This window comes from Streptomyces sp. NPDC030814 (assembly GCF_055572155.1).
On sequence record NZ_JBVIDX010000001.1, the window covers coordinates 173,015 to 288,357 of the forward strand.

Sequence of the window (115,343 nt, forward strand, 5' to 3'; positions counted from 1 at the left end):
GGCATGAGCCGTACGGGTGGGGTGGTGATCGGCGGTGGCCAGCCCGGGCTCGCTGCCGGCCACCACCTGAGGCGCCTGGGCCTGGACTTCGTCATCCTGGACGCCCAGTCGACGCCGGGCGGCGCCTGGCAGCGCAGCTGGGAGTCCCTGCGCCTGTTCTCCCCGGCCGCCCACTCCTGCCTGCCCGGCCGCCCGTGTCGTCGGCCCAGCCGGGGCAGACATACCCGGACGCCGCCCACGTCGTCTCGTACCTGACCGACTACGAGCAGCGGTACGACCTGCCTGTCCATCGGCCCGTCCGCGCCGACGCCGTCCGTCGCGACGGCGAACTCCTGCCGTTCACGCCGACTCCGGTACGTGGCGGGCCCGTGCGGTCATCAGCGCCATCGGCACGTGGTCGCGGCCTTTCGTCCCCGCGGTCCCCGGGTGTACGGGGTTCACGGGGAGCCGGTCGCACACCGTGGCCCACCGCAGCCCTCGCGACTTCGCCGGACAGCGCGTGATCGTGGTCGGAGGTGGCCATTGCGGCGCTCAGATCGCCGCCGACCTCGCGTGCGACGCCGCGCTGACCGGGGTCACCCAGCGTGAGCCGCGCTACCTAGCCGACGACATCGACGGCCGTGCCCTCTTCGACCACGCCACCGCGCGCCGCCGCGCCCTCGACGAAGGCCGTGAGGACACCGGCGGCGTCGCCTCCCTCGGCGCCATCGTCGCGGTACCGCCGGTGCACGCCGCCCGTGACGCCGGTCTGCTCAAGGCCCAGCCGATGTCCGACCGCATCACTCCCACCGGGGTCGCCTGGGCCGACGGCATGACCGCGGAAGCGGACGCGATCATCTGGTGCGCCGGATTCCGCCCCGGTCCCGCCCACCTTGCCCCACTCGGCCCACGCGGCCGCATCCGCATGGCCGCGCCCAGGTCCTCGGCCGGCCGGCCCGGCACCTCCTCGGGTACGGCGACAGGACCGGCCCCGCGCCGCGGCCGTCATCGGCGTCGGCCGCCCCGCCCGCGAAGCCGCCCGAGCCGTCGCCGCACTGCTGAGCTGAGCCCCCGACGTGGAAGCCCGGACGTGAGCGGCGGAACGACGCGGCAGATGAGCGCCATGACGGCGCTCGCCGACCGCGCCATGACGCGTGCCATGACGTGCCATGGCCGTGCCACCGGACTGATCACGCCGAGACGAGCCGGGGCGCGTACGCCCGCCGCGTGAAGCGGTGGCCGGGGTTCGGCGCCGCGCGATTGTCGGCCTGTCTCATGAGACATCGATCACTTGAACTTGTCTACCAACTGGGTCGCATGACATGGTCAATCGACAATGTCATGCGCTTGAGGCATCGAGAGGATCGAGGTCCGTCATGAAGACCATGCTCGCCGGGCGGCTCCGCCTGGACACCCACACGTTCGCCGTCGAAGAGGTCCCCGTGCCCACTCCGGGTCCGGGGGAGGTGCTGGTGGAGGTGCGGGCCGCGGGGGTCTGCCTGTCCGACGTGCATCTGATCGACGGCAGCATCAGTCCCGCGTTCCCCGTCGACTCCGTCGCGGCTTCGCGCGCCGTCACCCTCGGGCATGAGGTCGCCGGCGTCATTCATGCCGTGGGCCCGGGGGTGGCCGAGGAATGGGTGCCGGGCACTCGGGTGGTGCTGCAGGCCGGGCAGGCGTGCGGCGGGTGCGGCGGCTGTCTGCGCCGCGCCTCGTGCCGACAGCCACTCACCCGCGGCGTGGACTATGACGGTGGTTGGGCCGAGTACGCGGTGGCGCGTGAGGACACCCTGCTCGCCATCCCGGACGACCTCCCCTTCGACCAGGCCGCCATCATCCCCGACGCCGTCTCCACCCCGTACGCCGCCATCGTCGAAACGGGCGCGGTGCGTCCGGCGCAGGCGGTCGGGATCTGGGGCGCGGGCGGCCTCGGTGCCCATGGCGTCCGGCTCGCCCGTATGGTCGGCGCGGCCCCGGTCATCGCCGTCGATCCCCTGCCCTCGGCTCGGGAGCGGGCCCTCGCCTTCGGCGCCGATCTCGCGCTCGACCCGACCGCGGACGGCTTCACCGAGGCGCTGGCGCAGGCCACCGCGGGGCGGGGCGTCGACGTGGCGTTCGACTTCGCCGGCGTACCCGCCGCCCGCGTCCAGGCGGTTGCCGCGCTGGGGGCCGGAGGCATCCTGGTGCTCGCGGGACTCACTCCGGAGTCGATCGTCGTGAGCGACAGCACCGGGTTCAGCTTCCGGGGCAACCAGATCCGCGGCCACTACGGGTCCGGCTTCGAGCACGTGGAACAGCTCATCGGTCTGACCTCCGCCGGACGGATCGATCTGGCTCCTTCCATCACCGCTCACATCCCGTTGGCCGAGGCCGCGGACGCCGTGACCCGGCTGGAGAAGAAGATCGGCGACCCGATCCGGTTCGTTCTCACCCCCTGAAGCCTGCTGACCTCGGCTCGGCTCGAGCCGTGAGCGCATGTGTCTGAAGATCGACGTGGCCCGACGAGGTCCGGGAAGCCCCTCCGGCGACGGTGAGTCGCGGGAGGGGCTTCGTGTTGCTCGTGGCGGGCCGGCGGAACGGGGTCGTGAACCCCCTGTGGCGTCCGGGACCACCGAATCACCTCACCCTGGCCGGTCGGGCATTCAGGGATCAGAGCATTCGAATCGCCCGACTGTGTCGAGCGCCACAATCAGACGACATTGTCGAGTGACAATGTCGCTTGTATGGTTCTACCCAGCGACAGCCTGTGCGGAACGAAAGGCAAGCTCATGACCCACGAGACCCTGCGCGGAACCGAACCGATTCCCCAGCGTCCCGCCCTGCCCCTGGTCGGCCACGCACTCGACATCCCCAGCGGGGCCGACGGCCTGCTCTACGTGATGAAGGAGGCCAAGGAGCTGGGACCGCTGTTCAAGCTCCGTGTCTTCGGCAACGAGATCAACTTCGCCTCGGGCCTCGACCTGGTCACCGAGCTGGCGGACGAGAGCCGGTTCCGCAAGAACGTCCACCCCGACCTGGTGATCCTCCGGGGCATCGGTGGCGACGGGCTCTTCACCGCCTACAACGACGAGCCCAACTGGCGCAAGGCGCACGACGTCCTGATGCCGGCGTTCTCGCTCGGTGCGATGCGCGGCTACCACGCGACGATGCTCCGGGTCGCCCGGGAGCTGATCGGGAAGTGGGACCAGGCAGCGGGTTCGGAGCCGGTGGACGTGGCCGACGACATGACCCGGCTGACGCTCGACACGATCGGCCTGTGCGGTTTCGGCTACGACTTCGAGTCGTTCGACCGCGACGAGCCGCACCCGTTCGTCACCGCCCTGTCGCGGGCGCTCGGCTTCGCCCAGGACAAGGGGGAGTCCATCCCCGGCGCGGAGTTGTTCAAGTGGAAGCAGGCGGAGCAGTTCCGCGAGGACGTGGCCCTGATGGAGGGTCTGGTCGACGAGGTGATCCGGCAGCGCCGGGCGTCCGGCGACCAGAGCACCGACGACCTGCTGGGGCGCATGCTGCACACCCGGGACGCGGTGACGGGCGAGCCCCTGGACGACGTCAACATCCGTTACCAGGCGATCACGTTCCTCATCGCGGGCCACGAGACCACCAGCGGGGCGCTGTCGTTCGCCCTCTACTACCTGACCAAGCACCCCGAGGTGCTGGCCCGCGCCCAGGCCGAGGTCGACGCCCTGTGGGGCGACACGGACACCCCCGAGCCCGACTACGGGGACATCGGGAAGCTGACGTACATCCGCCAGGTGCTCAACGAGAGCCTGCGGCTGTGGCCGACGGCGCCCGCCTTCGCGGTGGAGCCGATCGAGGACACGGTCATCGGCGGGAAGTACGCCGTGCGCAAGGGCGAGTCGATCCAGATCCTCATCCCCCAGCTGCACCGCGACCCCGCCTGGGGCGAGAACGTCGAGCTGTTCGACCCCGACCGGTTCCTGCCCGAGCGGGAGGAGCAGCGGCCGGTCCACCTGTTCAAGCCGTTCGGCAACGGCGAACGCGCCTGCATCGGACGCCAGTTCGCGCTGCACGAGGCGACGCTGGTGCTCGCCCTGGTGATTCACCGCTACCGCCTGATCGACCACACCGACTACCAGCTGAAGATCAAGCAGTCCCTCACGCTGAAGCCCGACCGGTTCACCCTGAAGCTGGCCCGGCGCACCAGCGGCGAGCGGCGCCTGGCCCCTGCTGCGGCCCTCGCCGCGGACAGCGCTCCCGCCGGCCAGGACCGCCCCGCCGTCCGGCGTGCCGCCGGGACCGCGCTGACGCTCCTGCACGGCTCCAACCTGGGCACCTGCGTGGGCATCGCCCGCGACCTTGCCGACGACGGCGGCGAGCGCGGCTTCACGCCGTCCGTCGCTCCCCTCAACGACGCCGTGGGCAAACTCTCCGCGGGTGACGGGCCGGTCGTGATCGTCGCCGCCTCCTACAACGGCAGGCCCACCGACGACGCCACGGAGTTCGTCACCTGGCTGGAAGGACTCGAGCCCGGCGCGCTCGACGGCCTGACGTACGCCGTCCTCGGCGTCGGCGACCGCAACTGGGCCGCCACCTACCAGCGCGTCCCCACCTTCATCGACGAGCGGCTCACCGCCGCGGGCGCCACACCCCTGCTGGAGCGCGGCGCCGCCGACGCCGCCGGCGACTTCGCCGGCACGGTGGACCGCTGGACCGGTGACCTGTGGACCGCCCTGCTGGAGCGGTACGGGGCCGCCGGGGAAGCGACCGCCGCCGAGTCCGAGGACGACCGGGAAACGGGACTGTACGTCCTGGAGGACGCGACCGACTCGGTCATCGGCGGACTCGCGGCACGGCACGGCGTCCAGCCGATGGAGGTGCTCGACGCCTACGAACTGGTCGACATGGACCACGGACTGGGCCGCTCCAAGCGCTTCGTCAAGCTGCGGCTGCCCGAGGGCGTCACCTACCGCACCGGCGACCACCTGGCCGTGCTCCCGAGCAACCCCGCCGACCTCGTCCAGCGGGTGGCCGACCGCTTCTCCCTCGACCTGGACCGCACCGTCCGGCTCCAGGCCCGCCGCCGCAGCCGGGGCGCCCTGCCGGTCGACCGCCCGCTGACCCTGCGCCGCCTGCTCACCGACTTCGTCGAACTCCAGGACACCGCGACCCAGGAGCAGGTCGCCGCGCTCGCCGAGCACACCGCCTGCCCGCCCGAGAAGCGCCCCCTGGCCGAGCTCGCCGCGGCGGACGCGGAGACGTTCCGCGAGCAGGTGACCGCCGCCGGACGCAGCCTCCTCGACCTGCTGGAGCGCTACCGGGCCTGCGAGCTGCCGTTCGAGGTCTTCCTGGAACTGCTGCCCGTGCTGCGCCCGCGCCACTACTCGATCTCCTCGTCCGCCGCAGCCTCTCCCGGCGAGGTCGACCTGATGGTGTCGCTGCTCGCCGCGCCCCACCGCTCAGGCGAGGGCACCTTCCGCGGCATCGGCTCGCACTACCTGCAGACCGTGAACGCGGGCGACACCGTCCAGGCCCGGGTGCTGCCCTGCAGCGAGGCCTTCCGGCTGCCCGAGGACGACTCAGTGCCGGTGATCCTGGTCAGCGCGGGCACCGGTCTGGCCCCCTTCCGCGGGGCCGTCCTGGACCGCCACCACACCAAGTCGGCAGGCACCCTGCTGTGCTACTTCGGCTGCGACCACCCCGACGTCGACTACCTGCACCGTACGGAGTTCGAGGCGGCCGAGGCCGCCGGAGCCGTCAGCATGCGGCCCACCTTCTCCTGCGCGCCCGAGGACGGGGCCCGCTTCGTCCAGGACCGCATCGCCAAGGAGAGCGAGGAGGTCTGGGCGGTGCTGGAGGCCGGCGGACGTGTCCACATCTGCGGCGACGGACGCAGGATGGCCCCGGCGGTGCGGGAGGCGTTCCGGGCGATCTACCGCACGCACACCGGCGCCGGGGAAGACGAGGCGAGCGCCTGGCTGAACGCCCTGATCGAGTCCGGCACCTACGTCGAGGACGTCTGGGCCGGCTGACCACCCACGGCGTGGTGGCCGGCGCCCGCCGCACACCACGCCGACCCACAGACCGACAGGGTCACGGACACCCCCCACATCCGTGGCCCTGTCTCCTTCGGAACGTGTCCCGCCCCCTCCTGAACCCGTGAGGATCTCATGCCCGTCGCACGCCCGGCGCCCCGCCGACGACCGTTGACCGCTCCCCACCACGCGCAGAGGAGCCGTCGGTGAACGTACGAACAGGGCCCGCACTCACCTTCGGCGTGGCGGTCGCCCTCATCGCCGGAGTGACCCTGGGCAACGGCGGGGCGAACGTGATGCCCGTCTTCGTCGACGACTTCGCGACGCGCTTCGCGCTGTCGGACTCGGCCGCGGGGCTCGTGGCCGCGACCCAGCTGATGGCGACCGCCGTCGTCACCCTGCTGCTGGCCAAGCGGGCGGCCCGGCCGGGGCGGGTGCGGATGGCCCGCCTGGGCCTGGCCGTCTCGGGCGTCGGCTTTCTGGCCGCGGCGGCCGTCACCGACCCGGTGAGCCTGGTCCTGGCCAACCTGGTCCTCGGCGCGGGGCTCGGCGCGGTCTACGCGGCGGCCACGGCCGCTCTCGCCGCCACCGACGACGCCGACAAGGCCTCCGCGGTCACCATCTGCGGCGTGGTGGGCGTGACAGCGCTGCTGATCATGGGGGTCCCCGCGGCCAACCACGACCTGGGGGAGGGCACCGGCTTCCTGCTGATGGCGCTGTGCTGTCTGGCCGCCTGGCCGCTGGTGCGCCGGCTCCCCGACGGCATCGCCGCTTCCCCAGCACCGGGCACCGGGTCCGCAGGTGCGCTCGGAGCGGCCTCGGCGCGGCCGTCGGTCGTGCTGCTCGTCGGCACCGGCCTCCTGTGGGCCGTCACCCAGGGCGCGTGGTCGTACGCCTCGGTCCTGGGGCGGCAGCACACCGGCATGTCGCACTCCGCCGTGTCGGCCGTCCTCGCCGTCTCCAGCGTCGTGGCGCTCGTCGGCGCCGCGGTGGGACCCGTCGCCGCGCGGCACTTCGGGCGTATGCGGTCGATGGCCGCCTTCGTCCTGGCGCAGGCTCTCGCCATGGCGGTCCTGATCTTCACCCCCGATCCCGTGGTCTTCACCATCGCTGCCGTCCTCTGGCAGGCCTGCCAACTGGCCGTCCTGGTGCAGATGCTCGCCGCCGCGGCGCTCATCGACCCGACCGGCCGCCTGGTCGCCTCCCTCAGTGGCGCGGGCGCGCTGGGCACCGGCGTCGGACCGCTGGCCGTCGGCGCCGTCCTCGACGGTGCCGGGGCCGGCGTACTGAGCATCGTCCTGGCGATCGGCACCTGCCTCGCCTCGCTGCCCCTGCTGAGGATGACGGTGGCCGGCGGGGAGGCCGCCGGACAACCGCGGCCCGGACGCGTGCCGACGGCCTGAGGACGTGGTGCGGACCACGTGCCGGCGGCCGCTGCCCCTGACCGATGTCAGGGGCAGCGGCCGCTCGGGCGTTGAGGACCCTTCGCCTGGCAGCGGGGCGCAGACGCTGCTCCGAGGCGGAGACGACACCGCGGAATCCGGAAGGCCCACGACCGGCCCGGTGCCACCCTGCCGTCAGGCCTTCGGCAGGGTCACGAACTCCATCCGGCCTCCCGCCAGAGCGACGACGGCGGAGACCAGCGCCTGCAGACAGGTGAGCTCGGCCTCCTCGTCGGGCAGGGAGAGATGCTGCGAGGAGAGGCCGTCGAAGCCGGCCAGGAAGAACCGGGCGAGGGTCTTCGCCGGCTGGGCGAGCCGGTGACCGGTGCGCTCGGCCGCCTCGGTCACCAGCTTCGTCGTCACGGCCGTCACCTCGCGGTAGTGGCCTTCGAGGGTCTCCTGCAACCGTGGTGTCCGGAGCGCGAACATGGACAGTTCGGTGAGGAGCAGATGGGCGGCCGGCTGTTCGCGCAGGGTCCGCCACAGGGCGGCGGCGAGTGCCGCGATCGTCTCCTCGAAGCCGGCGTCCGCGGGCGCCGCCCGTTCGACCTGCGCGATCAGATCATGGGTGAGCTGCTCCATGACGGCCCGGTACAGGTCTTCCTTGGTACCGAAGGTGTAGTGCACCGTCGCCTGGGCCACGCCCAGCTCGGCGGCGATGGCACGGGTGCTGCCGGCGGCCACCCCCTCCCTCGTCATCAGGTCGATGGCGGCCTTGATCAGCTGAGGACGGCGTTCTGCCGCGGAAACATGAGCCATGCAGCCATCATATCGACTTAGTCCATTGAATGAGTCAATCGATCAGGTGGTCCCCCTCACCCCGTGTTCGAGGGTGAGAGGGACCTCGGCCGTTCAAGCCGTTCAGGGCCGAGCCGAGCCGAGCCGGCCCGCGCCCAGCAGGTCGGGCAGCGGGTTGACGAGGTCGCCGGTCGGTGACTGGCGCTGGGCGGCGGGGGCGGCCGGCCAGATCGCGGGGCAGTGGGTGTTCTTGCGAGGGGTCTTCAGGGTGAGGAGGTACGTGTCGATGGTCTCGCGGGCGCACGGGCTCAGCCAGTAGTCGCCGTGGCCGACGCCGTCGTAGGTGAGGAAGACGGCCTCGCGGCCGATCTGGCGGGCCGCGTTGGAGCCCCAGGAGTGCGGTGTCGCCACGTCGTAGCGGCTGTTGGTCACGAGGATCGGCGGGGTGCCGTCGACGCGGAGCCGGTGCGGCGGGTTGGTCACCTCGGTCGGCCAGTCCTGGCAGCCGGTCAGGTCGGTCCACGCCAGGGAGCTCAGCCGGGTCACCGGGGCGAGACGGGCCAGCTTGCGTTCGTAGCGGGCGAGTGTGCGGTACGAGGACACGTCGAAGTCGTAGTCCTGGCACGTCACCGGGAGGTACGAGAACTCCGTGGGCTCACCGCGCTGCCCGAGGTTCCGTGCCGCGGCGGGGTGGCCGGCATCCAGGTCGGACAGGTGCTGGGCGAACTCGAACCAGGAGGCCGGATCATACATGTCGCCGAACGCCACCCCCTGGAGTTCCTGGGTGGTCACGGTGTGCGGCGGGTCGCCCGGCAGGACCAGTTCACCGGCGTCCGCGCGCTCGTAGAGCGAGTCGAACAGGGCGCGGGCGTCCCGGCCGTGGAGCGCGCAGGACGGCGTACGGCCGCACCAGTCGGCGAACTGGCCGTAGGACTCCTCCATCGCGACCGTCTCGGTCCTCTGGTAGTCCCATGTGCCCAGGCTGTGGTCCATGTTGGAATCGAGCGTCATCGCGCGGACGCGGTGCGGGTACCGCTCGGCGTACTGCTGGCCGATGCCGGTGCCGTAGGACACGCCGTAGTAGCTGATCCGCTTCTCGCCGAGGCCGGCGCGGATCGCGTCCATGTCGCGGATGACGCTCGCGGTGTCCATGTGGTCGACGAGGGGGCCGGTGAGGGCGCGGCAGCTCTTGCCGAGTGCACGGTTCGCCCGGCGGAGGGCGGTGAAGGAGGCGGCGCTGTCCGGGTAGAGCAGTCCGGCCTGCGCCGTCACCCGGTCGCTGTCGCACCTCATCGGGTTGCTCCGGGCGACGCCGCGGGGGTCGAAGCCCACGATGTCGAAGCGCTCCAGGAGCGCGGGGGAGAAGCTCTCGGGCGCGCTGAACGCGAAGTCCACACCGGAGCCCCCCGGGCCGCCGGGGTTGATGAGGAGCGAGCCGATCCTGTGCGCGGGGTTCGTCGCCGGATGGCGGGTGAGCGCCAGGTCGACGGTAACGCCGCGCGGCTTTTTCCAGTTCACCGGCACGGTGAGGGTGGCGCACTCGAAGGTGCCCTGCCCGGAGGGTGATGCGCAGGGTTCCCAGGCTATGCGTCCGGGCGACGGGGGCCCGGCCGAGGGGGCGGCGACGGCGGTCCCGGCGAGCAACTGGCCGAACAGCGCGGTGACCAGGGTGCCGACGGCCAGTCTCGCGCGCCGTCTCCGGCGCGTGGGCCGGGTCAGTGGGGGGTGGGATGACACGGATGTACCTCCAGGAAACAGGAGTTCACAGGCGCATCACAGAATGATCCCAACCCACTTGCCGGGCAAGGAAACTGATGAAACGTCAGGTCTCGATGGCCGGTTCTGCTTGACCCTCACGCCGCGTGAGGCCCTTGAGTGGGGTGCATGAGCGACTACTACGACGCGTTCGAGATGAGTCCCGTACCCGCTCCCGGCCCGGACGCGGTTCCGCCCGAGCCGTTCCTCGGCATCTACGGGATGCCCGCGTTCGTGACGGTCCCCACGACCGATCTGGCGGCTTCGGTGGACTTCTGGGTCCGCGGGCTCGGGTTCTTCGAACTGTTCAGCATCCCCGGCGGAGTCGTACATCTGCGCCGGTGGGCCTTCCAGGACGTGCTCCTCGTGCCGGCCGAGAGCGTTCCGGAGCGGGCGTCGGCGATGAGCGTCAGCTTCGCGTGCCTGCTCAGCCAGGTCGACTCCGTGGTCGAACAGTGCCGTGCCGTGCGTCCGGACTCGGTCGACGGCCCACGGGACACTCCCTGGAACACCCGCGACGTGGTGGTGACCACCCCGGAGAACGCGCGGATCGTCTTCACCGCGGCGAAGCCCTTCGATCCGGCCGGACCGGAGGCACGGAACCTCGCGGCCGTCGGGATCAGCCCTCCGGGTGCGGGCAACGGCGACAATGGGGACCATGCCTGATGCCACGGACGCCGATGGACTGACCGTCGGTCAGGTCTCGACACGGCTCGGCGTGACCGTCCGCGCGCTGCACCACTGGGACGAGGTCGGTCTGGCGCGACCGTCGCTGCGCACGGCCGCCGGCTACCGGCTCTACACCACCGGTGATCTGGAACGCCTCCATCGCATCGTCGTCTACCGCGAGCTCGGTCTCGGCCTGGACCGGATCCGTTCCGTCCTGGACGACTCGACCGCGGACGTGCCCGGCGCGTTGCGCGCGCAGCGCACCCAGGTCGCCGAACGGATCGACCGCCTCAACCGGCTCGACGCCCAACTGGCCCGGATGATCGACGCCCACGAGCGCGGCCTGCTGCTGACCGCCGAGCAGCAGGCCGCGGTCTTCGGCCCGGGATGGAACCCCGACTGGCCCGCCGAGGCCCGTCAGCGCTACGGGGAGACCCAGCAGTGGCAGCAGTACGCCGAACGCTCGGCCGCCCGCGGCCCGGAGGAATGGCAGGCCGTCGCCGAGGCCGTCGCCGGCTTCGACCGCGCCCTCGGGGAGGCGATGGACGCCGGCGTCACCCCCGGCGATCCGGAGGCGAATCTACTCGTCGAGCGGCACCGCGAGGTCTTCGCCGCGTACTTCCCCCTCACCAGGCGGATGCAGGTCTGTCTCGGCCGCATGTACGCGTCCGATCCGGGCTTCGCCGCCCACTACGACGGCATCCGCGCCGGCCTCGCCACCTGGTTCCGGCACATCGTCGACGCCAGTGCGCGCGCCCACGGCATCGACCCGGACACCGCGACCTGGGAGTAGAGCGTGTGCCGGCGCGCCCGCCCCCAGGGCTGAAGGCCGGTGAACCCGTTGTGTGCATCGGCGTGGCTGGGGTCGCCCCTGGCCGTACGGGACAGGGAAAGGTGAACGCACCGCGTGTCTACGGCTTCGGGGCGGGTTGTTCGCCCGAGCCCCGGATGATCAGTCGGGTGGGGACGGTGATGGTGTGGGCGCGGCCGCGGTCCCCGTCCAGACGGGTCAGGGCGGTGGTCGCCGCTGCCCGGCCGAGTTCCTCCGCGTCCTGTGCCACGACGGTCAGGGCAGGCTCCAGCGCCTCGGCGAGCGCCACATCGTCGAAGGCGACGACAGCGACCTCCTTGCGCTTGCTGCGGGCGAGTTCGGCCACTATGCCCAGCGCCATGATGTTGTTGCCCGCGAACAGGGCGGTCGGGGGATCGGTCAGCCCGAGGAGCTGGGCGGTGGCGGCCTCGGCGCCCCGCTGGTCGTGCGCGTTGGAGACGAGGGCACGGTCGTAGGGGATCCCGGCCGCCAGCAGCGCCGAGCGGTAGCCGGCCAGACGCTCACGGCGGGTGTACAGCTTCGGGGGCAGGTCGCCGACGAAGCCGATCCTGCGGTGCCCGTGGGCGATGAGGTGCGCGACGCCCTCCTGCGCCCCGGCACGGTTGGAACTGACGATGCTGTCCGTGACCAGGCCGACCCCGGGCCGGTCCAGGAAGACCACGGGCAGTCCCGCCGTGCGGTGGGACCTGAGGTGGGAGTGGTCGGCCCCGACGGAGGGGACGACGATCAGGATGCTGACCCGGCGGGCGAGGAACTTGTCGGTCAGGGCGCGTTCACGCTCGGGGTCGTCGGCGGACGACCCCATGAGCAGGGTCAGTCCCCGTTCGCTGACGGTGTCCTCGATGGCTCGGGCCACCGCCCCGAAGAAGGGGTTGCCCAGGTCGGGGATGACCAGCCCGATGGTGGTGTCCGGGCCGCCGACGCGGATGTTGCGGGCCATGAGGTTCGGCTGGAAGCCGAGCTTCGCCACTGCGGCCAGGACCTGTTCCCTGGTCCGCGCGGAGACGGGGCCGTCCTCGTTGAGGACCCGGGAGACCGTCTTGGCGCTTACCCCTACCTCTCGGGCGACATCGGCGAGGGTGGGGCGGCGGTTCGCTGCCATGGAGGAAACCGTCTCCTGAAGGGCTCTTCGTTCCGGCCGCGGCCTCCGGCCGGAACGTGAGAGCGGGGTTGAGCTGTCAAGTGGCCCGGACACCGGCGGCCTTCGCGGCCTTCGAGTCCGCAACGACAGTATCTCCGGCTTCGTCGACGGTGAGTGCGCCGGTCATGATGGCGACGACCTCGGCCATGGAGTAGTCGGAGGGCTTGATCACGGCGGCGCGCCGGCCGAGGCGGTGGACGTGGATGCGGTCGGCGATCTCGAAGACATGGGGCATGTTGTGGCTGATGAGGACCACCGGCATGCCCTTGTCGCGGACCCGGCGGATCAGGTCGAGGACCTGGCCCGACTCCTTGACGCCGAGGGCGGCGGTGGGTTCGTCCATGACGACCACCGAGCGGGCCCAGGCAACGGCCCGGGCGACCGCGACCGCCTGCCGCTGTCCGCCGGAGAGGGTCTCCACCGCCTGGGTGAGCGAGCGCAGACCGATCTTGAGGTCGGCCATGTGCTCGGCGGCCTCCTGGCGCATGCGCTTCTTGTCGAGCATGCGGAAGGCGGTGCCGAGGACACCGGGGCGGCGCAGCTCACGACCGAGGAACATGTTCGAGGCGATGTCCATCGACGCGGCCACCGCGAGGTCCTGATAGACCGTCTCGATGCCGTGGGCGCGGGCGCTCTGCGGACCGGAGAAGGTGATGGGCTCCCCGTTGAGGCGTATCTCGCCCGCGTCCGGGACCACGGCTCCGGTCAGGGCCTTGATGAGGCTGGTCTTGCCGGCTCCGTTGTCGCCGATGACGGCGAGGACCTCGCCGGGCAGCAGATCGAAGTCCGCGCCGTCGATGGCGGTGACGTGTCCGTACCGCTTGACGAGGCCGCGGGCCTGCAGCACGGGCGTGGGGGCGTCGGTCGCGGTCATCGTGCCTTCTTCCGGGAGATCTGGTCGACGGTCACCGCGAGGATCACCAGGACACCCGTGATCAGGGTCTGGTAGATCGAGGCGACACCCATCAGCTGGAGCCCGTTGCGGAACACACCGACGATGAGGACGCCGATGAAGGTGCCGAGGACCGAACCGCGGCCGCCGAAGAGGCTGGTGCCGCCGAGGACCACGGCGGTGATGCTGTCGAGGTTGTCGGTCTGTCCGGCCTGCGGGTCGCCGACGCCGGTGCGGGAGATGAGCAGCAGGGCGGCGATGCCGTACAGCAGACCGGCCACCGTGTAGACGCCGACGGTCAGGCGGGAGGTACGGATGCCGTTCAGGCGTGCGGCCTCGGCGCTGTTGCCCAGGGCGTAGACGTGCCGGCCCCAGCCGGTGCTGCTCAGCGCGTAGGCGAGGAGGAGGAACAGGGCGATGGTGACCAGGGAGCCGTAGGTGACGTCTGTATAGCCGAGGGGGAAGGTCTCCCCGAGGGCGGTCAGCGGGCCGGGCAGGTTGCTGACCGTCTGCTCCTCGGAGTAGATGTGCGTCAGCGCGAACGCCACATTGAGCATGCCGAGGGTGACGATGAACGGCGGCAGCGGGATCTTCTGCACCAACAGGCCGTTGAGCAGCCCGAAACCGCCGCAGACGCCTATGCCCACGGCGATGGCGACGAGCGGAGGCAGTGAGCCCTCGGCCGCCATCTTGGCGATCATGATGCTGCCGAACGCCATCACCGCCCCGCACGACAGGTCGATCCCGGCCGTGAGGATGATCAGGGTCTGCCCGATGGCGAGGGTGCCCACGACCATGACCTGCTGGATGATCAGCGAGAAGTTGCCGCCGGTGAGGAACTGGTCGGTCGAGAGCGAGAAGAAGGCGCAGGCCAGGAGGAGGGCGGCCAAGGGGCCGGTGGTCGGTGCCGTGAGCAGTCTGCGGACCGTGGTCGGCGCTTTGAGCTCCGAGTACGGCGATGTCGTCGCTGTCATGCGAAGTCCTTGTCGGAAGACAGATGTCCTGGTCGGAGGACGAGGCGTCCTGGTCGGAGGACGAGGGGAGAAGCTCCCGCCAACGGGGCGAGGGGGCGGCCGTCCCCGGTCGGGGAGGAGGGGCGGCCGCCCCGCTGTGGGCAGCGGCGGGGTCGTACGGTCCCGGGCGCGGCTCAGCCCCAGCAGTTCTCCAGGCCGTATGCGGTGTCCTTCGACGTGACCCCGTCCTGCGCCTTGTCGGTGATCAGGGTGACGCCCGTGTCGGTGTAGCCGGACGCCTTCTTGCCGTCCTTGGCGAACGTGACGACGGCCTTGACGCCCTCGGCGGCCATCTTCAGCGGGTACTGCTGCGACGTCGCGGCGATCTTGCCGTCCTTGACGGCCTGGGTGCCGGTGCAGCCGCCGTCGACGGAGACGATCAGGACGTCCTTCTCGCGGCCCTTGGCCTTCAGGGCGGTGTAGGCGCCGAGCGCGGCCGGCTCGTTGATGGTGTAGACGACGTTGATGTCGGGGGCCTTCTGCAGGCAGTTCTCCATCGCGGTCTGGCCCTTGGCCTGGTCGCCGCCGGTGTCCTGGGCGCAGACGACGTCCTTGTCCGAGGCGCCGAAGCCCTTCAGGAACCCGTCGTGCCGCTGGACGCCGACCGAGACGCCCGGCGCCAGGTCGAGCGTGGCTATCTTCGCCTTCTTGCCCTTCATCGCGGCCTTGGCGTACTCGCCGATCAGCTCACCGGCCTTGAGGTTGTCGGTGGCGAAGAGGGCGTCGACCGCGCTCTCCGGGTCGGTCGGGGTGTCCAGCGCGATGACCAGGACGCCCTTGGCGCGGGCCTTCTCGATCGCGGGCACGATCGCCTTGGAGTCGCTCGGGGTGATCAGGATGCCCTTCACGCCGGCGGCGACCATGTTCTCCAGCGCGGTGACCTGCCCGGCGTTGTCCCCGTCGAACTTGCCTGCGGCGGTGGACAGTTCGGCGCCGTTCTCCTTGGCGGCCTTCTCCGCGCCCTCCTTCATCTTCACGAAGAACGGGTTGGTGTCGGTCTTGGTGATCAGGCCGACCTTGACGGTGCCGGAGCCGGAGCCGGAGCCCGAGGACGAGTCCGAACCGGAGCCGGGCCCGCAGGCCGTCAGGGTGAGGGCCGCGACGCCCGTGACCGCGGCCGCTCTGAGGAGGGAGGAGGACAGACGAGTGGTGCGAGACATGAGCGACTCCTGTGGGATAGCGAGCGGCACGGGGGCTGGGATCGGAGCATGCCGCCCGGGGTGTCATCGTTGACTTATGTCATCGTTGACACTGCATGGCGAGGATGATGGACTCCGGATCCAGGCAACGTCAATGCCTTCCACTCGTCACAAATCGGCAACGCAGCCAGCCGTCGTCTCCTGGCGGCCGGTGAGCCCCTGTCGCCGCGCCGGCCCTTCGCCCGGTCCTTCCGAGCCTTCGTCGAGAGAGAGCAGCCCATGAGCCCGAGTCGGATCACTGTTCTGGGAGAGTGCGTCGCGGACGCCTTCACCGAGCCGGCCAACGCCTCCAACGAACTCGCTCTGCGGGTGCTGCCCGGCGGTGGACCTGCGAATACGGCGGTGGCCCTGGCCCGGCTCGGCACGCCGGCCCGCTTCCTCGCCCGGCTGTCGGGTGACGTGTTCGGCCGCCTGTTCCGCGCCCATCTGGAGGCGTCGGGCGTCGACCTGTCGGATGCCGTCGCCGCCGCGGAACCCAGCACGCTGGCGGTGGCGGAGCTGGACGCCGCCGGGCAGGCGGCGTTCTCGTTCCACGCCCAGAACACCGCCGACTGGCAGTGGACTTCGGACGAACTGGCCCGGGTGGACCTGTCCGGGACGGCCTGTGTGCACACCGGCTCCCTGGCGCTGGTCCGAGAGCCCGGCGGGGCGGTGGTGGAACAGTTCCTGGAGGCGGCCCGCGCGAGTGCCACCGTCAGCATCGATCCCAACGTCCGGCCGCTGCTGGTGCACCCCGACGTCTACCGCGCCCGGCTGGCGCGCTGGTGCGGCCTCGCCGACATTCTGCGTCTGAGCTCGGACGACCTGGACCTTCTCCTGCCGGGCACCTCGCCCGAGCAGGCGTGCGACACCTGGCACGCCGCGGGAGTACGGCTCGTCGTGATCACTCTCGGCGCCGACGGCGCCCTGGCCTCGCTCGACGGCGAACGGCTGCGGGTGCCCGCGGTCGCCACCAAGGTCGTCGACACGGTGGGTGCGGGGGACTCCTTCACGGCCGGTCTGCTCCACCACCTCGGCGCCCTCGGGCTCCTCGGCGGCCGGCTGGACGGGGTCGGTCCCGACGAGGTCGCCGAAGCGTGCCGGTTCGGTGCCCGGGTGGCGGCCCTGACCTGCTCGGTCGCCGGCCCCAATCCGCCGTGGCAGGAGCAGCTGGCGCAGCTCACGCCCGCCGGGGGTGCCTGAGCGGCGGGACGGATCGTGCGGCGGATTCCCCGCCGACCGTTGACGTGCCGACCTGATCTCGCCCATCATCGGCCCACTCGATGTCATCGATGACATACATCGGCGATGACGTCCGGTCAGGGTGGCCGCCCTGGCCGTGGAAGGTGCTGACCGCCCTGGCCGAGGAGGTTGCTGACCGCCCCGGCCGAGGGGGCTCTAGCCGCATTGGTCGAGGGGGTGCTGATTGCCCCTGCTCGGGTCCGGCGATGACGGGCTCGTGTCGTGTGCGGACCGCGAACCGGCGTGGGATTTCACCCGCCGGTTCCGGCCGGAGGCGCGGGCGCACAGGACACCCACCAACGAACTGACAAGGACGCGAGACCGTGAAGAAGACCCTGCTCGCCGAGTTCACCGCCCGTGAAGGGGCCCGGGAGGAAGTGGCCCGCCTGATCGGGGAGTACGCCCTGAAGGTCCGCGAGGAGGAAGGCAACCTCGCCTTCGACGTCTACACCAGGACGGCCGAGCCGCGCGCCTTCTGGATCTTCGAGGTCTACCGGGACGAGGACGCCTTCCAGGCCCATCTCAGCGCCCCCTACGGCGGTCCGTTCAACGCCGCGCTGGCGCCGCTGATCGAGGAGGACGCCTCCGTGCTGACGTTCCTCGATCCGCTGACCTGACCTGACCTGACCTGACCTGACCTGGCCCGTCCCGGACGGGGTGGGGGGCCCTCCGCCCGGGCACGGGACCTGCCGCTAGGCCCCCGCCGGCGTGTGACGGTCGGCCGGACAGGGGGGTTCCGGGCGGCCGGGTCAGCGCCGGGTGTAGATGAAGCCGATCTTGTCCATCGCGTCGCCCGCGCGGCCGTGGAAGCCGGCGATCTGCCAGCCGGCGGGCGCGGTGCGGGTCACACAGGTGGAGGTCGTGGTGCCACCGGCCAGGGTGCGGCCCAGGTTGGTGGTGAACCTGGCGTAGAAGATGCGGGTGCGGCCGTCCTTCTGGCCCTGACACAGGGTGGACGCGGTGAGGTACTCACCGCTGCCCAGGGTGAGGGAGGACGCGGTGCCTCCGGTGCCCCCGTGGGTGAGCGTGGTGCCGTTCGCGAGGGTCAGGCTCAGCTGGTCGACGCGGGAACCGGCCCGCAGGGCGACGGTGGTGGCGCGGCCCGCGGCCGGCACGCCGGCGATGTCGTTGAAGTAGTCGCCGTGCGGGCCGCCGAACTGCTCGCTGAGCTGGAAGGCGGCATTGCGCGACCAGGAGAAGTCCACCGTGAGCGGGTCGTGGTCGGAGAGCATCAGACCGCCGTCGGTGAGGAACTTGGCGTGCTCGTTGTTGTAGCGCGTGGCGTTCAGTGAGACGAGCTTGCTGCCCCGGTAGAGGATCTTGTCGACGACCTCGCAGGTGTTGGGCACGGTGGTCCCCGTCTGGTCGCAGACCAGGGCGTCGCTGCCCTTCGCCGGTGCCACGCCGCCGCGGATCAGCTGGACCCAGGCGTCGGTGAGGCCGTTGGCGGCGGCGAACTCCGCGATCGTGTCGCCGGAGCGCGTGTACCGGGTGTTGGTGTCGCCCATCACGACGACGGCGTTGCCCGCGGAGTGGGTGGCGATGAAGTCGGTGAGCTGGTTGAGGTTGGCCCGGCGGGCGGCGAGGTCGTCGTCGTTGGTGCCCGCGTTGGTGTGCACGTTGTAGAAGTCGACGTAGACACCTTCGGCGAGACGCTCACGCATGAAGGTGAAGCCCTTGGGGGTCAGGCAGTCGCCCGAGCCGTAGGTGCAGTTGCTCCAGCGCACCCGCTCGAAGTCGTCCTCGTCGTAGGGGAGTTTGGAGAGCGTGTTGAGACCGCTGCCGATGCCGGCACCGCCGCTGGTGGGGGTGCGGTAGGGGTGCGCGGTGTCGGCCGCGTAGAGGAGGGCGTGGTAGTTGAAGTCCTCCTGGGCGTGGACGACGTCGTACGACGCGATCCGTTGGCCGATCGTCGTGGTGCTGGACTCGCGGGGCGTCGGCGCGCTGGATATCGCCTCCGGGAGGCCGGCGACGTTGTAACTGAGGACATTGAAGGTGCCGGAGTCGGCGGCCGCGGCGGAGGGTGCGGCCGCGGTGAGTCCGCCGAGGACGGCGGCTGCCGTGGTCAGACAGGCGAGGAGTCGGCGCATGGGGAGTTTCTCCTGGGGGCTGGGCTGGGCTGGGCCGGGGCCGGGGCCGGGGCCGGGGCCGGGGCCGGGGACTTGGGACCGTGCTGTGTGCTGCCGAGGGGAAAGCGGTTGCGGGGTGATCGTGGCTGAAGTTACCCCCGGTTACCGGGGTTGTGTCGAGAGTTCGGCACGCATTCAAAGGGAGTTGTCGACCCGTACGCCCGGGTGCGGCGGCTCGCTCGGGACGTGTGATGCTGGCGGCATGAGTCAGCAGCACGAGGTCGTGGTGGTGCGTTGGCCGGGACGGAATAACGGTGACGAGGACGGGCCCGCCCGGTTGTTGGCGGACTACCACCTGCGGACCGAGGCGGAGAAGGGCCGAGCCGTCACCGGCGTGGACGGTCTGCCCGACCGCTACCGCGCGGAGATCACGGATCCGCGGAGCGCCTTCGCCGCCGACGTTGTGCTGTTGGCGTTGAGCGGGCAGGACGCGGTGGGCTGCGTCGTGGTGACCGCGCCCGTCGAGGGAGGGTCCGAGATCAAGCGGCTCTGGACGGATCCCGCCCACCGGGGCAGGGGTGTCGCGTCCGGCCTGGTCGGCGCCGCGCTGGCGCATGCCGCGCAGAGCGGGGTGACCACGCTGCGGCTGTCGGTGTGGCAGTGGCGCACCGGAGCCATCGCGCTCTACGAGCGGCTCGGCTTCACCGTCACCGAGTCGTGGGACGCGCGGGATCAGTTGGTGTGCATGCAGCGGGAGGTGTGAGGGGGCCAGGACCTCGGCGGCTGTCCTGGTGACCCTGCTGACCCCGATGCCCTGGTCCGCGGTTCGGTCGAGGTGTCGGCCGTTCGGGACCTCCCCTCATGGCCGTTCGGCCGAGGTGGTCTCCCGCGTCGGGAGGGGAGGACATGGTGCGTTCGGGATCGCGGCGTCGCTGTCGGCGCAGCGACATCGCCGCCGGGGGGAGGCGCCCCACGGCCGGCTCGGTGTCCAGGTCGGCCGCAGCGCACACCCGATGTGGCGCTGATCGACGTGCGGATGCCGGGGAGCGGGAGAACGTCTGGTTCACCGCTTCCCGGGCCCGCGCCTGCGAGGTCCACGACCGACCGGTCGACGTCAGGAGGAGCCTCGCCCGGCCACTCGCTCCGCGGCGGCCGGGACAAACCCATGATCTTCTTCACGCTGTGCTGAGGGCCCCGGGCGACGCCGCTTCACTCGGCCTCGGTGGACCCGGCCGGTGTCGCGGGCGGGCAGAACTCGGCCGAGACGACCTTCTTGCCGCCGCCGACCCAGTCGCCGTTGAAGTTGAGGGTGATCATGTGGCGTCCGTCCCGGGTGCCGAAGGACTGGGTGGAGGAGCCGTGGATGCCGCCCGAGTGGCCCCAGACCTTGATGCCGCACGTCGTCTCGTACTCGATGAGGCCGAGCCCGTAGCGCTGGCTCGGGAGGTTGCCCTCGGTCGGGACCGTGGTGGTCATCTGCCGCAGCTGGGCCGGGGGCAGCACCCGGCCGGTGAACAGGGCGGTGTAGAAGCGGTCGAGGTCGGACGCGCTGGTGATCATCTCGCCCGCCGCCCAGGCCCAGGACGGGTTGAGCTCGGTGACGTCGTGGGTCGTGCCGGGGTCCTCCGTGAAGGTGGAGTAGTGGCGGGTGGGTGCGGGCACATGCGGGTCGGTGCCGGGGAAGTACGTGGTGCGCATCCCCAGGGGCCGGGTTACGCGCCGCTCGACCTCGTCGGCGTAGGGCCTGCCGGTCAGCTTCTCGATGATCAGGCCGAGCAGGAGGTAGTTGGTGTTGGAGTACCTCCAGGAGGTGCCCGGCTCGAACTGGGGAGGGTTCCGCAGGGCGAGGGCGATGACCTGCTCAGGGGTCCAGTCGTCGTAGCGCGTCCGCAGGAACTCGATGCCGAGCACCTGCTTCACGAAGGTGGCGTCCTCGGTGAAGTTGAAGATGCCGCTGGTGTGGTTCATCAGCTGACGCACCGTGATCTTCGTGCCGTCGTGGCCGTTGCCCCGGACGAGCCCGGGCAGATAGTGGTCGACGGTGGCGTCGAGGTCGAGTCGTCCCTCCGCCTGGAGCTGCAGCAGGACGGTCGCCACGAGCGACTTGGTGACGCTTCCGGCGCGGAACGCGTCGCCGGCTCCGCGCGGTTGCCGTGTGGTCAGGTCGGCGACGCCCGAGGTCGCCTTCCATACGCCGTGCGTGTCGCGCACCTCCGCCACGACACCCGGCACGCCCGCGGCGACCGCGGCGTCCATGGCGGCCCGGGTGGCGGAGTGCTCGGACCGTACAGTCCCGGCGGCCTGCACGGACTGGGCGGTCCCGGCGGCGGCGTGCAGGGACTCGACCGTCCGGGTGGCGGCTGTCGGGCGGTCGACCGCGGCCGCGGGTGCGGCCGACAGGGCCGTCGCCGCCGCCGCGACCGCTGTCACGCCGGCCAGTGTCGTCCGTATCGGGCGTGTCGACATGGGCATCGGCCTCTCTCTCGGCTGGGGAACTCGCCGCAGGGTGCCAACGGCCCTCAACAGGCCACCAACACATCGCTAACGGCCGTGCCGGGAACGCTCTTTGAGCAGGAACCGTGGTGCACGAGGATGGGGGTGTTGTTCGATCGACGTCGGACGCCGGGCGCCCGCTGTTTCCGCGTCCGGCGCGGGGGAGTGCCGGTGAGGTTCGCAGTACTGGGAGCGGTGACGGCGGTCGACGACGACGGCGGCGCCGTCGTCCTCCGAGGGGCCAAGCCCCGGACGTTGCTGGCCGCCCTGCTGCTGGAGCCGAACCGCACCGTGCCGCTGGACTCGGTGATGGCGGTGCTGTGGGGCGAGGCGCCACCTCCGACGGCCACCGCCTCGCTGCACAACCATGTCGCCCGGCTGCGGCGCGCCTTGCGCGACAGCGACGGCACACGGCTGCGCACCATGAGTCACGGTCTGCATATCCGTGTCCGTGACGGCGAGTTGGACCGTCAGGTGTTCGAAGCGCTGGTGCGGCGCGTGCTGGAGGCCCGCAACCGGGGGGACTGGGAGGCGACGGAGCGGGACGCGGCCACCGCGGTCGGCCTGTGGCGGGGCGCGCCGTTCGCCGATGTGCCCGCGCTCGCCGGCCACGCCGTCGTCACGCGTCTCCAGGAGCAGCGGGTACAGGCGCTGGAGTGCCGCTTCGAGGCCCTGCTGCGCCTCGACCGCCTCGACGGGCTCGCCGCCGAACTGGGCGCCCTCGTCGAGGAGCATCCGTTCCGGGAGACGCTGCACCGCCAGTTCGTCCTCGTCCTCGGCCGCACGGGCCGTCAGGCCGAGGCGCTGGCCCACTTCCGCTCCCTGCGCCGCACGCTGGTCGAGGAACTCGGCGTCGAGCCGGGCCCTGCCCTCCAGGACGCCCACCGTGAGGTGCTCGGCGGCACCGCCGTCCGCCCGCACGCGCCGTCCAGGACCCCCGCGTCCATCGCCGCGTCCGGCCCCGCGTCGTCCCCCGCGTCCATCGCCGTGCCCTCCCGCGTATCGACCGCCGTCTTGATCGCCGTGCCCGCCACCGCGTCGGCCTCCGTATCCCCCACCGAGTCCACCGAGTCCACCGAGTCCACCGAGTCCACCGAGTTCACGGAGTTCACCGCCCCGTCCGGCACGCTTCCCCGACCGGAGCAACTGCCGCCGCCGCCCGTCGGGTTCGTCGGGCGGGCCGGGGCGATCGCCGAGATCAGGGGCGTGTTGGAGGCGGAGCGCGACCGGACCGCGCTCGCCGTGGTGAGCGGAATGCCGGGGGTCGGCAAGACGGGCCTCGCCCTGCACATCGCGGCACAACTGCGCCGTGCGTTCCCGGATGGCCGGCTCTACCTCGATCTGCACGGAGCCACCCCCGGCCGGGCCCCGCTCGACCCCGCCGACGCCCTCGCGGCGCTTCTGCACGGACTGGGCGTGGACGCCCGGCGCATCCCCGGCGATGTGGGGGCCGGCTCCGCGCTGCTGCGCTCCGCCCTCGCCCCCACCCGGACGCTGCTCGTCCTCGACGACGCCGCCTCGGTGAGCCAGGTACGACCCCTGCTGCCGGCCGGGGCGGGCTGCGCCGTCCTGGTGACCAGCCGCCGGCCGCTCGCCACCCTGGGAGCCTCCGCCGAGGTCCGCCTCGACCCGCTCTCACCCCGGGAGGGCGCCCTACTGCTGGAGCGTGCCTCGGGTCGGTCCTGGGGCGCGTCCGACGCCGAACCGGTCGCCGAGCTCGCGGCGCTGTGCGGGCATCTGCCGCTCGCGCTCCGGATCTGCGCGGCCCGGCTGAGGAGCCGGCGGGCGCTGCCGGTGGCGCGGCTGACGGAGCGCCTCGCCCGGCAGGAGGACCGCCTGGACCACCTCGAACTGGAGGACCTCAGCGTGCGTCGCTCCCTGCTGGCGGCCCACGAGGCGCTCCTCGGCTCGGGCGACCCGCGGGACGCCGAGGCCGCCGCGGCTCTGCCCCTTGTCGGCGCGCTGGACCTGCCCGAGTACGGGGTGCCGCTGATGGCCGTCGCGACGGACCGGACCGAGCGGAGCGCCGAACGGGTGCTGGACCGCCTCACGGAGGTGGCGCTGCTCCAGGAGACGGGCCGGGGCCGCTACGTCCCGCACGACCTGGTCCGCGACTTCGCCCGGGAACTCGCCGCCCGGCCGGACGCGCGGGCGGCGCACGCCGACGCCGTCGAACGCTCCCTGCGCTGGTACCGGCGGCGGCTCGAGCGATGTGCCGCCGCCCTGCGGCCGGGGCGCGGGGGAGCGGGTGAGCCGGCCGGGGGCGGCCCGGCCTTCGCCGACGCGGCAGAGGCACTCGCCTGGGGCGATGTGGAGGCGGCGAACCTGCTCTTCCTGGCCGGCTCGGGTGCGCACGGACCGCTGGGGCCGGCCCGGACCCTGGAGCTGATCCACGCCCTGTTCCCGTATCTGCACGACCGCGGCCGGGCGCGGGACCTCGAACGGCTGACGCGGCACGCCGTCACCCTCGCCCGGGCCGGCGGGGACACGGCGGCAGAGGGACGGGCCCTGGGACACCTCGCCTCCGCGCACTACTCGGCCGGCCGCATCCGGCAGGCGCTGCGCCTCCTCGACGAAGCCGTGCGGCTGAGCGAGCGCCTCGCCGACGACCGGGCCAGGATGCGACACCTCGGCAACCGCGCCGCGCTGTTGCGGGAACTCGGCCGGGACGCGGACGCCCGGGCGACGCTGGCACGGTGTCTCGCCCTGCGCCCCGACGCCCTCACCCCCGCCGAGGAGGCGCTCCTCGCCGGACACCAGGGGTACGTCGCCGAACTCACCGACCCGCGCTCGGCCATTCTTCTGCATCGGCGCAGCCGGGAACTGGCCCGACGGGCGGGGAGCGCCGTGATCGAGCAGGTCGCCCTCTGCAACACGGGCCGCGCCCAACTGGCCCTCGGCGAACCCGCCCGAGCGCTGCGCAGCTTCGACGACGCGCTGCGCGTCATGGCGTCCGGCGCGGCCCACTGGAACGCCGAGCGGGAGACCCGGCTGGGCCGGGCGCAGGCGCTCCGGGCACTGGGCCGCCTCGAACCGGCGCGGGAGGTGTGCGGGGCGCTGCTCCGGGAGACCGCCGAGCGCGGCGACTCGTACGGGCAGGGCCTCGCCGCGTACGAGTACGGGCACGTCCTGCGGGCCCTCGGGGACGAGCGGGCTGCCCTGAGCCACTGGTGCGGCGCGTTGACCGCCCTGGAGGACACGGACGCGCCCATGCTCGAGGAACTCCGCTCCCTGGTGCGGGACTTGAGCGATCGGGGTCATCCGGCACGCCGGTGAAGCGGCAGTCGCCGTGGAGTGCGGAGCGCGGCCCGGACCGGCCGCCTCTCCTGCGCAGGGACCGCTGCCGGCAACCACCTGGCCGGGATCACCCCGCCGTGGAAGCCGACGGTGCCGGGGCGACGGGCGTGGCGCCGTCACCACTCCGGTCCGTCGACGGGGCGGCCGACGGGGTCGGCACAGCCGAGGGCTCCTCGGTCGGGGAGGACGAACCGGGCGTCGCGGACGGGCCGGGGGAGGAGGGCTCACCGGGACCGGAGGGCGAGGACGTGCGGGGCTGCGTGGGCGAGGGACTGCTCGCCGGCGGCGGGGCGAGAGGCGGCGAGGGGGGTGTGCGCGTCCCGGACGTGGAGAACAGGGTCGGTACGGCGATGAGGGCGACCACCGCGCAGGTGACGGCGGTTCCGGCGGCGGTACGCAAGTGACGGCGGCGGGCCGCGGTGCGGCGGATCGTCTCGTAGCGGCCGGGCGGCGGGCCGAGGTGCTCGGCCGGCGGGCGCAGGACCACCGCGAGCGGGTCGTCGGGCTCGAAATCCGGGCCGTCGTCAGCGTGTGTGATCAAGGCTTCTCCTCAGATGGGCGCGGAGCAGTTCGCGGGCCGCGTGGAGGTCGGCCTTGACGGTCCCTTCCTTGCGTCCGGTCAGTGCGGACACCTCCCGGATCGGCATGTCAGCGTAGTAGTGCAGCAGGATCGGGACGCGCAGTCGCTCCGGCAGCGACTGCACCAGCAGCCGCACCGAGGGGTCGGCCTGCTCGGTCTGATCGTCCCGCGGGCGCACCGCCGCCTCGGCCGTGGCCCGGTGCATCGCCCGGCGTTCCCGTTCGAGCTTGCGCCAGTGGTCCCGTACGAGGTTGGCCGCGGTGACGTAGAGGAAGCCGTGGGGTTCGTCCACGGCGGTCCAGCGGGCCCAGAGCCGGGTGAACGCCTCCGACGCGATCTCGTGGGCCGTCTCGTCGTCGTCGACCAGCCTGCGGCACCAGCCGGCCAGCCGGGGGTAGAGGGCGGCGAACAGTTCGGACGCGGCCTTCTCGCGGGACCGTTTCAACGCTCTCCAGGGTCGTGGGGTCGTCCTCCCGCGCGGGCGGTCGTACGGGGGAGACGGGGGCGTGCGGGTGGTCGTACGGGTGGCGGCGGGGGCGTGCGGTGGGGCGACAGGGGAGGGGCGGCGGGTCACGGATCCGGCTCGCCCGTACGGCCGGTGGCGCTCAACTCGGCGAAGACGATCACGTTGTCCCGGTACTCCCCGCCGGTGCGGGGGCCGCCGCAGGTGATGAGACGGAGTTCCGGCCGGTCCACGTTCCCGTAGACCTCCTCGGTCGGGAAGTCGGCCTTGGCGACGGTCCGTACGCGGTCGACGGTGAACTCCGCCGTCGAGCCGTCCGCCAGGCGTGTGGTGATCCGCGCGCCCCGGCGCAGCCGCGCGAGGCGGCCGAAGACACCGGCGCCGTAGGACCCGACCGTGACATGGCCCAGGATCACCGAGGGGCCGGTCTGACCCGGCGTCGGTGAGTGCCGGTACCAACCGGCCCGGTCGTGCGCCGTCACCGGCGGCACCTCCACGCTCCCGTCCGCCGCCAGCCCCAGTCCCATGACCGGCGTGTCCACCCCGATGGCCGGGATCAGCAGCCTGACCGGCACGGAACGCCCGAGCGGGCGTGGCGACGCGGCCGAGTCGGACCGGGAGGACGGGGCCGGTGAAGGAGCGGACGGAGCCGCGTCCTTCGGGGGAGCGGCCGGGTCCCGGTGGCCGGCGCCGCTCCCCTGACACCCGACGAGCAGCGAGGCGGCCGCCACGGCCACGAGGGCACGCCGGGAGGGCGCCGCGGCGGGGGTGTCCGCGGCGCGTCCCGTGGGCGGCGGGGCGGTCCGTGTCATGCCTCGTCGGCCCGGCGGCGCCGGACGAGGACGAGCGCGCCGGCACCGGCGACGAGGGCCGCGACGGCAGCCGAGCCCACGAGCACGGCCCCGGTCCCGGAGCCGTCCGACACCGGTGCCTCACCGGTGTCGGGCGCGCCGCTCGGCACCGCGGAGACCTGGCTGGGGACGGGCGACGGATCGGTGCCGTCCGCGTCCTCGGTGGGCTCCGGCGTGGCGGACCCCTCGGCGGGCCCGGCGGTGGACGGCACCGGCGTGGGCGTCGAGGTCGCCGCCCGCGGCGCGGCGGACGGGTCGGTGTCGTCGGCGGACGCGGGCAGCGCGGCCGCCAGGACGGCGGTGCAGGCCAGGGCCGCGGCCCTGAGGACGGTACGGCGCATGAGTCGCTCTCTCTCGTCGGGCCGCCCGGCCGGTGACCAGGCGGGGCGGCGTTACGGATCGAGCGGAGAGACGAGACAGCGGGCGCCCCCGTTGTAAAGAGATGGCAAAGCCGTTGTCCCCGGGCGGCGTTGGGGGGCCGTCACGCCGCGTGGTTCGGCCCCGGAGGGCCGCCGCTGTCCGGGGCGGCCTCGGCCGCTCCGACCGGCACGGATACGGCACCCGCGACAGGGCGGCGGCCTCACGGAACCATCTGGCGTCCGCTCACACGAGGAACAGCAGTTCCACGGCGACCACGACGTCCACCACCCCGCACCACTCGGCGAAGGTGGGCGCGACGACACCGTCGAGCCGGCGCATCCGCAGATGGGCGAAGTCCCACACGCCGTGGAGGAACCAGCCGGCGGCCACCAGGTACCGGCCCACGTCGGGGTCCAGCACCAGACCGGCCAGCGCGAACGCGCCGAACACGACCGCTCCGGCCGCCTGGACGCCGAGTAGGGCCCGCCCGTGGGGAGTTCCCCGGAACACGCCCCACAGCAGTACGGCCAGCGCGGCGCCCACCATGACACCGGCCGGGGAGACGAGGTCCAGGATCTGCAGGGCGAACGCGAACACCACGCCCGCCCCCAGCACGGGCCAGGTCGCCTTCGCCCTCCCGGCCTGATGGACGACCACGTACAACAGCGGGAGGAGGGGCAGGAACTCGCCGTACCCGCGGACGCTGTCGGCCGGTTCCCCCGAGCCGCCCAGCACCAGCCCCGGGACGGTCAACGCGAGCGCCAAGGCCGTTGGCCAGCGCCGCAGCAGGGCCCGAACCGGACGCCGCTCTTCGGACACGCTCGACGAGGTCGTGGCACACATGGGGATCTCCTGAGACACGAGGGGACGGGACACGAGGGGACGGGACACGCCGGGAAGGCCGGCCCGAGGGGCAACCGGGAAGCGCGAAACCGGAGATGAGCGACCGGGCAGCGCCACGTCCCACAGCCTGCTCCCGTGCGAACGCCGTCAGTAGTGCCGTATCCGCCCGTCCGCGTGTGGCGTTGTCACGTCTCCGCGTGACATCTGTCATGCGGGGGCACGGCCGTAGAGAATGGCCGGGTGCGGGACGGGGAGAGCGAGCGCGGGGCGGAGCTGACGAGCTTCCGTCGTTTCACCTGGTGGACGGTGCCGGGGACCGCCGTGTGCCTTCTGGTGCTGTTCTACGGTGAATGGATCCTGGACCCGGACGTCCCCGCCTGGGCCCGCGTCCCGGCCGCCGTGGCCCTCGCGGTCGACACGGTGGCCTGCGCGGTCCTGCTCGGCGGGCCGCTGTCCCCTGCTGCAGCCGCCGGCGGCACTCGTCCCGCACGCCCGCAGAGGCACTGGATGCTCGCCGCGGTCGCCGCCACCGTCGTGCTCGCGGCGCTGCCGCTGGCCCGGCGCGCCTACGAGCTGTGGGCGGTCGCCCCCGCCGTCACCGCCGCGATCTGCGCGACCCGCCTCCGCCCGCGCCATCGCCGTCCGCTGATCGCGGGCGCGGTGCTCCTCGCCGCGCTGCCGGGGACCGCCGTCAGCCTGGCCGCCGGCGACGGAAAGCTCCCGTACGCCGCGCTCTTCCCGGCCGGGCTGGTCGCCTTCACCATGTGGACGGTGCTCGGTCCCCTGTGGGCCTGGAACGTCGCCGGACGCCTCGACCGGGCGCGACGCCTGGAGGCCGAGCTGGCCGTCCGCGACGAACGGCTGCGCTTCGCCGCCGACCTGCACGACATCCAGGGCCACCACCTCCAGGTCATCGCCCTCAAGAGCGAGCTGGCGGCGCGACTCGTGGAGCGGGACCCGGCGCGGGCGGCCGCCGAGATGCGCGAGGTGCGGCAGCTGTCCGCCGACGCCCTCCGCGACACCCGGGCCGTGGTGCGGGGCTACCGCCGTACGACCCTCGACGACGAGATCACCAACGCCGGGAAGGTGCTGGCGGCGGCCGGCATCGACGCCCGCACATCCCTCGAACCCGCCGCCCTCGCCCAGGACATGGCCGACGCCACCCGCCATCTGCTCGGCCTGGTCATGCGGGAGGCCACCACCAACGTCCTCCGCCACAGCCGTGCCCGGCACGCCGAGGTCGACTACCGGGTCACCGGCGGACACGCCCGGCTGCGCGTGGGCAACGACGGCGCCGACGAGCCTCCCGGCACCGGGGACGGCACCGGCCTGACCGCCCTCGCCGAGCGACTGCGGGCCGCCGGGGGCGAGTTGACCTGGCAGCGCGACGGCGACCGCTTCGAGATCACGGCCACCCTCCCGCTCGGCGGGGCCGACGCGGCCCCCGAACCCCTGAAGGAAGTGGCCCGATGATCCGGCTCCTCATCGCCGACGACGAGGACCTCCTGCGCAGCGCCCTGGCCGCGCTGCTCGCCCTGGAGGACGACCTGCGGGTGGTCGCGGAGGCCGCCACCTCCACCGACGCGGTACGGCTCGCCCGTGAACACCGCCCGGACATCGCCGTGCTCGACCTGGAGATGCCGCCCACCGACGGACTGCGCGCCGCCGAGGAGATCGGCGCCGAACTCCCCACCCGCACCGTCATCGTCACCCGGCACGCCCGGCCCGCCGTGCTGCGCCGGGCCCTCGCGGCGGGAGTGCGCGGCTTCGTCCCCAAGACGACCCCGGCCGCCGGGCTGGCGGAGATCATCCGCGATGTCGCCGCCGGACGCCGCTATGTCGACCCCGACATCGCCGCGTCCGCGCTCACCGAGGACGACTGCCCGCTCAGCGACCGCGAACTCCAGGTCCTGCGCGCCGCCCGCACCGGAGCCTCCGTCGCCGAGATCGCCACCGAGGTCCATCTCGCCCAGGGCACCGTCCGCAACTACCTCTCCGCCGCGATGGCCAAACTGGGCGCCCCCACCCGCCACGCGGCGGCCCACCACGCGTGGCAGCAGGGCTGGATCTGACGCGCCGCGGCCCCCGGAGCCGGCCGGGGGTTGCGAGCGCCCGTCAGTACACGTCCCGCACGTACCGCTTCTCGTTCGCCAGCTGCTTCACGTACGCGGCGGCCTCCGCCTCGCTCAGCCCGCCGTGGGCGACCGCGATGTCCCGCAGCGCCTGGTCGACGTCCTTCGCCATCCGGGAGGCGTCACCGCAGACGTAGAAGCGGGCGCCGTCCTGCAGCCAGTGCCACAGCTCGGGGCCGTGCTCGCGCATCCGGTCCTGGACGTACACCTTCGCCCGCTGGTCCCGTGAGAAGGCGGTGTCCAGCCGGTCCAGCACCCCCTCCCGCCGCAGCTCCGTCAGCTCGTCCTCGTAGTAGAAGTCCGTGGCCCGGTGCTGTTCGCCGAAGAACAGCCAGTTGGGCGCCCGGTGGCCGAGGGCCTGCCGCTCCTGGAGGAACCCGATGAAGGGGGCGACACCGGTGCCGGGGCCGACCATGACCATCGGGGTCGTGGCATCGGCGGGCGGCCGGAAGTGCGGTGACCGCTGCACGAACACCGGCACCTCCAGGCCAGCCTCCCCGTCCGCGAGGAACGGCGAGCAGACCCCGCCGCGCGGCTGCCCGCGCAGGTTCTCGTACCGCACCACCGACACCGTCAGCGACACCTCGTGCGGGTCGACGAGCGGGCTCGACGAGATGGAGTACAGCCGGGGCTGGAGCCGCTTGAACACCCCGGCCCACTCGTCCGCGGAGGCCCGCACCGCGAACTCGGCGACCACGTCCACGGCCTGCCTGCCCCACGACCACTGGGCGAGACCGTCCTTGTTGTCGGGCCGCATCAGCTTCTTCAACTCCCGGTTGTCCTGCGTCCGTCCGGAGACGAAACGGAGCAGGTCCGGGGTGATCCGGGTGATGTCGAGATGCCGGTGCAGCGCCTCGGCGAAGGGCACCTCGCCGACACCGCCGACCTCCACGGCAGCGGAGCCGTCCAGGCCGGTCACCGCCAGCCACTCGGTGACCAGGTCGAGCGAGTTGACCGGCCGCACCCCGAGCGCGTCACCGGCCTCGTACGACAGTCCCGTCCCCTTCGTGTCGAAGGTGAACCGGCGTACTTCCTTCCCCGCCCCCGGCAGGCTGAGCAGCCGGTTGCCGACCAGCCGGGCGTGGGCGGGCGCGGGCCTGGCGGACCGGGGGACGACGGGCGCCGCCGCGGGGCCCGCCTGCGTGAGTCCCCGTGGAGCGGCGGCCTTGGTCCCGGTGCCGAGCGCGGTGAGCACCTGGCCGAGCCAGGCGTCCGCCGACGGTTCGTAGTCCGGCTCGCAGTCCGTACGCGGCGCCAGCCGTACCGCGCCCAGCTCGTCGAGCCGGGCGTCCAGCCGCCTGCCGTGCCCGCAGAAGTCGTCGTACGACGAGTCCCCGAACGCCAGCACCGCGTACCGCACACCGTCCAGCCGCGGCGCCTCCCGGTGCGCGAGGGCCTCCCAGAACCCGGAGCCGTTGTCGGGCGCGTCGCCGTCGCCGAAGGTGCTCGTGATGAGCAACAGGTCGGCATCGCGCGGCAGTTCGTCCGGGGCGGCCTCGTCCATGCCGATCAGCGTCGCCCGGTGCCCCGCCGCGCCCAGGTGCTCGGCGGCGGCCACCGCGAAGTCCTCCGCGGTGCCGGTCTGCGAGGCCCACAGCACCACGACGTCCCGCCCCGCCGTCCCGGCCGAGGGCGCGGCCACCGGCTCCGCCGACCGCGAGTACATACCGGCCAGCACCCCGTTCACCCACAGCGCGTGCTGGGGGCTGAACGGCGCGTCCGGCGGCAGCACGGGAACCCCGACGACCCCGGAGCCGAGCCCGGCGAGGAAACCGGTGAGGTACTGGCGCTCCTGCGCGGAGAGGACGGGCGGGGGAGCGGGGTCGATACCGAAGGGGTTGGCGCCGGGAGTGACCGTCGTCGGGACGAGCGTCTCGACCGGCTGGGTCTCGACCGGCTTGGCCCCGACCGGCGCCGACGCGGGCGCCGCCACCTTCGTCAGCCCCACCGCGCACACCTTCAACTCGGGCTGGAACGACAGCGGGTCCACCGCGTCGCTGGTCACCGCGTTGATGCTCAGGTACTCCCCGAACAGGTCGTTCCAGTGGAAGGGCGCGAACAGACACCCCGGCCGTACCCGGTCCGTCACGACGGCGGGCAGTACGGCCCGCCCCCGCCGCGAGGCGACCTCGACGAAGTCGCCGTCGGCGATCCCCAGCGCACCTGCGTCCTCCGGATGCACCTCCACGAACGGTCCGGGGTTCAGCTTGTTGAGCTTGGCGACCTTCCCCGTCTTCGTCAGCGTGTGCCACTGGTGCTGCAGCCGCCCGGTGTTGAGCACGAACGGGAAGTCGTCGTCCGGCAGTTCGGCGGACGCCATGTGCGGCCGCGCGTGGAACACCGCCCGCCCGCTCGCGGTGGGGAACGTCAGCCCCCCGTCCGCGTCCACGTACCGGATCGGGTTCCGCGCGGGCCCGGTCTCCTCCGCGGCCGGCCACTGCACCGTCGTGGACCGCAGCCGCTCGTACGTCACCCCCCGCAGATCCCAGCCGGTCTTCGGGTTCCACGCCTGCTTGATCTCCTCGAAGACCTGCTCGGCGCTGTCGTACGAGAAGCCCTCCTCGAAGCCCATCTCCCGCGCGACGGCGGCGATGATCCGCCAGTCGGCCATCGCCTCGCCCGGCGGATCGGCGACGGCGGAGGCCAGCGTCAGGTTCCGCTCGCTGTTGACGAGGACACCCTCGGACTCGGTCCACAGGGCCCCGGGCAGCACGACATCGGCGTACGCGTTGGTCTCGGTGTCGGCGAAGACGTCCTGCGTGACGACGAACTCGGCGGCCTCCAACCCCTCGATGACGGTCTTCCGGTTGGCCACGGAGGCGACGGGGTTGGTGCAGATGATCCAGCAGGCCTTGATCTCGCCGTCGGCCATCTTCCGGAACATCTCGACGGTGCCCTTGCCGACCCCGTCCGCGCGCAGCGTCCGGGGCGCCAGCCCCCACAGCTCCTCGACGAACGCCCGCTCCTCGTCCACGAGTACCGACCGCTGGCCCGGCAGTCCCGGCCCCATGTAGCCCATCTCGCGCCCGCCCATGGCGTTGGGCTGGCCGGTCAGGGAGAACGGCCCGCTGCCCGGCCGGCAGATGGCGCCGGTCGCCAGATGCAGATTGACGAGGGCGTTGGTGTTCCAGGTGCCGTGCGTGGACTGGTTCAGCCCCATGGTCCAGCAGCTCGTCCACTCGACCGCCTCGCCGATGAGCCGCGCGGCCTGCCGGATGTCCTCGGCCGCGAGTCCGGTGACCGAGGCGACGGCCTCCGGCGCGTAGTCGGCGAGGAAGTCGGGCATCGCCTCCCAGCCCTCGGTGTGGGCGGCGATGAACTCGGGATCGGTGTGCCCGTTCGCATGCAGCACATGCAGCAGGCCGTTGAGCAGGGCGAGGTCCGTGCCGGGGCGGATCTGGAGGAAGAGATCGGCCTTGTCGGCGGTCGCCGTCCGCCGGGGATCGACGACGATCAGCTTCGCGCCCGCCTTGACCCGCTCCATCATCCGCAGGAAGAGGATCGGGTGGCAGTCGGCCATGTTCGAGCCGATCACGAGGAAGACGTCCGCCTTGTCGAGGTCCTCGTACGAGCCGGGCGGCCCGTCGGCGCCGAGCGACAGCTTGTAGCCGGTGCCGGCGCTCGCCATGCACAGCCGGGAGTTCGACTCGATCTGGTTGGTGCGGATGAAGCCCTTGGCCAGCTTGTTCGCCAGGTACTGGGCCTCCAGGCTCATCTGGCCGGACACATAGAACGCGAACGCGTCGGGCCCGTGCTCGTCGATGATCGCGCGCAGCCGCCGGGCCGTCTCCGCGAGGGCGTCCGCGACCGGCGCCGGCACCGGCTCGTCGCCCCGGCCGCCCCGCACGAGGGCGGTGGTGAGCCGGCCAGGCGCGGCCAGCATGTCGGCCGTCGTCGCGCCCTTGGTGCACAGCCGGCCGAAGTTCGCGGGGTGGGACTTGTCACCGGCGGCCTTCAGGACCGTCCGCCGCCCGTCGGGCCCCCTCCCGACGTCCAGGAGCATGCCGCAGCCGACACCGCAGTACGAGCACACGGTCCGCACCTGGGTGGTGGTGCTCTGCGGGCCCTGTGCGGCCACGGGCGGCCCCTCTCAGTCGGCGCGGGGGGTGTCCGGTCACCGCCCTGTACGGCGGTCGGACTGCTTCCGCTCAGCGTCCTGGTGGCCGCCGGGCAGGCTCGATCGTACGAATTGCCCGTTACGCCGATGTCACATGACCTGATCATGAGGGGTTACGCCCGCCACACACCGTCTGGCAAGAGGGTGTGAGGGCGCGAACCGGCCGATGTGACGGGTGGGGGTGTCGCGGTCCGTGTCGCTGTTGGGCCGAACGGGTGACCATGCGTAAGAATTGGTCGATGCAGTCAATCAGTGCGAGCCAGGGGGAAGGCCGGTGAACAGGGTGAACAGCCACGATGTCACCGACGAACAGTGGGAGGGGCTCGCCCAGGTCGTGCCGCTGCGGGGCCGGGACGCCTGGCCGTCCGCAGTGGACCACCGGACCATACCGGAGGCCGAGACCGAGGCCCGGCGCCGTTTCGTCGTCCTCCGCGTCAATGTCTTCGCCGACGCCCGTGACGTCGCGGAGACGCTCATGGCGGGTGTTCCCGTCCTCCTCGACCTCTCCGGCGCCGAGACCGACGTGGCCAAACGCGTCCTCGACTTCAGCACCGGCGTCGTCTTCGGCCTCGCCAGTGGAATGCACCGCGTCGACCGCAACGTGTTCCTCCTCACACCCAGGGGGACCGAGGTCCGGGGCCTGATGGAGGACGCGGGCGTCCCCGGAGTCTGAACCGTTCCTCAACACTGAGCGGGAGTGGGTCCTGTTGCCGGGACTGGTGCTCAGCCGGACGCCCCGAACGGTGTTGGGTGTCCTGGTCTCCCGCTCTCGCTCCGCGTCCGTCGCGCACGGATCGTGTCCGTGGTCCGTGGCCCGTGGTCCGTGGCCCGTGGTCCGGGGATGCGAGGGGCGGGTCCCTCACGCCCCGGGGGTGCCCGGTCGGGCCTGGACGGTCCGATGCCCTGCACGATCACTCCGGTCGTGTGGGGGCGGTGCCGTGCGCCGCCGGACCGGGTGCCCGAGGGCGCGCCTTCCGATCGCCACGGCGGCTGCGTCGTGGCGGGTACGTTTCCTCGCCCTGCTCCTGCTGGTGAGGGGGCACACCCACGAGGTCACACGGGCAGCAGCCCGGACACTCACTCATGCACGGCAGAACATGCCGGTGCGCAGTCAACCCCGAGCAGTTCACGACCCCCACCGGACCGGCCGGAGCGCGCCCGCACACCCGACGCGCTCCGAGCCGCCCCCGGCCCCCTGGGGCGCCCGGTGAGCACGGACGGCGGCGGTCGCGGGGGCAGCCGTACCGCGGCGCTCGTCGGCCCTGTGGCGGTCCTGCCCCCGGCGGTCGGTCCGCGTGCCGGTGGTGCCTGTGTGCCCAAGCGGGTGGCCGGTGGTGATCTCGGGAGTGCCCGTATTGCGTGCCTCCCCGGCCCTGTCGGGGGTCCTGCTCCGGCAGCCCGCGTGCCGGTGGTGTCTGTGTGCCCGGAGGGCACGCCCCCGGTGGGGCGCGTACGGGCCGCGCCCGCGCGTCCAGGCCCGGCGGTGCGCCGCCGCCCCGCACGCGGCCCCGGCGAATCCCCGGATGCCGCCGCCCCCGGGCCGGCCCGTGCCGCCATCCTTCCCGGTGGCAGCCTCCGTCCGGCGCCTCTGGGACCAACAGGCGCAACCCCCGCGTGGAAGCGCTCCCTCGTACGTAGGAAGATCCCCGCGGCGGAACGGTTTGCCTGAGGTGCGGGCCTCTACGGTCCGCGTTATGACCGTGTCATCCCTGTCGCCGGTGCGCCCCGGCGCGGACGCCGGTGTCCGCTCGGAGCGGCCGAGCGTCACCGAACTGCGGCTCTCGGCCTTCGCCGGCCACCGCGGCGCGGCCTTCCCGCTCGGACCGCTGACCCTCCTCGCGGGGCCCAGCGGCAGCGGCAAGACGACGGCGCTCAGGGCGTACGAGGCGCTCGCCCGGCTCGGTGGCGGCGGCCGCCTCGACGAGGCGTTCCCGGACCCGTACAGCTGTGTGCCGGAGCGGGCCCGCCCGGACGCCCAGCGACGCCGCGGCTTCCGCGTCGGCTGCACCGCCGACGGCCCCGAGGGCCCCGTCCGGCTCGACATCGCCGTCCAGGCCGAACCCGAACTCCGCATCGTCGGTGAGCGTTTGACCTCCGGCGGGCTGACCCTCCTGCAGACCGCGCTGGTCGACCCGAGCCGCCCCGTCGTGCAGGCCGCCTGGCACACGGCGGGCGCGTCCCCCGTCACCCGCGGCCCCCTGCCCGACGACCGCCTCGGCACCGCCCTGCTCCCCTTGCGCGTCGCGGGCAAGACCGACGGCCAGCGCAGGGTCCTCGCCGCCGCCGAACAGATGGTGGTCGCCCTCCGCTCGGTCTTCGCCTGCGACCCCCGCCCCCGCCGGATGCGCCACGCCGTCCCGCTCGGCTCCGGCCGGCTGTTGCGCGGCTGCGACAACCTCGCCGACGTGCTGTGGCGTACGCGCACGGAATGCGGCCGGCGCCACGCCCAACTGGTCGCGGCGGTCCGGGACGGCTGCACGGGACCGGTCGCCGACCTCCTCGCGGAGCTTGCCGGCGACAGGGGCGGCCAGGGGGACGTACGCGGGGCCGGGGCAGGGTACGGGGCAGGCGGCGCCATGGTGCGGGCGGTGCTCGACCGGGGCCACGGCGTACGGACACCCCTCGCCCTGCTGGGCGACGGCGAGCTGCGGTATCTCGCCCTGGCCCTCGTGCTGTTCACCGGCCCCGGCGTGCTGGAGGTCGACCCGGTCGCCGAAGTGCCCGCGGCGCTGCAGACCCTGACAGTCCTGGCCGACGGCCTCGACCGCTGCCTCGACCCCCGCCAGTGCGCCCAACTGCTGGGCGTCGCGGCCCGTATGGGCGAGCGCGGCCACATCCGGCTGGTGGGCGCGGTGAGCGACGCGTCATGGGCCGCCGGGGTGCCCGGGGCGACGGTGGTACACCTGGACCGTGAAAGATCCTGAAGCCCCGGACGGACTCGACGTCCCCACCCTCCAGCGGCGGCTCGCCGAGTTCGCGGCCGCCCGCAACTGGGGGCCGTACCACACCCCGAAGAACCTGGTTTCCGCCCTCAGCGTCGAGGCATCCGAACTCGTCGAGATCTTCCAGTGGTTGACACCCGAGGAATCGGCCCGCGTGATGTCGGACCCGGACGCCGCCCACCGAGTCACCGACGAAGTCGCCGACGTACTGGCCTACTTGCTCCAGCTCTGCGAGGTGCTCGGCATCGATCCGCTGGCCGCGCTGGACGCGAAGATCGACCGCAACGAACGGCGGTTCCCGGCTCCGGAGGACCCCTGAAAACCGAGCCACTCCTCCCTAGTGTAACGCTCCGTAGCGAGTGAGCGGTCCGCTGTCGACTTGTTATCCGCAGATTTCGGGCTTCCTCTGGCTTTCTGTCTCAGGTGACCTCACTGTGGGTAATGAACAGACAAGAGGTCGGGCGGACGTGTGAGAGCGCGTCGGGACAGTCGGGAGCAGCGCATGGACGCGGTGCGGCTCATCTTGGCGAGCAGGCGCGCTCTGGCGGGCAGCGTCGAGGAACCCCAACTCATGGCGGAGGCGTGGCAGGCGTACGCCCTCGCCCAGGCGATCGGCAGTCGCCTCGCGGTCTCCGGACCCCCCGAACTGCGCGGCGAGGCACTCGGGTTGACCGAACTGGCAGGCAGCGGCTGCGGCATACTCGGCGCGCCCGCGCTCGGCGCGGGCGACTTACGTGCCGCCCAGCTCACCGAGTTGGGTGACGCCCATGACTCCCTCACCCGCCTCGGCGGCCTCCTCGGCGAGGTCGGCATCGCCCTGGTCGGTCTCGCCAGCGCCGCCGGCGAGGAGTCGACGTACTGGCAGTGCATGGAAGCGATCGACGCCGCTGACGAGGCCCGCGACAGAGTCCTCGAAATGCTCCGCCGTCTGGCAGTGAGAGACCAGGTCCTGGCGGAACGGGACGCGGCGGCCGGCTGAACCGTTTCCGCGCCGACGGGGGAGTGGGCGTGAGACGCGAAGTCCTGCTCCGGCACGGCTTCCTGGGCCATGTGACGGCCTTCTCGGCCCTCGCCGCCCCTCGAAGGGGGCACGTGTGCGAGCGCCCCGGCAGCGACCGCCGGCGCCGGGTGCCGGGCGGTCCGGCTCCTCCTGGGCAGCGATCACCGTTCCCGCTGGTCACCGGGGTCGACCGCTCCTTGCGCGGGACTGCCGGGATCCACCCGCACGAGCACCGCGAACGGCGGCTCGGACCTGTGGAGTTGACCGACCGCGAGCGTGCAGGATGGGGGTATGGATCTTCGCATCTTCACCGAGCCCCAGCAGGGGGCGACCTACGACAAGCTGCTCACCGTCGCCAGGGCCACGGAGGACCTCGGCTTCGACGCCTTCTTCCGTTCCGACCACTACCTCCGTATGGGCTCCGTGGACGGCCTGCCCGGCCCCACCGACGCCTGGATCACCCTGGCCGGCCTGGCCCGCGAGACCAAGCGCATCCGGCTCGGCACCCTGATGACCGCAGGGACCTTCCGTCTGCCCGGTGTGCTCGCCATCCAGGTGGCCCAGGTCGACCAGATGTCCGGCGGCCGCGTCGAACTCGGCCTGGGTGCGGGCTGGTTCGAGGAGGAGCACAAGGCCTACGGCATCCCCTTCCCCAAGGAGAAGTTCGCCCGGCTCGAGGAGCAGCTGGCCATCGTCACGGGGCTGTGGGCCACCGAGGTCGGCAAGACCTTCTCCTACGAGGGCACCCACTACCAGCTGACCGACTCGCCCGCGCTGCCCAAGCCCGCCCAGGCCAAGCTGCCGGTCCTCATCGGCGGGCACGGCGCGAGCCGCACCCCGCGCCTCGCCGCGCGGTACGCCGACGAGTTCAACATGCCGTTCGGCTCGATCGAGGACAGCGAGCGGCAGTTCGGGCGGGTCCGCGCGGCCGCCGAGGAGGCCGGCCGCAAGGGCGACGACCTCGTGTACTCCAACGCCCTCGTCGTCTGTGTCGGCAAGGACGACGCCGAGGTCGCCCGCCGCGCCGCCGCGATCGGCCGCGAGGTCGACGAGCTCAAGACCAACGGCCTCGCCGGCACCCCCGCCGAGGTCGTCGAGAAGATCGGCCGCTACCAGGCCATCGGCTCGCGGCGCATCTACCTCCAGGTCCTCGACCTCGACGATCTGGACCACCTGGAGCTGATCTCGTCGCAGGTGCAGTCACAGCTCTCCTAGTGCGGTGACCGGAAGGTTCACCGGCTCGCGGCGTCCGGCACGGCACCCGAGGGCTTAGGGGTCCTTTCACCATGCCCGCCCGGGTCGCGTGGTCCGGCACCGCACCTCGCCGCGTTGCCCAAAGGTCCGGGTAGCTCCGCTACGAGGACCTTCCGGCGCCTTGCGATGCACGGCACCGGACCACGCGACCTGATCGGACGCTCATAGTGAAAGGACCCCTTGCTGGAGGAACAGTTCGACGACTCCGGCACGCGGCACCGACCCTGATGCCGGGCGTGTCGGCCTGACGTACTGCTTCTCCCGCGGCGCTCCCGTGGGTGACCGCACCGACCCGGCCTCGATCCAGCTCGACGGCGAGATCCTGAAGCCCGAGGCCACCGCCGGGTCACCGCCAACACCTTCCTCCCGGCCGGCGGCGACGGCTTCACCACCTTCGCGCAGGGCCGCAACCCCGTCGTCGGCGACGACGATGTCGCCGCCCTCACCGACTACCTCGTCGCCCACAGCCCGGTCTCCCCGCCGGGCACGGACCGGGTGACCGAACTGCCCTGACCCGGAAGGGGACGGCGAGCCGCCTGATCCGGGCCGCACGGTCGGGCCCGGATCAGACGGCTGCGCGGGCGTGCACGCTGACGGCGTACCCGCCGCCCTCCTCGTAGGGGGCGCCGTCCCAGGTGGCGAACCGCTGCCGCAGGGTCAGCCCGGCCTGTGCGCACCAGTCGTCGAAGTCCGTCAGCGTCACCGTCGCCTCCGGCAGCGGCAGATGCGCCGCGTCCAGGCCCATGCCGGTGACCAGCAGCCCGCCGGGGCGCAGGACGGCCGCCAGGTGCCGCACCACGGTCGGTTCGGTGCCGGGCGCCAACAGCGGGATGACGTTCCCGGCGGCGACCACCAGGTCGAAGTCCGGCTCCAGGGCCAGCGTGTCCAGGCGGGCCAGATCCCCGTGGAGCCATCGCGACTCGGGGGCGTCGCGCCGGGCCACGGCGAGCATGGAGCGGTCGACATCGACCCCCGTGCAGTGGTGCCCCAGCTCGGCGAGCCGGATGGCGACCCGCCCGGTGCCACAGCCGGCGTCGAGGATCCGGGCGCCGGGTCCCAGCAGCGCGGCGCAGAAGGCGGCCTCGCCGTGGACGTCATGGCCGGATGCGGCGAGCCGCGCGAACCGCCGGGCGTACTCCTCCCCGCTCCGCCCGCCAGTCAGCTCCGTCCAACGGTCCCGCTGCGTCGTCATGTCCCGTGTGCCTTCCGGTCGGAAATTCCCCGCTGCCGTCGAGGGGCCTTCTGTAGGTTGTACACACAGTTCAGACCCCTACTTGAGGCCGACCCACGTGTTCCTGACCATCAGTACCACCGGTACCCCAGAGCGCCCCGCGACCGATCTCGGCTATCTGCTGCACAAGCATCCCGAGAAGGCGCAGGCGTTCTCCACGTCCTACGGCAAGGCGCACGTCCTCTACCCCGAGGCGGACGTCGAGCGGTGCACGGCCGCGCTGCTGCTGGAGGTGGACGCGGTGGCCCTGGTCCGGCGGGGCAAGGGCAAGGGACGCGGCGGCGCCCCGGACGCGGCGCTCGCCCAGTACGTCAACGACCGCCCCTACGCGGCCTCCTCGCTGCTCGCCGTCGCACTGAGCAGCGTCTTCTCCAGCGCGATGAACGGCCGGTGCACCGCCCGGCCCGACGCCCCCGGCGAAGCCCGCCCCCTGCGCATCGAGATACCCGCGCTGCCCGCACGCGGCGGCCCCGCCCTCGTCGGCAAGCTCTTCGAGCCGCTCGGCTGGACCGTCACCGCCGAAGCGGTGGCGCTGGACGCGCAGTTCCCCGAGTGGGGCGCCTCCCGTTACGTCCACCTGGTCCTGGAGTCGGAGTCCCTGACCCTGGCCGAGGCACTGCGCCACCTGTACGTCCTGCTGCCGGTCCTCGACGACGCCAAGCACTACTGGGTGTCGTCCGACGAGGTCGACAAGCTGCTGCGGGCCGGTGAGGGCTGGCTGCCCGGCCACCCCGAGCAGCGGCTGATCACCAGCCGCTACCTCTCCCGCCGCTGGTCGCTGACCCGCCAGGCCATGGAGCGCCTGGAACTCGTACGGCTGGCCGAGGCGGACGACAGCGAGGTCGAGGAGATCGACAACGCCGTCGACGAGCCGGAGGAGATGGGGGAGCCGGAGGCAGCCGAGGCGGCGGAAGGGGCGGAAGGAGCGGGAGCGCTCGACGAGGACGGGTCGGCCGCGGGCGCCGCGGGCCTCGCCGAGGCCGTCGGCACCGACAGGCCCACGCCGCTCGCCGTGCTGCGCCGCGACGCGATCATCGCCGCGCTGAAGGACGCCGGTGCCGCCCGGGTGCTCGACCTCGGCTGCGGGCAGGGCCAGTTGGTGCAGGCGCTGCTCGAGGACCCGCGGTTCACCGAGATCGTCGGCACCGATGTGTCGATGCGGGCGCTCACCATCGCCTCCCGCCGCCTCAAGCTCGACCGCATGGGCGAGCGGCAGGCCTCCCGTGTCCAGCTCTTCCAGAGCTCCCTCGCCTACACCGACAACCGGCTCAAGGGCTATGACGCCGCCGTGCTCTCCGAGGTCATCGAGCACCTCGACCTGCCCCGGCTGCCCGCGCTGGAGTACTCCGTGTTCAGCTCGGCCCGCCCCCGGACCGTCCTGGTGACCACCCCGAACGTCGAGTACAACGTCCGCTGGGAGACCCTCCCGGCCGGCCATGTCCGCCACGGCGACCACCGCTTCGAGTGGACCCGCGAGGAGTTCCGCGCCTGGGCGGCCACGGTGGCCGAACGACACGGGTACGACGTCGGGTTCGTGCCCGTCGGGCCCGACGACCCGGAGGTGGGGCCGCCCACCCAGATGGCCGTGTTCAGCATCAGCGACATGAACGAGAAGGAGGCGAAGGCGGCATGAGCGACACCACCGTGGAGACCACCGGACGGTCGGTCGAGGGACGCGTCCTGCCCGTCACCGACCTCTCCCTCGTCGTGCTGATCGGCGCCTCGGGCTCAGGCAAGTCGACCTTCGCCCGCAAGCACTTCAAGCCCACCGAGGTCATCTCCTCCGACTTCTGCCGGGGCCTGGTCTCCGACGACGAGAACGACCAGAGCGCGACGAAGGACGCCTTCGACGTGCTGCACTACATCGCCGGCAAGCGGCTCGCCGCCGGCCGCCGTACCGTCGTCGACGCGACCAGCGTGCAGTCGGAGTCCCGCAAGCAGCTGATCGACCTGGCCAGGGAGCACGACGTGCTGCCGATCGCCATCGTGCTGGACGTGCCCGAGGAGGTGTGCGCCGAGCGCAACGCGGCCCGCACCGACCGCGCCGACATGCCGCGCCGCGTCATCCAGCGCCACACCCGCGAACTTCGCCGTTCGCTGCGCCACCTGGAGCGCGAGGGCTTCCGCAAGGTGCACGTCCTGCGGGGCGTCGCCGACGTGGAGAACGCCAGGGTCGTCACCGAGAAGCGTTACAACGACCTGACCCACCTCACCGGCCCGTTCGACATCATCGGCGACATCCACGGCTGCGCCCACGAGCTGGAGGCCCTCCTCGGCAAGCTCGGCTACGTCGACGGCGTGCACCCCGAGGGCCGTACGGCCGTCTTCGTCGGCGACCTCGTCGACCGCGGCCCGGACAGCCCGGGCGTGCTGCGCCGGGTGATGTCCATGGTCGGCTCGGGCAACGCGCTGTGCGTGCCCGGCAACCACGAGAACAAGTACGGCCGCTACCTCAAGGGCCGAGGCGTCCAGCACACGCACGGCCTCGCCGAGACCATCGAGCAGATGGAGGGCGAGAGCGAGGAGTTCAAGAAGCAGGTCCGGGAGTTCATCGACGGACTCGTCAGCCACTACGTCCTCGACGGCGGGAAGCTGGTCGTCTGCCACGCCGGACTGCCGGAGAAGTACCACGGCCGCACCTCCGGCCGGGTGCGCAGCCACGCCCTGTACGGCGACACCACGGGCGAGACCGACGAGTTCGGGCTGCCCGTGCGCTACCCGTGGGCGGAGGACTACCGGGGCCGCGCGGCCGTCGTCTACGGCCACACCCCCGTTCCGCAGGCCACCTGGCTGAACAACACCATCTGCCTCGACACGGGCGCCGTGTTCGGCGGGAAGCTGACCGCGCTGCGCTGGCCGGAGCGCGAACTGGTCGACGTACCGGCGGAGCAGGTCTGGTACGAGCCGACCAGGCCGCTGGCCTCCGAGGCGCCCGGCGGCCACGAGGGCCGGCCGCTGGCCCTGACGGACGTCCACGGCCGCCGCATCGTCGAGACCCGCTACGACGGCCAGGCCCGCGTCTCGATCCGTGAGGAGAACGCGGCCGCCGCCCTGGAGGTCATGAGCCGGTTCGCCGTCGACCCGCGGCTGCTGCCCTACCTCCCGCCGACCATGGCCCCGACGGCCACCTCGCACGTCGAGGGCTATCTGGAGCACCCGGCGGAGGCGTTCGCGCAGTACAAGGAGGACGGGGTCGCGCGGGTCGTGTGCGAGGAGAAGCACATGGGTTCGCGGGCCGTCGCCCTGGTCTGCCGTGACGCGGACGCGGCCCGTCGTCGCTTCGGCGTTGGGGGCACCTCCCGCTCGAGCGCAGCCGAGAGTGGGGGAGGCCCCACCGGCTCCCTCTACACCCGTACCGGCCGCCCGTTCTTCGACGACGAGGCCCGCACCGAGCTGGTCCTCGGCCGGGTGCGCGAGGCCATGACGGCGGCGGGACTGTGGGAGGAGCTGGACACCGACTGGGTGCTGCTCGACGCCGAGCTGATGCCGTGGTCGCTGAAGGCGTCCGGGCTGCTGCGTACCCAGTACGCGGCGGTCGGCGCCGCCTCCGGCGCGGTGTTCCCGGGGGCGCTGGCCGCCCTGGAGGGCGCGGCGGCACGGGGCGTCGACGTGGGCGGGCTGCTGGACAAGCAGCGTGAGCGGGCCGCCGACGCGGCCGCGTTCACCGAGGCCTACCGGCGCTACTGCTGGCCCACCGAGGGCCTGGACGGGGTGCGGCTCGCCCCCTTCCAGATCCTCGCCGTCCAGGGCCGCAGCCTCGCCGCGCTGCCGCACGACGAGCAACTCGCCCTCATCGACCGGCTCGTCGAGTTCGACGCCAGCGGACTGCTGCAGACCACCCGGCGCCTCTTCGTCGACACCGGCGACGAGGACTCGGTCCGCGCCGGAGTCGACTGGTGGCTGGAGATGACGGGCCGGGGCGGCGAGGGCATGGTCGTCAAGCCGGTCGGCGCCGTGGTCCGCACGGAGCAGGGGCGGCTGGTGCAGCCCGGTATCAAGTGCCGGGGCCGGGAGTACCTGCGCATCATCTACGGCCCGGAGTACACCCGCCCGGACAATCTCGCCCGGCTGCGCGGCCGTTTCCTCAACCACAAGAGGTCGCTCGCCATCCGCGAGTACGTGCTCGGCCTGGAGGCCCTCGACCGGCTCGCCGAGGGGGAGCCGCTGTGGCGGGTGCACGAGGCGGTGTTCGGGGTACTGGCACTGGAGTCGGAGCCGGTCGACCCCCGGCTGTGACCACCGGGCCCGCGCCCGTGCGGCGACATTGCGGCTGATAATGTCGCAGGCAGGCGTGGCCGTGCTCCGCGTTCGAATGGTTTCAGCGGTTCCGGCACTGCTCGGGGGCAGCGATCGCAGCCAATCGCAGGCGATCGCTGTCACCCGAGTCGGTCCCATCGGTTCCATTCGAAGGTATGCGGGGTAACCCATGCGTCGCAGCGCAGCGCAGTCCGGGCGAGAGCGGTCGGCACTCGACGCCGCGTACGACGAGTGCCGCCGTCTCGTCCGCACCACCCGGCCCACCGAGTACGCCCTGATGGGGCTGATGCCCCCGGCGGCCCGGCCCGCCTGCTGGGCCCTGTACGCGGCGTTCGCCCACGCGGACGACCTGCTCGACTCCACCGACGGCACCCCCGAGGAACGCGCCGCCCGGCTCCAGGAGTGGCGGGCGGCGCTGGAGGCCGATCTGACGAACGGCACCAGCGACGACCCGATCCGGCTCGCGCTGACCGACGCGGTGTGGCGCTGGGGGCTGGACCTCGGCGACCTGCTGGGCGCGTTGGAGGCGGTCCAGCGGGACGGTGACCGGCAGGGCGTCGCGACCTGGCAGGAGTGGCGGGAACGGTCCCACGCCCAGAACATCAGCTGGCCGGAGCAGTTCATGCGCCTGCTGGTGCGGTGCGGCCTGCCCGTCCCCGTACGGCTGCGGGACGCGCCCGGCTTCACCCGCCTCGTGGAGGGGCTGTTCCTCGCGGACATGCTCCGCGACCTCCCCGAGGACCTGGACGGCGGACACGTCTGGTTCCCCACCGAAGTGCTCGACCGGTTCCAGATCACCCCGGCCGACCTGATCGCCCGCCGGTGGACTCCCGCCGTCCGGCGGCTGATCGCCCACCTCACGGATGAGGCCCGCGCCTGGCTGGAGGGCGCCCGCCGGGTCCTGCGCGGCAGCCTGCCGCTGGGGCCCGCGATCGTGCTGGACACCACCGTCGCCCTCTTCGCGGCGGAGCTGGACGCGATCACGGGTGCCGGACCCGCCGCGCTGAGCCGCCCCGTTCGCGTCCCCCGCCACAAGCAGTGGCGCGTCCTCGGCCCGGCCCGCGCCCGCGCCGCCGCGGTCTGGCGGCTGACCCTGCCGCCCACGACGGACACCCCCCGGGCCCACCCGGCTGCTCATCACGACGGCGTCGACCCCACCGCGCCCGAGTGGCAGCCGGTGCCGGTCACCGAGCCGCCCCTGCCGCCGCGTCCGCACCCCGACGGCGTACGCCCGCCCGAGATCGCCCCCGCCCAACTGCCGAACCACGTGGCCATCGTCATGGACGGCAACGGCCGCTGGGCCACCGGCCTCGGCCTGCCCCGCGACGAAGGCCACCGCGCCGGAGCGGTCGCCCTGCGCGATGTCGTCCAGGGCGCTCTGGAGGTCGGCCTGCGCCATCTGACGGTGTACGCCTTCTCCACGGAGAACTGGAAACGCTCACCCGACGAGGTCTCCAAGCTCTTCGCCATCATGCGCGCCGAACTGCTCGACGGCGAGCTGCTCCAGCACGACGTACGCCTGCGCTGGATCGGCTCCCCCGACGGCCTCCCGGACGACGTCGTCGAGGTCCTCCGCGCCCAGGAACGCGCCACCCGCCACCGCACGGGCCTCACCCTCAACGTCTGCGTCAACTACGGGGGCCGCGCGGAACTGGCCCAGGCGGGCGCGGCCCTGGCCCGCGCCGCCCTCGCCGGCGACATCGACCCCTCCCGCGTCACCGAACAGCTCTTCGCGGCCCACCTCCCGCACCACGCCATGCCCGACGTCGACCTCCTCTGGCGCACCAGCGGCGAACTCCGCATCTCCAACTTCCTTCCCTGGCACGCCCACTACGCCGAACTCCACTTCACCGACACCCCCTGGCCCGAGGCCGACCGACGGGACCTCTGGCAGGCCCTGGAGACCTACACCCAGAGAAAACGCCGCAAGGGAGCGGCGACGGAGACGAAGTAAGGGGGCCGGGGGAAGACGGGGGTCTGGGGGCAGAGCCCCCAGAAGGGGCGCGGGGAACTGCGCGACCAGCCCAATCGAACGCGCAGAAATCCACGCACCCAAGGCCCCCCGGACCGGCGGGGTCGAAGGGGCGCAGCCCCCGGAGGACGGGTAGGGGCGGCGGGGGCGAAAACCTCACCCCAGAAGCCGCAGCCGCACCCCCGCCACCCCCACCTCCACCGTCTGCCCCCACGTCAGCTCCAGAGCATCCCCCTCCATCCCGTCCCCGAACACGATCAGCCGATCCGACTCCACGGTCATCCGCAACCGCGAGCCCGCCGCCAGCGACCCCGCCACCATCGACGTACCGGTCACCGGCGACGGCCACGCCTCACGGACGAACCACAGCAGCCGCGCCTCCCCCGGCCCCGGCAGATCCAGCCGGCTCGCCCGTTCCTGCCACACCGACCGGATCCACCCGGTGGCCCCCGTCCCCGTCCCCACCAGCACCCCCGAGGAGGCCTGGGGCTCGACGGCACCCCTGTCGCCGTCGAGCCCCAGGCGGTACCGCGCGGTCTGGTGCCCGGCCGCGCCCAGGTAGACCTCGTTGAGGGCCACCAGCCGCTGCGTGTCGTCGGCGACGGCCTCCACCATGGTCAGCTCGTCCGCCGCCGCCCCCCGTCCCACCGCCGAGGCGAGCAGCTTCGCCACGTCTGTGACCCCGTGCCGTACCAGCACTCCCGGGTTCCGCCGGGGATCGGCGTTGACCCCCACCACCGGCTGTCCCGCGAGGTACTTCGCGACATTGGCCACCAGCCCGTCCTGCCCGACGACGACCACGACGTCCTCGGGAGCGAACAGGAACCGGTCCAGGTCCGCCCGCTCCACGCGGGCCTGACGCCAGGTCAGCGGCACCGAGGACGTGACCTCGGCCAGCGCCCGCCGTTCCCGGCGGTGCCGCTCGGCCACGTCCTCGATGTCCCGCCCACGTGACCTGAGGAAGAAGGCGGCCTGGCCGTGCGTGCCGTGCCGGGCCACCAACTCCTCGTACTCGGTGGTGCGGTGGACCAGCACCACTCGTGGCGCGAGACTCACGCGGGCTCCCCGGAACCGCCCGCCCCGCCCAGCTTCGCCAGCAGCCCGGTCAGCACGTCCGGCGAGACGGTCACGCTCTCGATCCGCGGCAGGTTCTCCGCGAGCCGCGTCCCGGTCAGCGCGTGCAGGGTCGCCGCGTCCACTTCGCCGTGCACCCGCAGCCACGCCGACTGCGCCTCGGCCCGTGCCGCGCCGACGGCCCGCGCGGCGGTCGCCTCCGCCTCCGCCAGCTTGACCTGCCGTGCCGCCTCCGCCTCGGCGAGCCGGACGTTCCGTGCGGCCTCCGCCTCGGCGAGCTGTACGGTGCGCGCGGCCTCCGCCTCGGTGAGCCGCAGCGTGCGGGCTGCCTCCGAGCCCGCCTTCACCGCGTCCGCCGCGGCCTTCTCCTCGGCCTCGCGGCGTGCGTTCGTCCCCCGCTGCTCGACCAACTGCTCCTCACGACGGGCGAGTTCGATCTGGCTGGCCAGTTCGTTCTCCGCGATGGCCCGCTCCCGCTCGACGGCCACCGCCCGCCGCTCGTAGGTCGCCCGGTCCGCCTCCTGCTGGATCTGCTCCCGCGCGGGCGTCCGCAACGCCCGCTCCACCTCCGGCTCGGGCCGCAGCGCCACCACGCGTACGGCCACGATCTCGATGCCGGTGGCCGGCAGCCGCGGCTCGGCCGCCAGGCCGCCCGCCACCCGCTCCCGTACCGCCGCCACCCCGTCGACCAGGGCGGACGACAGCGACGTACGGGCCAGGACGTCGAGCGCGTGCTGCTGGGCCGTCTCCGTCAGCAGGGTCGACAACTGCTCCAGGGGAGCACCCCGCCAGACCCCCGTGTCGGGGTCGATGGAGAAGTCGAGCCGTGCGGCGGCGGTCGCCGGGTCGCTGATCCGGTAGGTCACCGTCGCCTGCACCGCCACGTCCTGGAAGTCGGACGTCCGGGCGTGGAAGGTCATCGCGAGTTCGCGGTCGTCGACCGGGACCTCGGACAGCGCGGCGGTCAGCGACCGGTACCAGAAGCTCAGCCCCGGGCCGTCGTGCACAAGGCGTCCGGAGCGGTGGTGACGGATGTGCGCGGTGGGTGCTCCCCGCAGATGCCGCCAGCCGAACCGTCTGGTGATGTCGGCCATGAAACGTCCCCCTCGATGGTCCCCACGGACTCGTTCGCGTCACTTGGACGATAATGGTTCGGGCTGCTTATCGTCAAGGGGACGACATCAGGGAGCCGTTTCGGTCGACCGGTGGGTGAACACACGCCCGAATGGTCAGGATGGAGGCATGGGATTCCATGTCGACTCCGAGGCCGGGCGGCTGCGCCGCGTCATCCTGCACCGGCCCGATCTAGAGCTCAAAAGGCTCACCCCCAGCAACAAGGACCTGCTCCTCTTCGACGATGTGCTGTGGGTGCGCCGGGCGCGCGCGGAGCACGACGGCTTCGCGGACGTGCTGCGCGACCGGGGGGTCGTCGTCCACCTCTTCGGCGATCTGCTGACGGACGTCATGCGGGTCCCGGAGGCCCGGGAGCTCGTCCTCGACCGGGTCTTCGACGAGAAGGAGTACGGGCCGCTCGCCACGGACCACCTCAGGGCCGCCTTCGAGTCGCTGCCCCTCGGTGAACTGGTCGAGGCGCTGATCGGTGGGATGACCAAGCGGGAGTTCCTCGACGCGCACATGGAGCCGACGAGCGTCCGCTTCCATGTCATGGAGCTGGACGACTTCCTCATCGACCCGCTGCCCAACCACCTCTTCACCCGTGACACCTCCGCCTGGATCTACGACGGGGTCTCCATCAACGCCATGCGCTGGCCGGCTCGCCGGCGCGAGACGGTCCACTTCGAGGCGATCTACCGGCACCACCCCCTCTTCCGTGGCGAGGCGTTCCATGTCTGGTCCGAGGGGCAGGCCGACTTTCCCTCGACCATCGAGGGCGGCGACGTCCTCGTGATCGGCAACGGCGCCGTCCTCATCGGCATGAGCGAGCGGACCACGCCGCAGGCCGTCGAGATGCTCGCCCACAAACTGTTCGCCGCCGGCTCCGCGCGGACCATCGTCGCGCTGGACATGCCCAAGCGCCGGGCCCTCATGCATCTCGACACGGTCATGACCATGGTCGACGGTGACACCTTCACCCAGTACGCCGGACTCGGCATGCTCCGCTCGTACACCATCGAGCCGGGCGTCGGAGAGAAGGAGCTCAAGGTCACCGATCATCCGCCGGAGCACATGCACCGCGCGATCGCCGCCGCGCTGGGGCTGAACGAGATCCGGGTGCTCACCGCCACCCAGGACGTCCACGCCGCCGAGCGCGAGCAGTGGGACGACGGCTGCAACGTCCTGGCCGTGGAGCCGGGGGTCGTGGTGGCCTACGAGCGGAACGTGACGACCAACACGCATCTGCGCAAGCGGGGCATCGAGGTGATCGAGATCCCCGGAAGCGAGCTGGGGCGGGGGAGGGGAGGCCCCCGCTGCATGAGCTGCCCGGTGGAGAGGGCGCCTGTATAGAAATGTGGAGCATCGTATAGACTTCCAGTCGGCCTGCTGTCCCCGACCCTGGAGCGTCCCCATGGCGACCGCCCTCCCCGCCCTCGCCGGGCGCCACTTCCTCAAGGAGCTGGACTTCACCGCGGCGGAGTTCCGCGGGCTGATCGAGCTGGCCGTGGAACTGAAGGCGGCGAAGAAGGCGGGGACGGAGACCCGAAGCCTGACCGGCAGGAACATCGCGCTGATCTTCGAGAAGACCTCGACGCGTACACGCTGCGCGTTCGAGGTCGCCGCGGCCGACCTGGGTGCCTCGACCACTTACCTCGACCCCTCCGGCTCGCAGATGGGGCACAAGGAGTCCGTACGGGACACGGCCCGGGTGCTCGGGCGGATGTTCGACGCGATCGAGTACCGAGGGGACAGCCAGGCCAACGTGGAGGAGCTCGCCGCGTACGCCGGGGTTCCCGTCTACAACGGCCTCACCGACGACTGGCACCCCACGCAGATGCTCGCCGACGTGATGACCATGACCGAGCACAGCGACAAGCCGCTGACCGGGATCGCCTTCGCCTACCTCGGGGACGCCCGCTTCAACATGGGCAACTCCTACCTGGTCACCGGCGCGCTGCTCGGCATGGACGTCCGCATCGTCGCCCCCCGGTCCTACTGGCCCGCCGAGGAGATCGTCACCCACGCCCGCAAGCTCGCCGAGATCAGCGGGGCGCGGATCACACTCACCGAGCAGGTCGACGAGGGGGTGCGCGGCGCGGACTTCGTGGCCACGGACGTCTGGGTGTCGATGGGCGAGCCGAAGTCGGTCTGGGACGAGCGGATCGCGGCGCTCTCCCCGTACGCGGTGACCATGGACGTGCTGCGCGCCACCGGGAATCTCGACGTCAAGTTCCTCCACTGTCTGCCGGCCTTCCACGACCTGGGCACGAAGGTGGGGCGGGAGATCCACGAGAGCCATGGGCTGGACTCGCTGGAGGTGACCGACGAGGTGTTCGAGTCCGAGCACTCGGTCGTCTTCGACGAGGCGGAGAACCGGCTGCACACGATCAAGGCGGTGCTGGTGGCGACCCTGGCCTGACCCCCGGGCGGTGTGGGCCACGAACGGAGCCGACCGGGGCCGAGACTGACGCGGGCGCCTGCGCGGGAACGGTCCGGCGTACAGTGCTGTCCGGCTCGCCGTCGGGCATGGCGCGAGGATGCCGAGGGGGGACCGTGAGGGCAGACGATCGCGAGTCGACGTCCACGACGAGACGCAGCAGGAAGGTGGTCCAGCGAGCGGCGGTGCACATCGCCGCCATGCATGGGAGTGGAGCGCTGCTGCTGCTCACCTTCCTCGTGCCACCGTTCTGGGCGCTGGACGCTCATGGGGTGGCCGCCGATGACCGTTCGGCGGGCGTGCCGCCGTCCATGATCTTCGCGGCGGTCCTGTTCTGCTGCGTGTGCTTCCATGTGGCGGTGCAGATCCCCTCCGGACTGCTGGGTACCTGGCTGGGGCGGAACCGTACGGCCGGCGTCAGCTACGTACTCGTCCTCGCGGTGGCCGGTGCACTCACCGCCGTTCTGCTGCGGGGCGTCCTGGAGGTCGGCACCGCTGACCAATTCCTGCCCCTGTGGGGCGACTTCATGGCGCGCGGCGCGTTGGCCATGGCTGCGTACGTCTGGCTGAGCCGCCGCCTCTGGACTCCGGCTGCCGCCGGGTAGCGGCATCCGGATTCCGGGAGCCCCTCAGCGGGGTCGCCGCACTAGACGATTCCGGGTCGCTGGTGCGGGACCGTCGGGAGGCGGAACCACACCGCCTTGCCCGAGTCCGTGGGGCGGTGGCCGCAGGCCGAGCTGAGGGCGCGGATCAGCAGCAGACCCCGGCCGTGTTCCTGCCAGGGGTCGGGCTCGTCGTACCCGGGCGCCGTGAGATCGCCCGGCGGCGCCGGGTCCGGGTCGTGCACCTCGACCGTGCAGCCGGACGGCATCAGCTCGACGACCAGCTCTATCGGGCCGTCCCCCGTCGCGTGCTCCACCGCGTTCGCCACCAGCTCCGCCGTGAGCAGCTCCGCCGTGTCGCAGTCCGTCCCGTGCTGCAGGTCGGTCAGAGCCGTCCGGACCAGCGCACGGGCCACGGGCACGGCCGCAGCGGTGTGCGGCAGCGCGATGCGCCAGGAGGAAGGGGCGGAGGGCTCGTGCAAGGTGGCGGATCCGTTCATGGAGCAGGTCATGGCTCGTCCTGCTTTCAGCGTTACGAATGGTACGGCGAGCCCTTTCGCGATCACTCGGCGGGCGCCGTACGGGACCTTCGGTCCCGTTGTCGGGCGGTGTACCCATACCGACGTCCCGCCGCTCGCGGCCGAGCCCGCCGTTACGCGCTTGTCGAAGGTCCGTGACCGAGTCACGGAGCCGGTCGGCCCGGACGCACCACCCCCCTCGGCTATCGCGCACTCGTGACGACAGTCAGATATCGGTGATAGCTTCATGGGGAGCAGGTAAGCAGCCGCAGCGTCGCGGTAGCCCCCCGAGGAGGCCGCCCGTCATGAGTCCCTTCACCGGCTCCGCCGCCCGCACCTCCGACTGGCGACATCTGCGGTGCGCGATCACCGACGGCGTCGCCACGGTCACCCTCGCCCGCCCCGAGAAGCTCAACGCCCTCACCTTCGGCGCCTACGCCGACCTGCGCGATCTGCTCGCCGAGCTGTCCCGGGAGAAGTCCGTACGCGCCCTGGTGCTGGCCGGCGAGGGCCGCGGCTTCTGCTCGGGCGGCGACGTCGACGAGATCATCGGCGCCACCCTCGGCATGGACACCGCCCAGCTGCTCGACTTCAACCGCATGACCGGGCAGGTCGTACGGGCCGTCCGCGAGTGCCCGTTCCCGGTGGTCGCCGCCGTGCACGGGGTGGCGGCCGGCGCCGGCGCGGTCCTCGCCCTGGCCGCCGACTTCCGGGTCGCGGATCCCACCGCCCGCTTCTCGTTCCTCTTCACCCGCGTCGGCCTCTCCGGCGGCGACATGGGCGCCGCCTATCTCCTGCCCCGCGTCGTCGGCCTCGGCCACGCCACCCGCCTCCTCATGCTCGGCGAACCCGTCCACGCCGCCGAGGCCGAACGCATCGGCCTCATCAGCCGGCTCACCGGCGAGGGCTTGGCCGACGAGGCCGCCCACCAACTGGCCCACCGCCTCGCCGAGGGCCCTGCCCTCGCCCACGCCCAGACCAAGGCCCTCCTCACCGCCGAGCTGGACATGCCGCTCGCGGCCTCCGTCGAACTGGACGCCGCCACCCAGGCCCTCCTGATGAACGGCGAGGACTACGCGGAGTTCCACGCCGCGTTCCAGGAGAAGCGACCTCCGCGATGGAGGGGACGGTGACCGCGCCCGCCCGGACGAGCCCGCAGCCACCCGCCGGGGCCGGCCGCCCGCACCGCATAGCGATCATCGGCGGCGGCCCCGGCGGTCTCTACGCCGCCGCCCTCCTCAAACGCCTCGACCCCACCCGTGACATCACCGTCTGGGAACGCAACGCCCCGGACGACACCTTCGGCTTCGGCGTGGTCCTCTCCGACGAGACCCTCGGCGGCATCGAACACGCCGACCCGGTGGTGTACGAGGCCCTGCAGAAGGACTTCGTGCGCTGGGACGACATCGACATCGTCCACCGGGGCACCCGGCACACCTCCGGCGGACACGGCTTCGCCGCCCTGGGCCGCCGCAGACTCCTCCAGATCCTCCAGGACCGCTGCCGCGCCCTCGGAGTCGGCCTCCGCTTCCACACGGAGGCCCCCTACCCGGAGTGGCTCTGCCGGACGTACGACCTGGTCATCGCGGCGGACGGCGTGCACAGCGCGACCCGCGAGGCGTACGCGCCGGTGTTCCGGCCGGCCATCGAGACGCACCGCTGCCGTTACATCTGGCTGGCCGCCGACTTCGCCTTCGAGGCGTTCCGCTTCGAGATCGCGGAGACGGAACACGGCGTGATGCAGTTGCACGCCTACCCCTACTCCCGCCCGTCGCCCGACCACCACCCCGCAACGAAGCCCTCCGGGCCGCGGAACCAACTCGGCGCCTCCACGGTCATCGTCGAGATGCGGGAGGAGGTGTGGCGGGCCGCCGGTTTCGAGGAACTGGACACCGCCGAGTCGGTGGAGCGGTGCGCGAAGCTCTTCTCGGACGCGCTCGGCGGACGGCCGCTGCGCTCCAACAACTCCTCGTGGACGACGTTCCGCACGGTGGTCAACACCCGCTGGTCCCACGGCAACCTGGTCCTCCTCGGCGACGCCGCGCACACGGCGCACTTCTCGATCGGCTCCGGCACGAAACTCGCCGTCGAGGACGCCCTGGCGCTGGCCGCCTGCCTGGAGGAACAGCCCGACCTGGAAAGGGCGCTGGCGGCGTACGAGGAGGAGCGGCGCCCGGTCGTCGCCTCGACACAGCGCGCGGCACGGGCCAGCCTGGAGTGGTTCGAGAACGTCGGGCTGTACCGGCGCCAGCCCTCCCGGCAGTTCGCGTTCAACCTGCTCACCCGCAGCCGCCGCGTCACCCACGACAACCTCAGGCTGCGCGACGCGCACTTCACGGGAGCCGTGGAGCGGGAGTTCGGCTGCCCACCCGGCACGCCCCCGATGTTCACGCCGTTCCGGCTGCGCGGTCTGACCCTGCGCAACCGGGTCGTCGTGTCCCCGATGGACATGTACTCGGCGACCGACGGCCTCCCCGGCGACTTCCACCTCGTCCACCTGGGCGCTCGGGCGCTCGGCGGTGCCGGGCTCGTGATGACCGAGATGGTGTGCGTGAGCCCCGAGGGGCGCATCACCCCCGGCTGCGCCGGACTGTGGAACGCCCGGCAGGCCGAGGCATGGCGCCGCGTCGTCACCTTCGTGCACACCCAGGCACCCGGCACGGCCATCGGTGTCCAGCTCGGCCACTCCGGCCGCAAGGGCTCCACCAAGCGGATGTGGGAGGGCATCGACGAGCCCCTGGCCGACGGCAACTGGCCCCTCGTCGCCGCCTCCCCGCTCCCGTACAACCCGGCGAGCCAGACCCCGCGCGAGCTGTCCCGCGCCCAACTCACCGACATCAGGGAGCAGTTCACGGCCGCCGCCTGCCGTGCCGCCCGCAGCGGCTTCGACCTCCTCGAACTCCACTGCGCCCACGGCTATCTGCTCTCCGGCTTCCTGTCCCCGCTGACGAACCGCCGCTCGGACCGCTACGGCGGCCCGCTGGACCGCCGGCTGCGCTTCCCCCTCGAGGTGTTCGACGCCGTGCGGGCCGTGTGGCCCGAGGAACGACCGATGACGGTCCGCATCTCCGCCACGGACTGGGCGGAGGGCGGCACGACCGCCGACGAGGCCGTGGAGATCGCCCGGGCCTTCGCCGCGCACGGGGCGGACGCCGTCGACGTCTCGACCGGGCAGGTGGTGGCCGACGAGCGCCCCGAGTACGGCCGCTCGTACCAGACCCCGTACGCGGACCGGATCCGCCACGAGGTGGGGGTACCGGTGATCGCCGTGGGCGCGATCTCCTCCTGGGACGACGTCAACTCCCTGATCCTCGCGGGCCGCACGGATCTCTGCGCCCTCGGCCGCCCTCACCTCTACGACCCGCACTGGACCCTGCACGCGGCGACCGAACAGGGCTACGAGGGCCCCGCCGTGACCTGGCCCGCCCCCTACCGGGCGGGAAGCCGCCGCCCCAACACGGGCCGCACGGACGCACCCAAGCCGCGACTCACCTTGGAGGGCGCCCCGTAGCCCGGGAGACCGGGCAGCCGGTCATCCCGGGCCGCACCGGGACGGACAGGAGGCCCCGTTCCGCCGGCCTCGCGTACACCGCGCCGACTCCTCGGGCGTCTCGGCCCGGGCCGTGAGCAGCAGCGCCGGGTCGGCCGGCGGCTCGTACGGGTCGTCGACGCCGGTCAGGCCCTTGAGCCGGCCGGCCCCCTGGCGGGCGTACGGGCCCTTGACGTCCCGCTCGGCGCACACCTCCACCAGGGTGGCGACACGCACCTCGACGTTGGGGGTGCCGCTCACGGCGTGGCGCCCCCGGACGGCCTCGCGGCTGTCGGCGCAAGGGGCGATGACGGGGACGACCGACAGCACGTCGTTGCGGGCGAGGACCCCGGCGACCAGGCCGATTGCGCCGCACATCGGTGGTGCGGTCCGCGCGGGAGAAGCCGGGTCCCGCCGAGAGGACGCGGCGGATCTCGTCACCGTCGAGGACCTCCACCCGGTGCACCTCGGACCGCAGCCGCACGGTGAGGACGCGGCGATGGGTGGTCTTGCCCGCGGGCAGCCCGTGAGCCAGACCGTCGCTCCCCGGGCCCTGCGGGCCCTCGACGACGCGGTCACGCGCGTGTTCCCTTCGGTGTGCCGGCGGCCCTGCCGTGCCGTTGCTCGTCGATCAGTGCGATCTTCGCAGGGGCTCTACGTTCCGAGGCCCGCGAACACCGCCCCCGCGTCCCGCAGCCGCTCGTGCAGGGCCCGGAAGACGGCCGCCGAGCGCACCCCCGGCCAGTTCGCCGGCAGCAGCGCCGCCGGCAGCCCCGGGTCGACGTACGGCAGCTGACGCCAGGAGTCCAGGACCAGCAGATAGTCGCGGTAGGCCTCCTCCGGCGGGGTGTCGGCGCGGCGCTCCCAGTCGTGCAGCACGGGCGCGTGCCGGTCGAGGAACGCCTCGTGCTGCTTGGCGATCCCAGCCAGGTCCCACCACCGTGACACCGCCTCGGCCGTCGCCGCGAACCCCAGGTGCTCGCCCCGGAACAACTCCACGTACGGGTCCAGCCGCAGCCGCACGAGGGTGTGCCGGGTCTCCTCGTACAGCCGGGCGGGCGCGATCCACACCCCCGGCGCGGCCGTGCCGAAGCCCAGTCCGGCCAGCCGGGAGCGCAGCACGTGCCGCTTCTGCCGCTCGGACTCCGGTACCGAGAACACGGCCAGCACCCAGCCCTCGTCCTGCTCCGGCGCCGTCGCGTAGATCCGCCGGTCACCGTCCTCCAGGAGCTGCCGGGCGTCGTCGGACAGCGCGTACCCGGCGGCGCCCGCCTCCGTACGGGCCGGCAGCAGCAGCCCGCGGCGCTTCAGCCGGGACACCGAGGAACGGACGGAGGGCGCGTCGACACCCACCGCGGCGAGCAGCCGGATCAGCTCGGAGACGGGCACGGGACCCGGCACCGAACGGCCGTACGCGCCGTAGAAGGTGACGATGAGCGAACGTGGTGCATGCTGTTCGGACACGTTGATCATTTTAGGTCTTCGGTATCACTGCTGGTCACCTGTGGTGCGCAGTCGGAACCGCTGGAGTTTGCCGGTCGCCGTGCGTGGCAGGGCGTCCAGGAACACGATCTCGCGCGGACACTTGTACGGGGCCAGCTGGGACAGGAGGAACGCGCGCAGCGCCTCTCCGTCCCGGGCCGCCCCCGCCGCGACGACGACGTACGCCAAGACGACCTGCCCGCGCGCCTCGTCGGGCCGCCCCACGACAGCCGCCTCCAGCACATCCGGATGGCGCAGCAGGGCTTCCTCGACCTCGGGCCCCGCGATGTTGTACCCGGCGGAAATGATCATGTCGTCGGCGCGGGCGACATGGCGGAAGTACCCGTCCGGCTCACGGACATAGGTGTCACCGGTGACGTTCCAGCCATCCCGCACGTACTCCCGCTGCCGCTCGTCCGCGAGATAACGGCACCCCACCGGACCGCGCACCGCGAGCAGCCCCTGCTCCCCGTCCGGCACCGGCACCCCGTCCGGGTCCTGCACCCGCGCGTGCCACCCCGGCACGGGAACCCCGGTCGTGCCGGGCCGTATGGCGTCGTCGGCCGCGGAGATGAAGATGTGCAGCAGCTCGGTCGCCCCGATGCCGTTGATGATCCGCAGCCCGGTCCGCTCGTGCCAGGCCCGCCAGGTGGCCGCCGGCAGGTTCTCGCCCGCCGACACGCACCGCCGCAGTGCCGACAGATCGTGCCCGTCCAGCTCGCCGAGCATCGCCCGGTACGCGGTCGGCGCGGTGAACAGCACCGACACCCGGTGCTCGGCGAGCGCCGGCAGCAGTTGCTTGGGGCCGGCCTGTTCGAGCAGCAGGGCGCTGGCCCCCGTCCGCATCGGGAAGACGACGAGACCGCCGAGACCGAAGGTGAAGCCGAGCGGGGGAGACCCGGCGAACACGTCGTCCGACCGCGGCCTCAGCACATGCCGGGAGAAGGTGTCCGCGATCGCGAGGACGTCCCGGTGGAAGTGCACGCATCCCTTGGGCCGTCCGGTCGTGCCGGAGGTGAACGCGATCAGCGCCACGTCCTCGGCCGCGGTGTCGACCGCCGGGAACGGCCCGTCCGGCGTGCGCAGGCGCAGCAGGTCCTCCGGCCCGTCCCCGCCGTACGTGGTGATGCTCAGCCCGGGCACCTCGGCCTTCACCAGGTCGTCCACGGACCGTATGTCGCACAGGGCGTGCGAGACCCGCGCCAGCTCACAGACCGTCATCAGCTCGTACGGCCGCTGCTGCGCGAGCACTGTCACCGCGACCGCCCCCGCCTTGAGCACCGCCAGCCAGCAGGCGGCCAGCCAGGGTGTGGTGGGCCCGCGCAGCAGGACCCGGTTGCCGGGGACGATCCCGAGGGCGGAGGTCAGCGTGTGGGCTATGCGGTCGACGCGGGCGGTCAGCTCGCCGTACGTCCACATCTCCCCGCCGGGGGTGCGGAAGACGGGCCGGCCGGGGTCGGTGCCGCCGAGCAGTTCGGCGGCGGCGTTGAGCCGGTCGGGATAGCGCAGCTCCGGCAGGTCGAAGACGAGCTCGGGCCACTGGTCCGGGGGCGGCAGACGGTCGCGGGCGAAGGTGTCGACATGGGCGGTGACCCTGGCGTTCATGACGTTCGCCCCCTGCTCGGTCCCTGCGGTGGTGGACTCGCACGTCGTGGTGGGCTCGCATCTGGAGCGTATCGCCTTGATGACGACAGTCAACAGACCGCGATAACCTGATGCGGCCCGATGGGGGAGAGGGGACGGCAATGACGGCATTCTCGCTCGAACCGGAGCAACTCGCCCGGAGCGCCGACCTACGCGCCCTCGCCGCCGACCGCCTGCGCCCCCTCGCCGAGAAGGGCGAGCCCGGCCGCGTCAACCGCCCCCTCGTCGCCGAGCTCGGCCGACTGGGCCTGCTGCGCCGCCTGTTCACCTCCGGCGCGCTCGACCTCTGCCTGATGCGCGAGTCCCTGGCCTACGCCTGCACGGAGGCCGAGACCGCGCTCGCCCTCCAGGGCCTGGGCGCCCACCCCGTCCACGCCCACGGCACCGAGGCCCAGCGCGCCCGCTGGCTCCCCCGGGTGAGTGACGGCGACGCGATCGCGGCCTTCGCGCTCAGTGAGCCGGGGGCCGGTTCGGACGCGGCGGCCCTGGAACTGCGGGCCGAGCCCGACGGCACCGGCCGCTGGCGGCTCACCGGCGAGAAGTGCTGGATCTCCAACGCCCCCGAGGCCGACTTCTACACCGTCTTCGCCCGCACCACACCGGAGGCGGGCGCCCGTGGCGTCACCGCCTTCCTGGTCCCGGCCGGCCGCCCCGGCCTCACCGGCGCCCCCCTCGACATGCTCTCCCCGCACCCCATCGGCAGCCTCGCCCTCGACGCCGTACCCGTCACGGCGGACGACGTGCTCGGCACACCCGACCGCGGCTTCCGCGTCGCGATGGGCACCCTCAACCTCTTCCGCCCCAGCGTCGGCGCCTTCGCGGTCGGCATGGCCCAGGCCGCCCTGGACGCCACCCTCACGCACACCTCCGGGCGCGAGGCGTTCGGCGGGAAACTGCGCGACCTCCAGACGGTCGCGCACCAGGTCGCCGAGATGGCGCTGCGCACGGAGGCCGCCCGGCTCATGGTCTACGCGGCGGCCGCGGCGTACGACTCCGGCGCCCCGGACGTCCCGGCGCGGGCCGCCATGGCGAAGCTGCTGGCCACGGAGAGCGCCCAGTACGTCGTCGACGCGGCCGTCCAACTGCACGGCGCCCGGGCGCTGCGGCGCGGCCATCTCATCGAACACCTGTACAGGGAGGTGCGGGCGCCACGGATCTACGAAGGGGCGAGCGAGGTCCAACGGGCCGTCATCGCCAAGGAGTTGTACGCGCGAACCGCGGGACAGGAGCCGTCCTCATGAGCACCGAACGGGTGAACCCGGCAGAGCTTTCGCCGCCCATGGGTTTCTCGCACGCCGTGGTCGCCACCGGCGGACGGGTCGTCTTCCTGGCGGGCCAGACCGCGCTCGACGCGGACGGCAAGGTCGTGGGGGAGACGCTGGTCGAGCAGTTCGAGCGGGCGCTCGGCAATCTGCTGACCGCGCTGGAGGCCGCCGGCGGCACACCGGCCGACCTGGCCCGCGTCACCGTCTACGCGGCGGACGTCGCCGACTACCGCGCCCACGCGTCTCGACTCGGCCAGGTGTGGCGGAGTCTGGCGGGGCGGGACTATCCCGCGATGGCGGTCGTCGGTGTCGTACGCCTCTGGGACGAGCGGGCCCTGGTGGAACTGGACGGCTTCGCGGTCCTGCCGTAGCGGGCGGCCGCGGCCCGGGGGGTCTCAGGCGGCGACGGCGAGACGGCTCGGGGCGACGACACGGCCGTCGGGGAGGATCTCACCGGTGTCGTCGAAGACGATCGCCCCGTTGCACAGCAGGTTCCAGCCCTGTTCGGGGTGGAAGGCCACGATGTGCGCGGCGTCGGCGTTCGTGCTGTCGGCCGCGGGGCACTGGGGCTGGTGTGAACACATGGCGCACCTCCACGTCATGGTGAGTGCCGGCGGCGAGTCACCGCCTCGCAGTACCGACGATGCACGCCCCCGGAACCCACCGACAAGGTGTCGCGGCGAGACGTGACAGCACCCGGACGTCTTGTGACACGACGCGGACACAACGCGGGGGTCCTCGTCCCGTCGTCGCTGTGACAGGGCGACGGAGCCGGAGAAGGGGGTCCGGCGGACATCCGCCGGACCCCCTTCACATCCGTCTCGCGCCGGGCTTACTTCAGCAGGTGCACGCGCTGGGTCGTCAGGTCGTAGCGGGCGCCGACGATGGCCACCTTGCCCGTCTTCACCTTCGCGGCGAGATCGGGTTCGGCCGCCAGCTTCGAGCGGACCCGCCGGACGTTCGCGTCGATGGTCGCCGCCACCCGGGCGTCGCCCTCCACGTGGTGGTCGATCGCCGGGGCGATCTGGTCGGCCACGTACTGGATGTGGGCCGGCAGCTTCTCACCGGTGATGTCCGCCTGGACGGCCGCCTTCACGGCCCCGCAGGACTGGTGGCCGAGCACCATCACCAGCGGGATGTCCAGTTCGAGCACGCCGTACGCGACACTGCCGAGCACCGCCTCGTCCAGCACCTCGCCGGCGCTGCGCACGGTCATCAGGTCGCCGAGGCCCTGGTCGAAGACCAGCTCCGGGGGGACGCGGGAGTCGATGCAGCCGAGGATGAGCGCGAAGGGGTGCTGACCGATGGTCATCGCCTTGCGGGTGGTCGCGTCCTGGTCGGGGTACTGCTGGTGGAGGGTCCGCCAGCGGCGGTTGCCCTTCGACAGTTCCTTCAACGCCTTTTCGGGGGTGTCCGGCCGGGTGGGGGTGGCGGCCGGGGCGGAGCGCTTGGTGCGGGCGACGGGCTCCGCTTCGGCGGGGAAGGCGCCGACCGCGAGTCCGCCGCCGAGGACGGCGGTGCCGGCGAGCGCGGCGCGCAGCAGCGACCGCCGCGCTCGGGGCCTGGGGAGGGATATCGGGCCGTCGGCGGAACCGGTCGCCTCTACGCCGTCGCCTCTGGGGGGTGCTTGGTCAGAGTTCACGCGGAGGAACGTACGTCCGACCAAACGTCCAAACGTTCGTGTTGCGGAATCATGGACGAGCGTTGATCAAACATGGTCGGCCGTTGAATCGTTCTTGGCCGTCTGTGGGAACAGTTTTGGACAGCCGGTCGCTTGCCGTTCGCCCGGGTCGCCGGGAGCGCTCCCAGGACTTGGCCCGGCCCCTTGCGGGGCCGGGAGCCGCCGGGCTCAGGTGAGGTGTGCGAAGACCACCAGATTGTCCGTGTAGTCCTTGGCCGTACGGTCGTACTCGCCGGCGCAGGTGATCAGCCGGACCTCCGCACGGGCCGTGTCGGCGTACACGCGCTCGTCCGGGAAGTGGTCCTTGTCGAAGGTCTCCACCTCGTCGACGACGAAGCTCGCCTTGCCCCCGTCGGCCCGTGCGACATGGAAGACATCGCCCTTGGCGAGTCTGCTGAGTCGCGCGAAGACGGCCGGGGAGGTGGTCGTGTCGACATGCCCGGCGATGATCGCCGTGCCCGCCTCACCCGGGGTGGCGCCGTCGGCGTACCAGCCCACGAGGTTGACGTCGTCGGGGGGCGGGGCGTCCAGCTGCCCCGTGCGGCCGATCTGCAACGGGACGAAGGGGGCGTCGACGGAGATCTTCGGGATGTGCAGCCGCACCGGCATCGACCGGGGGAGAGGACTGCCCGCCGGGCGGGCGGCGGGCGAGGCCGCCGCGGAGGGGGTGACTCTCGCGGTGGGGGAGACGGTCGCGGTGGGGGAGGCCGTCACGGCGGGGGAGGCCGTCGGGGAAGGGTGCGCGGCCTGGGGGGCGGGCCGGGCATCCGGCGGCCGGGAGGCCTCGGGCGAGGAACCCTCGCGTCCGAACAGGATGACGGAGAGGATCAGCAGGCCCAGGGCGAACAGCAGAGTGGCGGTCGGTCGGGATCCACGGCGGGTCGGTCCCGGACCGGTGCCGCCGGGGTCGGAGGGATGGGCTGCCACAGGACACCACCTCACAAGGCACGGCAGCGGAACGGGCGGGACAGCGGGACGGGCGGGACAGCGGACGGATCCGGGCGGACGGGCCGCCACACGATGCACGGTGTGGCGGCCCGTCCGCTATCGGGCCGGATATCGCGCCGGGCACGGGTCAGGCCGCGCTTCCACCACTGTTCCTGCGGCGCAGGGCGTACATGCCGGTGCCTGCGACCGCGAGAACCGCCAGCCCGCCGGCGGTCGTGGTCGGTGAGGCGAGCCCGCCGCCGCCCGTGTGCACCCCGCCACGCGGCTTGTCGTGGTCGTGCTTCCAGCCGCCCTTGTCGTGGTCGCCCTTCCACGAGCCCTTCTCGTGGCCCTCCTTCTTGCCCTCCTTGCCCTCCTTGCCCCAGGACTCCTTCCCGGTGTCCTCGCCGGAGGTCCACTCGTCGCCGCCGACGGCGGTCAGGGCGCCGCCGCCCGTGTGAACGCCGCCGTGGGGGCCCTTGTGCCAGCCGCCCTTGTGGTGTTCCTTCTTGTCGTCGCCGCCGCCGACGGCGGTCAGGGCGCCGCCGCCCGTGTGAACGCCACCGTGGGGGCCCTTGTGCCAGCCGCCCTTGTCGTGCTCCTTCTTGTGGTGCTCCTTGCTGTATCCGTTGTCCTCGTGGTCCCACTTCTCCCCGTCGGCGTAGGCGCCGGGAGCGGTGATGGCGAGGACGGCCGTGGCCGCCGCTGTCGCGAAAAGCATGCGGGCTGAACGCATTTGGTGGGTCCTTCCGTCACGACCAGGCAGCTGGCGCTTCGTCAGCTGAAGGGACCCGGCCTTGACGTGATCCACCGTCAGTCGGATTCCCGCTCGCCACCACTCGGGGCGCTCAGCCGGGTGAACCGGCGGGGCTCGGCCCTCCCGTGACCACTCGTTCGGCTCCGGTCGCGGTCCCGCCGGCGGCCGGAGCCGCCGGACGGGTGGTCAGTGGTAGGCGTGGACCACGGCGTGGCCCTTGCCGCGGCCGATCATCCACTTGTTGACGGGCGTGGTGATCAGGAAGGCGACCGCGAACCCGCCGAGGAGCGCCGACCAGAACAGCCCGTCGGACAGGTGGGCGTCCATCGCCCCCGGAGTCAGGGCGATGATCACGTTGTCGACCAGCTCCATCACGGCGATGGAGACGGTGTCGGCGGCCAGCGCCACCTTGATCGCCCTCCGGAGGTCCAGGCCCGCGCGGCGTACCGCGAACAGCGTGAACGAATACCCGAACGCGAACGCGAGGACGATGGCCAGCGCCATCGTCGGCACATTGCCCCACCGCAGCGCGGTGCCGATGACCATCCCGAGGATCTCTCCGATGGCGCACCCGGTCAGGCAGTGCAGCGTCGCCTTCACCGCCGTGCCCCAGGACGCTCCGCCGTGCCCTTCGTGGGACATCGCGTGGCCTCCGTGGCCCGCGTGGCCCTCATGGGCGGCGTGGTCGTGCGCGGTGCCGTCATGGTGAGCGCTGTGGTCCATGACCTGTCATCCCCATCCTCGTCCGTGCGATCCGTCCCTCGACACACAGCACACTATACCCCTGGGGGGTATGTGGCCAGTAGGTGGGTGAGCCGGGTCCGAGCCTGCCGCCGCGAAGTGCCGCGCATCCCGCTGAGCGGTATCGCCGACCGTCACGTACTAAGGAGGTACGTAGTAGTCGACGAGCGGTGGTGGCGATGTGACGGGACACCTTCTGGGCTGGACGGTGGTGGTGCTGGGCGCCGGGGTCGCCGTCGGCAACCTCGTCCGGATGGCGCTGGTCGGCGGCTGGGCCCGGTTCGAGGCGGGAGCCGAGGTCGTGATGGGCGCGGGCATGGCCGTGATGGCGGCGCCCCCTACGGCGGCCCTCTACGGCACGTACGGCCTGTGGTGGGCGGCGGTCTTCGCCGTGCTCTGTCTCGGCGGCGTGGCCCTCTCCGTACGGCACGTCAGGAGCGGTGGCGTACGGCAGCTGGGGCACGGCGCCCATCTCGTGATCGGCAGCGCCGCCATGGTGCTCATGACCCTGGCCATGCCCGGTGAGAGCTCCGGACCGACGCTCGCCCTGGGCGCCTCCGGGCACGGACACGGGCACGGACACGGGGCGATGGCCGGCATGGAGGGCATGGGCGGTGGCCACGGCGTGGCCGAGGCCGCCGCGTCCTCGGGCTCCGCCGCGCTGTGGCGCGCAGCCTTCTGGGCGCTGGCCGCCTACTTCCTGGTCTTCGTGGCCCTGGCCGTACGGGCCCGGTTGCGGGGCCCGGCCGCGTCCTCCGGGACGGCCGTCCCGAGGGCCCGCCACCGCCGCGCCGCCCGCACCCCCGCGGTGCTCTCGGCCCCGAACGCCCGTCTGGCCGGTCACGTCGGCATGGGCGGCTCGATGGCGACGATGCTGCTGATGATGACGGCATGACGGCATGACGGCGTGACGGCGTGACGGCGTGACGGTGCCGCCCGGTCATGCCGTTCCCGCGGCCGTGAATTCCAGACGGAGCGGGTATCCGCCGCCGGCCGTGGGGCTGGAGGTGGTCGTACCGCACCGGGAGTCCGGCGCGCCGGTGCAGGCCGGCCGGGCCGTGGTGGGCGCCCGGCGAGTCGGTGCCGTGCCGGCGACGGTGGTGTGGACGCGGTCCACGTCCGGCATCCGGACGAGGCGGCGGCGGACGGGCGGTGGCGGGTCAGCCGAGGCCGGGCGGACAGACGACGAGCAGGGGCAGCAGCGGCACCGTCACCGCCACGGCGGCCATGGCGGCCGACAGGGCCCGATGGGGAGTCCTGTGCGGGCCGAGCACCCGCCGCACACGGATCAGCACCGCCCGGCCACCCGCCCCGAACGCGCCGCGCGGCGCCCGGGCCGCCGCCATCTCGTACATCGCGGTCGCCAGGGCCTCACGGGAATGCCCGTGCAGGGCGCGGTCGTCGGCGACCATCTCCAGCAGCAGCGCCGTCTGCTCCCGGACGTGGCGGGTCAGCGGGAGCCGGCGGAAGACGGAGTGGAACGCCTCCGCGGCGGCCAGGACCAGATGATGGCGGCCGGCCACATGGGCCTGCTCATGCTCCAGTACTGCGGCGAGCTGCTCGGACGTCAGCTCCCGGACGGCCCCGTCGCTGACCACGATCCTGGGCCGGCGGCCCGGCAGACAGTAGGCGGCGGGCACGTCGTACGGCAGGACGACGGCACCCAGCCTGACCGACCGGCGGCCCACCAGATCCACGGCCCGCCGGTGGCGCGCCCGCGCCCGACCGGCCCGTACGAGATGGAAGGCGAAGCTCCCGGCCAGGGCGAATCCGAGCGCGGCGGGCAGGGCGGCGGCGAGCCGGGCGGCGGTCCGCGGACCGGCGTCGCTCCCGAGGACGGCGAGCCCGCAGGAGTGCAGCAGACCCAGCAGGCCCTCGTGCGGATGCCCGGCGGGCATCGCCAGGTGGTACGCGGTCAGCGCCACCCCCAGCGAGAAGGACAGCGCCAGCGCGTGCCAGACCGCGAGGGCCGTTGCGGGCGCCCGGTGCGGCCAGTCGGCCCGCACGAGCAGCGGCGGGGCGACGAAGCCCACCAGGGCCGTGTAGGCGACGAGGACGGGGGTCGCGTTCACGGTTTCGCCTGTCGTCCCACGCTCCGCAGGGCCTTGCGCAGGGCGGCCACCTCTTCCTCGGTCATGTTCTCCACGAAATGGACCAGCGCGGCCGGCCGGTCCCTGCTGGCGCCCAGACCGTCCTCCATGAGCGCGGCGGCGTACGCCTCACGGCTGCGCACGGGGGAGTAGAGCCAGGCGCGGCCCTGCTTGCCCCGCAGCAACCAGCCCTTGTTGTAGAGGATGTTGGTGACCGTCATCACGGTCGTGTAGGCCACGGGCCGGGTCCGGTTGATGTCGTCGACGACCTCGCGCACCGTCGCGGGGCGGTTCCAGCTCCAGAGGCGGTCCATGATCTCCGCTTCCAGTTCCCCCAGCCGCCGCATGCCCCGACTCCCTCTCCCCGCCCCGACGTACAAGCTGAGTACGTAAGTCCATAGTAGGTTAGTGGAAACAGGCGGCCCGCCCACGGGGACACCGGCACCGAGCCGCTTCGGCGGCGCCCGCGACGCCCCGCGACGCACACGACACGCAAGGGACCCATGCACCATGCCCACGACGAGGCCGTGACCGGCCTCGGAGCGCCGCACCGCCGGCCGCGTCCGCCCTTGCGGGCCTGCGGCCTGATCGTGTGCGTGCTGCTGCTGGGTCTGCTGGGCATGCACGGTCTCGGACCGGTCCCCGCACTCCACGGGGCCGCCGGACACGACCGGATGACGGCGGCCGCGCACGGGGGTGCGGGGGCGTCGATGCCGGGCTCGGCGGCGTCGGCACGAGTGTCGCAGGGGGCGGCCGTTCGGCTTTCGGCGCCGGGCGTGAAGGCGGCCGTTCAGGTGCGCGCGCCCCGCTCGGAGGCACCCCTTCGGGTGTCGATGCCGGGCGCATGCGGCCACGACGCCGACGGTGGCACGGGGCACATGAACCACGCGGACCCGACCTGCGCCTCGGCGTCCGTCGCCCAGGCCCCGACCGCGGCCCCCGCCCTGACGCCCGATGTGGTGGCCCCGGCCGAACAGACGGACGCACGGGCGTCGATGACAGGCGCAGGCCCCCAAGGCGGCCGCGCGCCACCATCGCTGGCCGAACTCCAACTACTGCGGATCTAGAGAAGCCCGCACGCCGCCGCACACCCACCGGGACGCGGCGCGTGCTCCGGCACGCCCTTCTCCGACTTCTCCGATTCAAAACGCAGGAGCTCCACCATGACCGCACACCGCGGGTTCTTCCGTCGTGCCGCCCTCACCCTCACTGCCGGTGCCGCCGCCCTCGTCCTGACCGCGTGCGGCGGCGACGGCGACGGCCACGACATGGGCTCGATGAACTCCGAGTCCGGCTCGCCCAAGGCCGGTTCGTCCGCCTCGGCGAAGGCCGGCGGCCACAACAAGGCGGACGTCGGCTTCGCCGAGGAGATGATCCAGCACCACCGCCAGGCCGTCGACATGGCCGAACTGGCCGACAGCCGAGCCGCCTCGCCGGAGGTCAAGGACCTCGCCACCAAGATCAAGGGCGCCCAGGACCCGGAGATCGAGACGATGTCCGGCTGGCTCACCGCCTGGGGCGAGAAGGTCCCCGAGGACATGGCCGGCATGGGTCACGACATGGCGTCCGCCATGCCCGGAATGATGAGCGCCGAGGACATGGCCGACCTGGAGAAGGCCTCCGGAGCGGCCTTCGACAAGAAGTTCCTGGAACTGATGGTCGAGCACCACGAAGGCGCCGTCGAGATGGCCAAGACCGAGAAGGCCGAGGGGAAGTACGGCCCCGCGATCGACCTCGCCGACGACGTCATCACGGCCCAGACGGCCGAGATCGAGCAGATGAACAAGATGCTCGACAAGGGCTGACGCCCGGCAGGGCGGGCGAGCGGAGCGGGCGGGGCGGTGGTGGTGGCCGGGCGCACGGGTCGCCGCCACCGCCCCTCCATCGAACGCGCGACCGTCGAGGGCTGCTGCGACGGGCCGCAGACTGCTTCGACCGGCGGGGACCGTATCCGTCCGCTGTCGACTGCCGGTGACCGCCATGGTCAGGCGGCGGCCGTGCCGCCACCCGCCGCCCTCCGCCGACCGGGGTCGACAGCCGTCGCGCCGCTCACGGCGGTGGTGGGAGTGCCGCGAGGCTACGGGCCGGGGTGGCGGGGTCCCGGAAAGACGACGATGCCCTTGTGGTCGGTGGAGGGGTGAGTCGCCTGTGTCCAGCCCCGGCGGCGGTACGCACCCGCCCCGGCTCCCCCACCGACGAGCGCCCGCGCCTCCTCGCGTCCTGGGCCGCCGACCGTCACCCGGCCCCGCCGTCGCGACGCCCCGACTGACGGCGGTCCGGCCGCCCCCGCTCAGATGTCCCGGAACTCCTATACGAAGTATCTGACCTGCGCAAATGAAGCGTTCAAAGATCATCTTGCACGGTCGCTGCACAAGCCGAACAATGCAGGAGTCACGCGGCCCTCGTGTAGGCGCTTCGGACCGCGATCCGTGCCTGTTCTGCGTCGGGCCCCGCCCAGCCCGGCCATCCGTCAGGAACCGGACGTCAGCCGACTACGCCGAAGCCCTGCGCAGAAAAACCGAACCCGACCAAGCAGAAAAGGTCCGTCAGCGAGCTGATGGACCCTCATGCAAGAACGAGGTTAGACGACTACCGGGATTCAATATACCTTGAGCTTGGCTGTTTTCCTCAAGCTCAGGGAATTCGTCGACAACCTTATCGGTGAATTCCGAAAATTGACGTACTGCCGCTACGGCCTTACCGTAAGCGAATATAGGCTCCCCTGCACAGAATAGCTTGAATGCCGACTCGCCAGAGCTCAGCCCGGAATTCCAATATTTCTCGGCATATGGAGGCTTCGGGGCATCATCTTTCACGGCCCGAGCGTCATTGAGGACGACTGAACAATCCTCTGGATAATATTGCAGGTCGCCAACTGAGTCAATGCCGAGATTCCCCAGATCTTCAACGAGTCGAGAGACCTCAGGGCTATCCTGAAAAGCAACAACCCAATTGCTCATCTCTTCCACTGTCACCTTTTTCTGTTTCTGACTTACAGGGGAGTCATCGACTGAAGATCTGGCATGCACGCTGACTCCGCCCATAAGCATTGTTACTGCCGCACAGGCTGCCAGTTTGCTTGTCATGTCCATCGTCCTCCAGAACTTCATCGCCCCATGCACCGCAGTCAGCGTTGTCCCCAACCTACTGATCAAGATGGCCGTTCTACTTAGCACACTTCACCGTGAACGGCGGATCTGTTGGCGCAGTATTTATGGGGCGGACATTGCCGAACTTGACCCCATAGAAGAGATCGCAAGCTTCATCCCATGTGAGATTCCTCAAGCCCTTCGGATCGTTTGTGATCGACATGGACCGGTCGGCACTGACGCACTCCCAATCGCCGACATTTTCGACACCCGCAGGGTCGGAAGAATCTTCAAAGCCCTTGGCTTTGCAGTAGGAGGGAATATCAGGGAGGCCACCCAATACGCGGCCGGATGCTGCTGTATCTGTGCTAAGTCTGGCGTTTCCCCATACGCCGTAGCAGTAGGCGTCTATTTCCTCAGATGAGGCGTAGGAGACTTTTATTGTCAGGCGTAGTTTCTCCGACACGTCCAGAGAAATATTGCTGGACTCTCCGATTTTCATTCTTTCCTCGTGCAGTCTCGTTCCGTCTGCGAAGACTTCGAACTTCAATGCTGCTTCACTCGGGGAGTCGTCACGTAGTCCGACAGTGGCGTCAAGGCTGCGCCACTTGCGACCAAGATTGTACTCTGCGTCACCGTAGGGCACATAACCCTTATCTGCCCGCATGACGACGCTATGTGGGTACTGTTCGCCGTCTATCTCCGCAGCCTCATTCGCTACACCGAACTCAGATCTCAGCGGTTCAATATCGCTTAGATACTTTACTTGAGATCCCTGGCTGTCCGTCTCTGCCTCCGCTATGGAAGTAGTATCGGAAAAGGAAAGTCCGATCACTGAGATTAGTGTGAGTACCGCAATGAAACGCCTTTTTGCTTTCATGGTCACATCTTTCGCTGTGTTGCTCGCAAACGAGAGAAAGATACGAACTGAATCAAAGATCGACCCCACAGCCATGCGGCGCTGAGCGCCAAGTCGGGTGTTAGAGGTTTAGGCGGCATAGTCACATCAACTTAGTGCTAGCCGCAGCGCCACCGGATTGATTTCATTTGCTGTCGATTCACTTATCGCGGTTAAGGTCCCCGTGTTCGCGGGTGAACTTGACCTCTAGGAACCCGCGTCTCAGGGCCTGCGCCAGGATGAGTAGAATAAACGTGGCTAGAGAAAAGAGGAAGCCAAGCCAAAGGCCAACGCCTATAGAGACATCAAAACCTTGAGTGGTTTGATCTATTTGATCCGAAGTGTCGGCGAGTTTCACTATATAGATCACTAGGAGGTTTGATGCTGGAAACAACGCCAAGGCGTGATATTTAGCCTCATCCGTAGTCAACCCAAGGATTATGAATGCCAAAACCCCGAGGGTCATCACAATTACCAGTGCGGGCCCCGCGCTCGGCATGTTCTCGCCGAATGCGTTTAGGCTGATGTCTCCCGATATCCATGGCGGGAAGAGCATGATAAAACTCAGCAGTGCCGTAATTGCCGCACCTGCGAGTGGCCAATCGCGTCGGCCATTAAAAGAGAGGGATATTCGCAGCTGTCGGGGACCGGAAACCGTGGCATTCATGATTGCCCTCCTGTCAGAGGTCGCCGAGATGAGAGAGGCGGTCGGCTCTACAGGTGAGAGCTTCTGGGCAACGCCGTCACCGCCGAGTCTGCCAGCGGACGCTTCCGCCGAGCTGCCGAACTTTCACCGGGCCGGGCGCGACCGGGTGCAGGCGTAGATGATGGAGATGTCGACGCCCATTGTCACCACTGCCCAGAGCGGGTAGTACGGCAGATACGAGAAGTTCATCAGCAGGCTCAAGCTCGCCAGGCCAAGGCCCATCCCCCGTACCCATGCTGAGCCTGTTCTTGCAGCGAATCCCGCTGCGCCAGTAATCGCGCCCAAGACGAAGGCGCCCCAGCCAAACATCAGCAGACCCAGCAGCAGGTGGAGCCAGCCCCAACCCGCCAGGTCGAACTCAAAGAGATAGTTCTGCGTGGTGACAAAAATGTCATCTTGGGTGATGGCTGAGATACCTACAAGGACATCTAGGAGTCCCCCGATCGCGAGCATCACCGCAGCGAACAGGAGACGCCCTCTATCGGCTCGGGAACTTATGTCCGCATCGGGCCAGAAAGGCCTGCCCTCGGCTTCAGTTTCGCTGAAAAAACTAGTCACTCGACCCATGGGAGGCTCCTGGGGGTAATCGCCCGAAGTGTTGAGCCGATTGGGTATCTTCCATCCACACTCCAGCGCGTCGTCTCTCACAGCAACCGTCATTACTCCATTCGGGTGATTTGCGAGATGTGGCGGCGCGGCGTTCTGCTCGTGGGTGTCTTCTAAGCGCTGTCCCGCTACGAGTCGTCTCGGGCATGGTTGGCCGCAGTGTGACCCGCTGATCTATCCAGCGAGGGTGAGGTTGTGCATCTGTGCGATGCCGAGCATGGCGTGGTGGACGCCGTCGCCCTTCAAGCGGCAGTCGCGGAGGATCTTCCAGGTCTTCATGCGGGCGAAGACGTGCTCGACGCGGGCCCGGACCTCCTTGTGGGACTTGTTGTGTTCCTCTTTCCAGTCCGGGAGTTCGCTCTGGCCGCGCTTGCGGCGGTGCGGGATAACCAGGCCGGTGCCCGGGTAAGGGCTGACTCTGTCGGGGATCTTGTAGCCGCCGAGGTCAACTACCCAGGGTTCGCCAGGACTTCGGACGAGGGATCGCGCGCTGGTCGAGGTAGTTCTGGAAAGCAGTCGGTCGGCGGGGCGTGGGGGCTTCCTCGGCCGGTGACAGTCCGCTGAGCCGCTCGATGTTGACGGCGATGGCCGTCAGGACGTGCTGGACGTGGGCCTTTCCCTGTCCTCGGTAGCGGCAGCGCCGCATGCCGTGTCCGTGGGCGAACTCGTTGACCGTGCCCTCCACTTCGGAGCGGACCGCGTATCGGGCTTTCCACTCGGGCGTCTGCTGCTCGGCGCGGACACGGAGTTGCAGGTCACGGAGTTCGCGCGGGGGAAATCCCACGGTGCGGGCGCTGTCGGCGGTGCTGGTGCACTGGGCGCGAGCTGGGCAGGGACGGCACTGGCTTTTAGTGATGGCATACGCCCCCGGCGCACTCCCTAACCATGATCGGCTACACCACGTCAAGGGACGCCATCAGGACGCCACGACCGTGGGCCATCCGCAGCGCGTCGACCACCAGCTCGGCGCGGGTGGCGGTCGGCCATCGCATAGCCGACGACCTCGCGGATGGCCAGGTCCAGTCAGCAGGCCAGATGCAGCCAGCTCTCCTGGGTGGGCAGGCAGGGTCCCTTGCATGATCGAGGTTTGTCCGGATTCATCCGGTGAGGTCGAGGGCGGTCAGGGGTCTGCGGCAGTCGCGGGCGGTGTAGCGGAGGGCGGCGGCGATGTTGGTGCGACCGTCCTGACGGTGGACGCCGATGGCGAGGCATCACCCGCTGGATGCCCGTAAACGCACAGGTCAGAGCGTGATCGCTCCCTAAGCGAGGCAGGATCGGCGTATTCGTGCACTCACGGACCTTGGCCGATATGCGGGCGTCGGTGTCGAACAGTTCGGGTTCGGCCGGTACAGGATGTGCTGGGTGGTGAAGCTCCGTTCGCGTCGCGGCCTACACTCAGCCGCGCCCGCTGTGGCTGGCCGGGTCTTCGACGTGGCTGCCGATGGTCGACCAGGCGTGGTCGGCGTGACACGACCGTCATCGGACGCTGCGAGGCCACTTCGGTGACAACCCTCCGTGAAGACTGACGGATGCTCAGACATATCTGACGTCTCGTCAACCATCCAAGATCGTCTTGCATGTGCGTTGCACAAGGCGCTGAAAGACAACAGTGATCAATGGAGGGTCGTGGAGGTGAGTACCCGCAGGCCGGCCGGCATGCTGAGGTGTCGTGCCCGTTGCCTCCAAGGGGCACGACACCGCGCGCTGTTCAGATGTCCCGGAAGATCTCGATCTGCGCCCCCACCGTGTTCAGGCGCTCCGCGAGGTCCTCGTAACCGCGGTTGATGACGTAGACGTTGCGCAGGACGGACGTGCCCTCCGCGGCCATCATCGCGAGGAGGACGACGACGGCGGGGCGCAGGGCCGGCGGGCACATCATCTCGGCGGCGCGCCAGCGGGTCGGGCCCTCGACGAGCACCCGGTGCGGGTCGAGGAGCTGGAGGCGGCCGCCGAGGCGGTTGAGGTCGGTGAGGTAGATCGCCCGGTTGTCGTAGACCCAGTCGTGGATGAGGGTCTTGCCCTGGGCGACGGCCGCGATGGCCGCGAAGAACGGGACGTTGTCGATGTTCAGGCCCGGGAACGGCATGGGGTGGATCTTGTCGATCGGCGCCTGGAGCTTCGAGGGCCGGACGGTGAGGTCCACCAGACGCGTGCGGCCGTTGTCGGCGAAGTACTCCGCCGAGCGGTCGTGGTCGAGGCCCATCTCCTCCAGGACCGCCAGCTCGATCTCCAGGAACTCGATCGGTACCTGGCGCACCGTCAGCTCCGACTCGGTGACGACCGCCGCGGCGAGCAGGCTCATCGCCTCGACCGGGTCCTCGGAGGGCGAGTAGTCGACGTCCACGTCGATGTGCGGCACACCGTGCACCGTGAGCGTGGTCGTGCCGATGCCCTCGACCCGGACGCCGAGCGCCTCCAGGAAGAAGCACAGGTCCTGGACCATGTAGTTGGACGAGGCGTTGCGGATGACGGTCACGCCGTCGTGGCGGGCGGCGGCGAGCAGCGCGTTCTCGGTCACGGTGTCGCCGCGCTCGGTCAGCACGATGGGGCGGCCCGGGGTCACGGACCGGTCCACCTCGGCGTGGTACAGCCCCTCGGTCGCGGTGATGTCCAGCCCGAACCGGCGCAGGGCGATCATGTGCGGCTCGATGGTGCGGGTACCGAGGTCGCAACCGCCCGCGTACGGCAGCTTGAAGTGGTCCACACGGTGCAGCAGCGGGCCGAGGAACATGATGATCGACCGGGTGCGGCGGGCCGCCGTCGCGTCCATCGCCGCCAGGTCCAGCTCGGCCGACGGCACGATCTCCAGGTCGACGCCGTCGTTGATCCACCGGGTGCGGACGCCGATGGAGCCGAGCACCTCCAGCAGCCGGTACACCTCCTCGATCCGGGCCACCCGGCGCAGCACCGTGCGCCCCTTGTTCAACAGGGAGGCGCACAGCAGCGCGACGCACGCGTTCTTGCTGGTCTTCACATCGATCGAGCCGGAGAGCCGGCGCCCGCCGACCACCCGCAGATGCATCGGCCCCGCGTACCCCAGCGAGACGATCTCGCTGTCCAGGGCTTCACCGATTCGAGCGATCATCTCAAGGCTGATGTTTTGATTACCGCGCTCGATACGGTTCACTGCGCTCTGGCTCGTGCCGAGGGCCTCCGCCAACTGCGACTGTGTCCAGCCACGGTGCTGCCGCGCGTCACGGATGAGCCTGCCGATGCGTACGAGGTAGTCGTCTGCCATGAGGGTGAGGTTATCTCAGATATGAGATGGCGCCTCTCTGGTGGGCTGTTGGGGTGATCGGCTGAGCCGATCGAGTGGTCGCCCCGGCAGCCGATCGGCGGGTCGCCGGCGCTGCTCAGTGACGCCTCGCGCCACGGGTGCGGCGCCAGCCGAAGGGACCGGGCAGATCCATCGACGTCGTACGACGTCCCGTACTGCTGTGGGTGTGCCGCGGACCGTTGCGGCCGCCGGTCGTGATGGACCAGGAACGCTTGTTGATGTTGAGTCGCACACCCGGCAGGATCCGGAAACTCTTGCGGAACGTGAGCGGCATGGGTGCCTCCTTCCGATGTCCAAGTGGGGTACCCCGCTTGCGGGTTCACATGCGGGTGCGGGTGGGCTCGCACCTGTCCGAGGAGGTCGGCGGGTGGAGACCTGATTGCCCGTTCGGTCCCCCTCTGTTCGGGTGCGTATTCGGCAGGCCGGTGTGCTACGGGGCCGCCGTCTGTGGTGCCCCCTGCACCGCGCGATGGGCCGCGAGAAGTCGGCGCAAGGCGTCGACGCTCTCCTCGGTGCGGTCGGGTGTGCCCGAGGTGACCTGGTGGAAGACGATGCCGTCCAGGGCCGCGAAGACGATCTCCGTCATGTCCTCGGGCACGTCGAAGCAGGCCAGTGCCTCGCGCACGGCAACGCGGTACGTGTTGTAGAGCAGGTCTACGTGGTGGCGCAGCTCCGGCCGCCGGCTGGATTCGAGCTTCAGCTCGTACTGGAAGGCCTGGAGGTCGGGGTCGGCCACGATGAAGTCGGCCAGGGTCGCGGCGAAGTCCTCCAGTCTTCCGCTGGCGGGGATCAGTGAGGGTGACTACCCTGCGGCGCCACGCTGCCGGGTCGCAGTGACCGCAGCTTCTCCAGTGCGGCCTCGGGGACGTCCGGCTCGTCGAGGGCCGGCTGGTGCAGCACGAGACCCTCCAGGGCGGCGAAGGCGAGCCGGGTCAGGGAAGGGCTGGTGCCGTCGGGCAGGCTGCGGGGCAGCTCCCTCTCCGTGGCCTGGAAGTACTCGTCGTACAGTGCGCGAATCCGCGGCAGCAGCTCGGGCTTGCGCCGGGACTCCGGCATGAGCTCGTACTGGATCGTCTGCATGGCCGGCTCACGGGTGACCATGTCCGCCAGTCCCGCCGCGAGGTCCGCGATGTCGCCCGTGCCGGGTTCCAGTGGACTCGTACTCGCGCTGGTGCGCACCGAGTGTGCGAGGGCTGCCTCTGTCAGCGCGTCACGCGAGCCGAAGTGGTGCACCACGAGCCCGTGCGTGACACCCGCCTCCTCCGCGACGGCCCGGTAGGTGAGCTTGCGCAGCCCGCCCCGCGCCACCACGCGCACGGCCGCGTTGAGCAGGGCCTCGCCGGCTGGTCCTGCAGTCCACGCGGTTGCAGGGTCTTGCAGGTGGCTTCTCCGGGGAATCGCTCATGAGGGCGACCCTGTTCGCACCCTCCGGACCGGCGGATTGCAGCGGGAGGTGCCGGGATCCTTCTTGGGGCAGCCCCCGGTGGAGCCCAGGTCGAGACGCGGATGGCAGCGGACAACGCCGCCCGGGCATGACCTGCCCGCCGCCATGTACTAGAGTTATCTCGACATCGAGATATCTGCCGAGGCGCACTGCGGCCGCCACCCCGGTAAGGGGTGCCTAACTTAGCCTTACCTTAGCGGATCGGCCAAGAGGGCGTGGCGGCAGGATGCGGTGGTACGCGCACATGGAATGAAGGAGACTGTCGTGTCGGCGAACAGCTTCGACGCCCGCAGCACGCTGCAGGTGGGCGACGAGTCGTACGAGATCTTCCGGCTGGACAAGGTGGAGGGCTCGGCTCGCCTGCCCTACAGCCTCAAGGTCCTGCTGGAGAACCTGCTCCGCACGGAGGACGGCGCGAACATCACCGCCGACCACATCCGTGCCCTCGGCAACTGGGACTCCCAGGCTCAGCCCAGCCAGGAGATCCAGTTCACGCCGGCCCGCGTGATCATGCAGGACTTCACCGGCGTTCCCTGTGTGGTGGACCTCGCCACCATGCGTGAGGCCGTCAAGGCCCTCGGCGGCGACCCGGCGAAGGTCAACCCGCTCTCCCCGGCCGAGATGGTCATCGACCACTCCGTCATCGCCGACAAGTTCGGCACGAGCGACGCCTTCAAGCAGAACGTCGACCTGGAGTACGGCCGCAACAAGGAGCGCTACCAGTTCCTGCGCTGGGGCCAGACCGCCTTCGACGACTTCAAGGTCGTCCCCCCGGGCACCGGCATCGTCCACCAGGTCAACATCGAGCACCTGGCGCGCACCGTCATGGTCCGTAACGGCCAGGCATACCCCGACACCCTCGTCGGCACCGACTCGCACACCACCATGGTCAACGGCCTGGGCGTGCTGGGCTGGGGCGTCGGCGGCATCGAGGCCGAGGCCGCGATGCTCGGCCAGCCGGTCTCGATGCTCATCCCGCGCGTCGTCGGCTTCAAGCTGACCGGTGAGCTCACCCCCGGCACCACCGCCACCGACCTCGTGCTCACCATCACCGAGATGCTGCGCAAGCACGGTGTCGTGGGCAAGTTCGTCGAGTTCTACGGCGAGGGCGTCGCCGCCACCTCCCTGGCCAACCGCGCCACCATCGGCAACATGTCGCCGGAGTTCGGTTCGACCGCCGCGATCTTCCCGATCGACGCCGAGACGATCAACTACCTGAAGCTCACCGGCCGCTCCGAGCAGCAGCTCGCGCTCGTCGAGGCGTACGCCAAGGAGCAGGGCCTCTGGCTGGACCCGTCCGCCGAGCCCGACTTCTCCGAGAAGCTGGAGCTCGACCTCTCCACGGTCGTCCCCTCCATCGCCGGCCCGAAGCGCCCGCAGGACCGTATCGTCCTTGCCAACGCCGCCGAGCAGTTCAAGCAGGACGTGCGCAACTACGTCGACATGGTCGACGAGGCGGGCCAGGAGTCCTTCCCGGCCTCCGACGCCCCGGCCGTCGCCCCGAACGGCGCCCCGTCCAACCCGGTCACCGTGACCGCCCCCGACGGCTCCACGTACGAGATCGACCACGGTGCGGTGACGGTCGCGGCCATCACCTCCTGCACCAACACCTCCAACCCGTACGTCATGGTCGCCGCCGCGCTGGTGGCCAAGAAGGCGGTCGAGAAGGGCCTGACCCGCAAGCCGTGGGTCAAGACCACCCTCGCTCCGGGCTCCAAGGTCGTCACCGACTACTTCGACAAGGCCGGTCTGACGCCGTACCTCGACAAGGTCGGCTTCAACCTCGTCGGCTACGGCTGCACCACCTGCATCGGCAACTCCGGCCCGCTGCCGGAGGAGGTCTCCAAGGCCGTCAACGACCACGACCTCGCGGTCACCTCGGTCCTCTCCGGCAACCGGAACTTCGAGGGCCGGATCAACCCCGACGTCAAGATGAACTACCTGGCCTCCCCGCCGCTGGTCGTCGCGTACGCCATCGCCGGCTCCATGAAGGTGGACATCACCAAGGACGCCCTCGGCACCGACCAGGACGGCAAGCCGGTCTACCTCCAGGACATCTGGCCGACCGAGGCCGAGGTCAACGACGTCGTCGCCAACGCCATCGGCGAGGACATGTTCTCCAAGTCCTACCAGGACGTCTTCGCGGGCGACGCCCAGTGGCAGGCCCTGTCGATCCCGACCGGCGACACCTTCGAGTGGGACCCGGAGTCGACGTACGTCCGCAAGCCTCCGTACTTCGAGGGCATGACGATGGAGACCACCCCGGTCACCGACATCGTCGGCGCCCGCGTCCTGGCCAAGCTGGGCGACTCGGTCACCACCGACCACATCTCCCCGGCCGGCGCCATCAAGGCCGACACCCCGGCCGGCAAGTACCTCACCGAGCACGGTGTGGAGCGTCGTGACTTCAACTCCTACGGCTCCCGCCGAGGCAACCACGAGGTCATGATCCGCGGCACGTTCGCCAACATCCGCCTGCGCAACCAGATCGCGCCGGGCACCGAGGGCGGCTACACCCGCGACTTCACGCAGGAGGGCGGCCCGGTCTCCTTCATCTACGACGCGTCGCAGAACTACCAGGCCGCCGGCACCCCGCTGGTCATCCTGGGCGGCAAGGAGTACGGCTCCGGCTCGTCCCGCGACTGGGCCGCCAAGGGCACCGCGCTCCTCGGCGTCAAGGCCGTCATCACCGAGTCGTACGAGCGCATCCACCGCTCGAACCTCATCGGCATGGGCGTCCTGCCGCTGCAGTTCCCGGCCGGCCAGTCGGCCGACTCCCTCGGCCTGACCGGCGAGGAGACCTTCTCCATCACCGGCGTCACCGAGCTGAACGAGGGCACCACCCCGAGCACGGTCAAGGTCACCACCGACACGGGCGTCGAGTTCGACGCGGTCGTCCGCATCGACACCCCCGGTGAGGCCGACTACTACCGCAACGGCGGCATCATGCAGTACGTGCTGCGCAACCTGATCCGCAACTGAGCGATCCGGTAGGGAAGTTGAGGGCCGCATCCCCGGTGGACGGGGGTGCGGCCCTCCGCCGTGTCCCGGACGGACGGGATGCGGGGGTCGGACGGTGGCAAGTACGTTGCCGCATCCGATAAATGCGGCCCGGCCCCCGCCCAGGTGGGTGAAGCCGGAGTGACGGTATTCGTGCAGGTCCCCGCCCCTGCCCGGTCCGCGCGCAGCGGTGTGCTCGTCGAGAAGGGTGCGGGTCCGCCCATACGACAGCCGGGCCGGCCCGGTGTCCGGGCACACGTCAGGCGGGGTGACAACTGGCCCTGCCCCGGTCGGCGGTGGTGACGAACACCGGCTCGCGCGTGCGGCCCTTCAACAGCCGGGGCAGCAGCCGGGCAGTGCCGGCGTCCCAGTGCACCGTCTCCAGCGCGAAGTCCTCGCGCGCCTGGCTCCAGCGGCGGCCCTTGCTCCGCGCGTCCTTCGCCTTGACCGGGCAGCGACGCCCAAGGGGCCGGTCACCGACGCTCCGCCGGCCGCCCACCAGGGGCCGACGGACGCTTAGCGCCGGTTTACCGTTCCGATGGTCCTCAACCCTGCGACCCTCCGCCGTGCCCGCCCCGCGTCCCTCCCCGCGACAACCGTTTACAACCGAACCACTTCGCGCTAGCTTCCGAAGCAGGTGGGGTGGGAGCGCTCCCATAACGAGTGGCGGACCGGAACCCGTCCCTCGGGGACCGTTCCCGCCCCGCACCACTCATCCGTACGCACGCACATGCACACACGCACGTTCCTCAAGGCCGTACACCCAAGGAGCGTTTGTCATGCACGTGACTATCTTGCGATCGAGGCTGCCCAAGCGGCACCGCGCGCTGCTGCTCGTCCTGCTTGCCCTCGTGACGACGATCCCGGCGCTCGGCCTGGTCGTCACCGCCGGCAGCGGCAAGGCGGAGGCGCACGGCACGCCGATGAAGCCCGGCAGCCGTACCTTCCTGTGCTGGCAGGACGGGCTGACCGACGCCGGTGAGATCAAACCGGTCAACCCGGCCTGCCGGGCGGCGCAGCAGACGAGCGGGACGACCCCGTTCTACAACTGGTTCTCGGTGCTCCGCTCGGACGGCGCCGGCCGCACCCGGGGCTTCGTCCCGGACGGCCAGTTGTGCAGTGGCGGCAACCCCAACTTCACCGGGTTCAACACGCCCAGCAGGGACTGGCCGCTGACCCATCTCACCGCCGGCGCGAACGTTGACTTCTCGTACAACGCGTGGGCGGCACACCCGGGTTGGTTCTACGTGTACATCACCAAGGACGGCTTCGATCCGACGAAGACGCTCACCTGGAACGACATCGAGGACCGGCCGTTCCTGAGCGTCGACCACCCGCCGCTGAACGGCAGCCCGGGCACGGTCGAGGCCAACTACTCCTGGCGGGGCCAACTCCCCGCGAACAAGTCGGGCCGTCACATCATCTACATGGTGTGGCAGCGCTCCGACAGCCAGGAGACCTTCTACTCCTGCTCCGACGTCGTCTTCGACGGCGGCAACGGCGAGGTGACCGGCATCAAGGAGCCGGGCAACCCCACCGAGCCGGTCCCCGGTCAGTGCTCCGCGACCCGCCGTACGACGGGCACCTGGAGCGGCGGCTACCAGTCCGAGGTCGTCGTCAAGAACACCGGCGACGTGCCGATGCTCGGCTGGATGGTCGACTGGACCCTGCCGAGCGGCCAGCGGATCGACAGCCTCTGGAGCGGCAGCGCCACCTACAGCGGACAGAACGTGATGGTCCACAACGCCAACTGGAACGGGTCGCTGGCCCCCGGCGCGACGGCGACATTCGGGTACGTCGTACAAGGACCGGGAGGTGATTCCAGTACGACACTGCCCTGCCGGGTGGGCTAGGCCTGTCGTTCGGATCATCGAGCGGACCCGATGAAGACGCCTGCGATGCGCGGTGCGGCCAGGTAGACGGTGGCGGTCTTGTCGCGTCGAGCGGCAAGGCCGCGCCACTGCTCGCGCCTGTCGGGCGGATGGAAGTGCCGACTCGCCGGCTCCTTCCGCGGTCACGGTCCACGACCTCCCTCCCCTCCCGCCGCACGGTCGCGACGGCGATCGTCTCCAGCCCGGCCTGGCGCCGCTTCCTCACCTTCCACGCCCTGACCGTGCTCGCCCTCTCGACGGTCATCCTCTCCTTGCTGCCCCTCATGAGGGGGAGCTTCGACATGTCAGCGGCGCGCCGGCTCCTTCCTTCTCCACCGTCGGAGCCATCATCGGCGGCCTCGTCGTCAAGGCCGGTCGGGTCTACTCAAGCCTGCGCTGGGACACGGCCCTCGCGGGCTCCGGCACCCTGACGGCGGCACTGCTCGGTGGGACGCAGTGGATCCTCGCGGCCGCCCTCGTCCTGTTCGGCCTCGGCTTCACCGTGTACCTCAGGCCGGCCGGACTCCTCGTCCGGCTCCACGCCCCCGCCCGCCTGCTCGGTGCCTGGCACGGGCTCCTCGACGCCGTCATCTGTCGTCGGCGCCGGGGCCATCCTCGCCACCGGCTTCCTCTTCGACCGCTTCGGAGGCAGGCCGGTGTACCTCGCCGTCGGCGCGCTCCTTCTGGTCACCGCAGCCCTGGGGTCCACCTTCGGCGCCCAGGACCGGCAGAACCTCGGCTCGACCTCCCTGTGCCCGCCCCCGATCCCACCGCATGAGCACGATCTTCCGCCTTCCGTCCGTCCGGCTGGTCGCGACGAGGGACTGGGGCCGGGGCAGACGCTCGAATAGGCGCTGAGGTGCTCGGGCGGACCGGGCGAGCGGGCGGTGTGTGCCCACCCGGTCCGTGAGCCGGGCCGGTACGGGGGAAACCGGCTCGGAGGGGAAATGGTTCGGAAGGGAAATGGTTCGGGTGACCACCCGGGACAGGACAACGTTGTCGAGTGGTCTATACAAGACTCTATCCCGGCAACGACCCGCGCCGTCAAGTCAGTTGGGGCCCGGCGAGCTGCTGCCGGGCCCCTTGCGTGTGCATAGAGTTCTCCGCCCCGGCGTCAGGACAGCAGTTCCACCTCCGCGAGGGTTGCCGGGGCGTCGAGGACCAGGCGGTAGTGCCGGTAGGCCCTCGGGGCGGGTACGGAGAACGCCCGGGTCTGGCGGTCCCAGGCGAACGACTCGTCCGACCGTCGGTCGACGGTCTTCCAGGTGCTGCCGTCCACCGAGCCCTGGAGGGTCCACCCGGTCGGCGCCTCGGCGCGGTCGGACGACGTCAGCGTGTACTGCACGGCCTTGGTGCGGGCGGCCACCGGCAGTTCGGCCGTCGTCACCGTGGTCTTCGTCGACGAGGTGTTGTCGAACAGCTCCCCGTCGCCCTCGATGGCGTCCGAGCGCGGCGACGGCACCTTGTCGTCCTTGGTGATCGACACCGGTGCGGCGCTCTCGCCCGTGCCCCACCGCGACGGCCTCGGCCCCATGTCGAACTCCAGGACCCCGCCCTTCGCGATCAGCGCGTGCGGCAGCGACGTCGACCGCCACGCCTTGCCGTTGACCTTCAAGCCCTGAACGTAGAGGTTCCTCGCGCTGTTCCTCGGGGCCCGGACCACGAGGTCCCTGCCGTTCTCCAGATGGACCGTCGCCCTGGTGAACAGGGGCGATCCGATCGCGTACTCGCCGCTGCCCATCACCAGCGGATAGAACCCGAGCGCGGAGAAGAGGTACCAGGCCGACTGCTCGCCGTTGTCCTCATCGCCGTGGTAGCCCTGGCCGATGGCGCTGCCGACGTACAACCGGGAGAGCACCTCGCGGGCCTTCTCCTGTGCCTTCCACGGCTGGCCGGCCGCGTCGTACATGTAGATCGCGTGATGGGCGACCTGGTTGGAGTGGCCGTACATGCCCATCCGTACGTCACGAGCCTCGGTCATCTCGTGGATGACGCCGCCGTAGGAGCCGGTGAGGTCGGGCGAGGCCGTCTCCGGGGTGGAGAAGTAGGTGTCCAGCTTCCTCGCCAGCCCGCCCCGGCCGCCGTACAGGTTCGCCAGGCCCTTGCTGTCCTGCGGCGCGGTGAACGCGTAGCCCCAGCCGTTGGTCTCCGTGTAGTCGTGGCCCCAGACCCGCGGGTCGTACTCCGAGGAGTCCAGCCGCCACTTCCCGGTGGCGTCCCGGCCCTGGAAGAAGCCGGCCTCCCTGTCGAACAACTCGACGTAGTCCCGTGCCCGGTCCAGGAAGTACGCCGACTCCTCCCGGTACCGCTGCTCACCGGTCCTCTCGTACAGGGCCCGGCCCATCCGGGCGATGCCGTAGTCGTTGAGATAGCCCTCCAGCGCCCAGGACAGACCCTCGTGGGTCTCGGTGCCGGTGTAGCCGAGGAAGGGGGAGGAGGTCATGCCCTTGCGGCCGACGCCCGGGTTCGGCGGGACGACCGTGGCGTTCTTGACGGCCGCCTCGTACGCCGCCTTCGCGTCGAAGTCGACGCCCTTGACGTATGCGTCCGCGAACGCCACATCCGACGAGGTGCCCGTCATCAGGTCCGCGTACCCGGGGGAGGACCAGCGGGAGGTCCAGCCGCCGTCCTTGTACTGCTGCACGAAACCGTCGACCAGCTCACCCGCCCGGGACGGCGTCAGCAGGGAGTACGCGGGCCAGGTCGTCCGGTATGTGTCCCAGAAGCCGTTGTTGACGTACACCTTGCCCTCGACGATCTTCGCGCCGGTGTGCGTCGGGGTGTCCGGACCCGGCATGGGGGAGAACGGCGAGGCGTACCGGTAGGTCGAACCGACCTTCTCGAAGCCGGAGTTGGGGTACAGGTACAGCCGGTACAGACTGGAGTACAGCGTGGTCAGCTGGTCGGGGGTCGCGCCCTCGACCTCCACCCGGCCGAGGAGCCGGTCCCACTGCGCCCGCGCCCGGTCCCGTACCGTCTCGAAGTCGGTGCCCTCCGGGATCTCCTGGCGCAGATTGTCCTTCGCCTGGTCGAGGCCGATGAGGGACGTGGCCAGGCGGAGGGTCACCGTCCGGTCCGCGCCCGCGTCGAAGCGGAGGTGGCCCTTCACCCCGGAGGAGCCGCCGCCGGTCACCGGTGCGTCGAACACCCCGTACACGAAGAGCCGGGTTGCGCCCGTCGACAACCCGGACTTCACATCCGAGAATCCCGTGACGACCCCGGCGTCCTTGTCCAGGGTCAGGCCCGCCTGGTCCGTGACGTTGTCGAAGAGGACGCTCGCCTCGTCCCCCGGATAGGTGAAGCGGAGCACCGCCGCGTGGTCCGTCGGCGCCATCTCCGCCTTGATCCCGTTCTCGAAACGGACCCCGTAATAGTACGGTCGGGCCGTCTCGTTCTCGTGCCGGAACGGCAGCGCCCGCGCCGTGCGGCCCAGGTCGGGAGTGCCGGCGGCGGCCGACGGCATCACCTGGAAGGTCTGCCGGTCACCCATCCAGGGGCTCGGCTCATGACTCGCGCTGAACGCCTGGACGGTGGGGAGGTTGTCCGCGTTGTTGGCCCGCGCGTAGTCGTACAGCCAGCTGAGAGAGCCCGCGTTGGTCACCGGCGTCCAGAAGTTGAAGCCATGGGGGACCGCCGTCGCCGGGAAGTTGTTGCCGCGGGAGAAGCCGCCGCTGGAGTTCGTCCCCCTGGTGGTCACCGCGTAGTCGGAGAGGTGTGCCTTCGGCCGCTCGGGCGCCCGCACCCGCAGGGTCACGTCGTCGAGCCAGCCGCGGAACCTCGCCGGCCCCTTCGGCGAGTCGTACGCCACCAGGACCCGGTCCACCGTCTTTCCGGCCGCGGCCGACCCGATCCGGGAGACGACGTCGTTCCACTGGTTGACGTACAGCACCTTCGCCGCGCCCTGCCCACGCGGCGTGAGGGGGAATCCGTGCTGGTCGACGGCGCGCAGCTCACTCAGCGAGGTGCCGTCCGTGAAGACCAGGTCGACCGCGACATGGGTGGCGTCGTAGTCCAGGTCGCCGTCCGCCATGGACGGGAAGATCCGGTACGCCAGCTCGGTGTTCCGCCCGACGGCCACGTCCACGTCGAAGACCTTGTTGAACGAGTGGGCCGGGCCGTCCGCCGTGTGCCGGCCCGCGTACCGCAGCGCCCGCTTCCCGGTGAAGCCCACCCCGGCCTTGGCGGTCGCCGAGCCGCTCGGCCCCCGGTCCGTGTGGGTGCGCATCTCCTTCGGCGCGGGCGCTTGGCCGCCGGTGGAGAACTGCACGTCGGCGAGCTGGGTGATGGTGGAGGCCCCGTTGTTCCGGGTGATGTCCAGCCGGAAGTGGCGGTACCCGGCGACCGCGTCGGCGGCGATGTCGTACGACTTGGTCAGATACCGCTCGGGGAAGGACTCGCCGGTGCGGGTGTCGAGGGTCCGCCACTCCTTGCCGTCGGCGGAACCCTTCAGGGTCCAGTCCTTCGGGTCGCGTCCTTCGGCGTCGTTCGCCGAGGTCAGCGCGTAGGTCACCACCTCGGCGGGTCTGTCGAGGTCGAACTCCACCCAGCCGGTGGGCTGGAAGGAGAGCCACTTGGTGCCGGGCTCGCCGTCGACCAGGTTCTCCTTGACCTCACCGCCGGAGGTGTTCTCGCCGCTCGCCCGGACGTCGGTCACCCGGTCGGTGATGTTGCCGGGGATTCCGGTGCTGTAGCCGCCGTCGACGCCGGAGGCGCGGGGGGAGCCGTCCGGCGCGGTGTCGACGGTGTCGGTCCAGTCCGGTGCCGGATCCCCCGATTCGAACGAGGAACTGAACTCCCGGTCGGCCGTCGCCGGCCGGGTCGGTAACGCGACGGCGCCCCCCTGCGAGGCCACCACCAGAGCGAGCGCGGCGGCGCCGAGCGCCACCGTGGATCCCCATCCGTGCCGCATGCCCGAGCACCCTCCCTGCGGCCTGATCACCCCGCTCGACCGCCTGAACGATCAAGAAGGGGCCAGACAGTGGACAACGTTGTCTGCCGTGGTGCGCAGGGACCAGTAGTGGTTCAAGTGGTGGGTGGTGTCAAGGGTGTTGAGTGAGCCATCCGGGTCGAACAGCGGGGAATTTGTGGTCGAGCGGCGCATGGACGCTCGTATTTCCGCGAGGTCTCAACTCGGAAAAGACCAATGGCCAACCTTGCATTCGATCTTGCTCCCTTGGCGGGAAGTGGACTATACCTGTCGGCGTCCGCATCGTGGCCGCACGACTGCGGACGGGCACTACCTGGGGGGAATTACCGGTGGGCGCGGACGTGTCCGCGCGCGGACCGCCGTCTTGCCCCTGTTGAATCCTCACGCACGACCCCAGCTTGAACCGATCGCGGTGCCGGGAGGATCCGGTTCACCGCCTGAGTCCTGGAGAAGGCGAGGACTTGAGCATGGGATCCACGACCGCTGAGAACAACGAGCCCGAGGCTTACGGCACCACCACCGCGGAGGGTGTGGGCCGCCGCGATCTGATCAAGCGATCCGCCGCGCTGGGCCTGATCACCGTCCCCACGATGAGCTTCCTGTCCGCCTGTGCGAGCGGTGGCGGGGGTGACGACTCCTCCGAGGACGCCCAGGGCGAGACGTCCAAGTCCAACCCCTTCGGCGTCAAGAAGGGCAGCAAGCTCGACGTCGTCATCTTCAAGGGCGGCTACGGCGACGCCTACGCGAAGGCGTGGGAGGCCGCCTTCCAGAAGAAGTGGGGCGTCACCTCCACCCACACCGGCACCCAGGAGATCACCGGAAAACTCCAGCCCCGGTTCAACGCGGGCAACCCGCCGGACATCGTCGACGACTCCGGCGCCCAGCAGATCCCGATCGACGTCCTCTACAAGAACGACCAGCTCCTCGACCTGGCCGCGGTCCTGGACTCCCCCTCGATCGACGACCCCGCCAAGAAGGTCCGCGACACCCTCATCCCCGGCACGCTCGACGCGGGCATGCAGGAGGACAAGGTCGTCGCCCTCAACTACATCTACACGGTGTGGGGCCTGTGGTACTCCGGCAAGCTCTTCAAGGACAACGGCTGGGAGGAGCCCAAGACCTGGGCGGACTTCCTCACCATCTGCAAGGAGGCCAAGGCCAAGGGCATCGGCGGCCTCGCCCACCAGGGCAAGTACCCGTACTACATCAACGTCGCCATCATGGACCTGATCGCCAAGACCGGCGGCCTCGACGCCATGAAGGCCATCGACAACCTCGACCCGAAGGCGTTCGTCGGCTCCGACGCCGCGAAGGCCGGTGTCGAGGCGATCTACGAGATCGTCGAGAAGGGCTATCTGATGCCCGGCACCAACGGCCTCACCCACACCGAGTCCCAGACCCGCTGGAACCAGTACAAGGCCGTGTTCATCACCTCCGGTTCCTGGCTGGAGAACGAGCAGCTCAAGCAGACCCCGGCCGACTTCGACATGAAGTTCATGCCGATGCCGCTGCTGCCCGACAGCGTGATGCCCTTCGAGGCGATCCGGGCCGGCTCCGGCGAGCCGTTCATCATCCCCGCCAAGGCGAAGAACCTGCCGGCGGCCAAGGAGTTCATGCGGATGATGCTGTCCAAGGAATGGTCGACGCTGTTCGCCAAGGAAGCGAACTCCCTGACCATCCTGAAGGACGGCGTCGACCCCGGCGTACAGCTGCGGCCCGGTACGCAGTCCACGGTCGAGGCGTCGAAGGCCGCCGGCGACAACACCTTCCGTTACCTGTACACCGAGTGGTACAGCGAGATGGACACGGCGATCCAGAACGCGTCGAACGAGCTGATGGCGAAGCGGATCCAGCCGGCCGAGTGGCTGAAGCGGGCGCAGGCGGCCGTGGACAAGCAGGCGAAGGACCCGGATTCCAAGAAGAACCGCCGGGACTGAGGGAGCTTTCGGGCGTCATGGGGGGCTGAGTACCGCGGTGGGCCGCCGGTTCACCGTGGACGGCTTGTCGCGCAGCTCCCCGCGCCCTCGAAGCGCGCGGGCCTCTCGTCTCACGGAACCCAAGGCAGGATCACGCCAATGCGCAAAGGGCAGTACCGGTTCGTCGCGGGGTTTTTGATCGTCCCCGTGGCGCTTTACCTGATCTTCGTCATCTGGCCCTACGTCCAGACCTTCGGCTATTCGCTGACGGACTGGAGGGGACAGTCCCAGACGTTCCGCTTCGTGGGGCTGGACAACTACACCGCATTGTTCCAGGACGACATCTTCCTCAAGGCCATCTGGCACAACATCCTTTTCCTGGTGTTCATCCCGGTGATCACCATCCTGCTCGCCCTGTTCTTCGCGTTCATGCTGAACGCGGGCGGGCGCGGCCGGGCCGGCGGGGTCTCGGGGGTCGCCGGGTCGGGGTTCTACAAGATCGTCTACTTCTTCCCGCAGGTCCTGTCGCTGGCGATCCTCGCGGTGCTGTTCGGCGCGGTGTACCGCAGCGACAGTGGCGGCATGCTCAACGGTTTCCTCATGAAACTGGGGCTGGTCGACGAGAGCAGCCCCGTCGAATGGCTGAACGAACCGAATGTCGTGCTCTGGGCGCTGATCGCGGTCGTCGTCTGGCACGGCGTCGGCTTCTACCTGGTGCTGTTCTCCGCTGCCATGCAGGCCATCCCGAGGGACATCTACGAGGCCGCGCTGATCGACGGCGCCGGCCGCGCCCACACCTTCTTCCGGATCACCCTGCCCCTGCTCTGGGACTCCGTGCAGACCGCCTGGGTCTACCTCGGCATCGCGGCGATGGACATGTTCATCCTGGTCTCCACCATGACCGCGGGGGAGTACGGCGGTGGCCCCGACCATCACAGCGAGGTCATGGCGACCGTGATGATGCGGAACTTCCTGCTGTACGGCAAGAGCGGATACGCCTGCGCCATGGGCGTGGTGATGCTGCTCCTCACCCTGATCGTGTCGGTGGTCATGCTGCGCGCCACCCGCCGTGAACGCGTCGAGTTCTGAAGCCGGAGATGACGGAAAAGATGAGCGCACCCCTCAAGACCGCCTCCCCCGGCGACTCGGCCCCCACCGGCCCGGCCGTCACCAAGGGCCGGACCAACCCCGGTGACGAACGCGGCGAAGGCGTCGTCCTGAACGTCTTCTCGCACGGCTTCCTCGCCGTGTGGGCCCTGATGATCGTGCTGCCCCTGCTGTGGCTGATCCTCAGCTCCTTCAAGACCGACGCCCAGATCGGCGGCTCGGCCTTCGGCTGGCCGGAGAACTGGTCCCTGGACGTGTTCTCCCGCGCGTGGGACAAGGGCATCGGCGACTACTTCCTCAACACGGTCATCGTGCTGTTCTTCTCCGTGCCGCTGACCATGCTGTTCGGCTCGATGGCCGCGTACGTGCTGGCCCGCTACCAGTTCTGGGGCAACCGGCTGCTGTACTTCTTCTTCGTCGCCGGAGCCATGTTCCCGGTCTTCCTGGCGCTGGTCCCGCTGTTCTTCATGGTCAAGCGCCTCGACATGCTGAACAGCTACCAGGGGCTGATCCTGGTCTACGTCGCCTACTCGCTCCCGTTCACCGTGTTCTTCATGCACGCCTTCTTCCGGACCCTGCCCACGGCGGTCTTCGAGGCGGCCATCCTGGACGGGGCCTCGCACACCAGGACCTTCTTCCAGGTGATGCTTCCCATGGCGAAGCCGGGCCTGATCAGCGTGGGCATCTTCAACACCCTCGGCCAGTGGAACCAGTACATTCTGCCCACGGTGCTCATGCAGCCGCAGAGCGGTGACGACCCCGAGCGATACGTCCTCACCCAGGGCCTGGTCCAGCTCCAGCAGCAACAGGGATACGCCTCTGACCTGCCCGTTCTCTTCGCAGGTGTCACCATCGCGATGATCCCGATGCTTGTCGTCTACCTCTCCTTCCAGCGCCAGGTGCAGGCCGGCCTGACGTCGGCGACCCTGAAGTAGTAAGGAGTGCATCCGGACCACCCCGACGTAGCGCCTCAGTGACATTTAGTGGTCAATTGGCGACGCCAGTTTCCGTCAAGGACTTGACTGCGGTAACCCGTTCAGCGGAGCTTGGAGTTCACAACTTGTAAGTGACCCGGGATCCGCGGCTTTGACCTGGGTCACGGGCGGCGGGGGCCGTCCGGCCTGGGACAGGAGTGGATGAGTCGATGGAGACTCCGGGGTCGCAGTCGTCGCTGCACCGAGCAAATCTCGAACGCGTGGTCCGGGCGGTGCGTCTCGCCGGCTCGCTCACGCAGGCGGAGATCGCCCGAACGACGGGCCTGTCCGCGGCCACGGTCTCCAACATCGTGCGCGAACTCAAGGACGGCGGAACGGTCGAGGTCACGCCCACGTCGGCGGGCGGTCGCCGGGCTCGCGCGGTCTCCCTCAGCGGGGACGCCGGGATCGTCATCGGTGTGGACTTCGGACACACCCATTTGCGCGTCGCGATCGGAAACCTCGCTCATCAGGTGCTGGCCGAGGAGTCCGAGCCGCTCGACGTGGACGCCTCCTCCGCCCAGGGGTTCGACCGGGCGGAGCAGCTGGTCACCCGGTTGATCGAGGCCACCGGGGTGAATCCCACGAAGATCGCGGGCGTCGGCCTCGGTGTGCCGGGGCCCATCGACGTCGAGTCCGGGACGCTGGGCTCCACCGCCATCCTGCCGGGCTGGACCGGCACCAACCCCGCCGCCGAGATGCGCCACCGCCTGGGCGTACCGGTCCACGTGGACAACGACGCCAACCTCGGCGCCCTCGGTGAGCTGGTCTGGGGCAGTGGCCGCGGGGTGCGGGACCTGGCCTACATCAAGGTGGCCAGCGGTGTCGGTGCCGGGCTGGTGATCGACGGCAAGATCTACCGGGGCCCCGGTGGCACAGCGGGAGAAATCGGGCATATTACTCTTGATGAATCCGGCCCGGTCTGCCGTTGCGGCAACCGCGGCTGCCTGGAGACCTTCGCCGCCGCACGCCATGTGCTGCCGCTCCTCCAGTCCAGCCACGGGACCGATCTGACGATGGAAGGCGTCGTGCGGTTGGCGAGGGACGGGGATCCGGGCTGTCGCCGGGTGATCGCCGACGTCGGCCGCCACATCGGAAGTGGAGTCGCCAATCTCTGCAATCTGTTGAACCCGAGCCGCGTCGTCCTCGGTGGCGATCTCGCCGAGGCCGGGGAGCTGGTGCTCGGGCCCATAAGGGAGTCGGTCGGCCGGTACGCGATCCCGAGCGCCGCACGTCAACTCTCGGTGCTGCCAGGGGCACTTGGTGGTCGCGCGGAGGTCCTCGGGGCACTCGCGCTGGCCCTCAGTGAGATGGGTGATTCGACCCTTTTGGACGGAACCCTGTCCGCGGCAACCCCTGCCTTCACTTAGAGAACGAAACGCGCCGTTGCCAAGCCGTTAAGGATTTACTTCTTGACGTCGTACGTGTGGCCGAGTTGACTTCCAGCCACCTCGGCCGCAGTGCTGCGGCCCGTGTCAGGGAGGCACAACCCAAATGAACGCAACGATGCGTAGAGTCGTGATCGGCGCCACCGCGGTATCGCTGGCGCTCTCCGTGGCCGCCTGCGGCAAGGCCGGCGACGACAACGACTCGGACAGCGGCAGTGGCTCGGACAAGAAGTCCATCGGTCTGCTCCTGCCGGACAATGTCACCGCGCGCTACGAGAAGTTCGACAAGCCGTACTTCGAGACCAAGGTCAAGGAGCTCTGCTCCGACTGTGACGTCCAGTACGCGAACGCCGCTGCTGACCCGAACAAGCAGGCTCAGCAGATGAGCACCATGGTGACCAAGGGCGTCAAGGTCATCGTCGTCTCCGCCCAGGACTCCGCCGCGATCAAGTCCTCCATCCAGTCCGCGGTGGACAAGGGCGTCAAGGTCGTCGCCTACGACCGCCTCGCCCAGGGCCCGGTCTCGGCCTACGTCTCCTTCGACAACGTCAAGGTCGGCGAGCTCCAGGGCCAGGCCCTGCTCGACGCCCTCGGTGACAAGGCGACCAAGAAGTCCAAGGTCGTCATGATCAACGGTGATGACGCCGACCCGAACGCCGGCCAGTTCAAGGAGGGCGCGCACAAGGCCCTGGACGGCAAGGTCGACATCGCCTACGAGCAGTCCGGTCTCTGGAAGGACACCGTCGCCGCCGAGAAGATGTCCGCGGCGATCACCCAGCTGGGCGCCAAGAACATCGCCGGTGTCTACGCCGCCAATGACGGCATGGCCGGTGGTATCGCCAACACCCTCAAGGGCGCGAAGATCGGCGACATCCCGCTGACGGGCCAGGACGCCGAGCTCGCCGCCATCCAGCGGATCGTCGCCGGCACCCAGTCCGCCACGGTCTACAAGGCCTACAAGCCGGAGGCCGACACCGCTGCCGAGCTCGCGGTCGCGCTGCTGGAGGACAAGGACATCAAGAGCCTCGCCGACTCCGAGGTGACGAGCGGCTCCGGCGACAAGGTGCCCGCCAAGCTGCTGACCCCGGTCTCGGTCACCAAGGACAACATCAAGGACACGGTCGTCAAGGACAAGCTGTACACGGTCGCGGACATCTGCACCGCCGAGTACGCCAAGGCCTGCAAGTCCGCCGGCCTGGAGTAGTCACGCCACCGCGCGTCATCCGGTCCGGGTCCCGCTGAGGGGCCCGGGCCCGGACGGCCGAGCGGCCCCGTGAAGCCCCGCCGGCGCCCGCCCCGCCAACAGACCCCGCTGCGGGGCGGGCGCCGGACGGAACCCGCCCCCGAGCGCGGCGGATCCAGGCATGTTCGCTCTGTAAACCACCGTGCGGGGCGCGGCCCTCCCGCCGCGATCCGCACGTCACTCCGCGCACACCCAAGCGCGGCATCCCCGCCGGTCAGGCGGCGAAGGAGATGGTTCACGTGTCCGCTACGCCCGTGCTGGCGTTGCGCGGAGTCTCCAAGCGATTCGGTGCGGTCCAGGCCCTCACCGACGTTGATCTGGAGGTCCACGCCGGAGAAGTGGTCGCCCTGGTGGGCGACAACGGCGCAGGCAAGTCGACCCTGGTCAAGACGATCGCGGGTGTCCACCCCATCGATGACGGCGTCATCGAGTGGCAGGGCAATCCGGTGAGGATCAACAAGCCGCACGACGCCCAGGGACTCGGCGTCGCGACGGTCTACCAGGACCTCGCGCTCTGCGACAACCTCGACGTCGTCGGCAACCTCTACCTCGGTCGCGAACTGCTGCACCGGGGCGTCATCGACGAGGTGACGATGGAGAAGAACTCCCGCGAGCTGCTGTCCACGCTCTCCATCCGCATCCCCAGCGTGCGGATCCCGATCGCGAGCCTGTCGGGTGGTCAGCGCCAGGTCGTGGCGATCGCCCGCGCCCTGATCGGCGACCCCAAGCTCGTCATCCTCGACGAGCCCACCGCCGCCCTCGGTGTCGAGCAGACCGCGCAGGTCCTCGACCTCGTCGAGCGGCTGCGGGAGCGCGACCTCGCCGTCATTCTCATCAGCCACAACATGGCCGACGTCAAGGCGGTCGCCGACACCGTCGCCGTGCTGAGGCTGGGCAAGAACAACGGCTCCTTCCCCGTGAAGGACACCAGCCACGAAGAGATCATCGCCGCGATCACGGGTGCCACGGACAACGCCGTGACCCGTCGCGCGGGGCGGCGCACCGCGGAGGCGGCAAAGTGAGTGACACGTCCAAGACCGTGAAGAGCGGCAAGGTCACCGAGGGCGAGGGCGTGGTGGAGCAGCAGGACACCGTCGCTCCCGCCGACGATCCCACGGCGGCCCCGGTCTCCGTCACGGATCCGCGGCTGCTGATCCGCGAGGAGGGCCTCAAGGGCTACTTCACCGAGTTCAAGCGCAAGGTCAAGGGCGGCGAGCTGGGCTCGCTGCCGGTGGTCATCGGCCTGATCGTCATCTGGACGATCTTCCAGCTCCAGAACGACCTCTTCCTGAGCGCCGACAACCTCTCGGACATCAGCTACTTCCTCTCGGCCACCGGCATGCTCGCCATCGGCCTGGTCTTCGTGCTGCTGCTCGGCGAGATCGACCTGTCCGTGGGTTCGGTCAGTGGTCTGGCCTCCACCCTGTTCGCCGTGCTCGCGGTGAACCAAGGCTTGAACGCCTGGTTGGCGTTGCTCCTGGCGATCCTCACCGGTATCGCCATCGGCGCGCTGCACGGCTGGTTCTTCGCCAGGATCGGCGTACCCGCGTTCGTCGTCACCCTGGCCGGCTTCCTCGGCTGGAACGGCGTGATGCTGTGGCTGCTGGGTGACAGCGGCACGATCAACATCCCCTCCGACGAGGGTCCGGTCCGCCTGCTCGGCAAGAGTTCCTTCTTCATGGACCAGGCCATCATCGGCGCGTACATCCTGGCCGGCCTCGGCGTGGTGCTCTGCCTCGTCGGCAACATCAACGAGCAGCGCCGCCGTCGGGCCGCGGGTGTGCCGTTCCGGCCGACCAGCGAGATCGCGCTGCGGGTCGGCGCGCTCGCCGTCGTGTCCTTCGTCGCCGCCGCCGTGCTCAACGACGCGGCCGGTGTCTCCAACGCGCTGGTGATCTTCCTCGGCGCGCTGGTGATCGTGGACTTCGTGCTGCGGCGCACCACGTACGGCCGTCAGGTGTTCGCGGTCGGTGGCGGTATCGAGGCGGCCCGTCGTGCCGGCATCAACGTGCCGATGGTCCGGATCACCGTGTTCGCGATCTCCGGCATGTTCGCGGCGATGGGCGGGATGTTCTTCGCCGGTCAGACCGCGAGCGCGACGCTCTCCGCCGGTGGCGGCAACACGCTGATGCTCGCGATCGCCGCCGCCGTCATCGGTGGCACCAGCCTCTTCGGCGGACGTGGATCGGTGTGGTCGGCCCTCCTCGGCATGCTCGTTATCCAGTCGATCACGACGGGCCTGAACCTGCTGAACATGAACACGTCGATCCAGTACATGATCACCGGTGCGGTGCTCCTGGGCGCCGTGGTCATCGACTCCGTCTCCCGCAGGAGCCAGAAGGCCGCGGGTCGCGCATAGCCGCGCGGCGGCGTGGTGGTCTCGCGCCCGCCGGTCCGTCCAGGCCGGTCGCGCAGTTCCCCGCGCCCCTGACGGGGCGGCAGGCAGCCCTCGCACAGAAGTGCCCGGCATCAGATCCGATGCCGGGCACTTCTCTTTCGCGCCGGACGTTTCGTTCGCGGGCACCGGTGCAGGATGGTCTACGGCCGTTCGCGTGATGCGGGTCCCCCCCGCCCGGCGGTCGGTGGTGCACGCGGAAGATTAGACTTCGTCGAGCCCGGCAACGCTCGAACAGCACTATCGCAAGGAGGCACGGGTGCCGCTGCTGACCCGCATCAGGGGACCGCGCGATCTGGACCGGCTCAGCCTGGAGGAGTTGGACCAGCTGGCGGAGGAGATCCGGACCTTCCTCGTGGAGGCGGTGTCGAAGACCGGCGGTCACCTCGGCCCCAACCTCGGGGTGGTCGAGCTCACCATCGCGCTGCACCGTGTCTTCGACTCGCCGAAGGACAAGGTGCTGTGGGACACGGGTCACCAGTCCTACGTCCACAAGCTCCTCACCGGCCGTCAGGACTTCTCCCGGCTGAAGATGAAGGGCGGCCTGTCCGGCTACCCCTCGCAGGCCGAGTCCGAGCACGACGTCATCGAGAACAGCCACGCCTCGACGGTCCTCGGCTGGGCCGACGGTCTCGCCAAGGCCAACCAGGTGCTGAAACGCGACGACCACGTGGTCGCCGTGATCGGTGACGGCGCCCTCACCGGCGGCATGGCCTGGGAGGCGCTCAACAACATCGCCGACGCCAAGGACCGCCCCCTGGTCATCGTCGTCAACGACAACGAGCGCTCGTACGCGCCGACCATCGGCGGACTCGCCAACCACCTCGCCACCCTGCGCACCACCGACGGGTACGAGCGGTTCCTGGCCCGCGGCAAGGACCTGTTGGAGCGGACGCCCGTCGTCGGCAGGCCGCTCTACGAGACCCTGCACGGCGCCAAGAAGGGCCTGAAGGACTTCATCGCCCCCCAGGGCATGTTCGAGGACCTCGGCCTCAAGTACGTCGGGCCGATCGACGGGCACGACATCGAGGCCCTGGAGTCCGCCCTGTCGCGCGCCAAGCGCTTCGGCGGGCCGGTCATCGTGCACTGCCTCACCGAGAAGGGCCGCGGCTACCAGCCCGCCCTCCAGGACGAGGCGGACCGCTTCCACGCCGTCGGCAAGATCCACCCGGACACCGGTCTGCCGATCACCTCCTCCGGCGCCGACTGGACCTCGGTCTTCGGCGAGGAGATGGTGAAGCTCGGCAACGAGCGCGAGGACATCGTCGCCATCACGGCGGCCATGCTCCAGCCGGTCGGCCTCGACAAGTTCGCCAAGGCATTCCCCGAGCGCGTCTACGACGTCGGCATCGCCGAGCAGCACGGCGCGGTCTCCGCCGCCGGCCTCGCCACCGGCGGTCTGCACCCGGTCTTCGCGGTCTACGCGACCTTCCTCAACCGCGCCTTCGACCAGGTCCTGATGGACGTCGCCCTCCACAAGTGCGGAGTGACGTTCGTCCTGGACCGGGCCGGGGTCACCGGCACCGACGGCGCTTCGCACAACGGCATGTGGGACATGTCGATCCTCCAGGTCGTCCCCGGTCTGCGGCTCGCCGCGCCGCGCGACGCCGACCAGGTGAGGGCGCAGCTGCGCGAGGCCGTCGAGGTCACGGACGCGCCGACCGTGGTGCGCTTCTCCAAGGGCGCCGTCGGTCCCGCCGTACCGGCCGTGGGCCGGGTGGGCGGCATGGACGTGCTGCGGGAGCCCGGCACCGACACCCCCGACGTCCTGCTCGTCTCCGTCGGCGCCCTCGCCCCGATGTGCCTGGAGATCGCCGCCCTCCTCGACAAGCAGGGCATCACCACCACCGTCGTCGACCCGCGCTGGGTCAAGCCGGTCGACGAGCACATGGCGCCGCTCGCCGACAAGCACCGCGTGGTCGTCACCGTGGAGGACAACTCCCGCGTCGGCGGCGTCGGCTCGGCGATCGCGCAGGCCCTGCGCGACGCGGGCGTCGACCTCCCGCTGCGCGACTTCGGCATCCCGCCGCGCTTCCTCGACCACGCCTCCCGCGCCGAGGTGCTGGCCGAGATCGGGCTCACCGCGCCCGACATCGCCCGCCAGGTCACGGGTCTCGTCTCCAAGCTCGACGGCCGACTGGACGGCACCCCGTCCGAGGTGGAGCCCGCACGCGACTGATCGGGCTCAACTGGGCTGTCCGGGCCGGTCCCACCATCCTTTACGGTGGTGAGACCGGCCCATTCGCGTGAAACCGCCCGCGCCCGGGCATACGCTCCCCCAGCTCTCGGCTTGGCTCGACCCGGGGGGACCCCCATCGCCCCCTCTCGATCATGTCGAGGACGACAAGCGTGGGAGGTACCCCTGTGAGCAGCACACTCTTCCGGACGAAGAAGGTCGAGCAGTCCATCCTCGATACCGAGGAACCCGAGCACGCGCTCAGGAAATCCTTGTCCGCACTGGATCTGACGGTCTTCGGCGTCGGCGTCATCATCGGCACCGGCATCTTCGTCCTCACCGGTACGGTCGCCAAGAACAACGCCGGGCCCGCGGTGGCCCTGGCGTTCGTGGCGGCCGGCGTCGCCTGCGCGCTGGCCGCGCTGTGCTACGCCGAGTTCGCCTCCACGGTCCCCGTCGCCGGGTCCGCCTACACGTTCTCGTACGCCTCCCTCGGTGAACTGCCCGCCTGGATCATCGGCTGGGACCTGGTCCTGGAGTTCGCGCTCGGGACGGCGGTGGTGGCCGTCGGCTGGTCCGGCTACATCCAGTCGCTCATGGACAACGCGGGCTGGGAGTTGCCCGCCGCCCTGGGCAGCAGAGAGGGCGCCGGAGACTTCGGCTTCGACATCCTCGCCGCCGCGCTCGTCCTCGTCCTCACCGCCATCCTCGTGATCGGCATGAAGCTGTCCGCGCGGATCACCTCGGTCGTCGTCGCCATCAAGGTGACCGTCGTACTGACCGTGATCATCGCGGGCGCGTTCTTCATCGAGGGCAAGAACTACGACCCGTTCGTCCCGAAGGCACAGACCGTCGACGCCGGCGAAAGTCTCCAGGCGCCACTGATCCAGCTGATGTTCGGCTGGGCGCCCTCCAACTTCGGTGTGATGGGCATCTTCACCGCGGCCTCCGTGGTCTTCTTCGCCTTCATCGGCTTCGACGTCGTGGCCACCGCCGCCGAGGAGACCAGGAACCCGCAGCGCGACATGCCGCGCGGCATCCTCGGCTCGCTCCTCATCTGCACGACGCTGTACGTCGCCGTGTCGATCGTCGTCACGGGCATGCAGCACTACAGCCGGCTGTCCGTCGACGCCCCGCTCGCCGACGCCTTCAAGGAGACCGGACATCCCTGGTTCGCGGGCTTCATCAGCTTCGGCGCCGCCGTCGGCCTGACGACGGTCTGCATGATCCTGCTGCTCGGCCAGACCCGCGTGTTCTTCGCGATGAGCCGCGACGGACTGCTGCCCCGCTTCTTCTCCCACGTCCACCCGCGGTTCAAGACCCCGCACCGGCCGACGATCCTGCTCGGTGTGATCATCGCGATCCTCGCCGGGTTCACCCCGCTGACCGAACTCGCCGCTCTGGTGAACATCGGCACCCTGTTCGCCTTCGTGGTCGTCGCGATCGGCGTGATCATCCTCCGTAGGACCCGTCCCGACCTGCACCGGTCCTTCCGTACCCCGTGGGTTCCGGTCATCCCGATCCTGTCGGTGTGCGCCTCCCTGTGGCTGATGATCAACCTGCCGGCCGAGACGTGGGTGCGGTTCGGCCTCTGGATGGCCGCCGGGTTCGTCGTGTACTTCTTCTACGGCCGCTCGCACAGCCGCCTGGGCCGGCGCGAGGAGACCACACCGGGCGACGTCATCGAGCCGCCGGGACGCGAGGGGCGGTAGCCGACCGCCTGCCCCGGCCGACGGCGCCCTCCGGCCCCGTACGTGCCCGCCTTCCGGGTACGTACGGGGCCGGATCGCGTGGTCGGCCCCCGGGTTCCGTCAGCCGGTCAGTAGGTCGCGGTCGGTCAGTCGGTCGGTCAGGCGTCACCCCGTACCGTGCGCGGGCCCGTCACCTCGGCCCCCAGCTCCCCCACTCGGCGGCGCAGTTCGCGGTCGGCGGTGACGACGAGCGTGGGGCGGTCCCGCCCCTCCTCGGCGACGAGCTGGACGATACGGTCGTCGCCGCTGCCGGGCGCCGCGTCGACCCGTACTCCGGGTACGGACTCCACACCGCGGGCCGCGCCCTCCACGACCATGACGAGCTCCACCGGCTCGTCCCGGCCCGGGACCCCGTCACGGGCGAGCCGGTCCCGCAGCCGTTCCGCCGCGCCGCGCCGGTCGCGCCACCAGCCGTCGGGGACCGAGCCGATGACGTTCGCGGCGTCGATGATCACGAGGGTCGTCATGCTTCCCCATTGTGGGCCAGGGCCATGAGCCGGAGGCCGTACCGTCCTGTGGCGGGCTTCATCGCCGACACCGACCGGCCATGATCAGAACGTGATCAATTCGTCCGTTTGAGCGAAAGAAATAGTATGCGGCCCATGACTTGGTTGATCACGGGTGGTGCGGGCTTCATCGGGGCGCATGTCGTCCGCGCGATGCTGGACGCGGGTGAGCGGGTCGCGGTGTACGACGACCTGTCCACCGGCGACCCCGGCCGCGTCCCCGCGGGCGTGCCCTTCGTGAAGGGCTCGGTACGGGACGGCGAGCTGCTCCGCCGTACCCTCGCGGACCTGGGGGTCGACGGTGTGGTCCACCTCGCCGCCCGGAAGCAGGTCGCCGAGTCCGTAGCACGCCCGCTGTACTACTACCGCGAGAACGTCCAGGGCCTCGGCACCCTTCTGGAGGCCGCCGCCGACACCGGCGTACGGGACTTCCTCTTCTCCTCCTCGGCCGCCGTGTACGGCATGCCCGACGTCGACCTGGTCACCGAGGACACCCCTTGCGCCCCGGTCAACCCCTACGGCGAGACCAAGCTCGCGGGCGAGTGGCTGGTACGCGCCGCCGGCCGGGCGTACGGGATGCGGACCGCCTCGCTGCGGTACTTCAACGTCGCCGGTGCCGCCGACGAACACCTCGCGGACAGCGGGGCCTTCAACCTGATCCCGATGGTGTTCGAGAAGCTCACGGAGGGCGCCGCGCCCGTGATCTTCGGCGACGACTACGACACCCCGGACGGCACCTGCGTACGCGACTTCGTCCACGTCGAGGACATCGCCTCCGCCCATCTGGCCGCCGCCCGCGCCCTGCCGGACCGGGAGCCCGGCAGTGATCTGACGCTCAACATCGGTCGCGGCGAGGGCGTCTCCGTACGGGAGATGATCGAACTGATCGGTGAGATCACCGGCTACGGCCCCGACGCGTCCCCGGTCTCCGTCGCCCGCAGGCCCGGCGACCCGGCCCGCGTGGTCGCCGCCGCCGACCGCATCCACGCCGAACTCGGCTGGTCGGCACGGCACGACGTGCGAGCGATGGTGACCTCGGCATGGGCGGGCTGGTGCGCCCGTCACCCGGAGGCACGTCGTACGGCACAGCGGCCCGACCCGGACCGCACGGCAGGACGCGCTGAACGGCCCATGTGACAAGGGGCCCTGGGGGTGGGCCACGCGGGGGAGAGGCCCGAGGGTGGGCCAGGCCGTGGAGGGTCCCGAGGCGGGCCAGGCCGTGAGCCCCGAGGCGGTCCGTACGGCGGAGCGCCCAGGAGTGAGCCGCGCTCTGACGTGCAGGCGCCGGCAGATGGCGACATCCCGTCCGGCCACGCGCCGACCGTGCCCCGGCGCCCGACGAACGGGCGGCCCCCCACACGGTGGACCGGCGTCGGCGAGCCGTAGCAGGTCGTCGAGCGAGCCGTACGCATCGGGCCGCCCGTGGGCGGGGTCAGCCTCCGGTACGGTCCAGGCTTCGTTCGCGAGGCGGGCGGCGCCGGGAAACCGGCGGACGCATGAGAGAGGGCCTCCGCCCGAGACGGAGGCCCTCGGTCATACGGCTACGGTCACGCGGGGACCGAAGCCACGCCCTGCTCCAGGAACTTCTTGCCGTTCACCCGCTCGCTGACGCCCTCGCGGTCCAGGTACGGCGTGATGCCGCCCAGGTGGAAGGGCCAGCCGGCGCCCGTGATCAGGCAGAGGTCGATGTCCTGCGCCTCGGCGACGACACCCTCGTCGAGCATGAGCCCGATCTCCTGGGCGACGGCGTCGAGCACCCGGGCCCGCACCTGCTCCTCGGTCAGGACGACGTCGCCCTGCTTCAGGAGCGCGGCGACCTCGGGGTCCAGCTCCGGCTTGCCGGAGTCGTAGACGTAGAAGCCGCGCTTGCCCGCCTTGACGACGGCGGCGAGGTTCGGGGAGACCGTGAAGCGGTCCGGGAAGGCCCGGTTGAGCGTCTCGGAGACGTGCAGACCGATGGCGGGGCCGACCAGCTCCAGCAGGACCAGCGGGGACATCGGCAGACCGAGCGGCTCGACCGCCTTCTCCGCCACGTCCACCGGGGTGCCCTCGTCGATGACGTTCTGGATCTCGCCCATGAAGCGGGTGAGGATGCGGTTCACGACGAACGCCGGGGCGTCCTTCACCAGCACCGCGGTCTTCTTCAGCTTCTTGGCGACGGCGAAGGCCGTGGCCAGGGAGGCGTCGTCGGTCTGCTCGCCGCGGACGATCTCCAGCAGCGGCAGGATCGCGACCGGGTTGAAGAAGTGGAAGCCGACGACCCGCTCGGGGTTCTTCAGCTTCGACGCCATCTCGGTGACCGACAGCGAGGAGGTGTTGGTGGCGAGGATCGCGTGCGCCGGGGCGACCGCCTCGACCTCCGCGAACACCTGCTGCTTGACACCGATCTCCTCGAACACGGCCTCGATGATGAAGTCCGCGTCCGCGAAGCCCTCGGCCTTGTCCAGGACGCCGGTGACCAGCGCCTTGAGGCGGTTGGCCTTGTCCTGGTTGATCCGGCCCTTGAGCAGCAGCTTGTCGATCTCGGCGTGGACGTAGCCAACACCCTTGTCGACGCGCTCCTGGTCGATGTCGGTCAGTACGACCGGCACCTCCAGACGGCGCAGGAACAGCAGCGCGAGCTGAGAGGCCATCAGACCGGCGCCGACGACACCGACCTTGGTGACCGGACGGGCGAGCGACTTGTCCGGCGCGCCGGCCGGGCGCTTGCCGCGCTTCTGCACCAGGTTGAAGGCGTAGATGCCGGCGCGCAGTTCGCCGCCCATGATCAGGTCGGCGAGCGCCGTGTCCTCGGCGTCGTAGCCCTGCTGGAGGTCGCCGTTCTTGGCGGCGGCGATGATGTCCAGCGCGCGGTAGGCGGCCGGGGCCGCCCCGTGCACCTTGGAGTCCGCGATGGAGCGGCCCTTGGCGACGGCCTGGTCCCAGCCCTCACCGCGGTCGATGACCGGGCGGTCGATGACGATCTCGCCCTTGAGGACGGACGCCGTCCACAGCAGCGACTGCTCCAGGAAGTCGGCGCCCTCGAAGATGGCGTCGGCGATGCCGAGGTCGTAGACCTGCTCGCCCTTGAGCTGCTTGTTCTGGTTGAGGCTGTTCTCGATGATCACCGAGACGGCCTTGTCGGCGCCGATCAGGTTCGGCAGCAGCGTGCAGCCGCCCCAGCCGGGGACCAGACCGAGGAATACCTCGGGCAGGGAGAACGCCGGGAGGGCCGCGGAGACGGTCCGGTAGGAGCAGTGCAGACCGACCTCGACACCGCCGCCCATCGCGGCGCCGTTGTAGTACGCGAAGGTCGGGACCGCCAGCTTGGACAGCCGCTTGAAGACCTCGTGGCCGCCCTTGCCGATGGCGAGCGCGTGGTCGTACTCCTTGAGGAGCTCGACGCCCTTGAGGTCGGCGCCGACCGCGAAGATGAACGGCTTGCCGGTGATACCGACACCGACGATCTCGCCGGCGGCGGCCTCCTTCTCGACCTGGTCGATGGCGGTGTTCAGGTTCGCCAGCGACGCGGGGCCGAAGGTGGTCGGCTTGGTGTGGTCGAAGCCGTTGTCCAGCGTGATCAGGGCGAAGCGCCCGGCGCCGAACGGCAGGTCGAGGTGGCGTACGTGCGCACTCGTCACGACCTCGTCCGGGAACAGCTCCGAGGCCTGCTTGAGAAGCTCGGCGGTGGTGGTCACTTGTCCCCCTCGAAGTGCGGGTTCTCCCAGATGACGGTGGCGCCCATGCCGAAGCCGACGCACATGGTCGTCAGGCCGTAGCGGACGTGTCGCTGCTCCTCGAACTGGCGGGCCAGCTGCGTCATCAGACGGACGCCGGAGGAGGCCAGCGGGTGACCGAAGGCGATGGCACCGCCGTACTGGTTCACGCGGGCGTCGTCGTCGGCGATGCCGTAGTGCTCCAGGAAGGCGAGGACCTGGACGGCGAAGGCCTCGTTGATCTCGAACAGGCCGATGTCGTCGATGGACAGGCCCGCCTGGGCGAGCGCCTTCTCCGTCGCCGGGATCGGGCCGTAGCCCATGACCTCCGGCTCGACACCCGCGAAGGAGTACGACACCAGGCGCATCTTCACCGGGAGGTCGTTCTCGCGGGCGAAGTCCTCGGAGGCGATGATCGAGGCGGTGGCGCCGTCGTTCAGACCGGCCGCGTTACCGGCGGTGACCCGGCCGTGCACGCGGAACGGCGTCTTCAGGCCGGTGAGGTTCTCGATGGTCGTGCCCGGACGCATCGGCTCGTCGGCGGTGACCAGGCCCCAGCCGGTCTCGCCGCCCTCGGGGTTGGTGCGGCGCACCGAGATCGGCACCAGGTCCTGCTGGATCTTGCCGTTGGCGTACGCCTTGGCGGCCTTCTCCTGCGAGCGCACGGCGTACTCGTCGGCGCGCTGCTTGGTGATGGTCGGGTAGCGGTCGTGCAGGTTCTCGGCGGTCATGCCCATGAACAGGGCCGACTCGTCCACCAGCTTCTCGCTGACGAACCGCGGGTTCGGGTCCACGCCCTCACCCATGGGGTGGCGTCCCATGTGCTCGACACCACCGGCGATGGCGACGTCGTACGCACCGAACGCGACGGAACCGGCGACCGTGGTGACGGCGGTCAGGGCACCGGCACACATACGGTCGATGGAGTAGCCGGGGACGGTCTGCGGCAGGCCGGCGAGGATGCCCGCCGTGCGGCCGATGGTCAGGCCCTGGTCACCGATCTGCGTGGTCGCGGCGATGGCGACCTCGTCGATCTTGGCCGGCTCCAGACCGGGGTTGCGGCGCAGCAGCTCCCGGATCGCCTTCACGACGAGGTCGTCGGCGCGGGTCTCGTGGTAGATGCCCTTCGGGCCCGCCTTGCCGAACGGGGTGCGGACGCCGTCGACGAAGACGACGTCCCTGACGGTACGAGGCACGATGGCTCTCCTCCAGAGGTGCGGGACGGCACTGCTGCGATGCGCAACCGCTGAGCGGCCGCTCAGTCCCCATGCTACTTACGAGTAACAGTGCTGCCCACCCCTGGGCGGGGGAGCGGCGAAGGTCACACGGGTTCCCCATGTTACCGCCGGTTACAGGAGCCTGCCGCAGGCGCGCGGGGAACCGTGCGACCAGCGCGAACGCACCCGCGGCCGCCTGCGGCGATCAAGGGGCGGGCGCGGTGGAACCCCGAGGCACCAGCACCGGGGTGGCCACCGGATGGGAGGAACCCTCCCCGGCGATCACCTCGAACAACGTCCGCGCGACCTCCGCCCCGAACCCGTGCACGTCATGACTCATCGCCGACAGGGTCGGCCGGGTCAGCCGGCACAACTGCGAGTCGTCCCAGGCCAGCAGCGACACGTCCGCCGGCACCCGGACCCCCATCTCGGCGGCCACCGACAGCCCCGCCACGGCCATGATGTCGTTGTCGTACAGGATCGCGGTCGGCCGGTCCCCACCGGGCGCGCTGAGCAGCGACCGCGTCGCCCGGGCCCCCTCCTCCCCGGAGAAGTCGGTCGTCACCTGACGGATCCCGGCCAGCCCGAGCCGCCGCACCGCCTCGTCGACCGCGGCCGTACGGATGGCCGTGTGCCCGAGCAGCGCCGCTCCGCCCACCCGCGCGATGCGCCGGTGTCCGAGCGCCGCGAGATAGCGCACCGCCTCCGTCACGGCGGTCGCGTCGTCCGTCCACACGGAGGTGAGCCCCCCGGTCAGGGACGGATGTCCGACCGCCACGACCGGTATCCCGAGCCGCTGTGCCGCGGCCACTCTCGGATCGTCCGCGCGGAAGTCCACGAGGATCGACCCGCTGACCTGCCGCCCCCGCCACCACGCGTCCTGGACCCCCACCTCCTCCTCCAGGTTCCGCACGAGGCGCAGCAGCAGCGAGCTGGACCGCTCGGTCAGCACGCTCTCCACCCCGGAGACGAACTCCATGTAGAACGGTTCGAGCCCCAGCAGCCGCGCCGGCCGGCAGATCGCGAGCCCCACCACGTCCACCCGCCGGCTCGACAGCGACCGCGCCGTCAGGTTCGGCGTCCACCCGAGCTCCCGTGCCGCCGCGAAGATCCGGTCGCGCGTGGCGTCGGACAGTCCCGGCTTGCGGTTGAAGGCGAGCGAGACCGCCCCCTTGGACACCCCGGCACGCGCGGCGACATCCTTGATCGTCACCCGAGGAGGTGTGCTCATCGGCCCGGTTCCACACAGAAGAGGGCGCGCCGGACGGCCGCCTCGTCCGGCACGGCCTCCCAGCCCGCCACCCGGATCGTGACCCGCTCCCCGGGCAGCAGCGTGACCCGTCCGGTGTCGGCCCGGGCCCCCGCGCCCAGCCGGTCGGCCTGGAGCAGCAGATCCCGCAGCAGTGTCCGCGCCGTCACGGTCACCGCTCCCGGAGCCACCTCCACATCGAACTCCGGGCGGGGATATGGCACTTCGCGGTCGGGCGCCGGAAAACGCACCGCTCGCAGCCCGTCCACGTCGGCCACCAGGAACTCCTTCGCCCCCACGGGCTCCACCGCACGCGGCACGGGCACCTCGACGACGGCGCGAGGCCCGACGGCCACTCCGGGCACCGAGGACTCGGCGATCACCTCGCCCTCCACCGACATGCGTCGCAACCGCGACCGGGCCGGTTCCCACACCTCACCGGCCTGGTTCACGACGGCCAACGCCAGCTCCCCGTCCCGCTCCTGGAGTGTCACCAGCCGGTCCGCGTACAGCCGCCGCAGCTCGTGGTACAGCGGCTTCTCCCTGCCGTCGCCGTCGATCGCCGCCCAGGACGTCACCGGCCAGCAGTCGTTCAGCTGCCACACGATCGTGCCCGCGCACACCGGCCAGTGCGACCGCCAGTGCTCGATGCCGGCGGCGACGGCGCGCGCCTGGTTGAGCTGTGTCAGATAGTGCCACCGGTCGAAGTCCCCCTCCGGCAGGGCGAAATGGCGGGCGAGGCCCCGCTCCAGCTTCCCGTTGCCGTCCTCCGCCTTCTGGTGGTGCAGCATCCCCGGCGAGTCGGCGGCCAGCTCCTCCCCGGCATCGGCCAGCGCCCGCCGCAGCGTCGCGTACGCGGGCGGCGCCTGCCAGCCGAACTCCGCCACGAACCGGGGCACGGTCGCCCGGTACTCCGCGTAGTCCTCCCTGTTCCACACCTCCCAGGAGTGGTGCGTGCCGTGCGCCGGGTCGTTCGGATGACGGTCCCAGGACCCGGACCAGGGACTGCCCGCCGTGTACGGCCGCGTCGGGTCCAGCTCCGCGACGATCCGGGGGAGTACGCCGAGGTAGTACCCCTCGCCCCACGACTCCCCGGCGAGCCGCTCCTCCCAGCCCCAGTCCCTGAACCCCCACAGGTTCTCGTTGTTGCCGTTCCACAGCACCAACGAGGGATGTGGCATCAGCCGTACGACGTTCTCCCGGGCCTCGGCCTCCACCTCGCCCCGCAGCGGCTGCTCCTCCGGGTAGGCCGCGCACGCGAAGGGGAAGTCCTGCCAGACCAGCAGCCCCAGCTCGTCGCAGATGTCGTAGAAGTCATGGCTCTCGTAGATCCCGCCGCCCCAGATCCGTACGAGGTCGACGCCCGCGTCGGCCGCCTGGGTGAGCCGTGCGCGACAGCGGTCGCGGGTGACACGGGAGGGGAAGGCGTCGTCCGGGATCCAGTTCACCCCCCGCGCGAACAGCCGCTCGCCGTTGACGACGAAGGTGAACCCGGTGCCGTGCTCGTCGGCCTCCCGTTCGAGTTCCACGGTCCGGAACCCGACCCGCCGCCGCCACACGTCGAGCCCTTGGCCCCGGTCGCCGTGCAAGGTCAACTCCACCTCGTACAAGGGCTGTTCACCGTACCCGCGCGGCCACCACCGCTCGGCCCCCGGCACCTTCAACCGGACGACGCCGCTGGTGCCGTCGACGTCCGCGACCGCGCTGACACCCCCCACGCGCGCCCGGAGCCGCAGCCCCGCCTCCACGGCCGCCCGCTCCACGTCGACGCGCAGCTCCACCAGCCCGGTCGTCCCCTCGACCGTCACCAGCGGCCGTACGCGGGCGATCCGGGCCGTCGACCAGTGCTCCAGCCGCACCGGCCGCCAGATTCCCGCCGTCACCAGGGTCGGCCCCCAGTCCCAGCCGAACGAGCACGCCATCTTGCGGATGAACTGGAAGGGCTCGGGGTACGCGTTGGGCCGGTCGCCGAGCCGTTCGCGCACCGCCTCCGCCTCGGCGTACGCGGAGGCGAACCGTACCGAGAGCCGGCCGCTCATCCCGGTGACGTCGAAACGGTACGACCGGTGCATGTTCCGCACCGAGCCCAGCAGCCGCCCGTCGAGCCGTATCTCGGCGGCGGTGTCGAGCCCGTCGAAGACCAGGTCGGTCTGGTCCCGCCCGCCGGCCGCCCCCACTCCCGGAAGATCCACCTCGTACGTCCACTCGCGGCGCCCCACCCACGCGACCTCGGTCTCGTTGCGCCCGAGGAAGGGGTCAGGGATCAGCCCGGCCGCCAGCAGATCGGTGTGCACGCACCCGGGCACGGCGGCGGGCAGCTCCCGCCCCTCGTGCCGCAGGATCCAGCCCTCGGTGAGCGGGGTGGCGTCAAGCATGCGCCCTCCTAAACCGGTCCAGTCGATGAAGCGGCAGCGTAACGAAAAGTTTCGGCACCCTTGGCGAGATTGGGACTTTACCGGTTCAGTGAACGGCTGCCAGAGTGCCGAACCAGCCAACCCACCCGTGCTCGTCCGTCCCGAACGGAGCTGGTGCACATGAACCACCGAAGGACGCTCACCGGAACACTGCTCGCCGCCGCACTCCTCGCGTCGGGCTGCACAGGCAGCGGAGGAGGCTCGAAGGCAGCCGACGCGAAGGCCCCCGACGATCCGTCGAAGGTGTCCGGAACCATCAAGGTCCTCACCCATCGCACCGACATCGTGCAGGACGGCACGATGAAGAAGTACGCGGCGGAGTTCAACAAGATCTACCCGAAGGTGAAGGTCGAGTTCGACGCGATCACGGACTACGAGGCCGAAGTCAAGATCCGTATGAACACGAAGAACTACGGCGACGTCCTCATGATCCCGGGCGTCATCAAGAAGAACGACTACCCCAGGTTCTTCGCCTCGCTGGGCACCCAGGAGGAGCTCGGCAAGAAGTACCGCTTCACCGGCTTCACCACGGTCGACGGCAAGGTCTACGGCCAGAGCCCCATGGGCGCGACCCCGGGCTTCCTCTACAACAAGCGGATCTGGGCGAAGGCCGGCGTCACCGACTGGCCCACCACGCCGCAGGAGTTCCTCACCGCGCTCAAGGCCATCAAGTCCAAGACCGACGCCATCCCGTACTACACCAACTTCGCAGCCCAGTGGCCGCTCACCCACTGGACGTTCGTCAACGGCTCGGTCAGCTGCGACACCGGCGCCACCACCGCCCTCGCCGAGACCAACCCCTGGGGCGAGAACGGCGAACTGCGCGTCGGCGACACCCTGTTGTACGACATCGTGAAGCAGGGCCTGATCGAGAAGGATCCGACGACCACCAACTGGGAGGAGTCCAAGCCCAAGCTGGCCAAGGGCGAGATCGCCACGGCATGGCTCGGCAGCTGGGCGGTCATCCAGTTCCGGCAGGCGGCCGAGAAGGCCGGGGCCGACCCCGACGACATCGGGTTCATGCCGTTCCCCGCCCGCGTCGACGGCAAGGCGTGCGCGACCGCCAACCCCGACTACAACCAGGCCGTCAGCATCCACTCGAAGCACAAGGCGGCCGCCCGCGCGTGGGTCGACTGGTTCACCGACAAGTCGGGCTACGCCGAGGACAACCTGTCGATCGCGACGCTGAAGAACGCCCCGCTGCCCGAGGTGCTCAAGCCGTACGAGGAGCGGGGCGTGCAGCTCATCGAGCTCGACGACGCCAGGGGCGGCCAGGTCAAGGAGATCGACAACGCCTCGGAGGTCGGCATCTACGCCCCCGAGTACCGCCAGGACCTCGTCGACCTCGCCCGCGGCGCCAAGGACGGCAGCCTCGACGACTTCCTCGACGACCTGGGCGAGCGCTGGACCGAGGCGCAGAAGACCGTGGGTACCTGATGCCCCCCACGCACACGACCGAGAAGGTGGCGCGGCCCCCGTCGGCCGCGCCACGGCCCCCGGAGCCCCGGTCGGCCCCCCGCACGGCGCGACTGTGGCGGGGGCTCACCCCCTGGCTCTTCCTCGCCGCCCCGCTGGCCCTCCTGGTCGCCTTCACGTACGCCCCGGTCGTCAACATGCTGGCGTACAGCTTCACCGACTGGGACGGCGTCAGCCCCGAGCTGAGCTACATCGGCGCCGACAACTACCTGGAGATCTTCACCCGTCCCGAGCTGTTCCAGGTCTTCTTCGTCAGCGGCTACTACCTGGCCGCCTCGGTGGTGCAGATCGCCCTCGCCCTCTACTTCGCGACGGTCCTCAGCTTCAACGTGCGCTTCCGCAACTTCTTCAAGGGCGTGCTGTTCTTCCCGTACCTGATCAACGGCGTCGCGATCGGCTTCGTCTTCCTCTACTTCTTCCAGGACGGCGGCACCCTCGACTCGGTCCTCGCCCTCTTCGGGTACGAGTCCGACCGGGCCTGGCTCGGTACCTCGACCTCCGCGAACATCTCCCTCGCGAGTGTCTCCGTCTGGCGCTACATGGGCCTGAACTTCGTGCTCTTCCTCGGTGCGATCCAGTCGATCCCGGGCGAGCTGTACGAGGCCGCCGAGCTCGACGGGGCGGGCCGCTGGCACCAGTTCCGGTACATCATCGCGCCCGGCATCAAACCGGTGCTGAGCCTGAGCGTGATCCTCTCGATCTCCGGGTCCCTCTCGGTCTTCGAGATCCCGTACATCATGACCGGCGGCGCCACCGGCACCGAGACCTTCGTGATCCAGACGATCGACCTGGCCTTCCGCTTCAACAAGACCGGCCTCGCCTCGGCCGCCGCCGTGGTCCTGCTGCTGATCATCCTCGCGGTGACCTGGGTGCAGCGCCGTCTCGTGCCGGACGACAAGGTGGACCTCACATGACGCTCGCGCACCCGACCCCGGTCGTACGACGCCGGGTCGCCCGGACGCTCACCCATCTCTCCCTGGTCGTGGCGTCGGTGGTCGTCCTGCTGCCGCTCGCCGTGGTGTTCCTGACCTCGCTCAAGTCGGAGCAGGAGATGGCGAAGGGCAGCCGGGCCCTCGGCCTGCCCGACGATCTCCTCAACCTCCGGAACTACGCGACGGCGTTCCGGGACGGCGAGATGCTCGCCGCCTTCGGCAACACGGCCTTCATCCTGTTCTTCGCCGTCACCGGCACGGTGGTCATCGGCTCGATGGCCGCCTACGCCATCGACCGGTTCACCTTCCGCTTCCGCAAGCTGGTCGTGGCGCTCTTCCTGGTCGCCACGCTGGTGCCCGGGGTGACCACCCAGGTGGCGACCTTCCAGATCGTCGACAGCTTCGGCATGTTCGACAGCCTCTGGGCCCCGATCGCCCTCTACATGGGCACCGACATCGTCTCGATCTACATCTTCCTGCAGTTCGTCCGGTCGATTCCGATCTCCCTGGACGAGGCGGCCCGCCTGGACGGCGCCAACGCCTTCACCATCTACCGGAGGATCATCTTCCCGCTGCTGAAGCCGGCGATCGCCACTGTCGTCATCGTGAAGGGCATCACCGTCTACAACGACTTCTACGTCCCCTTCCTCTACATGCCCTCGGAAGACCTTGGCGTGATCTCGACATCGCTGTTCCGCTTCAAGGGCCCCTACGCCGCCCACTGGGAAACGATCTCGGCAGGAGCGGTGCTCGTCATCCTGCCGACCCTGATCGTCTTCCTGGCCCTGCAGAGGTTCATCTACAACGGCTTCATGAGGGGGGCGACGAAGTGAAGCAGGGAGCGACGAAGCAGAGGAGCGATGGGGCGGAAGGGCGCCTCGTGGCTCCCGGGAGCCCAACAGGAGGCGCGGGGAACTGCGCGACCAGCCCCCACGCACCCGCACCCGCATACGCACCGCAGCGCACCCCCGAAGCGGCCCCTCCCGCGGTCGCGGCTACGCGCTCTTGCCCACAGTCGACAGCGCCCCCACCAGCACCGGTGTCACCAGCTCCACCTGCCACGCGCGTGCCCCGTACCCCGCCAGCGAGGCGGAGATCGAGTCGGCGTCGGCGGTGACCGGCGGCTCCCAGCACAACCGCCGCACCGTGTCCGGCGTGATCAGGTTCTCCTGCGGCATGTTCAGCTGCTCCGCCAGGGCGCTGACCCCGGCCCGTGCCGCGGACAGCCGTGCGGCCGCCGCCGGGTCCTTGTCGGCCCACGCCTTCGGCGGCGGCGGCCCCGTCACCGGCTGCCCGTGCGCCGGCAGCGCGGTCTCGGGCAGCGCCTTCGCCCGGTCCACCGCCGCCTGCCACTGCTCCAGCTGCCGCCGTCCCATGCGGTGCCCGAAGCCGTTCAGCGCGGCGAGGGCCTGCGCGCCTGCCGGCAGAGCCAGGGCCGCCTCGACGATCGCCGCGTCGCTGAGCACCTTGCCCGGGGAGACGTCCCGCCGCCGCGCGATACGGTCCCGGGCCTCCCACAGCTCCCGTACGACCGCCATCTGCCGACGGCGCCGTACCTTGTGCATCCCGGACGTACGCCGCCACGGGTCCTTGCGCGGCTCGGGGGGCGGCGCCGTCGCGATCGCGTCGAACTCCTGGCGTGCCCATTCGAGCTTGCCCTGCCGGTCCAGCTCCTTCTCCAGGGCGTCCCGCAGGTCGACGAGGAGCTCCACATCGAGGGCGGCGTAGCGCAGCCACGGCTCGGGGAGCGGGCGGGTCGACCAGTCGACCGCGGAGTGGCCCTTCTCCAGGACGTAGCCGAGGACGTTCTCCACCATCGCGCCGAGGCCGACCCGGGGGAACCCGGCGAGCCGGCCGGCCAGCTCGGTGTCGAAGAGCCGGCTCGGGACCATGTCTATCTCGCGCAGACACGGCAGGTCCTGGGTGGCCGCGTGGAGCACCCACTCCGTGTCGGAGAGCGCCTCGCCGAGGCCGGAGAGGTCCGGGCAGGCGACGGGGTCGATGAGCGCGGTGCCCGCGCCCTCACGGCGCAGCTGCACCAGATAGGCGCGCTGGCCGTAGCGGTATCCGGACGCGCGTTCGGCGTCGACGGCGACGGGGCCGGAGCCGGCGGCGAACGCGGCGATCACCTCGGCCAGCGTCGCCTCGTCGGCGATCACGGGCGGAATGCCGTCCCGGGGCTCCAGCAGAGGGATCGGCGCCCCCGCATCAGAAGATCCGCCGTCGTCCGGAGGGGCGCCTCCGGTGGTTCGCAGGGTGCTGTCTGCTGCGGTCTCTTGGGCGTCGGTCACCTGTCAAGGGTATCTGTGTATGGACATGGCCCGCCGACGGAACGTTCCGTCGGCGGGCCATGAAGGGGCGTAAACAAGTCATGCGTCACACGTGTCAGTGAAACTTTCCGGCGAATCAGAAGAAGTCGGACATCATCGAACGATCTCGGCCCCTTTCCGGCCGCTCCGACGCGACGTCAGTGGATGATCCCGGTGCGCAGGGCCACCGCGACCATTCCGGCGCGGTCGCCGGTGCCGAGCTTGCGGGCGATACGGGCGAGGTGGCTCTTGACGGTGAGCGCGGACAGGCCCATCGACACCCCGATCGCCTTGTTCGACTGGCCCTCCGCGACCAGGCGCAGCACCTCGACCTCGCGGCCCGACAGCTCGCGGTAGCCGCCCGGGTGGCTCGGGGTACCCGGGGGGCGGCGGTGCATTCGGGCGGCGGAGCCGAGGGGCGCGGCGCCGGGGCGGGTGGGCAGTCCGATGTTGGTGCGGGTGCCGGTGACGACGTATCCCTTCACGCCGCCCGCCAGGGCGTTGCGGACGGCGCCGATGTCGTCGGCGGCGGAGAGCGCGAGGCCGTTGGGCCAGCCCGCGGCTCGGGTCTCGGAGAGGAGGGTCAGGCCGGAGCCGTCCGGCAGGTGGACTTCTGCCACGCAGATGTCACGGGGATTGCCGATGCGGGGACGGGCCTCGGCGATGGACGAGGCCTCGATGACATCGCGGACCCCGAGGGCCCACAGGTGACGGGTGACGGTCGACCGGACGCGCGGATCGGCCACGACCACCATCGCGGTCGGTTTGTTCGGACGGTAGGCGACCAGGCTTGCGGGCTGCTCGAGGAGAACGGACACCAGGCCTCCTGGGTGCGGGACGAGGGGCCGGCTCGTCGGGCTCGTGGGGTCGAAGCCGGGACGAACCGTACTTTCAAGGTCACAGAGGTCTTCGGCATCAAACCTCTGCTCCTTTAGAGAATGATCACGATTTGGTGAGTAACAATCCGTGCAATTCGGACACCCCTTCGATCACTCGAAGATCGAACGGTGTCGCTTCGGGTCGATACGAGGCCGAAAGTGGCCGTATCGACAAAGTGACGGTTTCGATCGGCGTGGCGGACGCGGCAATGAAAAAGGACCGTGCTCCCACGGAGCACGGTCCTCGGACGAAGGGGCGGTGACGGGTTCAGCGTGACTGCGGCCCCCGCCGCTGCGGCAGCGTCACCACCGCCGCGTCACCCGGATCGACCGCGGGCGGCAGCCCGGCGATCTGGGCGAGCAGGTCGCACCAGGACGCGAGGTGCGCGGCCGTGTCCGGTACGCCGCCCAGCCCCTCCCGCGGTGTCCAGGACGCCCGGATCTCGATCTGGGAGGCCGCGGGACGTGTGGCCAGTCCGCCGAAGTAGTGCGAGCTCGCCCGGGTCACCGTCCCGCTCGGCTCGCCGTACGACAGCCCGCGGGACTGCAGCGCGCCGGTCAGCCAGGACCAGCACACCTCGGGCAGCAACGGGTCCGCGGCCATCTCCGGCTCCAGCTCCGCGCGGACCAGCGTCACCAGCCGGAAGGAGCCCTGCCACGCGTCGTGCCCCGCCGGGTCGTGCAGCAGGACGAGACGGCCGTCCGCCAGGTCCTCGTCGCCCTCGACGACCGCGGCCTCCAGGGCGTACGCGTAGGGGGCGAGCCGCTGCGGCGGCCGGGTCGGCTCGATCTCGATCTCGGGCCGCAGCCGAGTGGCCCTCAGTGCGTCGACGGCGGAGCGGAACGGCACCGGGGCCGTCCTGCTCGCATCGCGCTCCCCCTCCTTCGCGTCGTCCATTCCGCCAGCGTCGTCCGACAGTCGTCCCTGAGCCGCAGCCATGCCGGAACATTAAGGGGAACCGAGCCCCGGCGCAGGGCAAGACACCCGTGCGCTCGGTCACGGTCGGATCGCGCTCAGCGAACGCGGGCCGGGCGGCGCCCAGGCGGCCGTGGCCGGAAACATTCGACGGCCCGGGTCACCCACAGCCCCGGCCGTCACTGTCAAGCGGGCGTGCGAGACTTTGCCTCGTGAGTGCCAACGCCAGCCCCTCGGGCCACCAGCCGACCGCCACGTATGACTCCGCCTTCCTCAAGGCGTGCAGGCGCGAGCCCGTGCCGCACACACCGGTGTGGTTCATGCGGCAGGCCGGGCGCTCACTGCCGGAGTACCTGAAGGTGCGTGAGGGCATCCCGATGCTGGA

Annotated in this window: 93 protein-coding genes and 5 pseudogenes (2 of these 98 running past the window's edge); 48 read left to right on the top strand and 50 right to left on the bottom strand. The window is 70.8% G+C overall.

Annotation, left to right across the window (positions count from 1 at the left end):
* The 5 genes and pseudogenes from ACZ43N_RS00690 to ACZ43N_RS00710 all read left to right on the top strand — a co-directional run.
* Positions 1-7: the 3' end of an aquaporin gene (locus ACZ43N_RS00690; RefSeq protein ID WP_468094156.1), read on the top strand. Its footprint begins 812 nt before the window's first position; 7 of the gene's 819 nt are visible here — the last part of the coding sequence; its start codon lies off the left edge, out of view; its stop codon occupies positions 5-7.
* A pseudogene (locus ACZ43N_RS00695) lies at positions 4-1,046 on the top strand (ArsO family NAD(P)H-dependent flavin-containing monooxygenase). The gene ACZ43N_RS00690 and the pseudogene ACZ43N_RS00695 overlap by 4 nt, the downstream one beginning before the upstream one ends.
* 309 nt (positions 1,047-1,355) lie before the next feature.
* Positions 1,356-2,417, top strand: a complete 1,062-nt coding sequence (locus ACZ43N_RS00700; RefSeq protein ID WP_468094157.1) for a zinc-binding dehydrogenase — start codon at positions 1,356-1,358, stop codon at positions 2,415-2,417.
* Positions 2,418-2,747: 330 nt separating this feature from the next.
* The gene (locus ACZ43N_RS00705) at positions 2,748-5,969 is read left to right on the top strand and encodes a cytochrome P450 (protein ID WP_468094158.1); all 3,222 of its coding nucleotides are present in this window, start codon (positions 2,748-2,750) and stop codon (positions 5,967-5,969) included.
* Between the two features lie 209 nt (positions 5,970-6,178).
* A complete protein-coding gene (locus ACZ43N_RS00710) occupies positions 6,179-7,375 on the top strand; it encodes an MFS transporter (RefSeq protein WP_468094159.1) in 1,197 nt (398 codons plus the stop codon).
* A 174-nt stretch (positions 7,376-7,549) separates the two neighbouring features.
* On the opposite strand, the gene ACZ43N_RS00715 is transcribed toward ACZ43N_RS00710, so the two are convergent.
* The gene (locus ACZ43N_RS00715) at positions 7,550-8,173 is read right to left on the bottom strand and encodes a TetR/AcrR family transcriptional regulator (protein ID WP_468094160.1); all 624 of its coding nucleotides are present in this window, start codon (positions 8,171-8,173) and stop codon (positions 7,550-7,552) included.
* 102 nt (positions 8,174-8,275) lie between these two features.
* The gene (locus tag ACZ43N_RS00720) at positions 8,276-9,889 is read right to left on the bottom strand and encodes an alpha/beta hydrolase (RefSeq protein ID WP_468094161.1); all 1,614 of its coding nucleotides are present in this window, start codon (positions 9,887-9,889) and stop codon (positions 8,276-8,278) included.
* Between the two features lie 147 nt (positions 9,890-10,036).
* Here ACZ43N_RS00720 and ACZ43N_RS00725 point away from each other — a divergent pair, with 147 nt between their 5' ends.
* Positions 10,037-10,573: a VOC family protein gene (locus ACZ43N_RS00725; RefSeq protein WP_468094162.1), complete on the top strand. Its 537-nt coding sequence runs from the start codon at positions 10,037-10,039 to the stop codon at positions 10,571-10,573.
* Positions 10,566-11,369 carry a MerR family transcriptional regulator gene (locus ACZ43N_RS00730; protein ID WP_468094163.1) on the top strand — a complete coding sequence of 268 codons (804 nt, stop codon included), beginning with the start codon at positions 10,566-10,568 and terminating at the stop codon, positions 11,367-11,369. The genes ACZ43N_RS00725 and ACZ43N_RS00730 overlap by 8 nt, the downstream gene beginning before the upstream one ends.
* A 118-nt stretch (positions 11,370-11,487) precedes the next feature.
* On the opposite strand, the gene ACZ43N_RS00735 is transcribed toward ACZ43N_RS00730, so the two are convergent.
* From ACZ43N_RS00735 to ACZ43N_RS00750, 4 genes are all read right to left on the bottom strand, one after another.
* The gene (locus tag ACZ43N_RS00735) at positions 11,488-12,510 is read right to left on the bottom strand and encodes a LacI family DNA-binding transcriptional regulator (protein WP_468094164.1); all 1,023 of its coding nucleotides are present in this window, start codon (positions 12,508-12,510) and stop codon (positions 11,488-11,490) included.
* Between the two features lie 76 nt (positions 12,511-12,586).
* Positions 12,587-13,423, bottom strand: a complete 837-nt coding sequence (locus tag ACZ43N_RS00740) for an ATP-binding cassette domain-containing protein (protein WP_468094165.1) — start codon at positions 13,421-13,423, stop codon at positions 12,587-12,589.
* Positions 13,420-14,415: an ABC transporter permease gene (locus ACZ43N_RS00745; protein ID WP_468094166.1), complete on the bottom strand. Its 996-nt coding sequence runs from the start codon at positions 14,413-14,415 to the stop codon at positions 13,420-13,422. Before ACZ43N_RS00745 ends, ACZ43N_RS00740 begins: the two co-directional genes overlap by 4 nt.
* Positions 14,416-14,588: 173 nt before the next feature.
* Complete coding sequence (locus ACZ43N_RS00750; RefSeq protein WP_468094167.1) at positions 14,589-15,614, bottom strand: substrate-binding domain-containing protein; 1,026 nt, start codon at positions 15,612-15,614, stop codon at positions 14,589-14,591.
* 258 nt (positions 15,615-15,872) lie between these two features.
* Between ACZ43N_RS00750 and ACZ43N_RS00755 the strand changes: the two genes are divergently transcribed.
* Together ACZ43N_RS00755 and ACZ43N_RS00760 are read left to right on the top strand one after the other, a co-directional pair.
* Positions 15,873-16,835, top strand: coding sequence for a carbohydrate kinase family protein (locus tag ACZ43N_RS00755; RefSeq protein WP_468094168.1), 963 nt, complete (start codon positions 15,873-15,875; stop codon positions 16,833-16,835).
* A gap of 362 nt (positions 16,836-17,197) precedes the next feature.
* Positions 17,198-17,491 (top strand): putative quinol monooxygenase, encoded by a 294-nt coding sequence (locus ACZ43N_RS00760; protein ID WP_468094169.1) that lies wholly within the window; start codon positions 17,198-17,200, stop codon positions 17,489-17,491.
* 132 nt (positions 17,492-17,623) lie between these two features.
* Here the strand turns inward: ACZ43N_RS00760 and ACZ43N_RS00765 are convergent, their stop codons facing one another.
* Positions 17,624-18,964, bottom strand: coding sequence for a jacalin-like lectin (locus ACZ43N_RS00765; RefSeq protein WP_468094170.1), 1,341 nt, complete (start codon positions 18,962-18,964; stop codon positions 17,624-17,626).
* Between the two features lie 241 nt (positions 18,965-19,205).
* On the opposite strand from ACZ43N_RS00765, the gene ACZ43N_RS00770 reads away from it, so the two are divergent.
* Positions 19,206-19,706, top strand: a complete 501-nt coding sequence (locus tag ACZ43N_RS00770) for a GNAT family N-acetyltransferase (protein ID WP_468094171.1) — start codon at positions 19,206-19,208, stop codon at positions 19,704-19,706.
* A 446-nt stretch (positions 19,707-20,152) separates the two neighbouring features.
* Here the strand turns inward: ACZ43N_RS00770 and ACZ43N_RS00775 are convergent, their stop codons facing one another.
* On the bottom strand, positions 20,153-21,409 hold the full coding sequence (locus ACZ43N_RS00775) for a serine hydrolase domain-containing protein (RefSeq protein WP_468094172.1): 1,257 nt from the start codon (positions 21,407-21,409) through the stop codon (positions 20,153-20,155).
* 198 nt (positions 21,410-21,607) lie between these two features.
* On the opposite strand from ACZ43N_RS00775, the gene ACZ43N_RS00780 reads away from it, so the two are divergent.
* Entirely contained in the window at positions 21,608-24,712 is a 3,105-nt protein-coding gene (locus tag ACZ43N_RS00780) for an AfsR/SARP family transcriptional regulator (RefSeq protein WP_468094173.1), read from the top strand.
* 88 nt (positions 24,713-24,800) lie between these two features.
* On the opposite strand, the gene ACZ43N_RS00785 is transcribed toward ACZ43N_RS00780, so the two are convergent.
* The 5 genes from ACZ43N_RS00785 to ACZ43N_RS00805 form a co-directional block, all read right to left on the bottom strand.
* On the bottom strand, positions 24,801-25,274 hold the full coding sequence (locus ACZ43N_RS00785; RefSeq protein WP_468094174.1) for a hypothetical protein: 474 nt from the start codon (positions 25,272-25,274) through the stop codon (positions 24,801-24,803).
* Complete coding sequence (locus ACZ43N_RS00790; RefSeq protein ID WP_468094175.1) at positions 25,258-25,758, bottom strand: RNA polymerase sigma factor; 501 nt, start codon at positions 25,756-25,758, stop codon at positions 25,258-25,260. Before ACZ43N_RS00790 ends, ACZ43N_RS00785 begins: the two co-directional genes overlap by 17 nt.
* Before the next feature lie 125 nt (positions 25,759-25,883).
* Entirely contained in the window at positions 25,884-26,588 is a 705-nt protein-coding gene (locus ACZ43N_RS00795) for a class F sortase (protein WP_468094176.1), read from the bottom strand.
* Positions 26,585-26,968, bottom strand: a complete 384-nt coding sequence (locus tag ACZ43N_RS00800) for a sortase-dependent protein (RefSeq protein WP_468094177.1) — start codon at positions 26,966-26,968, stop codon at positions 26,585-26,587. Before ACZ43N_RS00800 ends, ACZ43N_RS00795 begins: the two co-directional genes overlap by 4 nt.
* Before the next feature lie 262 nt (positions 26,969-27,230).
* Positions 27,231-27,830 (bottom strand): hypothetical protein, encoded by a 600-nt coding sequence (locus tag ACZ43N_RS00805; protein ID WP_468094178.1) that lies wholly within the window; start codon positions 27,828-27,830, stop codon positions 27,231-27,233.
* A 240-nt stretch (positions 27,831-28,070) separates the two neighbouring features.
* Between ACZ43N_RS00805 and ACZ43N_RS00810 the strand changes: the two genes are divergently transcribed.
* Positions 28,071-29,303 (top strand): sensor histidine kinase, encoded by a 1,233-nt coding sequence (locus ACZ43N_RS00810; protein WP_468094179.1) that lies wholly within the window; start codon positions 28,071-28,073, stop codon positions 29,301-29,303.
* The gene (locus tag ACZ43N_RS00815) at positions 29,300-29,902 is read left to right on the top strand and encodes a response regulator transcription factor (protein WP_468094180.1); all 603 of its coding nucleotides are present in this window, start codon (positions 29,300-29,302) and stop codon (positions 29,900-29,902) included. The genes ACZ43N_RS00810 and ACZ43N_RS00815 overlap by 4 nt, the downstream gene beginning before the upstream one ends.
* Positions 29,903-29,945: 43 nt before the next feature.
* Here ACZ43N_RS00815 and ACZ43N_RS00820 read toward each other — a convergent pair whose 3' ends face one another.
* Positions 29,946-34,040, bottom strand: coding sequence for a molybdopterin-dependent oxidoreductase (locus ACZ43N_RS00820; protein WP_468094181.1), 4,095 nt, complete (start codon positions 34,038-34,040; stop codon positions 29,946-29,948).
* Positions 34,041-34,362: 322 nt separating this feature from the next.
* Here ACZ43N_RS00820 and ACZ43N_RS00825 point away from each other — a divergent pair, with 322 nt between their 5' ends.
* Positions 34,363-34,752 (top strand): cell division protein SepF, encoded by a 390-nt coding sequence (locus ACZ43N_RS00825; RefSeq protein WP_468094667.1) that lies wholly within the window; start codon positions 34,363-34,365, stop codon positions 34,750-34,752.
* On the opposite strand, the pseudogene ACZ43N_RS00830 reads toward ACZ43N_RS00825, so the two are convergent.
* Positions 34,691-35,127, bottom strand: a pseudogene (locus tag ACZ43N_RS00830) (hypothetical protein); the annotation flags it as partial. The gene ACZ43N_RS00825 and the pseudogene ACZ43N_RS00830 overlap by 62 nt on opposite strands.
* A gap of 646 nt (positions 35,128-35,773) precedes the next feature.
* Between ACZ43N_RS00830 and ACZ43N_RS00835 the strand changes: the two are divergent.
* From ACZ43N_RS00835 to ACZ43N_RS00850, 4 genes are all read left to right on the top strand, one after another.
* Positions 35,774-37,003: an AAA family ATPase gene (locus tag ACZ43N_RS00835; RefSeq protein WP_468094182.1), complete on the top strand. Its 1,230-nt coding sequence runs from the start codon at positions 35,774-35,776 to the stop codon at positions 37,001-37,003.
* A complete protein-coding gene (locus ACZ43N_RS00840) occupies positions 36,990-37,340 on the top strand; it encodes a nucleotide pyrophosphohydrolase (RefSeq protein WP_468094183.1) in 351 nt (116 codons plus the stop codon). The genes ACZ43N_RS00835 and ACZ43N_RS00840 overlap by 14 nt, the downstream gene beginning before the upstream one ends.
* A 183-nt stretch (positions 37,341-37,523) precedes the next feature.
* A complete protein-coding gene (locus tag ACZ43N_RS00845) occupies positions 37,524-38,000 on the top strand; it encodes a DUF6099 family protein (RefSeq protein ID WP_468094184.1) in 477 nt (158 codons plus the stop codon).
* Positions 38,001-38,312: 312 nt separating this feature from the next.
* A complete protein-coding gene (locus ACZ43N_RS00850; protein ID WP_468094185.1) occupies positions 38,313-39,236 on the top strand; it encodes an LLM class F420-dependent oxidoreductase in 924 nt (307 codons plus the stop codon).
* Positions 39,237-39,437: 201 nt separating this feature from the next.
* Here ACZ43N_RS00850 and ACZ43N_RS00855 read toward each other — a convergent pair whose 3' ends face one another.
* The gene (locus ACZ43N_RS00855) at positions 39,438-39,740 is read right to left on the bottom strand and encodes a hypothetical protein (RefSeq protein ID WP_468094186.1); all 303 of its coding nucleotides are present in this window, start codon (positions 39,738-39,740) and stop codon (positions 39,438-39,440) included.
* A 100-nt stretch (positions 39,741-39,840) separates the two neighbouring features.
* The gene (locus tag ACZ43N_RS00860; protein ID WP_468094187.1) at positions 39,841-40,467 is read right to left on the bottom strand and encodes a class I SAM-dependent methyltransferase; all 627 of its coding nucleotides are present in this window, start codon (positions 40,465-40,467) and stop codon (positions 39,841-39,843) included.
* A 97-nt stretch (positions 40,468-40,564) separates the two neighbouring features.
* Between ACZ43N_RS00860 and ACZ43N_RS00865 the strand changes: the two genes are divergently transcribed.
* The 3 genes from ACZ43N_RS00865 (at position 40,565) to uppS (ending at position 46,717) form a co-directional block, all read left to right on the top strand.
* Positions 40,565-42,139 (top strand): 3' terminal RNA ribose 2'-O-methyltransferase Hen1, encoded by a 1,575-nt coding sequence (locus ACZ43N_RS00865; protein WP_468094188.1) that lies wholly within the window; start codon positions 40,565-40,567, stop codon positions 42,137-42,139.
* Positions 42,136-44,742, top strand: coding sequence for a polynucleotide kinase-phosphatase (locus tag ACZ43N_RS00870; RefSeq protein WP_468094189.1), 2,607 nt, complete (start codon positions 42,136-42,138; stop codon positions 44,740-44,742). Before ACZ43N_RS00865 ends, ACZ43N_RS00870 begins: the two co-directional genes overlap by 4 nt.
* A gap of 190 nt (positions 44,743-44,932) precedes the next feature.
* Positions 44,933-46,717, top strand: a complete 1,785-nt coding sequence (gene uppS, locus ACZ43N_RS00875; RefSeq protein ID WP_468094190.1) for a polyprenyl diphosphate synthase — start codon at positions 44,933-44,935, stop codon at positions 46,715-46,717.
* Positions 46,718-46,891: 174 nt separating this feature from the next.
* Here uppS and ACZ43N_RS00880 read toward each other — a convergent pair whose 3' ends face one another.
* Both ACZ43N_RS00880 and ACZ43N_RS00885 read right to left on the bottom strand, forming a co-directional pair.
* Complete coding sequence (locus tag ACZ43N_RS00880) at positions 46,892-47,791, bottom strand: NAD(+)/NADH kinase (RefSeq protein WP_468094191.1); 900 nt, start codon at positions 47,789-47,791, stop codon at positions 46,892-46,894.
* Complete coding sequence (locus ACZ43N_RS00885) at positions 47,788-48,903, bottom strand: SPFH domain-containing protein (protein ID WP_468094192.1); 1,116 nt, start codon at positions 48,901-48,903, stop codon at positions 47,788-47,790. The genes ACZ43N_RS00880 and ACZ43N_RS00885 overlap by 4 nt, the downstream gene beginning before the upstream one ends.
* Before the next feature lie 148 nt (positions 48,904-49,051).
* On the opposite strand from ACZ43N_RS00885, the gene ACZ43N_RS00890 reads away from it, so the two are divergent.
* The 3 genes from ACZ43N_RS00890 to ACZ43N_RS00900 all read left to right on the top strand — a co-directional run bounded on the left by ACZ43N_RS00890 (position 49,052) and on the right by ACZ43N_RS00900 (position 51,967).
* Entirely contained in the window at positions 49,052-50,275 is a 1,224-nt protein-coding gene (locus tag ACZ43N_RS00890; RefSeq protein WP_468094193.1) for an arginine deiminase, read from the top strand.
* A 61-nt stretch (positions 50,276-50,336) separates the two neighbouring features.
* Positions 50,337-51,344 (top strand): ornithine carbamoyltransferase, encoded by a 1,008-nt coding sequence (gene argF, locus ACZ43N_RS00895; protein WP_468094194.1) that lies wholly within the window; start codon positions 50,337-50,339, stop codon positions 51,342-51,344.
* A 134-nt stretch (positions 51,345-51,478) separates the two neighbouring features.
* On the top strand, positions 51,479-51,967 hold the full coding sequence (locus tag ACZ43N_RS00900) for a hypothetical protein (protein ID WP_468094195.1): 489 nt from the start codon (positions 51,479-51,481) through the stop codon (positions 51,965-51,967).
* A gap of 41 nt (positions 51,968-52,008) precedes the next feature.
* Here ACZ43N_RS00900 and ACZ43N_RS00905 read toward each other — a convergent pair whose 3' ends face one another.
* Positions 52,009-52,464 carry an ATP-binding protein gene (locus ACZ43N_RS00905; RefSeq protein WP_468094196.1) on the bottom strand — a complete coding sequence of 152 codons (456 nt, stop codon included), beginning with the start codon at positions 52,462-52,464 and terminating at the stop codon, positions 52,009-52,011.
* A gap of 323 nt (positions 52,465-52,787) precedes the next feature.
* On the opposite strand from ACZ43N_RS00905, the gene ACZ43N_RS00910 reads away from it, so the two are divergent.
* Positions 52,788-53,615, top strand: a complete 828-nt coding sequence (locus ACZ43N_RS00910) for an enoyl-CoA hydratase family protein (protein WP_468094197.1) — start codon at positions 52,788-52,790, stop codon at positions 53,613-53,615.
* Positions 53,600-55,993 carry a bifunctional salicylyl-CoA 5-hydroxylase/oxidoreductase gene (locus ACZ43N_RS00915; protein ID WP_468094198.1) on the top strand — a complete coding sequence of 798 codons (2,394 nt, stop codon included), beginning with the start codon at positions 53,600-53,602 and terminating at the stop codon, positions 55,991-55,993. The genes ACZ43N_RS00910 and ACZ43N_RS00915 overlap by 16 nt, the downstream gene beginning before the upstream one ends.
* Positions 55,994-56,014: 21 nt before the next feature.
* On the opposite strand, the pseudogene ACZ43N_RS00920 reads toward ACZ43N_RS00915, so the two are convergent.
* From ACZ43N_RS00920 to ACZ43N_RS00930, 3 genes and pseudogenes are all read right to left on the bottom strand, one after another.
* A pseudogene (locus ACZ43N_RS00920) lies at positions 56,015-56,590 on the bottom strand (adenylyl-sulfate kinase).
* Between the two features lie 75 nt (positions 56,591-56,665).
* Positions 56,666-57,484 carry a PaaX family transcriptional regulator gene (locus tag ACZ43N_RS00925; RefSeq protein WP_468094199.1) on the bottom strand — a complete coding sequence of 273 codons (819 nt, stop codon included), beginning with the start codon at positions 57,482-57,484 and terminating at the stop codon, positions 56,666-56,668.
* A 15-nt stretch (positions 57,485-57,499) separates the two neighbouring features.
* Positions 57,500-59,098: an AMP-binding protein gene (locus tag ACZ43N_RS00930; RefSeq protein WP_468094200.1), complete on the bottom strand. Its 1,599-nt coding sequence runs from the start codon at positions 59,096-59,098 to the stop codon at positions 57,500-57,502.
* Positions 59,099-59,238: 140 nt separating this feature from the next.
* On the opposite strand from ACZ43N_RS00930, the gene ACZ43N_RS00935 reads away from it, so the two are divergent.
* Positions 59,239-60,378, top strand: coding sequence for an acyl-CoA dehydrogenase family protein (locus tag ACZ43N_RS00935; protein WP_468094201.1), 1,140 nt, complete (start codon positions 59,239-59,241; stop codon positions 60,376-60,378).
* Positions 60,375-60,773, top strand: a complete 399-nt coding sequence (locus ACZ43N_RS00940; RefSeq protein WP_468094202.1) for a RidA family protein — start codon at positions 60,375-60,377, stop codon at positions 60,771-60,773. Before ACZ43N_RS00935 ends, ACZ43N_RS00940 begins: the two co-directional genes overlap by 4 nt.
* Positions 60,774-60,797: 24 nt before the next feature.
* On the opposite strand, the gene ACZ43N_RS00945 is transcribed toward ACZ43N_RS00940, so the two are convergent.
* The 5 genes from ACZ43N_RS00945 to ACZ43N_RS00965 form a co-directional block, all read right to left on the bottom strand.
* The gene (locus ACZ43N_RS00945) at positions 60,798-60,986 is read right to left on the bottom strand and encodes a DUF5999 family protein (RefSeq protein WP_468094203.1); all 189 of its coding nucleotides are present in this window, start codon (positions 60,984-60,986) and stop codon (positions 60,798-60,800) included.
* A gap of 248 nt (positions 60,987-61,234) precedes the next feature.
* A complete protein-coding gene (locus ACZ43N_RS00950; RefSeq protein WP_468094204.1) occupies positions 61,235-62,044 on the bottom strand; it encodes a carbonic anhydrase in 810 nt (269 codons plus the stop codon).
* 207 nt (positions 62,045-62,251) lie between these two features.
* On the bottom strand, positions 62,252-63,010 hold the full coding sequence (locus ACZ43N_RS00955; protein WP_468094205.1) for a class F sortase: 759 nt from the start codon (positions 63,008-63,010) through the stop codon (positions 62,252-62,254).
* A 148-nt stretch (positions 63,011-63,158) separates the two neighbouring features.
* On the bottom strand, positions 63,159-63,746 hold the full coding sequence (locus ACZ43N_RS00960) for a hypothetical protein (protein ID WP_468094206.1): 588 nt from the start codon (positions 63,744-63,746) through the stop codon (positions 63,159-63,161).
* 207 nt (positions 63,747-63,953) lie between these two features.
* Entirely contained in the window at positions 63,954-64,490 is a 537-nt protein-coding gene (locus ACZ43N_RS00965) for a DUF4396 domain-containing protein (RefSeq protein ID WP_468094207.1), read from the bottom strand.
* 199 nt (positions 64,491-64,689) lie between these two features.
* On the opposite strand from ACZ43N_RS00965, the gene ACZ43N_RS00970 reads away from it, so the two are divergent.
* Entirely contained in the window at positions 64,690-65,403 is a 714-nt protein-coding gene (locus ACZ43N_RS00970) for a DUF5134 domain-containing protein (protein ID WP_468094208.1), read from the top strand.
* 265 nt (positions 65,404-65,668) lie between these two features.
* Here the strand turns inward: ACZ43N_RS00970 and ACZ43N_RS00975 are convergent, their stop codons facing one another.
* Both ACZ43N_RS00975 and ACZ43N_RS00980 read right to left on the bottom strand, forming a co-directional pair.
* Positions 65,669-66,580 (bottom strand): M56 family metallopeptidase, encoded by a 912-nt coding sequence (locus tag ACZ43N_RS00975; protein ID WP_468094209.1) that lies wholly within the window; start codon positions 66,578-66,580, stop codon positions 65,669-65,671.
* Positions 66,577-66,945: a BlaI/MecI/CopY family transcriptional regulator gene (locus tag ACZ43N_RS00980; RefSeq protein ID WP_468094210.1), complete on the bottom strand. Its 369-nt coding sequence runs from the start codon at positions 66,943-66,945 to the stop codon at positions 66,577-66,579. Before ACZ43N_RS00980 ends, ACZ43N_RS00975 begins: the two co-directional genes overlap by 4 nt.
* 156 nt (positions 66,946-67,101) lie before the next feature.
* Here ACZ43N_RS00980 and ACZ43N_RS00985 point away from each other — a divergent pair, with 156 nt between their 5' ends.
* Together ACZ43N_RS00985 and ACZ43N_RS00990 are read left to right on the top strand one after the other, a co-directional pair.
* Positions 67,102-67,665, top strand: a complete 564-nt coding sequence (locus ACZ43N_RS00985) for a DUF6153 family protein (RefSeq protein WP_468094211.1) — start codon at positions 67,102-67,104, stop codon at positions 67,663-67,665.
* A 96-nt stretch (positions 67,666-67,761) separates the two neighbouring features.
* Positions 67,762-68,403, top strand: coding sequence for a DUF305 domain-containing protein (locus ACZ43N_RS00990; RefSeq protein WP_468094212.1), 642 nt, complete (start codon positions 67,762-67,764; stop codon positions 68,401-68,403).
* 741 nt (positions 68,404-69,144) lie between these two features.
* Here the strand turns inward: ACZ43N_RS00990 and ACZ43N_RS00995 are convergent.
* The 10 genes and pseudogenes from ACZ43N_RS00995 to ACZ43N_RS01040 all read right to left on the bottom strand — a co-directional run bounded on the left by ACZ43N_RS00995 (position 69,145) and on the right by ACZ43N_RS01040 (position 76,491).
* Positions 69,145-69,684 (bottom strand): hypothetical protein, encoded by a 540-nt coding sequence (locus ACZ43N_RS00995; RefSeq protein ID WP_468094213.1) that lies wholly within the window; start codon positions 69,682-69,684, stop codon positions 69,145-69,147.
* 79 nt (positions 69,685-69,763) lie between these two features.
* Positions 69,764-70,522: an NPCBM/NEW2 domain-containing protein gene (locus ACZ43N_RS01000; RefSeq protein WP_468094214.1), complete on the bottom strand. Its 759-nt coding sequence runs from the start codon at positions 70,520-70,522 to the stop codon at positions 69,764-69,766.
* Positions 70,523-70,745: 223 nt separating this feature from the next.
* On the bottom strand, positions 70,746-71,252 hold the full coding sequence (locus ACZ43N_RS01005; protein WP_468094215.1) for a hypothetical protein: 507 nt from the start codon (positions 71,250-71,252) through the stop codon (positions 70,746-70,748).
* A 123-nt stretch (positions 71,253-71,375) separates the two neighbouring features.
* The gene (locus ACZ43N_RS01010) at positions 71,376-71,789 is read right to left on the bottom strand and encodes a DUF7144 family membrane protein (protein ID WP_468094668.1); all 414 of its coding nucleotides are present in this window, start codon (positions 71,787-71,789) and stop codon (positions 71,376-71,378) included.
* A 282-nt stretch (positions 71,790-72,071) separates the two neighbouring features.
* Positions 72,072-72,305, bottom strand: a pseudogene (locus ACZ43N_RS01015) (transposase); the annotation flags it as partial.
* 37 nt (positions 72,306-72,342) lie between these two features.
* Complete coding sequence (locus ACZ43N_RS01020) at positions 72,343-72,804, bottom strand: transposase (protein ID WP_468094216.1); 462 nt, start codon at positions 72,802-72,804, stop codon at positions 72,343-72,345.
* A gap of 801 nt (positions 72,805-73,605) precedes the next feature.
* Complete coding sequence (locus ACZ43N_RS01025) at positions 73,606-75,135, bottom strand: helix-turn-helix domain-containing protein (protein WP_468094217.1); 1,530 nt, start codon at positions 75,133-75,135, stop codon at positions 73,606-73,608.
* A gap of 115 nt (positions 75,136-75,250) precedes the next feature.
* Positions 75,251-75,448, bottom strand: coding sequence for a DUF4236 domain-containing protein (locus tag ACZ43N_RS01030; RefSeq protein WP_468094218.1), 198 nt, complete (start codon positions 75,446-75,448; stop codon positions 75,251-75,253).
* A gap of 156 nt (positions 75,449-75,604) precedes the next feature.
* On the bottom strand, positions 75,605-75,967 hold the full coding sequence (locus tag ACZ43N_RS01035; RefSeq protein WP_468094669.1) for a hypothetical protein: 363 nt from the start codon (positions 75,965-75,967) through the stop codon (positions 75,605-75,607).
* Entirely contained in the window at positions 75,964-76,491 is a 528-nt protein-coding gene (locus tag ACZ43N_RS01040; protein WP_468094219.1) for a TetR/AcrR family transcriptional regulator, read from the bottom strand. The genes ACZ43N_RS01035 and ACZ43N_RS01040 overlap by 4 nt, the downstream gene beginning before the upstream one ends.
* Before the next feature lie 391 nt (positions 76,492-76,882).
* On the opposite strand from ACZ43N_RS01040, the gene acnA reads away from it, so the two are divergent.
* Positions 76,883-79,600 carry an aconitate hydratase AcnA gene (acnA, locus tag ACZ43N_RS01045; protein WP_468094220.1) on the top strand — a complete coding sequence of 906 codons (2,718 nt, stop codon included), beginning with the start codon at positions 76,883-76,885 and terminating at the stop codon, positions 79,598-79,600.
* A gap of 138 nt (positions 79,601-79,738) precedes the next feature.
* Here acnA and ACZ43N_RS01050 read toward each other — a convergent pair.
* Positions 79,739-80,078: pseudogene (locus tag ACZ43N_RS01050) on the bottom strand (site-specific integrase); the annotation flags it as partial.
* Between the two features lie 319 nt (positions 80,079-80,397).
* Here ACZ43N_RS01050 and ACZ43N_RS01055 point away from each other — a divergent pair.
* Together ACZ43N_RS01055 and ACZ43N_RS01060 are read left to right on the top strand one after the other, a co-directional pair.
* Positions 80,398-81,471 (top strand): lytic polysaccharide monooxygenase auxiliary activity family 9 protein, encoded by a 1,074-nt coding sequence (locus ACZ43N_RS01055; protein WP_468094221.1) that lies wholly within the window; start codon positions 80,398-80,400, stop codon positions 81,469-81,471.
* 578 nt (positions 81,472-82,049) lie between these two features.
* Positions 82,050-82,340, top strand: a complete 291-nt coding sequence (locus ACZ43N_RS01060; protein ID WP_468094222.1) for a hypothetical protein — start codon at positions 82,050-82,052, stop codon at positions 82,338-82,340.
* Between the two features lie 263 nt (positions 82,341-82,603).
* Here ACZ43N_RS01060 and ACZ43N_RS01065 read toward each other — a convergent pair whose 3' ends face one another.
* Positions 82,604-86,398 carry a GH92 family glycosyl hydrolase gene (locus ACZ43N_RS01065; RefSeq protein WP_468094223.1) on the bottom strand — a complete coding sequence of 1,265 codons (3,795 nt, stop codon included), beginning with the start codon at positions 86,396-86,398 and terminating at the stop codon, positions 82,604-82,606.
* 485 nt (positions 86,399-86,883) lie between these two features.
* Here ACZ43N_RS01065 and ngcE point away from each other — a divergent pair, with 485 nt between their 5' ends.
* From ngcE to ACZ43N_RS01110, 9 genes are all read left to right on the top strand, one after another.
* Positions 86,884-88,353, top strand: a complete 1,470-nt coding sequence (gene ngcE, locus ACZ43N_RS01070) for an N-acetylglucosamine/diacetylchitobiose ABC transporter substrate-binding protein (protein WP_468094224.1) — start codon at positions 86,884-86,886, stop codon at positions 88,351-88,353.
* A 138-nt stretch (positions 88,354-88,491) separates the two neighbouring features.
* Positions 88,492-89,421 (top strand): carbohydrate ABC transporter permease, encoded by a 930-nt coding sequence (locus ACZ43N_RS01075; protein WP_468094225.1) that lies wholly within the window; start codon positions 88,492-88,494, stop codon positions 89,419-89,421.
* 20 nt (positions 89,422-89,441) lie between these two features.
* Positions 89,442-90,374: a carbohydrate ABC transporter permease gene (locus ACZ43N_RS01080; RefSeq protein WP_468094226.1), complete on the top strand. Its 933-nt coding sequence runs from the start codon at positions 89,442-89,444 to the stop codon at positions 90,372-90,374.
* A 209-nt stretch (positions 90,375-90,583) separates the two neighbouring features.
* Positions 90,584-91,783, top strand: a complete 1,200-nt coding sequence (locus tag ACZ43N_RS01085; protein ID WP_468094227.1) for an ROK family transcriptional regulator — start codon at positions 90,584-90,586, stop codon at positions 91,781-91,783.
* Between the two features lie 136 nt (positions 91,784-91,919).
* Positions 91,920-93,005 (top strand): sugar ABC transporter substrate-binding protein, encoded by a 1,086-nt coding sequence (locus ACZ43N_RS01090; RefSeq protein ID WP_468094228.1) that lies wholly within the window; start codon positions 91,920-91,922, stop codon positions 93,003-93,005.
* A gap of 269 nt (positions 93,006-93,274) precedes the next feature.
* A complete protein-coding gene (locus tag ACZ43N_RS01095; RefSeq protein ID WP_468094229.1) occupies positions 93,275-94,066 on the top strand; it encodes an ATP-binding cassette domain-containing protein in 792 nt (263 codons plus the stop codon).
* Positions 94,063-95,403 carry a sugar ABC transporter permease gene (locus tag ACZ43N_RS01100; protein ID WP_468094230.1) on the top strand — a complete coding sequence of 447 codons (1,341 nt, stop codon included), beginning with the start codon at positions 94,063-94,065 and terminating at the stop codon, positions 95,401-95,403. The genes ACZ43N_RS01095 and ACZ43N_RS01100 overlap by 4 nt, the downstream gene beginning before the upstream one ends.
* A 295-nt stretch (positions 95,404-95,698) precedes the next feature.
* Positions 95,699-97,618 carry a 1-deoxy-D-xylulose-5-phosphate synthase gene (gene dxs / locus ACZ43N_RS01105; protein ID WP_468094231.1) on the top strand — a complete coding sequence of 640 codons (1,920 nt, stop codon included), beginning with the start codon at positions 95,699-95,701 and terminating at the stop codon, positions 97,616-97,618.
* Between the two features lie 185 nt (positions 97,619-97,803).
* Positions 97,804-99,327, top strand: coding sequence for an amino acid permease (locus tag ACZ43N_RS01110; protein WP_468094232.1), 1,524 nt, complete (start codon positions 97,804-97,806; stop codon positions 99,325-99,327).
* 137 nt (positions 99,328-99,464) lie between these two features.
* On the opposite strand, the gene ACZ43N_RS01115 is transcribed toward ACZ43N_RS01110, so the two are convergent.
* On the bottom strand, positions 99,465-99,833 hold the full coding sequence (locus ACZ43N_RS01115; protein ID WP_468094233.1) for a PIN domain-containing protein: 369 nt from the start codon (positions 99,831-99,833) through the stop codon (positions 99,465-99,467).
* 135 nt (positions 99,834-99,968) lie between these two features.
* Here ACZ43N_RS01115 and galE point away from each other — a divergent pair, with 135 nt between their 5' ends.
* Entirely contained in the window at positions 99,969-101,009 is a 1,041-nt protein-coding gene (galE, locus tag ACZ43N_RS01120; RefSeq protein ID WP_468094234.1) for a UDP-glucose 4-epimerase GalE, read from the top strand.
* A gap of 410 nt (positions 101,010-101,419) precedes the next feature.
* Here the strand turns inward: galE and ACZ43N_RS01125 are convergent, their stop codons facing one another.
* The 4 genes from ACZ43N_RS01125 to ACZ43N_RS01140 form a co-directional block, all read right to left on the bottom strand.
* Complete coding sequence (locus ACZ43N_RS01125) at positions 101,420-103,549, bottom strand: 3-hydroxyacyl-CoA dehydrogenase NAD-binding domain-containing protein (RefSeq protein ID WP_468094235.1); 2,130 nt, start codon at positions 103,547-103,549, stop codon at positions 101,420-101,422.
* Entirely contained in the window at positions 103,546-104,763 is a 1,218-nt protein-coding gene (locus tag ACZ43N_RS01130) for a thiolase family protein (RefSeq protein ID WP_468094236.1), read from the bottom strand. Before ACZ43N_RS01130 ends, ACZ43N_RS01125 begins: the two co-directional genes overlap by 4 nt.
* Positions 104,764-104,989: 226 nt before the next feature.
* Positions 104,990-106,015 carry a LacI family DNA-binding transcriptional regulator gene (locus ACZ43N_RS01135; RefSeq protein ID WP_468094237.1) on the bottom strand — a complete coding sequence of 342 codons (1,026 nt, stop codon included), beginning with the start codon at positions 106,013-106,015 and terminating at the stop codon, positions 104,990-104,992.
* Positions 106,012-108,408 carry a glycoside hydrolase family 2 protein gene (locus ACZ43N_RS01140; protein ID WP_468094238.1) on the bottom strand — a complete coding sequence of 799 codons (2,397 nt, stop codon included), beginning with the start codon at positions 108,406-108,408 and terminating at the stop codon, positions 106,012-106,014. The genes ACZ43N_RS01135 and ACZ43N_RS01140 overlap by 4 nt, the downstream gene beginning before the upstream one ends.
* 159 nt (positions 108,409-108,567) lie before the next feature.
* Between ACZ43N_RS01140 and ACZ43N_RS01145 the strand changes: the two genes are divergently transcribed.
* Genes ACZ43N_RS01145 through ACZ43N_RS01155 form a run of 3 tightly spaced genes read left to right on the top strand, consistent with a single transcriptional unit; the run spans position 108,568 to position 111,688 of the window.
* On the top strand, positions 108,568-109,884 hold the full coding sequence (locus ACZ43N_RS01145) for an ABC transporter substrate-binding protein (protein ID WP_468094239.1): 1,317 nt from the start codon (positions 108,568-108,570) through the stop codon (positions 109,882-109,884).
* Complete coding sequence (locus ACZ43N_RS01150) at positions 109,884-110,837, top strand: carbohydrate ABC transporter permease (RefSeq protein WP_468094240.1); 954 nt, start codon at positions 109,884-109,886, stop codon at positions 110,835-110,837. The genes ACZ43N_RS01145 and ACZ43N_RS01150 overlap by 1 nt, the downstream gene beginning before the upstream one ends.
* A complete protein-coding gene (locus ACZ43N_RS01155) occupies positions 110,834-111,688 on the top strand; it encodes a carbohydrate ABC transporter permease (RefSeq protein ID WP_468094241.1) in 855 nt (284 codons plus the stop codon). The genes ACZ43N_RS01150 and ACZ43N_RS01155 overlap by 4 nt, the downstream gene beginning before the upstream one ends.
* A 162-nt stretch (positions 111,689-111,850) precedes the next feature.
* On the opposite strand, the gene ACZ43N_RS01160 is transcribed toward ACZ43N_RS01155, so the two are convergent.
* From ACZ43N_RS01160 to ACZ43N_RS01170, 3 genes are all read right to left on the bottom strand, one after another.
* Complete coding sequence (locus ACZ43N_RS01160) at positions 111,851-113,146, bottom strand: HRDC domain-containing protein (RefSeq protein WP_468094242.1); 1,296 nt, start codon at positions 113,144-113,146, stop codon at positions 111,851-111,853.
* A gap of 176 nt (positions 113,147-113,322) precedes the next feature.
* Positions 113,323-113,982, bottom strand: a complete 660-nt coding sequence (locus ACZ43N_RS01165) for a helix-turn-helix transcriptional regulator (RefSeq protein ID WP_468094243.1) — start codon at positions 113,980-113,982, stop codon at positions 113,323-113,325.
* Positions 113,983-114,310: 328 nt separating this feature from the next.
* A complete protein-coding gene (locus tag ACZ43N_RS01170; protein WP_468094244.1) occupies positions 114,311-114,940 on the bottom strand; it encodes a DUF3000 domain-containing protein in 630 nt (209 codons plus the stop codon).
* Positions 114,941-115,170: 230 nt separating this feature from the next.
* On the opposite strand from ACZ43N_RS01170, the gene hemE reads away from it, so the two are divergent.
* Positions 115,171-115,343, top strand: the 5' end (the start) of a protein-coding gene (gene hemE, locus ACZ43N_RS01175) for a uroporphyrinogen decarboxylase (RefSeq protein ID WP_468094245.1). It continues 895 nt past the right edge of the window; only the first 173 of its 1,068 coding nucleotides appear in the window; it begins with the start codon at positions 115,171-115,173; its stop codon lies beyond the right edge, outside the window.

Bases quoted from the DNA above. Each gene is read 5' to 3' on its own strand.
- ACZ43N_RS00700 (WP_468094157.1), top strand. From the start codon at position 1,356: ATGAAGACCATGCTCGCCGGGCGGCTCCGCCTGGACACCCACACGTTC.
- ACZ43N_RS00705 (WP_468094158.1), top strand. From the start codon at position 2,748: ATGACCCACGAGACCCTGCGCGGAACCGAACCGATTCCCCAGCGTCCC.
- ACZ43N_RS00715 (WP_468094160.1), bottom strand. From the start codon at position 8,173: ATGGCTCATGTTTCCGCGGCAGAACGCCGTCCTCAGCTGATCAAGGCC.
- ACZ43N_RS00725 (WP_468094162.1), top strand. From the start codon at position 10,037: ATGAGCGACTACTACGACGCGTTCGAGATGAGTCCCGTACCCGCTCCC.
- ACZ43N_RS00730 (WP_468094163.1), top strand. From the start codon at position 10,566: ATGCCTGATGCCACGGACGCCGATGGACTGACCGTCGGTCAGGTCTCG.
- ACZ43N_RS00735 (WP_468094164.1), bottom strand. From the start codon at position 12,510: ATGGCAGCGAACCGCCGCCCCACCCTCGCCGATGTCGCCCGAGAGGTA.
- ACZ43N_RS00740 (WP_468094165.1), bottom strand. From the start codon at position 13,423: ATGACCGCGACCGACGCCCCCACGCCCGTGCTGCAGGCCCGCGGCCTC.
- ACZ43N_RS00745 (WP_468094166.1), bottom strand. From the start codon at position 14,415: ATGACAGCGACGACATCGCCGTACTCGGAGCTCAAAGCGCCGACCACG.
- ACZ43N_RS00750 (WP_468094167.1), bottom strand. From the start codon at position 15,614: ATGTCTCGCACCACTCGTCTGTCCTCCTCCCTCCTCAGAGCGGCCGCG.
- ACZ43N_RS00755 (WP_468094168.1), top strand. From the start codon at position 15,873: ATGAGCCCGAGTCGGATCACTGTTCTGGGAGAGTGCGTCGCGGACGCC.
- ACZ43N_RS00765 (WP_468094170.1), bottom strand. From the start codon at position 18,964: ATGCGCCGACTCCTCGCCTGTCTGACCACGGCAGCCGCCGTCCTCGGC.
- ACZ43N_RS00770 (WP_468094171.1), top strand. From the start codon at position 19,206: ATGAGTCAGCAGCACGAGGTCGTGGTGGTGCGTTGGCCGGGACGGAAT.
- ACZ43N_RS00775 (WP_468094172.1), bottom strand. From the start codon at position 21,409: ATGTCGACACGCCCGATACGGACGACACTGGCCGGCGTGACAGCGGTC.
- ACZ43N_RS00795 (WP_468094176.1), bottom strand. From the start codon at position 26,588: ATGACACGGACCGCCCCGCCGCCCACGGGACGCGCCGCGGACACCCCC.
- ACZ43N_RS00800 (WP_468094177.1), bottom strand. From the start codon at position 26,968: ATGCGCCGTACCGTCCTCAGGGCCGCGGCCCTGGCCTGCACCGCCGTC.
- ACZ43N_RS00805 (WP_468094178.1), bottom strand. From the start codon at position 27,830: ATGTGTGCCACGACCTCGTCGAGCGTGTCCGAAGAGCGGCGTCCGGTT.
- ACZ43N_RS00815 (WP_468094180.1), top strand. From the start codon at position 29,300: ATGATCCGGCTCCTCATCGCCGACGACGAGGACCTCCTGCGCAGCGCC.
- ACZ43N_RS00835 (WP_468094182.1), top strand. From the start codon at position 35,774: ATGACCGTGTCATCCCTGTCGCCGGTGCGCCCCGGCGCGGACGCCGGT.
- ACZ43N_RS00845 (WP_468094184.1), top strand. From the start codon at position 37,524: ATGGACGCGGTGCGGCTCATCTTGGCGAGCAGGCGCGCTCTGGCGGGC.
- ACZ43N_RS00850 (WP_468094185.1), top strand. From the start codon at position 38,313: ATGGATCTTCGCATCTTCACCGAGCCCCAGCAGGGGGCGACCTACGAC.
- ACZ43N_RS00860 (WP_468094187.1), bottom strand. From the start codon at position 40,467: ATGACGACGCAGCGGGACCGTTGGACGGAGCTGACTGGCGGGCGGAGC.
- ACZ43N_RS00870 (WP_468094189.1), top strand. From the start codon at position 42,136: ATGAGCGACACCACCGTGGAGACCACCGGACGGTCGGTCGAGGGACGC.
- uppS (WP_468094190.1), top strand. From the start codon at position 44,933: ATGCGTCGCAGCGCAGCGCAGTCCGGGCGAGAGCGGTCGGCACTCGAC.
- ACZ43N_RS00885 (WP_468094192.1), bottom strand. From the start codon at position 48,903: ATGGCCGACATCACCAGACGGTTCGGCTGGCGGCATCTGCGGGGAGCA.
- ACZ43N_RS00890 (WP_468094193.1), top strand. From the start codon at position 49,052: ATGGGATTCCATGTCGACTCCGAGGCCGGGCGGCTGCGCCGCGTCATC.
- argF (WP_468094194.1), top strand. From the start codon at position 50,337: ATGGCGACCGCCCTCCCCGCCCTCGCCGGGCGCCACTTCCTCAAGGAG.
- ACZ43N_RS00905 (WP_468094196.1), bottom strand. From the start codon at position 52,464: ATGAACGGATCCGCCACCTTGCACGAGCCCTCCGCCCCTTCCTCCTGG.
- ACZ43N_RS00910 (WP_468094197.1), top strand. From the start codon at position 52,788: ATGAGTCCCTTCACCGGCTCCGCCGCCCGCACCTCCGACTGGCGACAT.
- ACZ43N_RS00915 (WP_468094198.1), top strand. From the start codon at position 53,600: ATGGAGGGGACGGTGACCGCGCCCGCCCGGACGAGCCCGCAGCCACCC.
- ACZ43N_RS00925 (WP_468094199.1), bottom strand. From the start codon at position 57,484: ATGATCAACGTGTCCGAACAGCATGCACCACGTTCGCTCATCGTCACC.
- ACZ43N_RS00930 (WP_468094200.1), bottom strand. From the start codon at position 59,098: ATGAACGCCAGGGTCACCGCCCATGTCGACACCTTCGCCCGCGACCGT.
- ACZ43N_RS00935 (WP_468094201.1), top strand. From the start codon at position 59,239: ATGACGGCATTCTCGCTCGAACCGGAGCAACTCGCCCGGAGCGCCGAC.
- ACZ43N_RS00940 (WP_468094202.1), top strand. From the start codon at position 60,375: ATGAGCACCGAACGGGTGAACCCGGCAGAGCTTTCGCCGCCCATGGGT.
- ACZ43N_RS00945 (WP_468094203.1), bottom strand. From the start codon at position 60,986: ATGTGTTCACACCAGCCCCAGTGCCCCGCGGCCGACAGCACGAACGCC.
- ACZ43N_RS00960 (WP_468094206.1), bottom strand. From the start codon at position 63,746: ATGCGTTCAGCCCGCATGCTTTTCGCGACAGCGGCGGCCACGGCCGTC.
- ACZ43N_RS00965 (WP_468094207.1), bottom strand. From the start codon at position 64,490: ATGGACCACAGCGCTCACCATGACGGCACCGCGCACGACCACGCCGCC.
- ACZ43N_RS00980 (WP_468094210.1), bottom strand. From the start codon at position 66,945: ATGCGGCGGCTGGGGGAACTGGAAGCGGAGATCATGGACCGCCTCTGG.
- ACZ43N_RS00985 (WP_468094211.1), top strand. From the start codon at position 67,102: ATGCACCATGCCCACGACGAGGCCGTGACCGGCCTCGGAGCGCCGCAC.
- ACZ43N_RS00990 (WP_468094212.1), top strand. From the start codon at position 67,762: ATGACCGCACACCGCGGGTTCTTCCGTCGTGCCGCCCTCACCCTCACT.
- ACZ43N_RS00995 (WP_468094213.1), bottom strand. From the start codon at position 69,684: ATGACAAGCAAACTGGCAGCCTGTGCGGCAGTAACAATGCTTATGGGC.
- ACZ43N_RS01005 (WP_468094215.1), bottom strand. From the start codon at position 71,252: ATGAATGCCACGGTTTCCGGTCCCCGACAGCTGCGAATATCCCTCTCT.
- ACZ43N_RS01025 (WP_468094217.1), bottom strand. From the start codon at position 75,135: ATGGCAGACGACTACCTCGTACGCATCGGCAGGCTCATCCGTGACGCG.
- ACZ43N_RS01030 (WP_468094218.1), bottom strand. From the start codon at position 75,448: ATGCCGCTCACGTTCCGCAAGAGTTTCCGGATCCTGCCGGGTGTGCGA.
- ACZ43N_RS01055 (WP_468094221.1), top strand. From the start codon at position 80,398: ATGCACGTGACTATCTTGCGATCGAGGCTGCCCAAGCGGCACCGCGCG.
- ACZ43N_RS01065 (WP_468094223.1), bottom strand. From the start codon at position 86,398: ATGCGGCACGGATGGGGATCCACGGTGGCGCTCGGCGCCGCCGCGCTC.
- ngcE (WP_468094224.1), top strand. From the start codon at position 86,884: ATGGGATCCACGACCGCTGAGAACAACGAGCCCGAGGCTTACGGCACC.
- ACZ43N_RS01075 (WP_468094225.1), top strand. From the start codon at position 88,492: ATGCGCAAAGGGCAGTACCGGTTCGTCGCGGGGTTTTTGATCGTCCCC.
- ACZ43N_RS01080 (WP_468094226.1), top strand. From the start codon at position 89,442: ATGAGCGCACCCCTCAAGACCGCCTCCCCCGGCGACTCGGCCCCCACC.
- ACZ43N_RS01085 (WP_468094227.1), top strand. From the start codon at position 90,584: ATGGAGACTCCGGGGTCGCAGTCGTCGCTGCACCGAGCAAATCTCGAA.
- ACZ43N_RS01090 (WP_468094228.1), top strand. From the start codon at position 91,920: ATGCGTAGAGTCGTGATCGGCGCCACCGCGGTATCGCTGGCGCTCTCC.
- ACZ43N_RS01095 (WP_468094229.1), top strand. From the start codon at position 93,275: ATGGTTCACGTGTCCGCTACGCCCGTGCTGGCGTTGCGCGGAGTCTCC.
- ACZ43N_RS01115 (WP_468094233.1), bottom strand. From the start codon at position 99,833: ATGACGACCCTCGTGATCATCGACGCCGCGAACGTCATCGGCTCGGTC.
- galE (WP_468094234.1), top strand. From the start codon at position 99,969: ATGACTTGGTTGATCACGGGTGGTGCGGGCTTCATCGGGGCGCATGTC.
- ACZ43N_RS01135 (WP_468094237.1), bottom strand. From the start codon at position 106,015: ATGAGCACACCTCCTCGGGTGACGATCAAGGATGTCGCCGCGCGTGCC.
- ACZ43N_RS01140 (WP_468094238.1), bottom strand. From the start codon at position 108,408: ATGCTTGACGCCACCCCGCTCACCGAGGGCTGGATCCTGCGGCACGAG.
- ACZ43N_RS01145 (WP_468094239.1), top strand. From the start codon at position 108,568: ATGAACCACCGAAGGACGCTCACCGGAACACTGCTCGCCGCCGCACTC.
- ACZ43N_RS01150 (WP_468094240.1), top strand. From the start codon at position 109,884: ATGCCCCCCACGCACACGACCGAGAAGGTGGCGCGGCCCCCGTCGGCC.
- ACZ43N_RS01155 (WP_468094241.1), top strand. From the start codon at position 110,834: ATGACGCTCGCGCACCCGACCCCGGTCGTACGACGCCGGGTCGCCCGG.
- ACZ43N_RS01170 (WP_468094244.1), bottom strand. From the start codon at position 114,940: ATGGACGACGCGAAGGAGGGGGAGCGCGATGCGAGCAGGACGGCCCCG.